The 104555-nt window shown below is 68.7% G+C and carries 98 protein-coding genes, 2 tRNA genes, 1 other RNA gene and 3 pseudogenes (1 of these 104 running past the window's edge); 49 read left to right on the plus strand and 55 right to left on the minus strand.

What is annotated here, in order from left to right; all coding sequences use genetic code 11:
• A protein-coding gene (locus tag ACWF0M_RS08100; RefSeq protein WP_452234904.1) for an N-acetyltransferase crosses the window boundary here: on the minus strand, positions 1–373 show its beginning. The gene continues 380 nt to the left of window position 1, outside the view; the window shows 373 of its 753 coding nt (coding positions 1–373); the start codon lies at positions 371–373; its stop codon lies off the left edge, out of view.
• Positions 374–493: 120 nt separating this feature from the next.
• Here ACWF0M_RS08100 and ACWF0M_RS08105 point away from each other — a divergent pair, with 120 nt between their 5' ends.
• On the plus strand, positions 494–2722 hold the full coding sequence (locus ACWF0M_RS08105) for a hypothetical protein (protein WP_452234905.1): 2229 nt from the start codon (positions 494–496) through the stop codon (positions 2720–2722).
• On the opposite strand, the gene ACWF0M_RS08110 is transcribed toward ACWF0M_RS08105, so the two are convergent.
• Positions 2715–3737, minus strand: coding sequence for a PseG/SpsG family protein (locus ACWF0M_RS08110; protein ID WP_452234906.1), 1023 nt, complete (start codon positions 3735–3737; stop codon positions 2715–2717). The genes ACWF0M_RS08105 and ACWF0M_RS08110 overlap by 8 nt on opposite strands.
• A 134-nt stretch (positions 3738–3871) precedes the next feature.
• Here ACWF0M_RS08110 and pseB point away from each other — a divergent pair, with 134 nt between their 5' ends.
• The 9 genes from pseB (at position 3872) to ACWF0M_RS08155 (ending at position 15946) form a co-directional block, all read left to right on the plus strand.
• A complete protein-coding gene (gene pseB / locus ACWF0M_RS08115; RefSeq protein WP_452234907.1) occupies positions 3872–4855 on the plus strand; it encodes a UDP-N-acetylglucosamine 4,6-dehydratase (inverting) in 984 nt (327 codons plus the stop codon).
• A gap of 1 nt (position 4856) precedes the next feature.
• Positions 4857–5984: a DegT/DnrJ/EryC1/StrS family aminotransferase gene (locus ACWF0M_RS08120; protein ID WP_452234908.1), complete on the plus strand. Its 1128-nt coding sequence runs from the start codon at positions 4857–4859 to the stop codon at positions 5982–5984.
• Between the two features lie 133 nt (positions 5985–6117).
• On the plus strand, positions 6118–7662 hold the full coding sequence (locus ACWF0M_RS08125) for a hypothetical protein (protein WP_452234909.1): 1545 nt from the start codon (positions 6118–6120) through the stop codon (positions 7660–7662).
• The gene (locus ACWF0M_RS08130) at positions 7662–8477 is read left to right on the plus strand and encodes a hypothetical protein (protein ID WP_452234910.1); all 816 of its coding nucleotides are present in this window, start codon (positions 7662–7664) and stop codon (positions 8475–8477) included. Before ACWF0M_RS08125 ends, ACWF0M_RS08130 begins: the two co-directional genes overlap by 1 nt.
• Positions 8465–9211, plus strand: a complete 747-nt coding sequence (locus ACWF0M_RS08135; protein ID WP_452234911.1) for a cytidylyltransferase domain-containing protein — start codon at positions 8465–8467, stop codon at positions 9209–9211. The genes ACWF0M_RS08130 and ACWF0M_RS08135 overlap by 13 nt, the downstream gene beginning before the upstream one ends.
• A gap of 50 nt (positions 9212–9261) precedes the next feature.
• A complete protein-coding gene (locus ACWF0M_RS08140) occupies positions 9262–10110 on the plus strand; it encodes a class I SAM-dependent methyltransferase (RefSeq protein WP_452234912.1) in 849 nt (282 codons plus the stop codon).
• Between the two features lie 80 nt (positions 10111–10190).
• A complete protein-coding gene (locus ACWF0M_RS08145) occupies positions 10191–10535 on the plus strand; it encodes a DUF485 domain-containing protein (RefSeq protein ID WP_134130290.1) in 345 nt (114 codons plus the stop codon).
• A 17-nt stretch (positions 10536–10552) separates the two neighbouring features.
• Positions 10553–12172, plus strand: a complete 1620-nt coding sequence (locus ACWF0M_RS08150) for a solute symporter family protein (RefSeq protein WP_452235211.1) — start codon at positions 10553–10555, stop codon at positions 12170–12172.
• Positions 12173–12355: 183 nt separating this feature from the next.
• Positions 12356–15946, plus strand: a complete 3591-nt coding sequence (locus tag ACWF0M_RS08155) for a discoidin domain-containing protein (RefSeq protein WP_452234913.1) — start codon at positions 12356–12358, stop codon at positions 15944–15946.
• A 693-nt stretch (positions 15947–16639) separates the two neighbouring features.
• On the opposite strand, the gene ACWF0M_RS08160 is transcribed toward ACWF0M_RS08155, so the two are convergent.
• From ACWF0M_RS08160 to ACWF0M_RS08175, 4 genes and pseudogenes are all read right to left on the minus strand, one after another.
• The gene (locus tag ACWF0M_RS08160; protein ID WP_452235212.1) at positions 16640–17749 is read right to left on the minus strand and encodes a DUF222 domain-containing protein; all 1110 of its coding nucleotides are present in this window, start codon (positions 17747–17749) and stop codon (positions 16640–16642) included.
• A gap of 1 nt (position 17750) precedes the next feature.
• Positions 17751–18005 (minus strand): annotated as a pseudogene (locus ACWF0M_RS08165) (hypothetical protein); the annotation flags it as partial.
• Positions 18006–18127: 122 nt separating this feature from the next.
• A pseudogene (locus ACWF0M_RS08170) lies at positions 18128–18955 on the minus strand (DUF222 domain-containing protein); the annotation flags it as partial.
• Positions 18956–19065: 110 nt separating this feature from the next.
• A complete protein-coding gene (locus tag ACWF0M_RS08175) occupies positions 19066–20058 on the minus strand; it encodes a winged helix-turn-helix domain-containing protein (protein WP_452234914.1) in 993 nt (330 codons plus the stop codon).
• 98 nt (positions 20059–20156) lie between these two features.
• On the opposite strand from ACWF0M_RS08175, the gene ACWF0M_RS08180 reads away from it, so the two are divergent.
• Complete coding sequence (locus ACWF0M_RS08180; RefSeq protein ID WP_452234915.1) at positions 20157–21074, plus strand: superoxide dismutase; 918 nt, start codon at positions 20157–20159, stop codon at positions 21072–21074.
• 8 nt (positions 21075–21082) lie between these two features.
• On the opposite strand, the gene ACWF0M_RS08185 is transcribed toward ACWF0M_RS08180, so the two are convergent.
• The 4 genes from ACWF0M_RS08185 to ACWF0M_RS08200 all read right to left on the minus strand — a co-directional run bounded on the left by ACWF0M_RS08185 (position 21083) and on the right by ACWF0M_RS08200 (position 24811).
• The gene (locus ACWF0M_RS08185) at positions 21083–21499 is read right to left on the minus strand and encodes a MarR family winged helix-turn-helix transcriptional regulator (RefSeq protein ID WP_452234916.1); all 417 of its coding nucleotides are present in this window, start codon (positions 21497–21499) and stop codon (positions 21083–21085) included.
• 92 nt (positions 21500–21591) lie between these two features.
• Positions 21592–22908, minus strand: coding sequence for a diguanylate cyclase (locus tag ACWF0M_RS08190; protein WP_452234917.1), 1317 nt, complete (start codon positions 22906–22908; stop codon positions 21592–21594).
• 162 nt (positions 22909–23070) lie between these two features.
• Entirely contained in the window at positions 23071–24309 is a 1239-nt protein-coding gene (locus ACWF0M_RS08195; protein WP_452234918.1) for an MFS transporter, read from the minus strand.
• A 61-nt stretch (positions 24310–24370) separates the two neighbouring features.
• Entirely contained in the window at positions 24371–24811 is a 441-nt protein-coding gene (locus tag ACWF0M_RS08200) for a hypothetical protein (RefSeq protein WP_452234919.1), read from the minus strand.
• Between the two features lie 147 nt (positions 24812–24958).
• Between ACWF0M_RS08200 and glnII the strand changes: the two genes are divergently transcribed.
• Positions 24959–25978 carry a glutamine synthetase gene (gene glnII, locus ACWF0M_RS08205; protein ID WP_452234920.1) on the plus strand — a complete coding sequence of 340 codons (1020 nt, stop codon included), beginning with the start codon at positions 24959–24961 and terminating at the stop codon, positions 25976–25978.
• A gap of 58 nt (positions 25979–26036) precedes the next feature.
• Positions 26037–26531: a hypothetical protein gene (locus ACWF0M_RS08210; protein WP_452234921.1), complete on the plus strand. Its 495-nt coding sequence runs from the start codon at positions 26037–26039 to the stop codon at positions 26529–26531.
• A gap of 44 nt (positions 26532–26575) precedes the next feature.
• Here ACWF0M_RS08210 and acs read toward each other — a convergent pair whose 3' ends face one another.
• Positions 26576–28510, minus strand: coding sequence for an acetate--CoA ligase (gene acs / locus ACWF0M_RS08215; protein WP_452235213.1), 1935 nt, complete (start codon positions 28508–28510; stop codon positions 26576–26578).
• Between the two features lie 250 nt (positions 28511–28760).
• Here acs and ACWF0M_RS08220 point away from each other — a divergent pair, with 250 nt between their 5' ends.
• Complete coding sequence (locus ACWF0M_RS08220; protein ID WP_452234922.1) at positions 28761–28901, plus strand: hypothetical protein; 141 nt, start codon at positions 28761–28763, stop codon at positions 28899–28901.
• An 8-nt stretch (positions 28902–28909) separates the two neighbouring features.
• Here the strand turns inward: ACWF0M_RS08220 and ACWF0M_RS08225 are convergent, their stop codons facing one another.
• Together ACWF0M_RS08225 and ACWF0M_RS08230 are read right to left on the minus strand one after the other, a co-directional pair.
• Positions 28910–29350, minus strand: a complete 441-nt coding sequence (locus tag ACWF0M_RS08225; RefSeq protein WP_452234923.1) for a MarR family winged helix-turn-helix transcriptional regulator — start codon at positions 29348–29350, stop codon at positions 28910–28912.
• Positions 29351–29400: 50 nt separating this feature from the next.
• On the minus strand, positions 29401–29745 hold the full coding sequence (locus ACWF0M_RS08230) for a winged helix-turn-helix transcriptional regulator (RefSeq protein WP_452234924.1): 345 nt from the start codon (positions 29743–29745) through the stop codon (positions 29401–29403).
• A 73-nt stretch (positions 29746–29818) separates the two neighbouring features.
• Here ACWF0M_RS08230 and ACWF0M_RS08235 point away from each other — a divergent pair, with 73 nt between their 5' ends.
• Both ACWF0M_RS08235 and ACWF0M_RS08240 read left to right on the plus strand, forming a co-directional pair.
• Complete coding sequence (locus ACWF0M_RS08235) at positions 29819–30421, plus strand: NAD(P)-dependent oxidoreductase (RefSeq protein ID WP_452234925.1); 603 nt, start codon at positions 29819–29821, stop codon at positions 30419–30421.
• Between the two features lie 171 nt (positions 30422–30592).
• The gene (locus ACWF0M_RS08240; RefSeq protein WP_452234926.1) at positions 30593–31267 is read left to right on the plus strand and encodes an SIS domain-containing protein; all 675 of its coding nucleotides are present in this window, start codon (positions 30593–30595) and stop codon (positions 31265–31267) included.
• 11 nt (positions 31268–31278) lie between these two features.
• Here the strand turns inward: ACWF0M_RS08240 and ACWF0M_RS08245 are convergent, their stop codons facing one another.
• Positions 31279–32037 carry a GntR family transcriptional regulator gene (locus ACWF0M_RS08245; RefSeq protein WP_452234927.1) on the minus strand — a complete coding sequence of 253 codons (759 nt, stop codon included), beginning with the start codon at positions 32035–32037 and terminating at the stop codon, positions 31279–31281.
• Between the two features lie 200 nt (positions 32038–32237).
• Between ACWF0M_RS08245 and ACWF0M_RS08250 the strand changes: the two genes are divergently transcribed.
• On the plus strand, positions 32238–33185 hold the full coding sequence (locus ACWF0M_RS08250; RefSeq protein ID WP_452234928.1) for a glutathione S-transferase family protein: 948 nt from the start codon (positions 32238–32240) through the stop codon (positions 33183–33185).
• Here the strand turns inward: ACWF0M_RS08250 and ACWF0M_RS08255 are convergent.
• Entirely contained in the window at positions 33178–33759 is a 582-nt protein-coding gene (locus tag ACWF0M_RS08255; RefSeq protein ID WP_452234929.1) for a TetR/AcrR family transcriptional regulator, read from the minus strand. The genes ACWF0M_RS08250 and ACWF0M_RS08255 overlap by 8 nt on opposite strands.
• A 50-nt stretch (positions 33760–33809) precedes the next feature.
• On the opposite strand from ACWF0M_RS08255, the gene ACWF0M_RS08260 reads away from it, so the two are divergent.
• From ACWF0M_RS08260 to ACWF0M_RS08275, 4 genes are all read left to right on the plus strand, one after another.
• Positions 33810–34472, plus strand: a complete 663-nt coding sequence (locus ACWF0M_RS08260; RefSeq protein WP_452234930.1) for a haloacid dehalogenase type II — start codon at positions 33810–33812, stop codon at positions 34470–34472.
• A gap of 84 nt (positions 34473–34556) precedes the next feature.
• Positions 34557–35771 carry a Na+/H+ antiporter NhaA gene (gene nhaA, locus ACWF0M_RS08265; protein ID WP_452234931.1) on the plus strand — a complete coding sequence of 405 codons (1215 nt, stop codon included), beginning with the start codon at positions 34557–34559 and terminating at the stop codon, positions 35769–35771.
• A 52-nt stretch (positions 35772–35823) separates the two neighbouring features.
• Positions 35824–36261, plus strand: a complete 438-nt coding sequence (locus tag ACWF0M_RS08270; RefSeq protein WP_452234932.1) for a phage holin family protein — start codon at positions 35824–35826, stop codon at positions 36259–36261.
• A 116-nt stretch (positions 36262–36377) separates the two neighbouring features.
• On the plus strand, positions 36378–37181 hold the full coding sequence (locus tag ACWF0M_RS08275; RefSeq protein ID WP_452234933.1) for an alpha/beta fold hydrolase: 804 nt from the start codon (positions 36378–36380) through the stop codon (positions 37179–37181).
• A 142-nt stretch (positions 37182–37323) separates the two neighbouring features.
• Here the strand turns inward: ACWF0M_RS08275 and ACWF0M_RS08280 are convergent, their stop codons facing one another.
• The 4 genes from ACWF0M_RS08280 to nth are packed head-to-tail and all read right to left on the minus strand — an operon-like array spanning position 37324 to position 40629.
• Positions 37324–38505 (minus strand): MarP family serine protease, encoded by a 1182-nt coding sequence (locus ACWF0M_RS08280; protein ID WP_452234934.1) that lies wholly within the window; start codon positions 38503–38505, stop codon positions 37324–37326.
• Positions 38502–39266, minus strand: coding sequence for an NUDIX hydrolase (locus tag ACWF0M_RS08285; protein WP_452234935.1), 765 nt, complete (start codon positions 39264–39266; stop codon positions 38502–38504). Before ACWF0M_RS08285 ends, ACWF0M_RS08280 begins: the two co-directional genes overlap by 4 nt.
• Positions 39263–39868 (minus strand): redoxin family protein, encoded by a 606-nt coding sequence (locus ACWF0M_RS08290; RefSeq protein WP_452234936.1) that lies wholly within the window; start codon positions 39866–39868, stop codon positions 39263–39265. Before ACWF0M_RS08290 ends, ACWF0M_RS08285 begins: the two co-directional genes overlap by 4 nt.
• Complete coding sequence (gene nth, locus ACWF0M_RS08295) at positions 39865–40629, minus strand: endonuclease III (protein ID WP_452234937.1); 765 nt, start codon at positions 40627–40629, stop codon at positions 39865–39867. Before nth ends, ACWF0M_RS08290 begins: the two co-directional genes overlap by 4 nt.
• 135 nt (positions 40630–40764) lie before the next feature.
• On the opposite strand from nth, the gene ACWF0M_RS08300 reads away from it, so the two are divergent.
• On the plus strand, positions 40765–41442 hold the full coding sequence (locus ACWF0M_RS08300) for a Crp/Fnr family transcriptional regulator (protein WP_130445909.1): 678 nt from the start codon (positions 40765–40767) through the stop codon (positions 41440–41442).
• Here the strand turns inward: ACWF0M_RS08300 and ACWF0M_RS08305 are convergent.
• Genes ACWF0M_RS08305 through ACWF0M_RS08320 form a run of 4 tightly spaced genes read right to left on the minus strand, consistent with a single transcriptional unit; the run spans position 41439 to position 43654 of the window.
• A complete protein-coding gene (locus ACWF0M_RS08305) occupies positions 41439–42206 on the minus strand; it encodes an MBL fold metallo-hydrolase (protein ID WP_452234938.1) in 768 nt (255 codons plus the stop codon). The genes ACWF0M_RS08300 and ACWF0M_RS08305 overlap by 4 nt on opposite strands.
• Complete coding sequence (locus tag ACWF0M_RS08310; protein WP_452234939.1) at positions 42203–43027, minus strand: NUDIX hydrolase; 825 nt, start codon at positions 43025–43027, stop codon at positions 42203–42205. The genes ACWF0M_RS08305 and ACWF0M_RS08310 overlap by 4 nt, the downstream gene beginning before the upstream one ends.
• Before the next feature lie 7 nt (positions 43028–43034).
• Complete coding sequence (locus ACWF0M_RS08315; RefSeq protein WP_452234940.1) at positions 43035–43496, minus strand: RidA family protein; 462 nt, start codon at positions 43494–43496, stop codon at positions 43035–43037.
• Entirely contained in the window at positions 43493–43654 is a 162-nt protein-coding gene (locus ACWF0M_RS08320) for a DUF4177 domain-containing protein (RefSeq protein ID WP_165553378.1), read from the minus strand. The genes ACWF0M_RS08315 and ACWF0M_RS08320 overlap by 4 nt, the downstream gene beginning before the upstream one ends.
• Before the next feature lie 49 nt (positions 43655–43703).
• Between ACWF0M_RS08320 and ACWF0M_RS08325 the strand changes: the two genes are divergently transcribed.
• The 4 genes from ACWF0M_RS08325 (at position 43704) to ACWF0M_RS08340 (ending at position 50751) form a co-directional block, all read left to right on the plus strand.
• Positions 43704–44654 (plus strand): ArsA-related P-loop ATPase, encoded by a 951-nt coding sequence (locus ACWF0M_RS08325; protein ID WP_452234941.1) that lies wholly within the window; start codon positions 43704–43706, stop codon positions 44652–44654.
• The gene (locus tag ACWF0M_RS08330) at positions 44651–45769 is read left to right on the plus strand and encodes an ArsA family ATPase (RefSeq protein ID WP_452234942.1); all 1119 of its coding nucleotides are present in this window, start codon (positions 44651–44653) and stop codon (positions 45767–45769) included. Before ACWF0M_RS08325 ends, ACWF0M_RS08330 begins: the two co-directional genes overlap by 4 nt.
• 95 nt (positions 45770–45864) lie before the next feature.
• The gene (gene lon / locus ACWF0M_RS08335; protein WP_452234943.1) at positions 45865–48216 is read left to right on the plus strand and encodes an endopeptidase La; all 2352 of its coding nucleotides are present in this window, start codon (positions 45865–45867) and stop codon (positions 48214–48216) included.
• Between the two features lie 132 nt (positions 48217–48348).
• Complete coding sequence (locus ACWF0M_RS08340) at positions 48349–50751, plus strand: penicillin-binding protein (protein WP_452234944.1); 2403 nt, start codon at positions 48349–48351, stop codon at positions 50749–50751.
• Between the two features lie 4 nt (positions 50752–50755).
• Here the strand turns inward: ACWF0M_RS08340 and ACWF0M_RS08345 are convergent, their stop codons facing one another.
• Positions 50756–51223, minus strand: coding sequence for a GatB/YqeY domain-containing protein (locus ACWF0M_RS08345; protein WP_452234945.1), 468 nt, complete (start codon positions 51221–51223; stop codon positions 50756–50758).
• Positions 51224–51249: 26 nt separating this feature from the next.
• Between ACWF0M_RS08345 and ACWF0M_RS08350 the strand changes: the two genes are divergently transcribed.
• The 9 genes from ACWF0M_RS08350 to ACWF0M_RS08390 all read left to right on the plus strand — a co-directional run bounded on the left by ACWF0M_RS08350 (position 51250) and on the right by ACWF0M_RS08390 (position 58617).
• Complete coding sequence (locus ACWF0M_RS08350) at positions 51250–52185, plus strand: metallophosphoesterase (RefSeq protein WP_452234946.1); 936 nt, start codon at positions 51250–51252, stop codon at positions 52183–52185.
• Between the two features lie 24 nt (positions 52186–52209).
• A tRNA-Pro gene (locus ACWF0M_RS08355) sits at positions 52210–52286 on the plus strand.
• Positions 52287–52351: 65 nt separating this feature from the next.
• Positions 52352–53725, plus strand: a complete 1374-nt coding sequence (locus tag ACWF0M_RS08360; RefSeq protein ID WP_452234947.1) for a J domain-containing protein — start codon at positions 52352–52354, stop codon at positions 53723–53725.
• A 78-nt stretch (positions 53726–53803) separates the two neighbouring features.
• On the plus strand, positions 53804–54289 hold the full coding sequence (locus ACWF0M_RS08365) for a hypothetical protein (RefSeq protein WP_452234948.1): 486 nt from the start codon (positions 53804–53806) through the stop codon (positions 54287–54289).
• Positions 54282–54980, plus strand: a complete 699-nt coding sequence (locus ACWF0M_RS08370) for a carbohydrate-binding family 9-like protein (protein WP_452234949.1) — start codon at positions 54282–54284, stop codon at positions 54978–54980. Before ACWF0M_RS08365 ends, ACWF0M_RS08370 begins: the two co-directional genes overlap by 8 nt.
• A gap of 43 nt (positions 54981–55023) precedes the next feature.
• Positions 55024–55956, plus strand: coding sequence for a tetratricopeptide repeat protein (locus ACWF0M_RS08375; RefSeq protein ID WP_452234950.1), 933 nt, complete (start codon positions 55024–55026; stop codon positions 55954–55956).
• Between the two features lie 102 nt (positions 55957–56058).
• A complete protein-coding gene (locus ACWF0M_RS08380) occupies positions 56059–56814 on the plus strand; it encodes a CoA transferase subunit A (RefSeq protein ID WP_452234951.1) in 756 nt (251 codons plus the stop codon).
• 2 nt (positions 56815–56816) lie between these two features.
• Positions 56817–57446, plus strand: coding sequence for a CoA transferase subunit B (locus ACWF0M_RS08385; protein WP_452234952.1), 630 nt, complete (start codon positions 56817–56819; stop codon positions 57444–57446).
• A gap of 256 nt (positions 57447–57702) precedes the next feature.
• Complete coding sequence (locus tag ACWF0M_RS08390; protein ID WP_452234953.1) at positions 57703–58617, plus strand: carbohydrate kinase family protein; 915 nt, start codon at positions 57703–57705, stop codon at positions 58615–58617.
• 93 nt (positions 58618–58710) lie between these two features.
• Here the strand turns inward: ACWF0M_RS08390 and ACWF0M_RS08395 are convergent, their stop codons facing one another.
• Together ACWF0M_RS08395 and ACWF0M_RS08400 are read right to left on the minus strand one after the other, a co-directional pair.
• Positions 58711–59226 carry a hypothetical protein gene (locus tag ACWF0M_RS08395; protein ID WP_452234954.1) on the minus strand — a complete coding sequence of 172 codons (516 nt, stop codon included), beginning with the start codon at positions 59224–59226 and terminating at the stop codon, positions 58711–58713.
• Between the two features lie 52 nt (positions 59227–59278).
• The gene (locus tag ACWF0M_RS08400) at positions 59279–59962 is read right to left on the minus strand and encodes an NUDIX hydrolase (protein ID WP_452234955.1); all 684 of its coding nucleotides are present in this window, start codon (positions 59960–59962) and stop codon (positions 59279–59281) included.
• Between the two features lie 78 nt (positions 59963–60040).
• On the opposite strand from ACWF0M_RS08400, the gene ACWF0M_RS08405 reads away from it, so the two are divergent.
• Positions 60041–61039, plus strand: a complete 999-nt coding sequence (locus ACWF0M_RS08405) for an SPFH domain-containing protein (protein WP_452234956.1) — start codon at positions 60041–60043, stop codon at positions 61037–61039.
• Between the two features lie 55 nt (positions 61040–61094).
• Entirely contained in the window at positions 61095–61970 is an 876-nt protein-coding gene (locus ACWF0M_RS08410; protein WP_452234957.1) for a hypothetical protein, read from the plus strand.
• Here the strand turns inward: ACWF0M_RS08410 and ACWF0M_RS08415 are convergent.
• Positions 61919–62968 carry a hypothetical protein gene (locus ACWF0M_RS08415; RefSeq protein ID WP_452234958.1) on the minus strand — a complete coding sequence of 350 codons (1050 nt, stop codon included), beginning with the start codon at positions 62966–62968 and terminating at the stop codon, positions 61919–61921. The genes ACWF0M_RS08410 and ACWF0M_RS08415 overlap by 52 nt on opposite strands.
• 998 nt (positions 62969–63966) lie before the next feature.
• Here ACWF0M_RS08415 and ACWF0M_RS08420 point away from each other — a divergent pair.
• A complete protein-coding gene (locus ACWF0M_RS08420) occupies positions 63967–64293 on the plus strand; it encodes an MmyB family transcriptional regulator (RefSeq protein WP_452234959.1) in 327 nt (108 codons plus the stop codon).
• Here the strand turns inward: ACWF0M_RS08420 and ACWF0M_RS08425 are convergent.
• The gene (locus ACWF0M_RS08425; RefSeq protein ID WP_452234960.1) at positions 64195–65121 is read right to left on the minus strand and encodes a hypothetical protein; all 927 of its coding nucleotides are present in this window, start codon (positions 65119–65121) and stop codon (positions 64195–64197) included. The two genes, ACWF0M_RS08420 and ACWF0M_RS08425, sit on opposite strands and share 99 nt — an antisense overlap.
• A gap of 175 nt (positions 65122–65296) precedes the next feature.
• On the opposite strand from ACWF0M_RS08425, the gene ACWF0M_RS08430 reads away from it, so the two are divergent.
• The gene (locus ACWF0M_RS08430; RefSeq protein ID WP_452234961.1) at positions 65297–67204 is read left to right on the plus strand and encodes a CocE/NonD family hydrolase; all 1908 of its coding nucleotides are present in this window, start codon (positions 65297–65299) and stop codon (positions 67202–67204) included.
• A gap of 59 nt (positions 67205–67263) precedes the next feature.
• Here ACWF0M_RS08430 and ACWF0M_RS08435 read toward each other — a convergent pair whose 3' ends face one another.
• Genes ACWF0M_RS08435 through ACWF0M_RS08500 form a run of 14 tightly spaced genes read right to left on the minus strand, consistent with a single transcriptional unit; the run spans position 67264 to position 83254 of the window.
• Complete coding sequence (locus ACWF0M_RS08435; protein ID WP_452234962.1) at positions 67264–68415, minus strand: glycosyltransferase; 1152 nt, start codon at positions 68413–68415, stop codon at positions 67264–67266.
• Positions 68416–71040, minus strand: a complete 2625-nt coding sequence (locus ACWF0M_RS08440) for a glycosyltransferase family 4 protein (RefSeq protein WP_452234963.1) — start codon at positions 71038–71040, stop codon at positions 68416–68418.
• Positions 71037–72338, minus strand: coding sequence for a nucleotide sugar dehydrogenase (locus tag ACWF0M_RS08445; protein WP_452234964.1), 1302 nt, complete (start codon positions 72336–72338; stop codon positions 71037–71039). Before ACWF0M_RS08445 ends, ACWF0M_RS08440 begins: the two co-directional genes overlap by 4 nt.
• A 25-nt stretch (positions 72339–72363) precedes the next feature.
• Positions 72364–73557: an acyltransferase family protein gene (locus tag ACWF0M_RS08450; protein ID WP_452234965.1), complete on the minus strand. Its 1194-nt coding sequence runs from the start codon at positions 73555–73557 to the stop codon at positions 72364–72366.
• 4 nt (positions 73558–73561) lie between these two features.
• Entirely contained in the window at positions 73562–74626 is a 1065-nt protein-coding gene (gene wecB, locus ACWF0M_RS08455; protein ID WP_452234966.1) for a non-hydrolyzing UDP-N-acetylglucosamine 2-epimerase, read from the minus strand.
• Between the two features lie 2 nt (positions 74627–74628).
• On the minus strand, positions 74629–75639 hold the full coding sequence (locus ACWF0M_RS08460; protein ID WP_452234967.1) for a Gfo/Idh/MocA family protein: 1011 nt from the start codon (positions 75637–75639) through the stop codon (positions 74629–74631).
• 3 nt (positions 75640–75642) lie between these two features.
• On the minus strand, positions 75643–76734 hold the full coding sequence (locus tag ACWF0M_RS08465; protein WP_452235214.1) for a DegT/DnrJ/EryC1/StrS family aminotransferase: 1092 nt from the start codon (positions 76732–76734) through the stop codon (positions 75643–75645).
• Positions 76731–77342 carry an acyltransferase gene (locus ACWF0M_RS08470; protein WP_452234968.1) on the minus strand — a complete coding sequence of 204 codons (612 nt, stop codon included), beginning with the start codon at positions 77340–77342 and terminating at the stop codon, positions 76731–76733. Before ACWF0M_RS08470 ends, ACWF0M_RS08465 begins: the two co-directional genes overlap by 4 nt.
• The gene (locus ACWF0M_RS08475) at positions 77339–78532 is read right to left on the minus strand and encodes a hypothetical protein (protein ID WP_452234969.1); all 1194 of its coding nucleotides are present in this window, start codon (positions 78530–78532) and stop codon (positions 77339–77341) included. Before ACWF0M_RS08475 ends, ACWF0M_RS08470 begins: the two co-directional genes overlap by 4 nt.
• Positions 78525–79169 (minus strand): hypothetical protein, encoded by a 645-nt coding sequence (locus tag ACWF0M_RS08480; RefSeq protein WP_452234970.1) that lies wholly within the window; start codon positions 79167–79169, stop codon positions 78525–78527. The genes ACWF0M_RS08475 and ACWF0M_RS08480 overlap by 8 nt, the downstream gene beginning before the upstream one ends.
• Positions 79166–80488, minus strand: a complete 1323-nt coding sequence (locus tag ACWF0M_RS08485; protein WP_452234971.1) for a glycosyltransferase — start codon at positions 80486–80488, stop codon at positions 79166–79168. Before ACWF0M_RS08485 ends, ACWF0M_RS08480 begins: the two co-directional genes overlap by 4 nt.
• On the minus strand, positions 80485–81579 hold the full coding sequence (locus ACWF0M_RS08490) for a glycosyltransferase (protein ID WP_452234972.1): 1095 nt from the start codon (positions 81577–81579) through the stop codon (positions 80485–80487). The genes ACWF0M_RS08485 and ACWF0M_RS08490 overlap by 4 nt, the downstream gene beginning before the upstream one ends.
• A gap of 3 nt (positions 81580–81582) precedes the next feature.
• A complete protein-coding gene (locus ACWF0M_RS08495) occupies positions 81583–82371 on the minus strand; it encodes an ABC transporter ATP-binding protein (protein WP_452234973.1) in 789 nt (262 codons plus the stop codon).
• 16 nt (positions 82372–82387) lie between these two features.
• Positions 82388–83254, minus strand: a complete 867-nt coding sequence (locus tag ACWF0M_RS08500; RefSeq protein WP_452234974.1) for an ABC transporter permease — start codon at positions 83252–83254, stop codon at positions 82388–82390.
• 1173 nt (positions 83255–84427) lie between these two features.
• Between ACWF0M_RS08500 and ACWF0M_RS08505 the strand changes: the two genes are divergently transcribed.
• Positions 84428–85417 carry a helix-turn-helix domain-containing protein gene (locus tag ACWF0M_RS08505; protein WP_452234975.1) on the plus strand — a complete coding sequence of 330 codons (990 nt, stop codon included), beginning with the start codon at positions 84428–84430 and terminating at the stop codon, positions 85415–85417.
• An 18-nt stretch (positions 85418–85435) separates the two neighbouring features.
• Here the strand turns inward: ACWF0M_RS08505 and ACWF0M_RS08510 are convergent, their stop codons facing one another.
• From ACWF0M_RS08510 to ACWF0M_RS08525, 4 genes are all read right to left on the minus strand, one after another.
• Entirely contained in the window at positions 85436–85687 is a 252-nt protein-coding gene (locus tag ACWF0M_RS08510; RefSeq protein ID WP_452234976.1) for a type II toxin-antitoxin system RelE family toxin, read from the minus strand.
• Complete coding sequence (locus ACWF0M_RS08515; RefSeq protein ID WP_452234977.1) at positions 85684–85983, minus strand: type II toxin-antitoxin system Phd/YefM family antitoxin; 300 nt, start codon at positions 85981–85983, stop codon at positions 85684–85686. Before ACWF0M_RS08515 ends, ACWF0M_RS08510 begins: the two co-directional genes overlap by 4 nt.
• Before the next feature lie 231 nt (positions 85984–86214).
• Entirely contained in the window at positions 86215–87321 is a 1107-nt protein-coding gene (locus tag ACWF0M_RS08520; protein ID WP_452234978.1) for an aspartate-semialdehyde dehydrogenase, read from the minus strand.
• The gene (locus tag ACWF0M_RS08525; RefSeq protein WP_452234979.1) at positions 87318–88586 is read right to left on the minus strand and encodes an aspartate kinase; all 1269 of its coding nucleotides are present in this window, start codon (positions 88584–88586) and stop codon (positions 87318–87320) included. The genes ACWF0M_RS08520 and ACWF0M_RS08525 overlap by 4 nt, the downstream gene beginning before the upstream one ends.
• Before the next feature lie 162 nt (positions 88587–88748).
• On the opposite strand from ACWF0M_RS08525, the gene ACWF0M_RS08530 reads away from it, so the two are divergent.
• A complete protein-coding gene (locus tag ACWF0M_RS08530) occupies positions 88749–89069 on the plus strand; it encodes an ArsR/SmtB family transcription factor (protein ID WP_134002325.1) in 321 nt (106 codons plus the stop codon).
• A gap of 31 nt (positions 89070–89100) precedes the next feature.
• Complete coding sequence (locus tag ACWF0M_RS08535; protein WP_452234980.1) at positions 89101–89688, plus strand: dihydrofolate reductase family protein; 588 nt, start codon at positions 89101–89103, stop codon at positions 89686–89688.
• Here ACWF0M_RS08535 and ACWF0M_RS08540 read toward each other — a convergent pair.
• On the minus strand, positions 89571–90782 hold the full coding sequence (locus tag ACWF0M_RS08540) for an MFS transporter (RefSeq protein WP_452234981.1): 1212 nt from the start codon (positions 90780–90782) through the stop codon (positions 89571–89573). The genes ACWF0M_RS08535 and ACWF0M_RS08540 overlap by 118 nt on opposite strands.
• Positions 90783–90863: 81 nt before the next feature.
• Between ACWF0M_RS08540 and dinB the strand changes: the two genes are divergently transcribed.
• Positions 90864–92063, plus strand: coding sequence for a DNA polymerase IV (gene dinB, locus ACWF0M_RS08545; RefSeq protein WP_452234982.1), 1200 nt, complete (start codon positions 90864–90866; stop codon positions 92061–92063).
• Here dinB and ACWF0M_RS08550 read toward each other — a convergent pair.
• The 5 genes and pseudogenes from ACWF0M_RS08550 to ACWF0M_RS08570 form a co-directional block, all read right to left on the minus strand.
• On the minus strand, positions 92060–92707 hold the full coding sequence (locus tag ACWF0M_RS08550) for a hypothetical protein (RefSeq protein WP_452234983.1): 648 nt from the start codon (positions 92705–92707) through the stop codon (positions 92060–92062). The genes dinB and ACWF0M_RS08550 overlap by 4 nt on opposite strands.
• A gap of 8 nt (positions 92708–92715) precedes the next feature.
• Complete coding sequence (locus tag ACWF0M_RS08555; RefSeq protein WP_452234984.1) at positions 92716–93360, minus strand: DUF5063 domain-containing protein; 645 nt, start codon at positions 93358–93360, stop codon at positions 92716–92718.
• A complete protein-coding gene (gene recR, locus ACWF0M_RS08560; protein ID WP_327639326.1) occupies positions 93353–93952 on the minus strand; it encodes a recombination mediator RecR in 600 nt (199 codons plus the stop codon). Before recR ends, ACWF0M_RS08555 begins: the two co-directional genes overlap by 8 nt.
• A gap of 1 nt (position 93953) precedes the next feature.
• Positions 93954–94511: a YbaB/EbfC family nucleoid-associated protein gene (locus tag ACWF0M_RS08565; RefSeq protein WP_452234985.1), complete on the minus strand. Its 558-nt coding sequence runs from the start codon at positions 94509–94511 to the stop codon at positions 93954–93956.
• 887 nt (positions 94512–95398) lie between these two features.
• Positions 95399–97897: pseudogene (locus tag ACWF0M_RS08570) on the minus strand (DNA polymerase III subunit gamma and tau); the annotation flags it as partial.
• Between the two features lie 129 nt (positions 97898–98026).
• Here ACWF0M_RS08570 and ACWF0M_RS08575 point away from each other — a divergent pair.
• Together ACWF0M_RS08575 and ACWF0M_RS08580 are read left to right on the plus strand one after the other, a co-directional pair.
• Positions 98027–98872 carry a hypothetical protein gene (locus tag ACWF0M_RS08575; protein WP_452234986.1) on the plus strand — a complete coding sequence of 282 codons (846 nt, stop codon included), beginning with the start codon at positions 98027–98029 and terminating at the stop codon, positions 98870–98872.
• Positions 98873–98922: 50 nt separating this feature from the next.
• Positions 98923–99738, plus strand: a complete 816-nt coding sequence (locus tag ACWF0M_RS08580) for an aminoglycoside 6-adenylyltransferase (RefSeq protein ID WP_452234987.1) — start codon at positions 98923–98925, stop codon at positions 99736–99738.
• A gap of 6 nt (positions 99739–99744) precedes the next feature.
• On the opposite strand, the gene ACWF0M_RS08585 is transcribed toward ACWF0M_RS08580, so the two are convergent.
• Positions 99745–101370, minus strand: coding sequence for a long-chain fatty acid--CoA ligase (locus tag ACWF0M_RS08585; protein WP_452234988.1), 1626 nt, complete (start codon positions 101368–101370; stop codon positions 99745–99747).
• 163 nt (positions 101371–101533) lie between these two features.
• Here ACWF0M_RS08585 and ACWF0M_RS08590 point away from each other — a divergent pair, with 163 nt between their 5' ends.
• Both ACWF0M_RS08590 and ACWF0M_RS08595 read left to right on the plus strand, forming a co-directional pair.
• Positions 101534–102010 (plus strand): MarR family winged helix-turn-helix transcriptional regulator, encoded by a 477-nt coding sequence (locus ACWF0M_RS08590; RefSeq protein WP_452234989.1) that lies wholly within the window; start codon positions 101534–101536, stop codon positions 102008–102010.
• 2 nt (positions 102011–102012) lie between these two features.
• Entirely contained in the window at positions 102013–102417 is a 405-nt protein-coding gene (locus ACWF0M_RS08595; protein WP_452234990.1) for a hypothetical protein, read from the plus strand.
• Between the two features lies 1 nt (position 102418).
• On the opposite strand, the gene nadE is transcribed toward ACWF0M_RS08595, so the two are convergent.
• Positions 102419–103237, minus strand: a complete 819-nt coding sequence (gene nadE, locus ACWF0M_RS08600) for an ammonia-dependent NAD(+) synthetase (protein ID WP_452234991.1) — start codon at positions 103235–103237, stop codon at positions 102419–102421.
• 21 nt (positions 103238–103258) lie between these two features.
• Positions 103259–103355, minus strand: an RNA gene (gene ffs, locus ACWF0M_RS08605) — signal recognition particle sRNA small type.
• Positions 103356–103469: 114 nt separating this feature from the next.
• Between ffs and ACWF0M_RS08610 the strand changes: the two genes are divergently transcribed.
• Positions 103470–104285 carry a TIGR03620 family F420-dependent LLM class oxidoreductase gene (locus tag ACWF0M_RS08610; RefSeq protein ID WP_452234992.1) on the plus strand — a complete coding sequence of 272 codons (816 nt, stop codon included), beginning with the start codon at positions 103470–103472 and terminating at the stop codon, positions 104283–104285.
• Positions 104286–104357: 72 nt separating this feature from the next.
• Positions 104358–104445 (plus strand) — tRNA-Ser (locus ACWF0M_RS08615).
• Positions 104446–104555 lie beyond the last annotated feature (110 nt).

A 104555-nucleotide genomic window follows, 5' to 3' on the forward strand; every position in this document is an offset into this window, starting at 1 on the left:
CGAAGACGTCCGCGACCAGGTCGTCCACCAGGTCGTCGTCGACCTCCGGCTCGAGCTGCGCGGTGAAGCCGGCCAGCGGCGCAGGTCGCCGGCCCTTGCCGACCGGGAGCACCCAGCCGGTGACGGCGTCGGCCAGCAACGCCTTCCGCGGACCGTCGGCCAGCGCGGCGAACCAGGTGGTCTCACGCGCCGGGTAGCGCAGCACGATCACGTCCGCGGTCGACTTCTCGACCGCGGCCAGCACCTCCGCGAGCGGCGTACCGGCCGAGGCGGACACCGACATCCGGTCGATGGAGACCCCGAACCGCTTCGCCGCGTCCACGGACGGCCGCATCGTCAGCTCACCGGCTTCAAGGGCGTCGTACCAACTCATAGGCCGCAGAGCTTAAGGCATCAGAGTTACCAGGCGTGGGGCGAGGCCTACTCTCCGGGGCCTCACAAGGAGTGACACTTTGCATTCGTGGCGCGACTGATTTCACATTAGTGTTACGACATGCGCGCGAAAGCGAGGCGGCGGGGGCCGCGGACTGCGGGGCCTTCCCTTTCCGGTCTGGTCGCCGGGCTCGCGGTCGTGCTCCTGGCGATCGTGCTGCTCGCGCTGCACGCGACGGTTTTCGAGGTTGTCCGGTTCGTGCTGTTCACGGCCGTTGCGGTGACGCTGCCCGGGTTCGCGCTCTGGCGGCTGCTCGGCGGATACGGGCGCAACCTGGTGGAGGACCTCTCGGCCGGGTTCGCGGTCGGCACGGCGGGCCAGGTTCTGGTCTACCTGGCCAGCGCGTCGATCGGGCTGCAGGCGTGGTCGTGGGTGTGGGCGCCCGTGGTCCTGGTCATCGCCTTCGTGGACGGCGACGCGCGGGCCCGGGTCTGGCGGCGGGTCGAGCAGCCGTTGCGCCCGCTGCAGGCCTGGCTGCTCGCGGCGTCGACGGCGGTCGTGCTGCTGATCGTGTACCGGCGCGGGCCGGGACAGTTCCTCCCGGCGTACACCGACCCGCTGCGCGCGTACCCCGACCTCGCCTTCCAGCAGGCGCTGGCGGCGAGCGCGAAGTACGACGTACCGATCTCGACGTTGTGGCTCGGTGGCGAGCCGATGAAGTACCACACGTTCTTCCATCAGGCGACGGCCGCGACGCAGTGGGGGACGCGGATCGACCTGACCGATCTGATCCATTCGCTGAGCTGGCTGCCGCTGTTCCTCGCCGGGTGCGGGCTGGTGTTCGCGCTGACCAGTCGCCTGGCCCCGACCGCCGAATCCGGTGCCACGTGGGCCGGACCGCTCGCGGTGCTCGTCGCCGGTCTCGGTGGGGCCGTGCAGCCGTTGGCCGGCGTCGGGCTGGGCGGGATCTCGACCGCGGTCGCGGCGTACCTGAGTCCGACGCAGAACCTCGGGGTCCTGATCGCGCTGGCACTGTGCGTGGTGGCGGTGGACCTGCTGCGGGCCGACGGCAGGCCGTGCGGGCGGTGGGTGCTGCTGGTGCTGCTCGCGCTGATCGCGGCCGGGGCGAAGTCGACGATCCTGCCGTTGGTGGGTGCCGGGTTCGCGTTCGCGTTCCTGCAGCTGGGGTTGGCGCGGCGGAGTACGCGGCCTGCGTTTCTCGGCGGACTGCTGTCGCTGACGGTGTTCGTGGCGGCGTTGATCGCGATCTTCGGCGGGAGCACGTGGGGGACGGAGATCAAGCCGTTCGAGACGTTCGTCCAGTTGGCGCCGTACCCGATGCTGGCGTCGAACCCGCATGCGCAACTGTTGTCGGGGGCAACGACTCTGCTGAGCTGGGCGCTGGCTGCGTCGGGGCTGTTCTTCCTCGGCCGGAGGTGGCGGGACTCCGGTGCGGTGTTCCTGGCCGGGGTCGCCGTCGCCGGGTTGCTGGGCACCTTGCTGACGACCCAGTCGGGGGTCAGTCAGCTGTACTTCCTGCGGACGGCTTTCCCGGTGATCGCCGTACTCGCGGTTGTCGGGCTGGCGAATCTGGTCGGGCGGCTCGGAGATCGGCGGGCCGTGGTGCTCGTCGGCGCGGCCGGACTGCTCGGCTTGGTGGCCCTCGCAGTCGCTCGGTCGCAGTCCGCCGACCTGCCCGGCATCAAGGGCCCGTGGGTGTGGACGGCCGGTGCCGTGGCGGCTGTCGCGCTGCTGGTGGCCGTCGTGTGGAAGCTGGCGCGCCGACCGGGCAACTTCTTCGTCGCGTTGCTCGGCGGCGCGGTGGCGGCATGCATGATCGGCGCGACCCTGGTGCCGTTGCAGGGCTTCGTGTCGGACAAGGCATCGAACCTGGTCTTCGCCCACCCGTTCCGCGGCGGCGCGACGGCGGCCGAGGCCGGCGCGGCGCAATGGCTGCGGCGCAACAGCGCGCCGGGCGACCTGATCGCGACGAACGCGCACTGCATCATCGAACGCGACGGTCTCTGCGACAGCCGGCACTTCTGGCTCGCCGCGCTGTCCGAGCGTCCGGTCCTGATCGAGGGCTGGTCGTACTCCAACCAGGCGAACCGGATCGCCCTCACCAGCAACACCAACCCGAGCCTCATCCCCTACTGGAACAGCGAGGATCTCGCCGGTAACGACATCGCGTTCAAGGCCCCCACCCCGGCAGCGATCGAGCGCCTGCGGCAGGCCGGAGTGCGCTGGCTGTACGCCGACCACCGGGCCGGCTACGTGTCCCCTGCGCTCCGCAACTACGTCCGCTTGCGGCACGCCACGCTGGACGCGACGATCTACGAACTCAGATGAGCTGCAGCAGGGCGTCGGCGACTCGCTCACGCCCGCGGCCGTCGACGAGCTCCCACCCGGCCCTCGCGAGCCGCCCCCGCTCGGCGGAGTCGGTGAGCAATCGCTTGAGCGTCGGGACCGCCTCCGAGGTGTCATGCTGCAGCGCGCTCAGCAGGCCGAGCCCGGCGGCTGCACCGGTATCTACGGCGCGTTCGTAGCCCATCTCCTGGTTGTCGACCACACACACCAGTCCCGCGGTAGCCCCGAGACACAACAGCTCCCAGGTCGACGTACCGGAAGCACTGATCGTCAGGTCCGCGTCACGTACTCGGGCCGCCAATTGATCGGTCGGCCCGATGACGTCGAGGTGCTGGTGCGGTTGCAGTTCGACGGCGGCGATCTTCGCGGCGAGATCCGGCCCGGGCGCGACCACGGTGGCCTCGAACGGCAGACCGGTCGCGGCCAGCGCGCGGGCGACGTACGGACCGGCGCCGAAGGCATCCGTGCCGCCGAAGAACGCGAACACCGTCGGTACGGCGCTTTGCCGGTCGACGGGCGGCGCGGCGGGACGGTGGTCGAGGATCTCGTCGCGGATCATCACGTACGGCAGGCCGGCGAGGCGGATCGAGTCGCGCGGCAGCAGCGGGTGGTCGAGCTCGGCCGCGAGGTTCTGGTCCACCAGCACGTCCGCCTCGGCTCCGCGGAAGTCACCGTCGACGATCGCCAGCGTCGGCAGACCGGTCGCCCGGACATCGGCGTACACGGACGCGTCCAGGTCGTACGAATCGAACACCACCGCGTCGAGCTCCAGCCGATCGAGGAGCTCGACATGCTCGGCGGACCCCCACACTGCGGGCTGTACGGCGATCCCGCGGGAGGCGATCTGCTCCGCGGCCCACGGCACGGTGTGCGCGTCGCAGACGAAGACGAGCTCGACGTCGCGGCGGCGTACCTCCTCGGCCAGGGCCAGGCAGCGCATCACGTGACCGACGCCCCGGGCCGGCCCCACATCACATCGCACCCCGACGCGTTTCACGGGCCCCAGCGTACGTTTGATCATGTTGCGCTGAGACGGTGGATTGAGCTGGTCGTTCACCGGGCAGCTATTGTTTCGAGGTCCGTACTGCGTGTGTGCAGCTCGGAACTGTCCGTCAGAAGGGTCCCGCTCGCGTGTCAATCCTTACCGGTTCCGACATCCTGGTCACCGGCGGTACCGGGTCGTTCGGCCGGACGTTCGTACGGCACGCGCTGGATCACCTGAACCCGCGACGGATCATCGTCTTCAGCCGCGACGAGCTGAAGCAGTGGGAGGTCCGCCAGTCGTTCGGCGACGACCCGCGGCTGCGGTTCTTCCTCGGCGACGTCCGTGACCGCGCCCGGTTGCTGCGGGCGATGCACCGGGTCGACTACGTCGTGCACGCAGCCGCCTTGAAGCAGGTGGACAGCGGCGAGTACAACCCGTGGGAGTTCGTCCAGACCAACGTGATCGGGTCGCAGAACGTCATTGAGGCGGCTATCGACTCCGGCGTGAAGCGGGTCGTCGCGCTGTCCACGGACAAGGCGTCCAGCCCGATCAACCTGTACGGCGCGACCAAGCTGACCGCGGACAAGCTGTTCATCAACGGGAACCACTACGCGGCGGCGTACGACACCCGCTTCAGCGTCGTCCGGTACGGCAACGTGATGGGCAGCCGGGGCTCGATCATCCCGAAGTTCCGCGCGCTGCACACGGCCGGGCAGTCGCTGCCGATCACCGACCTGCGCTGCACCCGGTTCCTGATCACGCTGCCGCAGGCGGTCGAGTTCGTGGTCGACTCGTTCGACTTGATGACCGGCGGCGAGCTGTACGTGCCGCGGATCCCGTCGATGAAGGTCACCGACCTGGCCGAGGCGATCGCGCCCGGCGCGACCATGCACGACGTGGGCCTGCGCCCCGGCGAGAAGCTGCACGAGGAGATGATCAGCCCGGAGGAAGGCCGCCGCGCGCTGTCCCTCGGCGACCGCTTCGTACTGCAGCCCGATCTCGCCACCTGGGGCTACCAGCCGCCGACCGGTGGTACGCCGGTGTCGGACGGATTCCACTACGCCTCGGACACCAACGACCAGTGGTACTCGATCGACGAGATCCGCAAGATCCTCGAGAGCGACGACTGACGTGCTTCCGTACGGGCGCCAGTCGATCTCGGAACAGGACATCGAGGCGGTCACCGCCGTACTGCGCGGCGACTGGCTGACCACCGGACCCACGGTCACCGCGTTCGAAAACGCGATCTCCGAGCTCGCCGGCGGACACCGGGCGGTCAGCTGCACCTCGGGCACCGCGGCCCTGCACATCGCGTACGCCGCCCTCGGCGTCGGCCCCGGCGACGAGGTCGTCACCACCCCCATGACCTTCGTAGCCACCGCCTCCTGCGCCGCGATGCTGGGCGCTCGCGTGGTGTTCGCGGACGTGGACTACGAAACCGGCCTGCTCGACCCGGCTGCCGTCGAAGCTTCTTTGTCGGATCGGTCAAGGGTCATCACCGCAGTCGACTACGCCGGCCAATCCGCCGACTACCCGGCACTGCAGGTTCTGGCTGACCGAGTAGGCGCGCGCACCCTCGCCGACGCAGCGCATTCCGTCGGCGGTTCGGCGTACGGACGCCCGGTAGGCGACCTCGCCGACGTCACCACCATGTCCTTCTTCCCCACCAAGAACCTCACCACCGGCGAAGGCGGCGCGGTGGTCTGCAGAGATGATGTCGTTGGGCAGCGCGCCCACGAGTTCCACTTCATCGGCCTGGTCCGGGACCCTTCACGCTTCGAACTGACCGACGAAGGGCCGTGGCACCAGGAGGTCCACGAGTACGGCGTGAACTACCGCCTGACCGACCTGGGCGCCGCGCTCGGGCTGTCCCAGCTACGCCGGCTCGCGGAGTTCAAGCGCCGCCGGGCCGAGATCACCGCCCGCTACAACGCGGCGTTCGCCGACGCCGACGGGCTGCGTACGCCGGTGCAGCGCGCCGGGGTCGACCCGATGTGGCACTTGTACCCGGTTCGCGTCCTCGACGGCCGGCGGCGCGAGGTCTTCGAGGCGATGCGGGCCGCGGGGATCGGCGTACAGGTGAACTACATCCCGGTGTACTGGCACCCGGTGTTCGCCCACCAGGGCTACCAACGCGGCCTCTGCCCGAACGCCGAACGTTTCTACGCCGAAGAACTTTCCCTCCCCCTCTTCCCGGATCTCACCGACAGTGACGTCGACCGGGTAATCGACACGCTCCTGAACCTGGTCGACCAATGACTCCTGCATACCTCAGCAACCCGCGCCCTAGGCTCGTCGGCCGGCTTGGTGATGTGGGGAGTTCTGCTGGTCGTTTCAGGTGGGCAGGACTCCCCAAACCACTTGTCGCGGGGAGCTGGGGCAGGGTGAGCTGTTGACGACCCACGACGAACTGACAACGCAGACCACGAAGGTGACGGATGTGACCCGGTCGAACCTGATCGGCGGCGAGATGCTCAACTGGTCGGATCTGCACCCGGGCGACGCCCGTCCCGCGGCCGCCGGCCCGGCCGCCACAGCGCTCCTGGCCGCCACCCTCCGCCCCGACGACACCGTCCTGATCGCCGGCCCGCACGCCGCCGATCTGATCACGGCTGCCGTCGCGCAGGTCACGTCGGTCGACCTGCTGGTCCGCTCGGCCCCGGACGCGGAGGAACTCGCCGAGGTGTTGGCTGACGCCAAGGGTCAGGTCTATTGCGGGTCCCTCGACCGTTTCTCGGTCGAGGGAAAGGACGAGCCCGCAGGCGAATCGGGCCGCGGTTACGACGTGGTCGTCGCGTTGGACGGCCTCGAGCGGCTGGTCGGGCCCGACACCGCGAGCTTCCCGTGGACCGAGGCGCTCGGGCGCTTGCAGGCGCTCCTCACCCCGGGTGGGCGACTGCTGATCGGCGCCACGAACTCCTTCGGCTTCGAGCGCTTGATTCAGCCAGACATCACGGCGGCGCTTCCCCGCGACGAGGACTGGGGCCGAGCCGCGGAGGACCGCGCTCCGGCAGGCTTCAAACCGCTCGCCGCCGCCCTCCGGGCGGCCGGCTTCGCCCACGGAGGGGCGGAGGGTGGCCACGGACCCGCCGACGTCCGTCAGCCCGGAGACCTACGGGCGTACGCCGTTTTCCCTTCGCTCGTTCAGGCGGATGTCGCGCTCGCCGCGGTGGATGGGTTCGCGGGTGTCGTCGCTGCTCGGGCTGTTGCTGCGCGCAACGACGGTCCGGTGTTGATGGACCCGTACCGCGTGGTGCTGGATGCGGCTGCGGCGGGGTTGGCGTTCGAGCTGGCACCTGCCTGGTACTTCGTGATCGGTACCGAGGCGCCTGCTGTGCTGCCGGCCGGTGTGGTGCCGGAGGGCGAAGGTGTTTTGCTGGAGGAGCACCTCCTGATGGCCTTGCGCTGTGATGATCAGGCGGAACTGCGGCGGGTGATTCCCGGGTACGTGGCTTGGCTGGGTGCGGGAGGGGCCGGCTCGCCCGACAACGTGATCCTGGACCGTGCGGCGGACGGCGTGGGTTCGGGCGCGGCGTCGTACCGGTTGTTTGGGGAGCCGCAGGAGTTGGATGTCGTCGAGCACCTGGCGCGGTTTGCTCGGCGGGCATTGGAGGGTGGGGGGCGGCAGCCGTGGCCCGCGGCGGCTGACCCGCACGCATTGACCGCGCGGCTCGCGGCGATGGCCGGGATCACCGTGCCCGAGCAGGAGTACACCCCGGACGAGGTCGTCCGCCCGCGCGGCAGCGCCGAGCAGCTGACCACGGTCGCCCGACTCGCCGACGAGCTCGCCCATGCGAGCGCCCGCGCGATCCTCTTCGAAGGCACGGTCAGCGGCATCCGCCGCTCGCTCCCCTATCGCGTCGGCCACGCCGTCCTCAACCCGGCCCGGGTGATCCGCCGCCGCCTCAAGCGGGTGCTCAGGAAGGTACGGCGCTGATGCACCACGCCAACCATTTCTACGGGCACGCCGACATCATGGCGACGTACGCCGGACTCCCGAAACCACCGCGGATCTGGGGCTACCTGCAGCACGGCTGGAACATCCTCGACGGTTTCGCGCACGGCACGAACTTCGCGCCCGGGATGCCCAAGTTCGTCTGGTCGGACAGCGTCCGCCGCCGCGGCCACGCGCTCGGCCTGCGCAACTACTCGGTGATCGGCTCGGTCTGGCTGTACCTGCTGAAGACCCATCCCGAACTGGCGACCCCCGCGAAACGGGCCAAGGGCACCATCTTCTACCCGTTCCACGGCTGGGAAGGCCAGCACGTGCTCGGCGACCACGGCCGGATCGTTGCCTCGATCAACGAGCACGAGACCGGCCCGGTGACCGTCTGCCTGTACTGGAACGAATACGACAAGCCCGCGATCCGGAACGTCTACCAGGACGCCGGATTCCGGGTCATCACGCACGGCTACCGCGGCCTGCACTGGCGCAAGACCGACGCCAAGTTCCTGGTCAAGCAGCTGCGCGAGCTCCGCAAGCACGAACGGGTCGCCTCCAACCGGCTCAGCTCCGCCGTTCTGTACGGCGCCTCGCTCGGCCTGGGCGCGGGGGTCTACGGTGATCCCATGGTGCTGGAGAACGAGCACCCGTCGTTCGGCGGACAGGCGCGGATCAAGCGGCTGTGGCCGGAGCTGGACCAGCCGTACGTCCCGCCGGCGGTCGCCCGTGAGTTCACCGACACCGAACTGGGCGTCGACCACGTCGCCGGACCCGCAGAAATCCGGGAGATGTTCCGATGGAACAACTGAAGATCGGAATCGTCACGCAGGTTCGCGTGACCAGCACCCGGCTGCCGGCCAAGGTGCTGCTGGCCGTTGCCGGGCGCTCCTATCTCGAGCATCACCTCGACCGGCTGGGCCGCACCGGCCTGCCGGTGATCGTCGCGACCACCACGAACGTCCACGACGACCTGGTGGTGCAGGTGTGCCAGGAGGACGGCATCCCGGTCTTCCGCGGCAGCGAGGACGACGTACTGAGCCGCTTCGCCGGCGCCGCCCGCGAGCACGACCTGGACGCGATCGTCCGGGTCACGTCCGACTGCCCGCTGATCGATCCCGAGATCGTTGCCGCGGGCGTCGATCGGTGGCGCGCCGAGAACGACCTCGACCTGTACATCTCGAACTGTCTCGAGCGCACGTACCCGCGGGGCATGGACTTCGAGATCTTCTCCACCGCCCGGTTGTACGACGCGGAGGCGAAGGCCACGCTCACGGCGGATCGCGAGCACGTGACGCCGTACCTGCATCAGAACCGGTCCGGCGAGATGCGGCTGCTCAATCTCCCGTGGTCCGGCGGCTCCAAGAATGCAGCGCAGTACCGGCTCACGCTCGACACCGCGGACGACTGGAAGTTGCTCGACGCCCTCATCGAGGACTTCGGCGCGACGAGGCTCGGCTGCGCCGAACTGGTCGCGATTCTGGACGAGCACCCGGAACTGGCCGCGCTGAACGCGCACATCGAACAGAAGAAACTCGGCGAGTAGCAGGTACCACACGCTCCGCTGTGTCGTTCCCTGGGGCATGATTTACCGTGATGACCACCAATGATCCGGCCGGGGACTCCGCCGCTGCCCCGGAGAACGGCGCAGACAACGGCGCGCACGCCGCGCGGGCCAAGTCGTTCGGCGCGGTCGCGGCCGCGTACGAGGTGGGTCGGCCGACGTTCCCGGTCGAGGCGCTGAACTGGATCCTGGGCCCGGGCCGCGGACTGCAGGTGCTCGATCTGGGCGCCGGCACCGGCAAGCTCGCCGCGGTCGCGGCCGAACTCGGGCACGACGTGATCGCCGTCGACCCGTCGCAGGAGATGCTCGAGGTGTGCCGCCGGCGGCCCGGTATCGACACCATGGTCGGAGCCGCGGAGTCGATCCCGCTCGCCCACGCCTCGGTGGACGCGGTGATCGTTGGACAAGCCTTCCATTGGTTCGACCACGCCCGCGCGCTGCCGGAGATCGCCCGGGTACTGCGCCCGAACGGCGTACTGGGTCTGCTCTGGAACAACGCGGACACGGTGGTCCCGTGGGTCCGCCGGATCTGGCAGGTGATGCAGGGTGACGGCGTCGGCGGCAGCGACCGGTTCGATCCGGTGCCGATCCTGGAGCAGTCGAACCTGTTCACGCCGCCGGAGAGCACCCGGTTCCGGCACTGGCACGACCTGAACCGCGACGGACTGCGGCAGTTGGCCCAGTCGCACTCGCGGGTCGCCGTCCTCAAGGACACCCGGCGGGATCAGGTCCTGGACCAGATCGACCTGATCTACGAGCACACCGCCCGGCCCCCGGAGGCGCTGCGGATGCCGTATTTCACCGACTGCTTCCGCGCGCACCCGAGCGAGTTCGCGAACTATCGCCGTACGATCGACGCCCCGGTGGCACCGCATCTGTAGAAACATTTTGGTTGCGGAAGGTCAGAAACAGGCGACTTGCGGCTAACGTGCACCTGTTCTAGTCCACCGAAGGGGAACTCATGGACGAGGAAGTGGTGCGCGAGCGGGACGCCCGCGCCTATGAGGCGGTGCACGACGCGGCCGACTTCAAAGAGCTGAAGCGGCGGTACAAGAACTTCGTCGTACCGTGGACGATCGCCTTCATGGCGTGGTACCTGGCGTACGTCGCCTGCAACAACTGGGCCCGCGGCTTCATGGATCACCGGTTGGGTGGCAGCCACATCAACGTCGCGCTGATCTTCGGCCTGTTGCAGTTCGTGTCGACGTTCGTGATCGCGGCCCTGTACGGCCGGTTCGCCAACCGCAAACTCGATCCGCTCGCGCACGGCCTGAACGCCAAGTACAAGAGGGAGCGCCGCCGGTGAACTCGCTTCTGATCCCGATGGCCGCCGAGCCCGGCAACCGGGCGCTGACGATCTCGCTGTTCACCGCGGTCGTTGCCGTGACGCTGTACATCACCTGGTGGGCGTCCCGGCAGAACAAGACCGCGGCCGACTACTACGCCGGCGGCCGCTCGTTCACCGGCGCGCAGAACGGCCTGGCGGTGGCCGGCGACTACATGTCCGCGGCGTCGTTCCTCGGCATTTCCGGCCAGATCGCCCTCTACGGGTACGACGGTTTCCTGTACTCGATCGGCTTCCTGGTGGCCTGGCTGGTCGCGCTGCTGCTGGTCGCCGAGCTGCTGCGGAACTCGGGCCGCTTCACGATGGCCGACCAGCTCGCGTTCCGGATGAAGCAGAAGCCGGTCCGTACGGCGGCCGCGACCTCGACGATCGTGGTCTCGATCTTCTACTTGCTGGCCCAGATGGTCGGCGCCGGTTCGCTGGTCGGTCTGCTGCTCGGTGTGAAGAGCGAGGGACTGAAGGCCGCCGTGATCGTGCTGGTCGGCGCGCTGATGATCGTCTACGTGACGATCGGCGGCATGAAGGGCACCACCTGGGTGCAGATCGTCAAGGCCGTGCTGCTGATGGCCGGCACGGTCGTGATCACGTTCCTGGTGCTGCTGAAGTTCCACTTCAACATTTCCGACCTGCTCGGCTCGGCCGCCGCGAAGTCCGGGAAGGGCGAGTCGTTCCTGCAGCCCGGCCTGCTCTACGGCAAGGACCTCACCGGCCAGATCGACTTCCTGTCGCTCGGCCTCGCGCTGGTCCTCGGTACGGCGGGTCTGCCGCACATCCTGATCCGCTTCTACACCGTGCCCGACTCACGCTCCGCGCGCCGGTCGGTGCAGTGGGCGATCGGCCTGATCGGCGTGTTCTACCTGATGACGCTGGCCCTCGGGTTCGGTGCGGCGGCGCTGCTGGACACCGGCAAGGGTTCCGCGGTCGAGGCGTCGAAGGGCAACGTGGCGTCGCCCCTGCTGGCCGAGGCTGTCGGCGGCGGGGCGGGCTCGATCGGTGGGGCGATCCTGCTCGCACTGATCGCGGCAGTCGCGTTCGCCACGATCCTCGCGGTGGTGGCCGGGCTGACACTGACCTCGGCGTCGTCGTTCGCGCATGACCTGTACGCGAATGTCATCTCCAAGGAGAAGCCGACCGAGAAGCAGGAACTCCGGGTCGCGCGGTTCGCGGCGATCGGGATCGGCGCGGTGGCGATCGGGCTGGCAATCCCGGCGCAGAAGCTGAACATCGCGTTCCTGGTCGCGCTGGCGTTCGCGGTCGCGGCCTCGGCGAACCTGCCGGCGCTGCTGTTCAACCTGTTCTGGAAGCGGTTCAACACCTCGGGCGCGGTCTGGAGCATCTACGGCGGCCTGACCTCGGCCGTCGTCCTGGTGGTCTTCTCGCCGGTGGTGTCCGGCAACGGCGCGAAGTCGATGATCACCGGGACGGACTTCCACTGGTTCCCGCTGTCGAACCCGGGCATCGTGTCGATCCCGCTGGGCTTCCTGTTCGGCGTGCTCGGCACGTACCTCGGCCGGGACAAGTCGAGCGAGGCCCGCTACAGCGAACTCTCGGTCCGCGCGCTCACCGGCGCCGGCGCGGAGGGTGCCGCCAAGCACTGACGCAGTACACCCAAGGGCCGGCTCGCATTCTTGCGAGCCGGCCCTTCGCTGTCACGAGCCGTTGACGCACGGTTGATGCTGCCGTAACAATGAGCCAACGCCGCGCAAGAATTGAGCAAGCCAGCGAAAGTTTTGGACTCCAGTGCGGCGGCTCTTCCCTGTCCCGCCCACCAGGAGAGGCCCATGCGAATCCCGAAATGGCGACTGCCGGTCGCCCTGCTCGCCGCGAGCCTGGCGCTCGCAGCGAGCCCACTGCTCCACCCGACAGGCGCCGGCACCGCGTCGGCCGCCGTACTCGCCGGTCCCAACCTCGCCGCCGGCAAGACCGCCTCGGCCAGCAGCAGCACCCAGAACTACGTCGCGTCGAACGTGACCGACGGCAACCAAGCGACGTACTGGGAGAGCGCGAACAACGCGTTCCCGCAGTGGGTCCAGGTCGATCTCGGTACGTCGGTCGCGACCAACCAGGTCGTACTCAAGCTACCGACCGCGAACTGGGGCGCCCGCGACCAGACCCTCGCCGTCCAGGGCAGCACCGACGGGCAGAACTTCACCGACCTGTCCGCGTCCGCGGCGCGCACGTTCAGCCCGCCGAACAACACGGTGACCGTCGACTACGGCACCGCCACCACGCGGTACGTCCGGATCCGGATCACCGCGAACACCGGCTGGCCCGCCGGACAACTCTCCGAACTCGAGGTCTACGGACCGGCAACCGGTGACACCCAGGCTCCCACCGCCCCGGGCAACCTGGCCTTCACCGAGCCCGGCGCCGGACAGATCAAACTCACCTGGAGCGCGTCGACCGACAACGTCGGCGTCACCGGGTACGACGTCTACGCGAACGGTCAGCTGCGGACCAGCGTGGCCGGCAACGTCCTCACGTACACGGACAACCAGCCGGCGAACGTCTCGATCACGTACTCCGTGCGTGCGAAGGATGCTGCTGGCAACCAATCCGCGAACAGCAACACAGTCACTCGCAACGGCAGCGGCGGCCCGGGCAGTAACCTCGCGCTGCACAAGCCGATCACGGCGTCGGGATACACGTTCACCTACGTTCCGGCGAACGCGAACGACGACAACGTGACGACGTACTGGGAGGGCAACGCCAACCCGGCGACGCTGACCACCGCGCTGGGTGCGAACGCGGACCTCAGCTCGATCGTGGTGCGGCTCAACCCCGACTCGGCGTGGGGACCGCGGACGCAGACGTTCTCGATCCTCGGGCGCGAGCAGAGCTCGTCGACCTTCACGACGATCGTCGGTTCGGCCGGGTACAACTTCGACCCGGCGAGCGGCAACAGCGTGACGATCCCGGTGAGCGCGCGCGTGGCCGACGTACGGCTGAACTTCACCGGCAACACCGGTGCACCGGCCGGGCAGGTCGCTGAGCTGCAGGTGCTCGGCGTACCGGCACCTAACCCGGATCTCACGCTCTCCAACGTCTCGTGGACACCGACGTCGCCGGTCGAGACCGACGCGATCACGGTCCGCGCGACGGTGAACAACGGCGGTACGGCGGGGTCTGCCGCGACCGACGTGAACTTCTACCTCGGCGACACCAAGGTCGGTACGGCGGCTGTCGGCGCGCTCGCGGCCGGGGCGTCGACGACGGTCAGCGCATCGATCGGGACGCGTGACGCGGGCTCGTACGCGTTGAGCGCCAAGGTCGACGAAGCCAACTCGGTGATCGAGCAGAACGACGGGAACAACACGGCGAACGCATCCGGTCCGCTCGTGGTGACTCCGGTCGCAAGCTCCGACCTCGTCGCGGCCGCGGTGAACTGGACTCCGGGCAACCCGGCGGCCGGCAATGCTGTCGCGTTCTCGGTGTCCTTGAAGAACCAAGGCAGCGTCGCCTCTGCGTCTGGTGCGCATGGGATCACGCTGACGGTGCTGAACGGGTCGTCCGTGGTGACGACACTGACCGGCACCTACAACGGGGCGATCGCCGCCGGCGCAACCACGCCAGCTGTTGCTCTCGGCAACTGGACCGCGGTCAACGGGCGCTACACAGTGCGCGTGGTGATCGCGGACGACGCCAACGAGTTGCCGGTGAAGCGTTCGAACAACACCAGCGAGCGGCCGTTCTTCGTTGGTCGCGGCGCGAACATGCCGTACGACCACCTCGAGGCCGAGGATGCCTCGGTCGGCGGCGGCGCGTCCGTCATCGGACCGAACCGGACGATCGGCGACCTGGCCGGCGAGGCCTCCGGGCGGCGCGCGGTCACACTCAACTCGAACGGCGCGTACGTCGAGTTCACCACGCGGGCTTCGACGAACACCCTGGTCACGCGCTTCTCGATCCCGGACTCGTCCGGTGGCGGCGGCCAGTCGTCGACGCTGAGCGTCTACGTGAACGGGACCTTCGCCAAGACATTGCCGCTGACCTCGAAGTACGCCTGGCTGTACGGCGCGGAGGCGTCGCCGAACAACTCGCCAGGCTCCGGACCGGCACGGCACATCTACGACGAAGCGAACCTGATGCTCGACCAGACCTACCCGGCCGGGACCAAGATCCGGCTGCAGAAGGATCCGTCGAACGGTACGACGTACTCGATCGACTTCCTCGACACCGAGGCGGCCACCGTCGTCGGCAACCCGGGTGCGGGCTTCGTGACGCCGACCGGGTTCACCCAGCAGGACGTGCAGAACGCGCTCGACCGGGTGCGTCAGGACAGCTCGCTGCAGGGTGTGTACCTGCCGCCCGGTGACTACGACACGTCGTCGAAGTTCCAGGTGTACGGCAGGGCGGTCAAGGTCGTCGGCGCCGGGCCGTGGTTCACGCGGTTCCACGCACCGACCACGCAGGACAACACCGACGTCGGTTTCCGGTCCGAGGCGTCGGCGAACGGCTCGACGTTCAGCGGATTCGCGTACTTCGGCAACTACACGTCGCGGATCGACGGACCCGGCAAGGTATTCGACTTCTCGGGTACTGCGAACATGACCATCGACAACATCTGGGTCGAACACATGGTCTGCATGTACTGGGGTTCGAACACCGACACGTCGACGATCAAGAACTCGCGGATCCGGGACACGTTCGCCGACGGCATCAACATGACGAACGGGTCGTCCGGCAACACGGTCAGCAACAACGACGCCCGCTCCACCGGTGACGACAGCTTCGCGCTGTTCAACGCCACGGACAACGGTGGCGGCGAGGTCCGGGACAACGTGTTCGAGAACCTGTCCGCAACGCTGACCTGGCGGGCCGCCGGGTTCGCCGTGTACGGCGGGACGAACAACGTTTTCCGGAACCTGTACGCCGCGGACATGCTCACGTATCCCGGAATCACCATCAGTTCCCTGGACTTCGGGATCCCGATGAACGGGTTCGGGGCCACGCCGCCGACACAGTTCCAGAATGTTTCCGTCGTACGTTCCGGTGGGCATTTCTGGGGCAACCAGGCGTTCCCCGCGGTGTGGGTCTTCTCGGCGTCGAAGATCTTCCAGGGGATCCGCGTCAGTGATCTGGACATCGTCGATCCGACGTACAGCGGGATCATGTTCCAGACGAACTACGTCGGCGGCCAGCCGCAGTTCCCGGTCGCGGACACCGTCTTCACCAACACGACCATCTCCGGCGCCCGCAAGTCCGGCGACGCCTTCGACGCCAAGTCCGGCTTCGGCATCTGGGCCAACGAACTCCCCGAACCCGGCCAAGGCCCCGCCGTAGGCTCCGTCACCTTCAACAACCTGACCCTCACCAACAACGCCAAAGACATCCAGAACACCACCACAACCTTCACCATCAACCGCAACTGACCCTCGCAGCGCCGTACGACGGGCTCACCTGGAAGGACCCAGGTGAGCCCGTCGTACATCCGCAGCACCTAGCCCCGCGACCGCGCGATCCCGCAGACACAGACCTCGAGAGCGACGGCAGCGCGCAGCCCGGCGTCAGTGAAGTCATCGCCTCCGGTGATCCCGCACAACCGCTGAAGCGCAAGCGATCGCCCTGCACAGTTCTGTCGGACGTCCGCCCGACCACGGCCCCAAGCGACATCCGCCTACCCAATCACCGTAGGAACCCATCACCGCAGGAACCCATCACCGCAGGCACCCAGCGCGTAGCCCCGCGACCGCGTTTGCCGGATGGCGGTGCGGCAACGACGCCCGCGCGAACCGGGAGGGATTTGGCCCCGTCGGAGAGTAAAACCCTCCGTGGTTTCGGCAGCTCCCCCTGGAATCTGGGGACTGGGGAGGTCTGCCGGCCTTTTCAGGTGCGTGGCGCTCCCCAATCCGGCGTCCCGACCGTGGACGGGACATACGCCGCTCTCCTGCCGCACTAACGGCCCACGGGCACACTCTCCCCGGTCCCGATCCCGTCGAGCCGCTCGCGCCCGGTTCTAGAGCCTCCCCCCTCGCGACTCGCGTTCACCAAGCCCGAAGCACGGCGAGTCCCGGAGGCACGCGCCGGTGCTACCAGCCTGCCCGAGGATGCTGCAGCCGGTGGGATCAGATCGTGGCGAAGGACGGTGGGCCGGTGCCGGAGTCGTTCGTGGCGCCCTCACCCCACACCGCGAACCGGGCTGCTTCCGCACGCGTCGATTCGTCGCAGTGCCAGCGGCTTGGTTTCACATCCGGTGCGCTGGCCGACTGCGCGAGCTCCGGCGGTTCCGCTGCAGGCACGTCTGTCTCACCCCACGGATCGACTGCTGGGGCAGAGGCTTCGGGCCTTGAGCTACCGGCACAGGTGAGTCCCCCGTCCGGCGGCTCCGGCGCAGGCCCGACTGCCTCGTCCCACGGATCCACTGCGGGGATTGAGGTTTTGGGCCTTGAGCTCCCGGCGCGCGTGGGTCCGCCGTCGCCTGGGGCTGGGGGCGTGGGGTGCTCGCCCGGCGGCTGGTGTGCCCGGGATGCGGTGTCCGGCGGCTGTGGTGCGGGCGCGGGTGTCTCATCCCAGGGATCGGCTGCGGGGGTTGAGGTTTGGGCCCTGGAGCTCGCGGCGCGCGTGAGTCCGCCATCCGCCGGCGCGGGGCGGGTGGGGTGCTCGCCCCGCGGCTGGTGTGCCCGGGATGCGGTGTCCGGTGGGGCTGGGGGCGTGGGGTGCTCGCCCGGGGGCTGGTGTGCCGGGGGTGTGTTGTCTGGTGGTGTGTGGCGGCGGCGGGGTGGTGGGTCGGCCCAGGCGGGTGTGGCGACGTGGACTTGGCCGTTGGTGATGGTGATGGTCCAGTGGCCGTGGTGCAGGTCGCGGTGGTGGCGGCGGCAGATGAGGACGAGGTTGTTGATCTTGGTGTCGCCGCCGTCGATCCAGGAGATCAGGTGGTGGGCGTCGCACAGGATCGGCGGGGCTCCGCACACGACGCAGCCGCGGTCGCGGGTGTTCAGGGCGCGGCGCATCGCGCGGGTGACCAGGCGTTCGGCGCGGCCGACGTCGAGTGGTTCGGAGTTGGAGCCGAGCACGATCGGGATCACCTTCGCATCACACGCGAGCCGGCGGATGGTGGCCGCGGACAGGCCGTTGCCGTAGACGGTCTGCCCGATCGCGTCCGCAGTCATCGCTTTGAGGTCCTGCAGATCGATCGTGACGGTGATGTTCGCCTTCGCCCCGAACCCCGGCACCACATCACCACCCAACCCACCACCCGCACCAACTCCAGCACCCGAAGCAGCACCTGAGCCAGCAGCCGTACCCGAACCGTCGCGCTGGCTGGCGGCTGCCCCGCCCCCGGCTGCACCTACGACCCCGACGGCACCGTCCGAGCCGGCATCCGGGCCAGCATCCGAGCCGGCCGCCGCGTCTGCCGTAGAACCAGCCGCCGTGGAACCAGCCGCCGTGGAAGCAGGCTCCGTGGAACCGGGCTCCGTGGAACCGGGCTCCGTGGAACCGGGCTCCGTGGAACCGGGCTCCGTGGAGCCAGCTCCTGTCGAACCAGCCCCCGCCGACCCGGCGTGGGTGGGGCTGGTTTGGGGTGTGGGTTGTGTGGTGGGGCGGGGGATGGTGGGGGAGGGGGTGCCGGCGTCGAGGGCGGTGGCGGCGAGGGTCAGGGTGGTGGTGAGGGCGTCGGCTTGGCGTTTTTCTCGGGTGCGGGGGTCGGGGGCGCCGTCGAGGGTTTTGTGGGGGCGGGCGCCGGCGGTGATCAGGGTCTGGAGGAGTTCGGCGTTTTCGTTGGCGAGGTAGCCCTTGAACTTGACGCCTCGGTCGGCGGACTGGAGGGTGAGGGTTTCGCGGGCGGCGGCCTGGTGTTCTTCGGGTTCGGGGCCGTCGGTGTCGAGGATGTTGCGGGCCTGTTCGGCGGCCTTGCGCAGCTCGCCCGGGCACAGGTGGCGGGCGAGGCGGACCAGTTCCTGTTCGGCGACCTCGACGTCGGCCACCGGCACCGACGGCGGGAGCTTCTCCAGTTCGGACACGATCGCCTCGGCCTGCGCCGGCCGCAACAGCACCTCCGGCAGCACCTCCCCGGCCGTCCCGTCCGGCCCGTCGGCCCCGCCCTCTGCGTCCTCTCCGTCCTCCGCATCCTCCCTCTCCTCCCTGTCCTCCCCGTGCTCAACCGTGGGGTCGATGGTGGGGAGGGCGGCGGCGAGGGCGGGGTACTTGGGCAGGGCGCGGGCGAGTTGGACCAGGCGGCGGGCGCGGTAGGCGTCGAGACGGTAGCGGCGCTGCAGGTACTGGATCATGTCGCGGGCGCCGGCGTCTTCGGCGTACCCGGACTTGTCCATGGCCGCGACGATCCGCAGCCGGCGGGTCTCGACGCGGGCCAGGTCGGTGTCGGCCCGGTCGAGAGCGTGCGCCAGTTCGGCGTCGCTCATCAACTCAGGCGGCCTGTCCATGCAGCAAAGCCTAGACACCCCCACCGACACTTTTCAAAGCCAGATCCCCTTATTTTCAAGGGAATCTGTTATCCACAACCCCAGCACCCTGTGGATATTGCCAACGGCAACTAATTGTCCCGGCTCGACGCCCGGCGACTGTCGCCAGGCCATGTGGTTGCCCCGGTCAACAAGTTTTGGGCGGTGGGAGTCAGGGCGTGGAGGGCGGTGCCTTGGGTTCGGTGGGTGGTGATGAGGGCGGCGGCTCTTAGGACTCTGGTGTGGTCTGAGGTGGAGGCTAGGGAGATGCCTACTCGGCGGGCCAGTTGGGTTGTGGTGGCGGGGTGGGTCAGGGAACGGAGTACGGCGGCTCGTGTGCGGCCCAGGAGGTCTGCCAGGGCGTCGGTGGCGGCATCGTCCGGGTCGGTCAGGTCGGCGCAGGGGTAGACGAGGACGGGGCGGCGGTCGGGGGCGTCCATCGCCAGGCAGTTGGAGACCAGCGGGGACGGGTAGAGCTCGAGCCCGCGGCCGTTCAGGTGGATGTCCGAGGTCCGGTCGGCGAAGTACGTCAGTACTGGGGTCGCCCATTCGACATCGGGATGTAGCGACGACAGCAGCGCATCGATCCCGCCGTGCAGGACCGCGCGCGACCGGATCCCGAGGTCAGCGCCGTACCGCCGATGTAACTCCCCCGACGAAGGCGCCAGTACCTCCTGATGGAAGTCCCGGACCGCGCCGCCAAGCGCACGACGCGACCCGGCGCGACCGTCCAGCAAGCCGCGCATGTACCGGTCGATCTCCGGCGGCAACCACGGCTCCAACTCGTCCCGGATGACGGAGGCCGGCGTCTCCATCAACGTCTCGACGGCCGGCTCCAGACCAGGCCCGACCAAGTCCGGGGTCAGGAAGTCCGGGAACAATCCGCCCGGCGAGATCAGCTTGAACAGCGGACGCATCGACCCCCGCACGCGCGGTGCCGCAGTACGTCGCCAGCGCCGGGCGACCGGCGACATCGAGCGGTCGCCGAGCGCGCGGGAAGCGAGCGCGGCCTCCCACAGCGGATGGGGCTCGGCGGGGAACGTGACCCGGCCGAGGTCCGCCGCGGTGAAGTGGACGCGGATCATCTCTCGATTGTGACGGCCGCGAGGTCACCCGCACAGACCTCTTCGGTTCAGGCCGAATCCGGTCGCGACGCGCCGCCGTACGCTCCCACCCTGGCTCGATGAAGCGTCTCGCAGTCCTCACCGTCCTGGTCCTCGCCGCGGTCACCCCGTCGGCCACCGCGCAGGCCGGCGTCGTCCACCGACCAACGCAGTACGTCGTCTCGACGACCCCCGGCGAGAACCTCGAAGGGATCGCGGTGACGCCCGGCGGCACGATGTACGTCACGAGCGTCGTCACCGGCGCGGTGTACCGCGGCAACACGTCCACGTCCCGCCTCAGCCTGTTCCTGCCCGCCGGCAGCGACGGGCGTACCGCGGCCACCGGCATCCACCTGGACCGCTGGGGCCGGGTCCTCGTCGCCGGTGCGAGTACGTCGAAACTCTTCCTGTACGACGCCCGCGGCCGGCTCCTCGCCGTACGGAAAGCGTCGGACGGCTCGTTCCTCAACGACTTCACGATCGCGGGCGACGCCGTCTACGTGACCGACTCGGCGCACAACCAGATCTGGCGGGCGCCGCTCACCCGCGACGGTCTCGGCGAGCTCGAACCGTGGATCACCCGCGATCGGATCCAGCCGACGCCGTACTTCCTGAACGGCATCGTCACCGACGGACGCGTCCTCCTGGTCGGCGAGCAGGGCCAGGACGTCACGTACCGGATCGACCTTCGCACCCGCCAAGTCACGGTCCTCGACGTCCCGAACGGCATCCTGTCCGGCGACGGGTACCTGCTCGAAGGACGCCGGTTGTACGCCGTCTACAACGCCGGCGGCGGGAAGTACGTCACCCGCCTCGCGATCCTGAACGACGATCTCACCGCGGCAACTCTCGTCGCCGACTCGGGCCCTGGCGCGGCCGGTGGGACGCCGACGACGATCGCCCGCGACCGCGGCCGGCTGCTGTGGGTGAACAGCCAGCTGGACATCGCACCCGGTACGCCGCCGTACACCGTGACCGTCGTACCGGGGCTGCGCTAAAGACCGCGCTAAAGACCGTCCGTGACGCGCGAAAGCACCGCGCCCGCCTGCAGGACCAGCGTCCGGTCGGCGTCGTCGAGGCGACTGAGGAGGTTGGCGAGCTCCTCGGCGGCCTGTCGGCCGGACGCTTCGACCGTCTCGGCGCCGGCGTCGGTGAGCACGACGACAGTCGCCCGGCCGTCGACGGGGTCCGGTTCGCGCCGGACCAAGCCGGCCTCCTCCAGCCCGGCGACCGTCGTGGTCGCGGTGGGTTGCGAACACGGGACCCGGGCGGCGATTTCGCCGATCCGGATCGGTTGCTCGTCGGCGATCAGCATCAGCGCCAGGAACTGCGTCGGGTGCAGGAGCGTGGTGGTCCTGGACCGGCGCAGATGTCTGACGATTCGGTGCATGCTGACCAGCAGCTGCAATGCCTCCTGCGCCATCCAGATCACCTCCGTCGGGAAGCGCAATCCTGGCACAGGCACCCAAACATCGCCTACCACTCCGATCCCCGGGACCGGACCGGGACACCGGGTCAGGAAGCCGGCAGCTCGCCGTTGCCCGGTGCGGCGACGACGCGATTCCGCCCGGCGTCCTTGGCCTGGTACATCGCCAGATCGGCGGCCATCTGGAGTTCGTCGAGACTGGCGCCGGACTCCGGGTACGTCGCGGCGCCGATCGAGCACGTGATCGGTCCGCAAAGCACCGGCCCGTTGGGGGCGGCAACGGTGACCGCCAGACCCGCGACCCGGCGCCGGATCCGCTCGGCGGCCAGCGCGGTATCGGCCGCGGAGGTCTGCGGTAGCAGGATGGCGAACTCTTCACCGCCGAGCCGTCCGACGAGGTCGTTGTCGCGGACCTCGTGGCGCAGTTCGGCGGCGACCGCTTTCAGGGCCTCGTCACCGGCGAGGTGACCATAGGTGTCGTTGATGGCCTTGAAGTGGTCAAGATCGAGATAGAGCACGCCGAGTCGGGAGTTCGTGCGTTCGGCGCCGGCGAATTCGCGGCGCGCAATCTCGTGCCAGAAGGCCGCGTTGGCCAGGCCGGTCTTGGGATCGGTACGCGACGCCGTCTGGAACTGCTCGACCAGCAGCGCGCGGTGCAGACCGAGGATGGTCAGCAGCAGGACCGCGACGGCCCACGGTTGGCTGAGCAGCAACGCAGCGGTCGCGACGCCCAGCCCGAGAGAACCGGCAACGATCAACTGGTCCGACAGACGCCCGAGCGCGTTGCGGCCTGGAGAGTCGGGGTTGGCCATCATGATCGCGCCCGCGACGAGGGCGTAGTTCACGAACCAGTACGCCAGGCCCGCGGCGACGACGGCCACGAGTCCCAGCGGGCCGGACGGGTAGCCCGGGTAGACACCAGGACGGATCGCCGCCAGGACGACAGCACCTGCGGCACCGGCCAGCACGAGAGTTGTCGCGGTGAAGACCGATCGGTACGGCGAAACCCGTCGTACCCGGAGCCAGGAATGGACGTACGTGCTGAAGATCAGCGCTGCGGCCAGCGGCGGAGGCAGGATCAGGACGCCGGCGAAGGTCCACATCCCTTTGAGATTGACGTACGGGATGCCTTCGGCGCCGACCTTGCGCAGCCGCTCGATGTCGCGCGCGGCCTCGAGATGGATCGCCGAACCGGCACCGAGGACCAGCAGCCGGATCCAGTCACCGGTCGTGACCGAGACAAGGTCGAACGTCGACGCGACGATCACCACGGTGATGAGTTCGACCGCGAGGACGTAGCCCAGAATGCTCCGGGGCTGCGACCACAGGGCCCACCTCGCCGGGTTCCAGGACGCGTCTTGACGTCGGCGTTGGCGACGCCGCGCCAGCCGATGCCGGATACTCATGAAAAAGACCCCCGCCTCACAGTCGGTCCTTGTCACAGAGTAGCCGTGATGTGCACGCAATGTCATGGCTTCGCTCATATTGCCTCGCTGCGCTTACCCCCACATGCGCCCAGATTCCGCGAGAGGAGGCCGCCACCATGCAGAACAACGACTGGTGACCCGTCACGCAGGTTGCCGCGTGGCGCCGACGTACCCGTACGCCGCGCCCGCCGCGACCAGTACGCCGAGAATTCCCGCGGCCGCCACGACCGAGGACGGTGCCCACCGATCCGCAGCGGCTCCGGCGACCAGCACCCCGATTCCCTGGGACACGATCAGCGCAGTGCGCGCCAGGCCGAACGCCTGGCCGCGCTGTGCGTCCGGGACGTTCAGCACGAACGCCGCACTCGCGGCCAACTGGTACGACGCACACAACCCCGACACGAACCACAACGCGACGGTCACCCACAGCCCCGGCTCCGCGATACAGCCGATCAGCGGCGCACAGGACCCGATCGCGAGCGGACCCATCAGCGTGAGCCGCCGCGCCGGAGCGGCTCGCGTCAGCAGGAGCATCCCGACCATCTGCCCCGCCGGGTTGGCGGCGAGCAGGATCCCGACAGCGGCTGGACCGCCTCCGACCACTGCGGCGTACGGCGCTGCAAGTCCTTCGATGCTCACGTAGAAACCGGCGACACAGGCCAGCGCGACCAGGTACCGCAGTCGCCGATCGTTCCAGACGAGCCGAGCGCCGGCCGACAGCGAAGGCCACCATCCCGGGCGCGCATCGGTCGACCCGGGCAACGGGCGCTCACGCACTCCGAGCTTCAGCAGCACCGCTGACAAGGCGAAGGTGACGGCGTCGGCGAGCAGCGCGTTCCCGGCGCCGAACGCTGCGACCAGGGTGCCGCCGGTCACGAAGCCGGCCAGTTGGGAGGCCTGCGCGGTGATGTTCGACACCGAGCTGGCCAGCACGTACTTGTCGCCGGTCAGGATCGACGGCAGCAGGGCGGCTCTGGCGGATTGGAAGGGGGACGCGAGCAACTGCACCGCGACGAGCAGCACGCACAGGATCCACAGCGAGGCGCCGGGGATTGCCATCGCGGCGACCAGCACCGCGCGGGCGATGTCGCAGCCGATCATGAGCCGGCGGCGCGGATAGCGGTCGGCCAGCCCGGAAAGCAGCGGGCCGCCGACGATGTCGGGCAGGAAGGTCAGCGCGTAGGTGACCGCGGACAGCCCGGCCGATCCGGTCCGGTCGAAGACGAGCACCGCGAGCGCGACTCGGGCCAACTGGTCCCCGATCACCGACCCGAGCTGCGCCAGCCACAGCCAGCGGAACTCGGTCACACCGAACACCTCGCCGTACGTGGCGGGTTGATCAGCTGGATCTGCGGACGACGGATGTGCTGGGCGGGTCACCAGGTCAAAATACCCACGATCCGCAACCGAGCGCGCACGCTACGGTGCGCCGCCTGGTTCTTCACAGGTGTACGGCGATGACGCCGAGGGCGAAGGCCGTTCCCGCGAGCGCGAGCATTGTCGTCGCGAGCGTGATGAGACGCGCCTGCAGTTTCGGCAGCTCGGCCGTGGTCGCGAACACGCGCTGCGGCCAGTGCCGCCAGGAGACGTACCAGAAGATCGCGGTGGCGATCAGCAGCAGGAAACCTTTGACGGCGTGGATCCACCAGTGCTCGTGGTTGATCGCGAGCAGCGCGCCACCGGTGAGCGCGATCGCCGCGATCAGCCCGATCACCTTCCATCGGTTGCCCGAGGCAATCACCGCGGTCAGCGTCTCGCGGCCGTCCTGGTCCGTCCCGAAGTACTTCTTCACCTTCGGCTGCACCACGAACAACGAGTACGCCATCCCACCCACCCAGGCAGCGGCGAGGCCGGCATGGATGATCGCCACAAGCACAGTCATCCCCCGACCCTAGAGCCATCGGGGTTGTCTACGTCACGTTCCCGTTAACACGGCCGTCACATCGAATCAACAGGACCGAAATTGCTGGTTGACACTGTCGAACCAGGCTGGTCGCCCGATGCGTCGGCTGTGAGGAAAGGACCGACGGTGAGCTACAAAGCCGAGTACATCTGGATCGACGGGACCGAGCCGAGCGCACGGCTGCGTTCGAAGACGAAGATCCTGGCCGACGGCGCCGCGTTGCCGGACTGGGGTTTCGACGGTTCGAGCACCAACCAGGCGCCGGGTGACAACTCCGACTGCGTGCTCAAGCCGGTCTTCTCCTGCCCGGACCCGATCCGCGGCGGGGACCACAAGCTGGTGTTGTGCGAGGTCTACCTCGTGGACGGCACCCCGCACCCGACGAACAACCGGGCCAAGCTTCTTCCGGTCGCCGAGGCGTACGCCGAGCAGGAGTCCTGGTTCGGCATCGAGCAGGAGTACACCTTCTTCCAGGAGGGCCGTCCGCTCGGCTTCCCGGCCGTCGGCTTCCCCGCACCGCAAGGCCCGTACTACTGCGGCGTCGGCGCCGACGAGGTCTTCGGCCGGGAGATCGTCGAGAAGCACCTGGACGCGTGTCTCGAGGCGGGCCTGGCGATCTCCGGCATCAACGCCGAGGTCATGCCCGGCCAGTGGGAGTTCCAGATCGGCCCGGCGGGTCCGGTCGAGGCGTCCGACCACCTGTGGATGGCCCGCTGGCTGCTGTACCGCATCGCCGAGGAGTACGACGTGGCCGCGACGCTGGACGCCAAGCCCGCCAAGGGTGACTGGAACGGCGCCGGCGCCCACACGAACTTCTCGACCAAGGCGATGCGTGAGGGGTACGACGCGATCATCACCGCCTGCGAGTCGCTCGGTGCGCCGGGCAAGGTCGACGAGCACATCGCGGGCTACGGGCACGGCATCGAGGAGCGTCTGACCGGCGCGCACGAGACTGCCCCGCACGACGTCTACAGCTACGGCGTGTCCGACCGCGGCGCCTCGGTGCGGATCCCCTGGCAGGTCGAGGTCGACAAGAAGGGTTACATCGAGGACCGGCGTCCGAACGCCAACATCGATCCGTACGACGTGACGCGCCTGCTGGTGAACACCTGCTGCTCCGCGCTGGAGAAGGCCGGCCAGGTCTGACATCCACGCCCCGACAACAGCCCCCGAGGTAACCCGGGGGCTGTTGTAGCGTCGCGCCATGGACGTCCAGGTGCTGCATCGGAGTGGGCAGTGGTGTCCCGGGCGTCAACGTGGAGAGGTTGTCGCGTACGACGTACAGATCCTGCCCCGGTATCAGGTCGCCGGTCGCCCGACCGTCGACCGTAGTTTTCTGCTCCTCGGCGAGGGGATTCAGCTGACGAAGCCGGCTGTTTTCGAGGGGCCGGTCGAGGGGTGGTGGTACGTCGACCTGGTGGAGATCGAGCGCACCGATACCGGGCTCGTCGTGCACGACCTGTACGTCGACTTCCTGATTCCGCCCGCGATGGATCGGTACCAGATCCTGGACCTGGACGAACTCGGCGACGCCCTGACCGCGGGCACGCTCACGACCGCGCAGTGCGCCGACGTACTGACGTCGACCCAGCGGTTCGTCGACCGCTACCTGCGGCGCGCGGAGGAAGGGCCCAACGGTCCGGCCGCCGAGTTCCCGCCGCCCGATGTCACCGCCCTGGAACGACTCCCAGCCTTCTGAAACAGAACAGGCCCCCGGACGAACCGGGGGCCTGTTACGGGAGATCAGTCCTCGTCGGACTTGCCGGCGGCCAGGTTGGTCTTGATCAGGTCCATGACCGTGGAGTCGGCGAGGGTGGTGACGTCGCCGACCTCGCGGTTCTCGGCCACGTCGCGGAGCAGGCGGCGCATGATCTTGCCGGAGCGGGTCTTCGGCAGCTCCGACACGACCATGATCTGGCGCGGCTTCGCGATCGGGCCGATCTCCTTCGCGACGTGGTTGCGCAGCTCCTGCACCACGTCCGGTCCGCCGTCGCCGGCCTCCGAGCGGAGGATCACGAACGCGGCGATCGCCTGGCCCGTCGTCGGGTCGGACGCGCCGACCACGGCGGCCTCCGCGACCTTCGGGTGCGAGACCAGCGCGGACTCGATCTCGGTCGTCGACAACCGGTGACCGGACACGTTCATCACGTCGTCGACCCGGCCGAGCAGCCACAGATCGCCGTCCTCGTCCTTCTTCGCACCGTCACCGGCGAAGTACACGCCCGGCCAGCGCGACCAGTACGTGTCGACGAACCGCTCGTCGTCGCCCCACAGCGTCCGGAGCATCGCCGGCCACGGCTTCGTGATGACGAGATAACCGCCGGAGCCGTCCGGCACCGACTTCCCGGCGTCGTCGACGACGTCGACGCTGACACCTGGGATCGCCTTCATCGCGGCGCCCGGCTTACCGGACGTCACACCCGGCAGCGGCGAGATCATGTGCATCCCGGTCTCGGTCTGCCACCAGGTGTCGACGACCGGCGCGTTGTTGCCGCCGATGTGCTCGCGGTACCAGACATACGCCTCCGGGTTGATCGGCTCGCCGACCGACCCGATCACCCGCAGCGTCGACAGGTCGAACTTGGCCGGGATGTCGGCGCCCCACTTCATGAACGTCCGGATCGCCGTCGGCGCGCAGTACAGGATCGAGACCTTGTACTTCTGGACGATCTCCCACCAGCGGCCCTGGTGCGGCGTGTCCGGCGTGCCTTCGTACAGCACGGACGTGGTCGCGTTCGCGAGGGCGCCGTACACGATGTAGCTGTGGCCGGTGACCCAGCCGATGTCGGCAGCGGTCCAGTAGACGTCGGTGTCCGGCTTGAGGTCGAACACCCCCCATTGCGTGTACGACGTACCGACGAGGTAGCCGCCCGTGGTGTGCAGGATGCCCTTCGGCTTGCCCGTGCTGCCGGACGTGTACATCACGTAGAGCGGGTGCTCGGCGTCGAACGCCTCCGGAGTGTGCTCGGTCGACTGCTTGCCGACGAAGTCCTCCCACCACAGGTCGCGGCCGTCGACCATCGCAGTCTCCTGGCCGGTGCGCTTCACCACGACCACGTTGCGCACGTCCGGGCAGTCGACCAGCGCGGCGTCGACGGCCGGCTTCAGCGCGGCCGCGGCGCCCCGGCGGTAGCCGCCGTCGGAGGTGATGACGACGCGGGCGTCGCAGTCCAGGATCCGGCCCTTGAGCGCGTCCGAGGAGAAGCCGCCGAAGACGACCGTGTGCGGGGCGCCGATCCGGGCGCAGGCGAGCATCGCGACCACGGTCTCGGGAATCATCGGCATGTAGATGGCGACGATCTCGCCGGGCTTGACGTTCAGCTCGAGCATCGCGTTCGCGGCCTTGCTGACCTCGTCCTTGAGCTGCGCGTAGGTGATCTCGCGGGTGTCGCCGGGCTCGCCCTCGAAGTAGTACGCGACCTTGTCGCCGAGGCCGTTCTCCACGTGCCGGTCGACACAGTTGTACGCCGCGTTCAGCTTGCCGTCGGCGTACCACTTCGCGAACGGCGGGTTGCTCCAGTCCAGCGTCTCGGTCGGCTCGACGGCCCACGTGATCCGCTTGGCCTGCTCGGCCCAGAACCCCTCGAAGTCGGCCGCGGCCCGGTCGTAGGCGTCGGCCTTGAGGTTCGCGTTCGCCGCGAGCTCGGCGGGCGGGTCGAACCGGCGCTCCTCGTGCATCAGGTTCGACAGTGCGTCGGACTGGGATGGCTCTGCATTCGTCACGTCGACGACTCCTCATCGCTGGCTTCGGCGCTGGAGCGCCCGGTTACCTTTCTACCAACGCCGACCCCGCCACGGGAACCGGCGTATCGCCCAGCCGCTCCGAATCTGCGCCGAACAGCCCCCGTCGGAGGACGGGCGGCCGCGGAATTCCGGCGTACGGCGGAACCGAACGGGCGGACCGTGCATCGGACAGTACGTGAACCCGATGCAGCCGCTGGACCAGACGCCGCCCCTCGCCGCCGCGGAACGTCCGAAGATCTCGCGGGCCGCGCGCCGCCGGGTGCACGCCCGGGAGCTGCGCGTCCGCCGGACGCAGAAGGCGGCCCGAGCCCAGCTTCCGCTCTGAGCCAGGTCCTACTCCTGGTGGTAGGCGAGCAGTTTGCCGAGGATCGTGGTCAGCCGCGTACGGTCGGTGGCCGACAGCGGCGCGAAGATCTCCTCCTGCGCCTTGCCGACCAGGTTCGTCAGCTTCCGGTACTGGCGCTTGCCGGCCGTGGTGATCGTGATGACGTTCCGCCGCCCGTCGGACGGGTCCGCGCTGCGCTCGACGTACCCCTCGGCCTCCAGCTCGTTGAGCGCGGCAACCACATCGCTGCGGTCGATCGAGCTGCGCCGCCCGAGGGCCGCCTGACTCGCCGGACCGAACTCCACCAGCGTCGCGAGCAGCCGGAAGTGGTACGCCCGCGCACCTCCGGCGGCGAACGACTCGGTGACGATTCGGTGCGCCTGGGCCGCGCTCTGGGTCAGCAACCAGCTCGGCAATTCGGTCAGGGCGGTCGGGGTCTGCTCATCCACCCGCGCAGTCTAGGTCGTCAACGGTTCGCAACCACCGACGTTGGCGCGACCTACGATTCTTTGGCGTCTAGGAGTTCGTCCCAGTGATCCTCGGCCCAGGCACACATCAGCCGCAACGGTCCGAGCAGGCTCCGGCCGAGGTCGGTCAGCTCGTAGGTGACCCGTCTGGCGCTTTCCGTCCGGTTGACGAACCCGTCCCGCTCGAGCGAGCGCAGCGACTGGGTCAGCACCTTCGGACTGATCCGGGCGAGCGGGACCCGCAGCTCGGAGTACCGGCGCGGACCGTCCTCCAGGCAGCGCAGCACCAGGCCCGCCCATTTGTCGGTGCCGATCCGGAACGGGAGCAGCGTCGACGGGCAGATCTCCTCGAACATGTCCGCTCGCAACGCCGCCATACCCACCAAGGTATCCAATCGGTAACCACCCTCCCTCCTACAGTCGCCGTACCACTTTGTCGAGGAGGTTGCGGTGAGCAAGATTCTGGTCATCGGCGCCCGCGGACGCGCCGCATCGGCGGCCGTCACGGAGGCCCGATCCCGTGGACACGAGGTCGTCGGCGTCGCCCGTACGACGGATGCAGGGTTGGTTGTTGGGGATGTGACTGATGTGGGGCGGGTTGCGGAGTTGGCGGTGGGGTGTGACGCGGTGATTGCGGGGGTGTACGACGGCGGGAGCGATCCGGGTGAGTTCTTCCCCCGAGCTGCGCGGGCGCTCGTGGAAGGGCTCGAGAAGGCCGGCGTACGGCGACTCGTGTGGGTCGGGCTGGCGTCGATCCTCCCGACCGCGGACGGAACGCTCCTGATGGACACCGAGGGATACCCGCGCGAGTACCGCCCGTTCTTCCTCTCCCACCAGGCGGCGCTCGACGTGTTCGCGACGTCGTCCCTCGACTGGGTCTCGATCGCACCGACCGGAGACTTCAACCACGCGGACCCGTCCCGCAACGGCAGCTATCGCGTGGCGCCGGCGGACGCACAGGAGCTGATCTCGTACGCCGACTTCGCGGTCGCGCTCGTCGACGAGGCAGACCACCCGGAGCACTACCGCGCGGCGATCGGAGTAGCTGTCTAGCTGCAGCCCGACAGTACGTATAGGCCTACTAGCCCGGTCATGGTTCAGCGCCAAGCGTGAGGTGGCGCCAAGTGGACCTATACGTACTGTCCACCTGCAGAAGTCGGCTGCAGGGCAGTGGTCTAGACAGGTGGCTCGCGCGGTCCGACGTGCGGACGATAGGTTCAGGGCATGGCTGGGGCGGACGAGTACATGGGTAAGGCGTTGGCGATCGCGCAGCAGGCGGCCGAGACGCAACTGGGCGCGATCCGGGTGGCGGCGGGGTTGGTCGCGGATGCGCTCGCCGGTGGGAAGCGGTTCTGGGTGTTCGGGACCGGGCACAGTCACACGCTGGCCGAGGAGCTGTACGGGCGGGCCGGCGGGCTGGCCGACGTACGGGCGATCCTCGAACCGAGCCTGATGCTGCACGAGGGCCTGCAGAAGAGCTCGCTCCTCGAACGCCTCCCCGGCCTGGCCGACGTACTCCTGGAGATCAACCCACTCGAGTCCGGCGACGTACTACTCATCGCGTCGAACTCCGGCCGCAACGCCGTACCCGTCGAATTCGCCCTCGGCGCCCGTAAACGCGGCGCGAAGGTCATCGCCCTGACCTCACTCGCCCACTCGAACGCGACCACCTCCCGCGCCCCAGGCGGCCAACGCCTCTTCGAAACCGCCGACGTCGTCATCGACAACTGCGGAGTACCCGGCGACGCCCTCATCACAATCCCCGGTACGACGGAACCCACCGGCGCCACGTCCACCCTGGTAGGCGCCCTACTCCTCCAGGCCCTGACCGTAGAAGTAGTCACCCGCCTAACAGACCGAGGCCAACCCCCCAACGTCCTCCGCAGCCTGAACGTCTAGCCCCACGCGACTCAGGTGGCGCGGTAGGCGACTGTTATGTCGTAGCGGTCTGAGCGGTAGATGGAGCGGCCGAATTCGATCACCTGGTCGGTGGCGGTGCGGGGGGCCGAGGTGATGATGAGGCAGGGGGTGGAGCTGTCGATCTCCAGGAGTTCGGCGTCGCCGGGCTCCGGTGGGGCGGCGACGATCGAGGCGGAGACCATGCCGAGCGTCACGCCGTACCGGGTGGCGAGGACCGTGTAGAGGGACTTCTCGGCGAAGTCGATCTCGTCGAGGGCGGGGTAGCGGTTCAGGGAGAGGGCGGTGCGTTCGATCGCCATCGGGTCGCCGTCGGCGGTGCGGAGGCGGACCAGGTGCAGGACCGGCGCGCCGACGGCCTCTTCGAGTTCGCGGGCGAGCTGCTCGTCCGCGGCGCCGACGCGGTGCTCGAGGACCTTGGCGCCGGGCTCGATGCCGCGGTTGATCATGTCCTGGCTGAACGACGACGCGAGCATCCGGGACGGGCGCGGCTCCGAGACGAAGGTGCCGCCGCCGGGGCGGCGATTGGCCAGGCCCTCGGCCACGACGCGGTCGACCTCCTGCCGGACGGTCATCCGGGCGACGCCGAAACGCTCGGCGAGGACGCGCTCGGACGGCAGCACGGTGCCGACGGCCAGCGAGCGGGTGAGGTTCTCCAGAATCTCGCGAATCTGGTCACCCTTCGGACGATCGGTCCGCAGCTCGGTAGGGAGCTCGGCGAGGTCGCCTGGGTTGTTCCGTGGGCGGGCCATGAGGTCAAGTATCCCTGGGAATCTGCCCGGCAAACCAGTGCCGGGGGGCGCGGGGCCGCGGCGTGTTCTACCGCGCAAGGCGCCCGCGACGACATTGTCCCGAACCACCTTGTCAGCCCGACTGTAACGGCCGGTGCCACCTCACGGCCAGTGACGATCCACAGGCTCAGCCATTTCCCAGCGGGGGTAGTTTTGTCGTTATGACCCCGGGACAGTTCGTGCAGGAGACGTCGCAGACCGGCGAATGGAAGCGGCAGGGCAACCGATTCACCGGCCGGATCTCCCGCGACTCGACGGCGGCGGCGGGCGAAGGCCCGGACGATCAGGGCCGCTGGCCGGTCGAGCCGGGGCGGTACCGGCTGGTCGTCAGCCTGGCCTGCCCGTGGGCGCACCGCTCGATCATCGTCCGCCGGCTGCTCGGCCTCGAGGACGCGATCAGCCTCGCGGTCGTGGACCCGATCCGCGACGAGCGCGGCTGGCGCTTCACGCTCGATCCGGACGGTCGCGACCCGGTGCTCGGCATCCAGTACCTGTCCGAGGCGTACCTGCGCACCGACCCGTCGTACGACGGCCGCGTGACGGTGCCCGCGATCGTCGACACCACGACCGGCGAGGTGGTCACGAACGACTACCCGCAGATCACCCTCGACCTTTCCACCGAGTGGACCGAGTTCCACCGCGCCGGCGCCCCGCAGTTGATCCCGGCCGATCGCGCGGAGATGGACCAGTTGATCGAGGAGATCTACCGAGACGTGAACAACGGCGTGTACCGCTGCGGCTTCGCGACCAGCCAGGAGGCGTACGACGCCGCGTACGACGCGCTGTTTGCGCGACTCGACGTACTCGAGGAACGGCTTGCGGACCGCACCTATCTCCTCGGCGACACGCTCCGCGAGGTGGACGTGCGGCTGTTCACCACGCTGGTCCGCTTCGACGCGGTGTACCACGGGCACTTCAAGTGCAACCGGCAGAAGCTCACCGAGTTCCCGAACCTGTGGGCGTACGCGCGCCGCCTGTACCAGCTGCCCGGCTTCGGCGAGACCGTCGACTTCGACCAGATCAAGCGGCACTACTACGTCACCCACCACAACATCAACCCGACCGGCATCGTCCCGAAGGGGCCGGACCCGCTCGTCTGGATCAGGTAGCGAGTGCCGCCAGCGCCGCGTTGACCGCGGACCGCAACTGTGCCTGCGTCGCACCCGACCGCGACCGTAAGTTGATCGCGTACGCGAGCAGCGTGAGCAACTCCGCCGCCCCCGACACCTCGGTCCCGGACCGCAGCTCGCCATTGCCCTCAGCAACCTTTAGTGCAGCGGCCAGCGAATCCCGCAGTACAGCGTGATGCTCGGACAGCACCGCCCGTACGCCGTCCGGCGGGCTCTCGGTGTTCGCGTTCGCCATCATGCACCCCCAGCCGGCGTACTCCCCCGAACACCGCAACCGCAGCAGTTGCTCGAAGAACGCGCGCACCGCAACGAGTCCGCGCCCGTCTGCGGCCAGCTGGTCGAACATCGGCCGCGACCGGTTCTCGAGGTACCGCCGGGCGGCCGCCGCGTACAGGTCGTCCTTGCCGCCGAACGCGTTGTAGAGACTGGACCGACTCAGCCCGGTCGCCGCGACCACGTCCTGGATCCCGGTCGCCGCACTCCCGCGGCGCCAGAACAACTGCTCGACGGCGGCCAGCGCTTCCGCCTCGTCGAAATGTTTGACATCCGCCATACCTGACAGCATATCTTGGAACGACTGATCCAAGATAGCGAGGAGTGGTGATGCTCGACGTACTGGTGCTCGACGTCAACGAGACCCTGACCGACATGGAGCCACTGCGGGACGGATTCGAGGCAGCCGGCCTGCCCCGGCACAGTCTCGAGGCCTGGTTCGCGGCGACGCTGCGAGACGGGTTCGCGCTGACCGTGGTCAATAAGTACAGCGTTTTCCGCGACCTGGCCGCCGAGCTCCTCGAAGCGCAACTCGTCGGCGCCGGAATCGAGCCCACCGAGGAAACGGTCGGAAACGTGCTTTCCGGATTCACCCGCCTTCCGCTGCACGCGGACGTCGCACCGGGTCTGCACAAGATCCACGAGGCCGGCGTGCGCATCGTCACGCTGACCAACGGATCGGCGGCGATGTCCGAAAACGTGTTCCGGGACGGCGGCATCCTGCCGCTGCTCGAGCACCGGCTCGACGTGTCGGTGCCGCAACGGTGGAAGCCGCACCCCGACGCCTACCGGTACGCCGCCGAGGTCTGCGGGGTGCCCGTCGAACGGATGGGTCTGGCGGCCGTGCACCCGTGGGACATCGACGGCGCCCAGCGCGCCGGTCTCCAGGGTTTCTACATCGACCGCCGCAACACGCCGTACCCGAAGGTGTTCGGCGCACCGGACCACACGGTCGCGGACTTCGAGGCGCTGGCCGAGCTGCTCCAGGAATAGCTCCGCAAGACGTTAGAATGGCGTTGGTGCGCCGGGAAGTCTGGTCGGCAGTCCGTCCGACCGACCCCGAACGAAGGGCCGTCCATGAGCGAGCACCCACGGATCCGGCAGCGTAAGCGCGCATTTCCCCGCATTCTCGGCCGTGAACGGGCGTTCCTCGCCGACACGCTGCGCGCCGAGACGACCGGCGGTCTGCTGCTGCTCGCCGCGGCCGTGGTCGCGCTGGTGTGGGCGAACTCACCCTGGCAGGACGCGTACCACCACCTGCGCGACGTGCAGCTCGGCCCGCTCACCGTCGAGGGGTGGGCGTCCGACGGCGCGCTGGCGCTGTTCTTCTACCTGGCCGGGGTCGAGCTGAAGCGCGAGCTGGTCGTCGGCACCCTGTCGAAGCTCAACGAGGCCGTCGTCCCGGTGGTCGCCGCGATCGCCGGAATGGTGCTCCCGGCAATCATCTACCTGGTCACCAACCTGGTGACCAACGACGGCAAGCCGCACGGCTGGGCGGTGCCGACGGCAACCGATGTCGCGTTCGCGCTCGCGGTCCTGGCGATCGTCGGCTCGTCGCTGCCGAGCGCGCTGCGGGCGTTCCTGCTGACGCTGGCCGTGGTCGACGACTTCGGCGCGATCCTCGTGATCGCCGTGTTCTTCTCGCACGGGTTCCACCTGCTCCAACTGCTCGTCGCCGTCGCCCTGATCGCGCTCTGGTACGTCCTCCAGCGCCGCCGCGTCCGTACGCCGTTCCTCTACGTACCGATCGCTGTCGGCGCCTGGTGGTTCATGCACGAGTCGGGGATCCACGCAACGATCGCCGGTGTCGCGCTCGGGCTCGTCACGCGGGTGGTCGCGGATCCGGGTGAGGACGAGGCGCCGGCCGAGCGGATCGAGCACCGGCTGCGCCCGTGGTCCGCGGCGGTCGCCGTACCGCTGTTCGCGTTGTTCGCCGCCGGGGTGACGTTGAGCGGCAGCGCCGTACGGCAGTTGCTGACCGACCCGGTCGCGATCGGCATCGTCGCCGGGCTGCTGGTCGGGAAGGCGATCGGGGTGTTCGGCGGGTCGTGGTTGACCGCGCGCTTCACTCGGGCCGAGCTGAACTCCGATCTGGCCTGGCGGGACGTCGCCGCTGTGTCGGTGCTGGCCGGCATCGGGTTCACGGTTGCGCTGCTGATCGCCCAGCTCGCGTTCGGGTCCGACGCGGCCCAGGTCGAGCGCGCGAAGGCCGCCGTACTGATCGCTTCGGTGCTGGCCGCATTGATCGCCGCATTGCTCCTGGCTCGCCGGAACCGCGCGTACACCGATTGACCGCGGGCGCGGGCGGTAGTGTCGGGGCACGGACGTGCGGGAAGGAGTCGCGATGTCGATGAACGGGGACGAGCCCACTGTCGGCCAGCTGGTGGCGAATGCCAGCAAGGACCTGTCCAGCCTGGTCCGCAGCGAGATCGAGCTCGCGAAGACCGAGCTGAAGAAGACCGCGATCGCGGCCGGGACCGGAGCCGGAATGTTCGCGGCGGCGGCGTTCCTGGCGCTGCTCGCGGTGATCATGCTGTGCATTTCCGCGGCGTACGGCCTGACCGCGGCGGGGCTGCACCCGGCGATCGCGTTCCTGATCGTGGCCGGCGCGTTCCTGCTGATCGGCGCGATCCTGGTGTTCGTCGGGCTGCGGGCGCTGAAGAGCGCGAAGGGTCCGACGCGGGCGATCGAGACCTCGAAGGAGTCGGTCGAGGCCCTCAAGTCGATCGGCAAGGGCGACGACGAGACGTTGGCCTTGCCTGAGCCGGGCGTACGGCGCTGAGCCCGGCAGGAGTCGTCGACCTCCTGGTCGACGGCCCCTGGTCGCACTCACTGGTCGCGGCCAACGGGGCCCGGTTCCACGTCGCGGAGTGTGGCGCGGCGAACGATCCGCTCGTCGTGTTCCTGCACGGCTTCCCCGAGTTCTGGTGGGCCTGGCGCCACCAGCTGCCGGTGGTCGCGGCCGCCGGGTATCGCGCGGTCGCGATGGACTTACGTGGGTACGGCGCCAGCGACAAGACCCCCCGTGGTTATGACCCGTACACCGCAGCCGCCGACGTGTCCGGGGTGATCCGGTCGCTCGGCGCGGCGGATGCGGTCGTCGTCGGACACGGGTGGGGCGGGTTCATCGGGTGGTCGGCCGCCGTACTGACGCCGCGGCAGGTCCGGGGACTGGCTGCCGTGTCGGCGCCACACCCGTTGTTGCTCGCCCGGTCGGGGCAGACGAAGGCGCTGACGCGGAGCGCGTGGTTCCAGCTGCCGATCCTGCCCGAACGCAGGCTGCTGGCGCAGGACGGGATCCACATCGAGCGCTTGCTCCGCGCCTGGGCCGCGCCCGGCGGGACGTTCCCGGATGCGGAGGCGTCACGGCGCTACCGAGCCGCACTCCAGGTCTGGCCGGCGCCACACTGTGCGCTCGAGTACCACCGGTGGTTCGCCCGGTCGCGGTTGCGGCCGGACGGGCGGAAGTACTCGGCAAGGATGCGTACGCCGGTCGCCATACCCGTCCTGCAGCTCCACGGAGCGCAGGACGCAGCGGTCTCCCCCACCGTGACCACACCCCCAGATCTGGTCACGGCACCGCTGCGCCACGAACTCATCACCCCCGCCGGTCACTTCCCGCACGAGGAAGCCCCGGACCTGTTCAACACCCTTCTCGTGGACTGGCTGAAGGACATCCACCCGCGGGCAGGACACCAGTGACGCCGCCGACAGTGCCGGTGACCTTCCAACTGCCGTCCACGTTCTCGATCCGATAGGTCACGATCGAGCCGCGCCCGCAGTCGTGGAAGATGCTGACGTGCACCTCCGCGTGGTCGGCCTTGCTGACCACCGACCTGCTGCATCAGGTGCAGGATTGCGTGGAGACCTCTTGGGTGGCGGAGGTGCCGGCGCGGGCGTCTTCGGCGACCTGTTGGGCGGTGAGGACGTAGCCGGTGCGGTTGTCCTCGACGGAGGCCGCGAAGACCACGCCGTACACGACGCCCTTCGCGGACAGCAGCGGACCGCCGGAGTTGCCCGGGCGGACCGAGGCCCAGATCGAGAACGCCTCGCGGGTGACCGTCTTGTCGCCGTAGATGTCCGGGCCGCGGAGCCGTTCCTCGGAGCGGATCCGGGCCGGCTCGGAGTCGAACGGGCCGTTCTCCGGGTAGCCGAGCACGACCGCCGGGTCGTCGGCCTTACCGGTGAAGTCGAACGACAGCGGCTTCACTTTCGGATCGGTCAGGTTGGGCACGTACAGCACCGCGATGTCGGTCTCCGGGTCGAACACCACGACCTTGGCGTCGTACTTCTTCCCGTTCACCTCGACCTGCGGCGAGCTGACCCCGGCGACGACGTGCGCGTTCGTCATCACCCGCTTCGGAGCGTAGACGAACCCACTGCCTTCGAGGCCGCGCGAGCAGCTGGCGACCCCGGTGACCTTGGCGATCATCGTGTACGCGTCCCGGACCGGCTGCTGCCGGGCGATCGCGCTGTCCGGCGGCTGCGTCTCGCGGATCCGCTCCGGCACGAACGGGTCGAGGAACCGCGGGAACAGGTCCGTGTTGACCACGTCGTTGAACGACTGCAACGCGCGGTCAGCGCTGTTCGGCAGTATTTGGTCGACCTTCGCGAGCACCTCCGACCCGCGGACGGCGGACGTGACACTCGGGATCCGCGCACCGCTCACCGCGACCCCGAGGACCCACGCCACGATCAGGACACTCGCCGCCGCCAGCACGGCGCCACCGAGCGCGTCCAGGAACCGCACCGGCCGCCAGGACAACTGCCTCCGCACCTTGGTGCCGACCAGGGCCCCGAGCATTCGCCCGAGCGCGGCGAGCCCCACCACGAGCACCAGCGCCGCGAACGACACCGTCACGCTCGGTGAGAAATGGTTCAGTGCCTTCGGGACGCCCCAGACGCCGACGGCCGCGCCGCCGAGTAGACCGACGGTGGCGCACGCCCCGAGCACGAAACCTTCGACGTACCCCGAGATCGCCACGAGTGCCGCCGTACCCAGCACCGCCCAGTCGAGCCAGCTCATTCCACGCCTTCCGACTTGTCACCTGGCGCCCGGCCGAGATCGTGCTCGATGGCGGTCATCCGCCGCACGTCCTCCGGCCGTCGTCCCTCGCTCCGCCAGGCCGCCTCGACCAGTCGGTCGGGCAACGGTACGACGTTCGAGGGGTCCCAGTCGCGGTACCAGCCGCCGAGCTGCAGCATTTTGTCCAGCAATCCGGCCGTGAACCCCCAGATGTAGAGGTCACCGATGATGAACGCAGGGCCGGTGAAACCGCTCGGATGCAAACAACTGATCCGGTTCACCGGGTCGGCGAGCGCGCTGATCGGCACCTCGTGCACCGACGCGACCTCGGCCGGGTCGACCACCGCGACCGGCGACGGCTCCCGCCACCAGGCCAGCACCGGCGACACGCCGAAGTTGCTGACCGGCACCCAGAGCGCCGGCCAGACCGCGAACGGCACGACGCCGGCCGGATCCAGGCCGGTCTCCTCCTGGGCCTCGCGCAGCGCGGTGCGGATCAGACCGCTCTCCCCGGGGCCGTCCTCCGGGTCGGCGCCGCCGCCCGGGAACGCCATCTGCCCGGCGTGCTTGCGCAGCGTCCAGGCTCGCTCGGTGAGCAGCACCTCCGGCCCGTCGTTGCCGTCAGCAAGCAAGATCAGTACGGCGGACTTCCGCACCGACGGATCGTCCGGCGGCAGGAACCGGGACAACACGTTCGGATCCACGTCCTCGGACGCCTTCGCCAACGGCCGCAGCCAATCCGGGATCTCCACGTCCGTCATGGAGTCACCCCGAGCTTGTCCTTGAGCAACTGATCGAGCTGCTGCTGGGACGTCAGTACGCCGCGATGCACGTAGGCGATCTCGCCCTTGTCGTCGACGAACGCGGTCAGCGGCGGGCCGCCGACCTTCAGCGCCCGCTGGATCGCCTTGTCCTGGTCGATGACGTGCGGGTAGGCCAGTCTCTCCGCGCCGGCGAACTTCACCGCGAGCTCCGGCCGCGGGTCGTCGTAGTCGATCCCGAGCATCGTCACCTTGCCCGACTTCGCGAGCGCGGCCAGGTACGGCGCTTCGTCGCGGCACGGGCCGCACCACTGCGCCCACACGTTGATCACCAGCGGCCCTCGCAGATCGGCGAGCCGGACATCCGGACCGATTCCGAGACACGGCAGGCTGATGTCAGGCAGTCCGTTGCTGACCGGCGGCTTCGAGGGCGCCGACGGGCAGGCCTTGAGCTGGTCCGCGCCCGCCACAGTGCTCCGCCCGGACGACGGCGTACCGCTGTCATCGGCTCGCTCCGATCCACACGCCGCCAGTGTCACCGACAGCACCAACGCGACCGCCCCTGCCAGGAGCGGTCGCACGCGGCGGAGCGAACGGTTCACGCGGGGACCTTCACCAGCTTCGCCGCGGCCTCGGGGTCCGTGGGACCGGTGCCGTACGACGGGCACCACTGGGCGATCGGGCACGCGCCGCAGGCCGGCTTCTTCGCGTGACAGCGCCGGCGGCCGTGGAAGATCAGCCGGTGCGACAGCATCGTCCAGTCCTTCTTCGGGAACAGGTCGCCGATGATGTGCTCGACCTTGACCGGATCCTCCTCCGCGGTCCAGCCGAACCGGCGGACCAGGCGGCCGAAGTGCGTGTCGACGGTGATCCCGGGGACACCGAAGGCGTTGCCGAGGACCACGTTCGCCGTCTTCCGGCCGGTGCCGGGGAGCTTCACCAGCTCCTCGAGCTTGTTCGGTACGACGCCGTCGTAGTCGTCGACGAGCGCCTGGCCGAGCTTCATCACGCTGTTGGTCTTCGCCCGGAAGAAGCCGGTCGGTTTGAGGATCGCCTCCATCTCGTCCCGGTCGGCCTCGGCGTACGCCTGGGCGGTCGGGTACTTCGCGAAGAGCGTCGGGGTCACCTTGTTGACCGTGACATCGGTGGTCTGGGCCGACAGGATCGTGGCCACCAGCAACTCGAGCGGGGTGGTGAAGTCCAGCTCGCAGTGCGCGTCCGGGTAGGTCTCGGTGAGTACCTTGTGCATTTTCCGGGCCCGGCGGACCAGCTGGGTATGCGTCTCGTCGACGTACACAGGGGCCTTGCGGGGAAGCTTGAGCGGGACCGCCGGGAGGGGCTCCGCGACACGCGGGGATGGCATGGAGGCAAGCCTACGTGGCGGCGCCGACACTGGAGGGGCTACGGTTTTGTGGCGACCGGGTGTACACATATCGGTCGACGGACGTGGCGGATCCCACGTCCGGAGTCGTGGTCGAAGGTCCTAGGAGGCCCAGAAGTGGATGCCGCAGTGCTCCGACAGGCACCGCTGTTCAGTCAGCTCGACGACGAGGCGGCCGATGCCCTGGCAGCCTCGATGTCCGAGAGCCGGCTGCGCCGCGGCCAGGTGCTGTTCCACGAGGGCGATTCCGGTGACCGGCTGTTCGTCGTGGTCGAAGGCAAGGTCAAGCTGGGCCGCACCTCCGCCGACGGCCGGGAGAACCTGATCGCCGTGCTCGGGCCGGGCCAGATGTTCGGTGAGCTGTCGCTGTTCGACCCGGGACCGCGGTCCGCGACGGTCACCGCCGTCACCGACGCCCAACTGATGTCGCTGACCCACGACGAGCTGCTCCGCTGGCTGGACGGCCGCCCCGCGGTCGCGCGCGGCCTCCTGCTGCAGCTGGCCGGCCGCCTTCGCAAGGTCTCGGACGTCGTGGCCGACCTCGTCTTCTCCGACGTACCGGGCCGGGTCGCGAAGGCCCTCCTGGACCTCGCCAGCCGCTTCGGCCGCACCGCCGACGACGGCGTCCACGTCCACCACGACCTCACCCAGGAGGAGCTCGCCCAACTGGTCGGCGCCTCCCGCGAAACCGTCAACAAGGCCCTCGCCGACTTCGCCTCCCGAGGCTGGGTCCGCCTAGAGCCCCGCTCCGTAGTCCTCCTCGACGTAGACCGCCTCCAACGCCGCGCCCGCTAACCCTTCAGGTAGTCGAGTTGGGCGCGGACTGAGCGTTCGGCGGCGGGCCAGAGGGGTTGGGGTACGTCGGCGTAGACGTGTTCGACGATCGACTCGGGGGTGGTGTGGCCTTGGGCGATGGCTTCGCGGACCTGGGCCAGGCGTTCCTGGCGGTGGTCCAGGTAGTAGGTGAGGACGCCGGACGGGTCGTCGATCACAGGGCCGTGGCCGGGGAGTAGGCGGCGTACGTCGGCCGGGGAGTTCGCGAAGGCCCGGAGGCGCTCGAGGGAGTCGAGGTAGGGGCCCAGGGCACCGTCCGGGTACGCGACGACCGACGTACCGCGGCCGAGGACGGTGTCTCCGGTGAGGAGCGAGCCGTCCTGGGGCAGCCAGAAGCAGACCGAGTCGAGGGTGTGGCCGGGCGTCGGGAGGACCTCGATCCGGAGGCCGTCGGCGGTGATCACGTCACCCTCCGACAGGCCGTGGGCGTGATCGGTGGGGATGCGGAACTCGGGATCCACCGCGCGGACGCCGCAGCCGGCCTGGTTGGCGAACCACGCGGCGCCCTCGGAGTGGTCCGGGTGCTTGTGGGTCAGCAGTACGACGGCGACCTTGCCGGCCTGGTCCAGGACCGCGCGCAGATGGTCCTCCAGCATCGGGCCGGGGTCGACGACCACCGACCGCTCCGCGTCCGGGGCGCGCAGGATCCAGGTGTTGGTGCCGTCCAGCGTCATCAGGCCGGGGTTGTCGGCCTTCACCAGCGTGGCGTACTCGGTGACGTTCATGTGGTCTCCAGATAGGCCTGGTCGCCGTCGACGCGCACGGTGGGCATGATCGCCGTGATCTCACGCTCGCCGGCCGCGGCCAGGATCGCCGCTACATCGTCGTACTGCGAGAGTTCGTGGCAGCAGATGTACGTCGGGGGCAGCATCAGGACCTCGCCCGCGTCGACGGCCGCGACGGCGTCCGCCGGGCGGATCCAGGTGACCTGGTCGGACTCGCTCGTCACGTCCCGGGTGACCTGCCCCGCCGGGAGGGCGGCGACGAAGAACGCGGTGTCGTACCGCTTGGGCTCGAACTCCGGGGTGATCCAGTGCGCCCAGGGACCGAGCAGGTCGGCGCGCAGCACCAGCCCGCGCCGGTGCAGGAACTCCGAGAACCCCAGCTCACGGGCCTCCAGCGCGACCCGATCGGCCTCCCAGTCGGCTCCGGTGGTGTCCTCAACCACGGCGTCGGCTGACGGCCCGGCCAGCAGTACGCCGGACTCCTCGAAGGTCTCCCGCACCGCCGCCGCGACGTACGCCGCCGCCGTCTCCGCGGAACACCCGAGCCGTTCCCCGAACCACTCCGGCGAAGGCCCCGACCACGAGTCCGCGACCGTGGAATCCGTCGCGTCGACCCGCCCGCCCGGGAACACCGTCATACCGGCAGCAAAAGCCATGGTCCGCTGCCGCCGGAGAAGGTAGACCTCCGGGCGCGGTGCGTCGCGGAGCAGGATGACGGTGGAGGCCGGGCGCGGTTCGGCCGGTGTCCGCGACCCTCGGGCGTGCTCGAGGGCGACCTCGGCCATCCGGCCGGTCATCAGCTGCGACTTCAGGTCCCGCACGAGCGGATCAGCCGACCTCGACGATCAGTTCGACCTCGACCGGGGCGTCGAGCGGGAGGACGGGTACGCCGACGGCGCTGCGGGCGTGCTGCCCGGCCTCGCCGAAGACCTGGCCGAACAGCTCGGAGGCGCCGTTCGCGACCTGCGGCTGGCCGGTGAAGTCCGGCGTGGAGGCGATGAACGCGACCGCCTTCACGATCCGCTTCACGTTCCCCAGGTCGCCGATCTCGGCCTTGACCGCGGCCAGCGCGTTCAGCGCGCACTGCTGGGCGCACTCGCTGGCGACCTCGGGTGTGACCGCGTCGCCGACCTTGCCGGTCGCGATCAGCGTGCCCTCGCGCAGCGGCAGCTGCCCGGACGTGTAGACCAGGTCACCGGTCCGGACGGCCGGGACGTACGCGGCGACCGGCTTGGCCACGTCGGGCAGCTTCAGGCCGAGCTCGGCGAGCTTCTCCTCGGGGTGGCTCATTTGTCCTCGATCTCCCGCTTGAAATAGGCGACCAGGTTCTCCGGGTTCAGGCCCGGGACGACCTGGACCAGCTCCCAGCCGTCCTGGCCGAAGTTGTCCAGGATCTCCTTGGTCGAGTGGACCAGCAGCGGCGCAGTGAAGTACTCGAACTTCTTCATGAAGGGGACTCTAACGGTGTGTCGCGGGACACGTCCTACCCTGGGACCTATGGCGCGACTGCACGTGGTGACCGGCAAGGGCGGCACCGGGAAGACCACCGTCGCGGCTGCCATGGCGCTCGCGCTGGCCGAGCAGCGCAAGCGGATCCTCCTGGTGGAGGTCGAGGGCCGCCAAGGGCTCGCCCAGCTCTTCGACGTACCACCCCTGCCGTACGTCGAACGCCGGATCGCGCACGGCCCCGGTGGCGGTGAGGTGTTCGCGCTGGCCGTGGACGCCGAGGCCGCGCTGCTGGAGTACCTCGACATGTACTACCACCTCGGCCGTGCCGGGAAGGCACTCGAGAAGGTCGGCGCGATCGACTTCGTCACGACGATCGCCCCCGGGCTCCGCGACGTACTGCTCACCGGCAAGGTGTACGAGGCCACCCGCCGCAAGGTGCAGGGCAAGCTCGCGTACGACGCCGTGGTGGTGGACGCCCCGCCGACCGGACGGATCGCGCCGTTCCTGAACGTGAACACCGAGGTCGCCGGACTCGCCAAGGTCGGACCGATCCGCAACCAGGCGGACGCGATCATGGGCATGCTGCGCTCGGACATCACCAGGATCCATCTGGTCACGCTGCTCGAGGAGATGCCGGTCCAGGAGACCCTCGACGCGGTCGGGCAACTGGAGGCGCTGGACCTGCGGATCGGGTCGATCGTGGTGAACATGGTCCGCAACAGCCCGCTCGACGACGACGCGCTTGCCCTTGCGGTGAAGGAGAAACTGCCCACCGCCGAGCTGACCAGGGGCTTGAAGGCGGCCGGCCTCACGATCGGCGACGACCTGGTGCGGACGCTCGCGAGCGAGGCGCACGACCACGCCATCCGGGTCGGGCTCGAACGCGAGAACCGCGACCGGATCGATGCCCTGGGCAAACAGGTGACGGAGCTGGCGCTGCAGCCGGAGGGGATCGACCAAGGCACCCTGCTCGACCTGGCCGAGGAGTTCCGGGCATGAACCTGGATCTGGACGCGCTCATCGACGACCCCTCGACGCGGATCGTCGTCACCTGTGGGTCCGGCGGGGTCGGAAAGACCACGACCGCGGCCGCGCTCGGTCTGCGCGCGGCCGAACGCGGGCGGAAAGTCGTCGTACTCACGATCGACCCGGCCCGGCGGCTCGCGCAGTCGCTGGGGCTGACCGAGCTGGACAACACCCCGCGCGCGGTGGCGGAGGTGAACGCGAAGAACGGCGGCCGGCTGGACGCGATGATGCTCGACATGAAACGGACGTTCGACGACGTCGTCCTGCAGCACGCGACGCCCGAGAAGGCCGAGCAGATTCTCGCGAATCCCTTTTATCAAGCGCTTTCCTCGTCGTTCGCGGGCACGCAGGAGTACATGGCGATGGAGAAGCTCGGGCAGCTGCACAAGCAGGCCGAGCGGACCGGCGAATGGGACCTGATCGTGGTGGACACTCCCCCGTCGCGGTCCGCGCTGGACTTCCTGGACGCGCCGGAACGGTTGGCGTCGCTGCTCGAAGGACGTTTCCTCAGGCTGCTGCTGGTGCCGGCGCGTGGTCCGTTCAAGCTGATGTCGGCGGGGGTGAACATGGCGATGTCGGTCCTGAACAAGGTGCTCGGCGCTCAGGTGCTCACCGACGTACAGACGTTCGTGGCGGCGTTCGACACGTTGTTCGGCGGGTTCCGGCAGCGGGCCGAGCAGACCGTGGCACTGCTCCGGGAGCCGCACACCGCATTCCTCGTCGTGGCCGCGCCGCAGAACGATGCGCTGCGTGAGGCGTCGTACTTCGCGGAGCGGCTGCGGGCCGAGGGAATGCCGCTGGCCGGCGTCGTGCTGAACCGGGTGACGAACACGCAGGCGCCGGAACTGTCGGCGGAGCGGTCACTCGCTGCAGCCGAGAAGCTGGAGGAAGCGGACAAGTCGCCGATGACGGCCGCCGTACTGCGGTTGCACGCGGACAAGATGCAGCAGGTCGTAGGCGACCACAAGCGCGCCGAACGCTTCCGCCGGGGGCACCGCTCGATCCGGACCGTCGAGGTGCCCGCCCTGGCCGACGACGTGCACGACCTGACCGGTCTACGCCAGATCGGCGAGCTGCTGACCGCCTGATTTCACCGTCAGCGAACGGCGGGAATGGCCGGGAATTACTTGCTTACACCCGTGGTTGAGCCTGTCAGACTCAACTTGGAAAAGGGTGTGACAGCGTGACCGATACGTTGAATCTTCCTGTACTGCCGCTGGACGACGTTGTAGTCCTGCCGGGAATGGTCGTGCCGGTCCGACTCGCTGACAGCGAGGCCCGGGCGGCGATCGATGCCGCGCAGGCCGCAGGTCAGGACCAGGTGCTGCTGGTCCCGCGGCTGGACGGAAAATATGCCAAGGCCGGGACGCTCGGTGAGATCGAGCAGATCGGCAGGCTGCCGGGCGGTGCCCAGGCGGCTGTGATCCGCGGGACCCAGCGGGTCCGCATCGGCGCCGGAACCACCGGCCCGGGTGCGGCGCTGTGGGTGGGCGCGACGGTGATGCACGAGATCACCGACGACCGCTCCGTCGAGCTGGCCCGCGAGTACAAGACCCTGACTACTTCTGTGCTGCAGCGTCGCGGCGCCTACCAGGTGATCGATTCGATCAAGCAGGTCGACGACCCGGCGGAGCTGTCCGACCTGGCCGGCTACGCGTCGTACCTGAACAACGAGCAGAAGTCCTGGCTGGTCGAGAACGCGAACGTTTCCGAGCGGCTGGAGAAGCTGATCGGCTGGGTGAAGGACCACCTCGCCGAGCTCGAGGTCTCCGAGACGATCCAGAAGGACGTCCAGGAGGGCATGGAGAAGCAGCAGCGGGAGTTCCTGCTGCGCCAGCAGATGGCCGCGATCCGCAAGGAGCTGGCCGAGCTCGACGGCAAGGCCGAGTCCGAGGAAGAGGACTACCGGGCCCGCGTCGAGGCTGCCGACCTGCCGGAGCACGTCCGCAAGGCCGCGCTCACCGAGGTCGACAAGCTGGAGCGCACTTCCGAGCAGTCCCCCGAGGTCGGCTGGATCCGGACCTGGCTGGACACGGTTCTCGAACTGCCCTGGAACGAGCGGACCGAGGACAGCTACGACATCCGCGAGGCGCGGGCCGTGCTGGACGCGGACCACGCCGGCCTGGACGACGTGAAGCAACGCATCACGGAGTACCTGGCCGTACGGCGTCGTCGCGCGGACCGCGGTCTCGGTGTCGTCGGCGGTCGCCGCAGTGGCGCCGTACTGGCGCTGGTCGGTCCTCCTGGCGTGGGTAAGACCTCGCTGGGTGAGTCCGTGGCGCGTGCGATGGGCCGGAAGTTCGTCCGGGTCGCCCTGGGCGGTGTCCGGGACGAGGCCGAGATCCGCGGTCACCGGCGTACGTACGTCGGTGCGCTGCCGGGCCGGATCGTCCGGGCGATCACCGAGGCGGGTTCGATGAACCCCGTCGTACTGCTGGACGAGATCGACAAGGTGGGTGCGGACTACCGGGGTGACCCGACGGCCGCGCTGCTCGAGGTCCTCGACCCGGCGCAGAACCACACCTTCCGGGACCACTACCTGGAGGTCGAGCTGGACCTGTCCGACGTGGTCTTCCTGGCCACGGCGAACGTGCTGGACTCCATCCCGGCGCCACTGCTGGATCGGATGGAACTGGTGCAGCTGGACGGGTACACCGAGGACGAGAAGGTCGTCATCGCCCGTGACCACCTGCTCCCACGTCAGCTGGAGCGGGCGGGCCTGACGGCGGACGAAGTGACCATCGAGGACTCGGCGCTGCGCCTGCTTGCGGGTGAGTACACCCGGGAGGCCGGCGTACGGCAACTGGAGCGCGGGATCTCCCGCGTCCTGCGGAAGGTGACGGCGAAGCTCGCCCTGGGCGAGGACGTTGGCAACCTGACCATCGATGGCGGTGAGCTGAAGGCGTACCTGGGTTCGCCGAAGTTCACTCCGGAATCGGCGGAACGTACGGCGCTTCCGGGCGTGGCGACTGGACTGGCCGTGACCGGTGCGGGTGGTGACGTGCTCTTCATCGAGGCGTCGCTGGCCGACAAGGAGACCGGGCCGACCGGAGTCACGCTGACCGGGCAGTTGGGTGACGTGATGAAGGAGTCGGCGCAGATCGCCCTGTCGTACCTGCGCTCGCACGGCGCGGAGCTGGGGCTCCCGGTCGGTGACCTGGCCGAGCGGAACACCCACATCCACGTGCCGGCCGGTGCTGTCCCGAAGGACGGACCGTCGGCGGGTGTGACGATGACGACGGCGCTGGCGTCGCTGCTGTCCGGGCGGCCGGTCCGCTCGGAGGTCGCGATGACCGGTGAGGTGTCGCTGACCGGACGGGTGCTCCCGATCGGTGGGGTGAAGCAGAAACTGCTCGCCGCGCACCGTGCCGGGCTGACCACGATCCTGATCCCGAAGCGGAACGAGCCGGACCTGGAAGACGTGCCGGCGTCCGTCCTCGCGGAGCTGACCGTGCACCCGGTGAGCGACGTCCGTGAGGTGCTGGAGCTGGCGCTGGAGCCGGCCGAGGTGCAAGCACAGCAGTACGCGGCGTAACGCCGTACTGAACGAGGGCCCGAGCAATCTGCTCGGGCCCTCGTCCTTTTGGATGAACTTTGTCCAGCGAGGGTGACCGAACTCACACGCGGAGCGGTAACCCAGATCGGCGGTCCCGTAGTCTTAACAACCATGCGCGTGAGGGAAAAGGGCGACCGGGGCGTCGTCCAATCTGTGGTTCTGTTCCTAGGGGTGAGCGTGCTGTCGGGGGCCTTGGCTGCCGGTCTCGCCATCCCGCTCGCCGGCCTCGCCGGATTCACCACGGAGAAGACTTCCAACACGCTGCAGGACCTGCCGCAGCAGTTCGACGAGGTACCGCTCAAGCAGAAGAGCACCATCCTGGCCGCCGACGGGTCCGTGATCGCCACGCTCGCCGAGCAGAACCGGGTTCCGGTCAAGCTCAAGGACGTCGCGCCGATCATGCAGAAGGCGATCGTCGCGATCGAGGACGACCGCTTCTACGAGCACGGCGCGCTGGACGCGAAGGGCACGCTGCGCGCGCTGCTGCAGAACCAGTCGTCGGGCTCGGTGCAGCAGGGTGGTTCGAGCATCACCCAGCAGTACGTGAAGGTCAGCCTGGTCGAGAAGGCGAAGACCCCGGCCGAGCTCGCCGCCGCGACCGCCGACACGTACCAGCGCAAGATCGCCGAGCTGCGGTACGCGATCGCCGTCGAGAAGCAGTACTCGAAGAACGAGATCCTCGAGAAGTACCTCAACCTCGCAAACTTCGGCGACGGCGCCTGGGGCATCCAGGCCGCCGCCCAGCACTACTTCTCGGTCAACGCCTCCCAGCTGACCCTCCCGCAGGCGGCAATGCTGGCCGGCCTGGTGAAGAACCCCACCGGCTACGACCCGACCAACGACGCCAAGCGCGCCAAGGACCGCCGCGACGTCGTCCTCCGCCGAATGCTGCAGCTCAACGTCATCTCGGTCGCCCAGGCCAACTCGGCCCTGAAAACCCCGGTCATCGACCCCGCGAAGGTCCGGCCCAACAAACTCGGCTGCGGCAACGGCCCGTACCCGTTCTACTGCGAGTACGTCGTCGCCCAACTCGAGGACAACCCGGCCTTCGGCAAGACCAAGACCGAACGAGCGAACTACATCAAGACTGCAGGCCTGACGATCCGCACGTCGCTCGACCCGAAGATCCAGGCCGACGCGCAGCGCTCGATCGACACGCACGCCAAGCCGACCGACCAGGCGATCGCGGCGATCACGATCGTCGAGCCGGGCACCGGTCTGGTGAAGGCGATGGCGCAGAGCCGCAAGTACGGCAGCAAGCGCGGCCAAACGGCGTACAACTACAACGCCCCGAAGTCCTATCCGGGCGGGTACGGCGGGTTCCAGAACGGCTCGACGATGAAGGCGTTCACGCTCGCGGCCGCGATCCAGAAGGGCATCCCGCTCAACTACAAGATCAACTCGCCCAGCCCGCTGTCGATGGGCGGCCAGACGTTCAGCACGTGCAACGGCCCGTACAAGATCCTGGGCAAGTACGACCCGCAGAACTCGACCAAGAACGTCCCGGACCCGACGATGATCCAGGCGGCGCAGAAGTCGACCAACACCTACTTCCTGCAGCTCTCGCAGCGGACCGGCCTGTGCCCGATCGCCAAGATCGCGGCCGCCCTGGGCATGTACGACGCCCAGAACCTCGGCCCGCTCGAGCAGGTCCCGTCGATGACCCTCGGCGTCGGCTACATCACCCCGTTGCAGTTGTCGAACGCGTACGCCGCCTTCGCCGCACGCGGCATGTACTGCACGCCGTGGGCGGTCACCACGGTCAAGGACTCGGCCAACAAGTCCATCAGCATCCCCGGCGCGAACTGCAAGCAGGTGCTGGCGCCAGAGGTTGCCGACGGCGTGAACGCGGTCCTGCACCAGGTGATGGAAGCGGGCGGCACTGGCAGCAAGCTGAAGTTCGGCAAGAGCGACCTGGCCGGCAAGACCGGAACCATCCAGGACGCCAAGGCGGTCTGGTACTCGGGCTACTCGTCGAAGCTTGCGGCAGCCGCTGTGGTCGCCGACGCATCCCTGCCGTACAACCGGCTGCAGGGCCAGACGCTGAACGGCAAGAAGATCAACGACCCGACAGGGTCCGGGACCGCCGGTCCGATCTGGCAGGCGGCGATGCAGGCGGCCCTGCAGGGGTACCCGACCACACGGTTCGTCGCGCCGACCGACAAGACGCAGCGCGGCGACGTGAAGAGCCTTCCGTTCGTCAACGGCATGAACCCCGACGACGCGGCCAACAAGCTCCGCCAGGCCGGCTTCGAGGTCGCGATCGCGTCCGGCACGGTCAACTCCGAGGAGACCGCCGGCACGGTCGCCTACACCGACCCCCGGCAGCGCGACGGCGCGCCCGCCGGCTCGCTGGTCACGATCTACGTCTCGAACGGCAGCAAGCAGACCAAGCCGGGGAAGCCCACGTCCACGCAGACCGTGAAGCCGCCGACCACCCCGACCACGCTGAACCCGAACTGTCCGCCGTGGAACCCGAAGTACCCGAACTGCGGCGGCCGCGGCCACGGCTGATCGGTCAGGCGCCGAGTTGGCGTTTGACCTCGGCGGAGACGACGCCTCCGTCGGCCTTGCCTTTGACCTTGGGCTGCAGGGCGCCCATGACCTTGCCGATGCCGCGCGGGCCGAGCTCGGCGGCGCCGGTGGCGGCGATGGTCTCGGTCACCAGGACCTTGATCTCGTCCTCGGTGAGCTGCTCGGGGAGGTAGTCGGCGAGGATGTCCGCCTCGGCCTGTTCCTTGTCGGCGAGCTCGGCGCGGCCGGCGTCGCGGTAGGCGACGACGGACTCGCGGCGCTTCTTGGCCTCGGAGCTGAGCACGTCGACGATCTCGGCGTCGGTGAGTTCGCGGGCCTCCTTGCCGGCCACCTCCGCCTTGGTGATCGCGGTGAGCGCCATCCGCAGGGTCGACTTGCGGATCTCGTCGCGCGCCTTGAGGGCGGCGGTCATGTCGTCGTGCAGGCGCTGCTTCATTCCGGAGTTGGACATGACCATGATTGTGGCAGGCTGGTGAAATGAGCATCGTCAGGACCGCCCTGAAAACTACGGCTGTCGTCAGCGCCGTAGGGGCCGCTTGTGTCGCGTATGCGGCCGGTATCGAGGTGCGGTGGTTCACGCTGCGCAGACTGACGGTGCCGGTGCTGCCGGAGGGGACCGCGCCGCTGAAGGTGCTGCACCTGTCCGACCTGCACCTGATGCCGACGCAGGAGAAGAAGATCCGCTGGGTGAACGACCTGGCCGCGCTCGAGCCCGACCTGATCGTCAACACCGGCGACAACCTCGCGAGCGAGTACTCGGTTCCTCCGCTGCTCCGTGCGTACGGCGATCTGCTCGATCTGCCCGGGGTGTTCGTGTTCGGCTCCAACGACTACTGGAAGCCGCACTTCAAGAACCCGGGCAAGTACCTGCTGCCCGCGAACAAGCAGCGCCACAAGCCGCACGGACCCGACCTGCCGTATGAGGAGATGCGCCGCGGGTTCAGCGGCGCCGGCTGGACGGACCTGAACAACGCCAAGGCCACGCTGAAGGTGAACGGCCTGCGCCTGGACTTCGCGGGCACCGACGACCCGCACATCAGGCGCGACCGGTACGACGAGGTCGCAGGCGAGATCGACCCGACGGCAGACCTGTCGATCGGCGTCACGCACGCGCCGTACCAGCGGGTCCTGAACGGCTTCGTCGGCGATGGTTATCCGCTGGTCCTCGCCGGTCACACGCACGGCGGTCAGCTGGCGGTGCCGTTCTACGGCGCGCTGGTGACCAACTGCGACCTGGACACGTCCCGCGTGAAGGGCCTGTCGTCCTGGGGGTACGACGGCCGTCAGGCGGCGCTCCACGTGTCGGCAGGCCTCGGTACGTCGCCGTACGCGCCGGTCCGTTTCGCCTGCCGCCCGGAGGCCACATTGCTCACGCTCGTCCCACGCATTAACCCGATTTCGTCCGGACGCTGAGCCCATGTAAGCTACTCGCGACTTCGGGCTGTGGCGCAGCTTGGTAGCGCGCTTCGTTCGGGACGAAGAGGTCGCAGGTTCAAATCCTGTCAGCCCGACCACCATTGAGGGTCAGTCACTGCGGTGACTGACCCTCAATGCGTTCTGACGTGTCGCGGAGGTGCTGGTGAGCGGGGCCGATCACTACGAAGTGCTGAATGTCGAGCGCACGGCCACCGCCGCCGAGATCAAGACCGCGTACCGGAAGCTGGTCCGCCAGGTCCATCCCGACCAGGGCGGCAACGCGGCGCTCTTCCGCCTCGTCCAGGAGGCCTGGAACACCCTCTCGGACCCGGCCAAGCGCGCCGCCTACGACCGCTCGCTGTCCGGCCGGTCGACGACTCGCGAGCCGCGGCGCGAACCGGATCCGCAGCCCCGGTCAGATCCGCAGCCCGAACCTGAGCCGACCTGGACCTGGTCGACCGACCAGCCCTGGTCGAGCGAGCAGTCCTCGAGTGAGCAGTCCTCGAGTGAGCAGGCGGAGCAGCCCAGGACGACCGGTGAGCGGGTCCAGCCGGTCGCCGCGGGCCCGATCCTCGCCGGCCCGCCCTTCGGCCGCTGGCGAGGCCCCGCTCTCGTCGCGCTGACCGTCTTCAGCGCACTGGTCATCTGGATCCTAGTCACGATCGACTACCACGGTTTCTGGGACGTCGTCTTCGGAGTCGGCACCGCCGCGATGATCGTGGTCGCGATGCCACCGCACTGGAGCCGGCGGGTGCCTTTGGGCCGCCTGTTCAAGTCGGTGGGCGTCCTCACCGCGGCCTTCTACCTGCTGGCCCTGATCCTGACGCTCAATCCGTTCACGGCGAGCGGGGCGTCCACGGTCGGCCGGATCATGCTCGGCGGCGTGGTCGCGGGCCTGGTCGTCGTCCGGGTCCTCACCGGTCGCTGGTCGAAGGCGCACGTGCTGGATCAGGCGATCGACCGGACCGCGGCGTACGAGTTCAACCTGTGGGGCCGTCCCGGCGAGCCGCTTCTCGACGATGCGCTCGCCGCGCCGATCTCGCCGTACGACGTGCTGCTGCAGCGGCGTACGGCCAATCTGCTGGACCCTGTGATCGGCGCGCTGCCCGCGGCGAAGCTGGTGCACAGTGCGCAACTCGGTGCCGTCGCCGTCGATCACATGCTGATCAATGGGCACCGCGTCGCCCTGATCGTGTCGCTGGTGGGGCCGGCCGGCACGTACACGCTCGATGCCTACGGGTCCCTGGTGTTCAACGGCCAGCCGATCGACAGCCCGGTACCTGCGCTGGAGGCCGCTGTCGCTGCCTGGCGCGGACGGCTCCGGGCGGCTGAGGTCCGCGGCTTCCTGATCGTGCACCCGGCCGCGGACGGCCAGGGCCGGATCACGACGCAGTTCGGCCCCGATGCCGCCGTTGCGTGTCTGTCGGCACAGTTCGCCGACCGTGACCTCCTCGCCTGGCTGCAGCCCGAGGGCAACGTGCTCGATCGCCGGCTGCTGTACGACGTGCTGCACCGCGCGCCGTACGGCCTGATCTGAACGTCTGCAGCGGATTGACCTCGGCGAACGCGCGTGATTGCCGTCGCGAAGTGTCTGGGAGCCCGATAGCCTGCGGCAATGAGTCAGGAGGACGACGGCGACCGGATGCCGGACGATCTGGAAGCCGCGCTGGAGGCCGCCGACGACGAGGCCGATGAGGCACGTCCGGGGCGGTACGACGCGCCGCCGCTGCCGCCGGGGCTGATTCTGGCCGTTGTTGGGCTGCTGTGCGGGTTCGCGACCATCGCGCTGGTGTGGCTGAGTGAGCGCGGCTGCGAGCGGTTCCGCGACACCACGAACTGCGGCGCCCTCGGACTGCCGCTGCTGATCGTGATCGTGGTCGTCACGATGGTGCTCGGCGGTACGGCGCTCAGCCGGCTGGCGATGCCGCACCCGAAGCTGATCCCGTTCCTCGGCGTCGCGTTCATGGTCGGACTGGTCGTGGCGTTCCTGACCGGCCACCTGGACTCGCCGTGGATCCTCGCCGTCGTACCGGTCCTGACCGCCGTCACCTTCCTGCTCGCCAACCTTCTCGCCCGACTGCTGGAGCGTGCTGATGCCTGACCTGCCCGTCTACGAGTGCCCGCGGACCGCCACCACGCCGAACCTCGACGGCACCCTGACCGACCCGGCCTGGGAGGCCGCGCCGTGGACGACCGCCTTCGTCCCGATCCACGACGGCCCCACGCCACGGTTCCTGACCCGGGCGAAGCTGATGTACGACGACCAGTACCTGTACGTCGGCGGCCTGCTCGAGGAGCCGCACGTGTGGTCGACGATGACCGAGCACAACAGCAAGCTGTTCCACGAGAACAACTTCGAACTGTTCCTCGACCCGGACGGCGACGGGCAGAACTACTACGAGTTCGAGATCAACCCGCTCGGGACGATCTGGGAACTCACACTGCCGAAGCCGTACGTCGACGGCGGCCTCCCGATCGACCCGACGAACCTGCCTGGTCTGCGGACCGCGATCCACGTCGACGGCACGCTCAACGACCCGTCCGACACCGACACCGGGTGGTCGACGGAGGTCGCCCTACCGTGGGCCGAGCTCGCGCCGTACAACAAGGGCAGGGCGACGCCGCCGAACCCGGGTGACGAGTGGCGGATGAACCTGATGCGCTGCGAGTGGCCGCACGAGGTCGTCGACGGCGCGTACGTGAAGGGCGAGGAAAGCGAGTTCTGGGTGTGGGCGCCACAGGGCCTCGCGGACATGCACCGCCCGGCCACCTGGGGAGTGCTCCGTTTCTAGCCCCGTGACACGGCGTTAACAGAGACGCGCAACAATGAAGCACGTGAACTTGGAGGGCTCCGGCGAACCACACAGTCTGGAGGCGGACCAGGTCGTCAGCGCGATCGAACGCGCGTGTGAGAGCGACCTGCGGACCGCCTTACGGCTGGTTGCGCGCTATTCGGCGTACTGGTGGTCGAACGGTCTCCAGGACGAGGCTGCGGCCGCGGCCGAGCGGGTGCTCAGCATGCTCGGCCGGACCGTCCCGGTCGGGCTGGACGAGGAGTACCTGCTGGCCGTCATCCACGGTGCAGCGTCGGCCGAGCAGGAGCAGGTGGAGCTCGCCCAGCAGATCGTGCTGACGACTACCGGCCCGTTCCGGTACTCCGTGACGGTCCTGCTGTGGTCACTGGTGTTCGGGCCGTTTGAGCCGGCCTCCGTGGTGGAGGACGTGCTGGAGCGCAACGAGGCCGGTGACGCGTGGGCACGTGCAGCCGTCGAGCTGTGCCGTGGCTACCCCAGTCTGACGACAGCTACGCCAGGTGACGCGGCACAGAGCCTGCGTACGGCGCTGGGCCGCTTCCGGATGCTGGAGGACCGGTGGGGCATGCTCCTGGCCCTCAGCGCGCTCAGACATGTCGTCGACGAGCCGCTGGATATCACTACAGAGGCGCTGGAGCTTGCTGAGCACCTGTGCCTCGCAGATGAGACCGCACTGCTGCTGTGTGAGCGTGCAGAGCTCTACCGACGGCTGGGGAAGCTGGAAGACGCTCACGCGGACTACAGCCGGGCCCTGTCGATCGGCGAGCACGCCGACCAGCCGGAGACCGTGGCGGCGGCACTGGTCGGTTTGGCACGTACGGCGCGTGGCTCCGGCAACCTCCCGGTCGCCCGCGCGCACCTGTCCGCCGTACTCGCCATCCCTGCGCTGGACGACGCGCATTACGAGGCACTGCACGAACTGGCGGCGCTGAACGCGTCCGAGGCGTCCGCGTAGCACCTGACCACATACCCGAGTGGTACCACTCACATCGCGGGACTCGGGTCGGCTGGTTAGAGTCGGAGCGAATCGGGCCTCGACACTGCAACGGAGCAGCTGATGGACAAGACGTACGGGTCGCCGCAGGAAGCGGTGGCGGACATCGGAGACGGCGCAAGCCTCGCCGTCGGCGGCTTCGGGTTGTGCGGTAACCCGATGCAGCTCATCAGCGCTCTGCACGACAAGGGGGTCTCCGGGCTCAGCGTCGTGTCGAACAACTGCGGCGTCGACGACTGGGGACTCGGCATCCTGCTCGCCGACAAGCGGATCGCCAAGATGACGTCGTCGTACGTCGGGGAGAACAAGGAGTTCGCCCGGCAGTTCCTGTCCGGGGAGCTGGAGGTCGAGCTGACCCCGCAGGGCACGCTGGCCGAGAAGCTCCGGGCCGGCGGCTGCGGGATCGCCGCGTTCTTCACCCTGGCCGGTGTCGGGACGCAGGTCGCCGACGGTGGGCTGCCGCAGAAGTACAACGCGGACGGTTCGGTCGCGAAGGCGTCGGAGCCCAAGGAGACGCGGGAGATCAACGGTACGACGTACGTGCTGGAGGACTCGATCACCACCGACTTCGGGCTGGTGCACGCACTCAAGGGCGACACCCACGGGAACCTGGTGTTCGATCGCAGCGCGCGCAACTTCAACCCGCTGGCCGCGATGGCCGGCCGGGTCACGATCGCGCAGGTGGAGGAGCTGGTCCAGCCTGGTGAGCTGGACCCGGACTCGATCCACCTGCCCGGTGTGTACGTCCAGCGTGTCGTTGCTGTCGGCAAGGACATCGAGAAGCGGATCGAGAAGCTCACCGTTCAGAAGGGGGCCTGAGCATGCCACTCACCCGTGAGCAGATGGCCGCCCGGGCCGCGGCCGAGCTCGAGGACGGCCAGTACGTGAACCTCGGTATCGGCCTGCCGACCATGGTCCCGAACTACATCCCGGACGGCGTCACCGTCGTACTGCAGTCCGAGAACGGCATCCTCGGCGTCGGGCCGTACCCGGTCGAGGGGGAAGAGGACCCGGACCTGATCAACGCCGGCAAGGAGACCGTCACGACGCTGCCCGGCGCGTCGTTCTTCGACTCGGCGCTGTCCTTCGGGATGATCCGCGGCGGCGCGATCGACGCGGCCATCCTGGGCGCCATGCAGGTCTCGGCCACCGGCGACCTGTCGAACTGGATGATCCCCGGCAAGATGGTCAAGGGGATGGGCGGCGCGATGGACCTGGTGCACGGCGCGAAGAAGGTGATCGTGCTGATGGAGCACGTCGCCAAGGACGGCTCGCACAAGATCCTCGCCGAGTGCGACCTGCCGTACACCGGTCGCGGCGTGGTCAACCGGATCATCACCGACCTCGCCGTACTCGACGTCACCGACGACGGCCTCCAACTGGTCGAACTCGCCGACGGCGTCACCTTCGAAGAACTCCAGGAGAAAACCGGCGCCCTGATCAAGCAATGAACTTCGTCTCGCCGGCGCGAGCAGCCAGGCGGTTCGTCTCGCCGGCGCGAGCAGCCAGGCGGCGGAACCGCCGAGCGTAGGCGAGGGCGCACGGAGCGTACGGGCGGTGGCGGGCTGGGCGAGGGGTGCGAGGAGGGTCGAGCCGAGGAGAACGCGGCGGTTCAGCATGCGGTCGACTGTGCCTGGAGACGAACTATCCGTTCAGCTTGCGAAAGACACCTGTGATCCCTGGCGAAAGTCGGGTATTACGGGACGCGTGGAGTTGGATGTGCTGGTCATCGGCGGAGTAGGCATCGACACGATCGTGCGGGTGCCCAGCCTGCCGTTGGCGGATGTGGACACGGTTCCGGTCGAACCGATCGAGTCGTACCTGGCGCACACCGGGCACGGCGTCGCGCTCGGCTGCCACCTGCTCGGGCTGCACGCCGGGCTGGTGGACGTGATCGGCGACGATCCCGAGGGCGCGCGGATCCGCCGTACGTACGACGAACTCGGCATCCCGCTCCGGGTCGTCCTGCACCCGAGCGGCACCCGCCGGTCGGTCAACCTGGTCGCCCCGGACGGTCGCCGGCTCTCGATGTACGACGGCCGCCACCCGCACGGCCTGCGCGTCGACCCGAATCTCTGGCGCCCGGTGATGCGGCACGCACAGCACGTCCACGTCTCGATCATGGACTTCGCCCGCGACGCGCTCGGGGACGCGATCGCCGCCGACCGCTCGATCTCGACGGACCTGCACGACTGGGACGGGCGCAACGACCACCACAAGGACTTCGCGACCGCGTCCGACATCGTCTTCGTCTCCGCGGCCGCCCTGCCACCCGACGGCGTCGACTGGATCCTCGCCAACGGCCGCGCCGACGTCGTGGTCGCCATGGCCGGCGCCGACGGCAGCTACCTCCACGTCCGCGGCGAACCGGCCCGCCACTTCCCCGCGATCACCTTCCCCGACCGCCCGGTCGTCGACACCAACGGCGCCGGCGACGCCTACGTAGCCGCCTTCCTGGCCCGCTACCTCGACGGAGCCACCTGGCAAGACGCAGCCACCGCCGGCACCGTAGCCGCCAGCTGGGCCTGCACCTCCCCCGGCACCCACACCAACCTAATAACCGCCGAAGACCTGGCCCTCCACACCCACAACCTCCCGCGAAGCCTCCGCGCTGAGACGTGACGGCCTGTATAGTGGTGAGTAGCTCAGGGCAGTAGCCCTCGGGAAGTGAACCCGGCAGTCATCCGGACGGTTGGCGAGCCGGGTTTCGCGCGTCTAGACCTGGATCACGGTCGAGTACGGCGCAACGAGATCACGCCACTCACCGCCCTTCACCCACGACCAAGCCACCGCGTCGGGTATCCACAGCAGCGGATCCGCATGGGCCGCAAGCAGCTCGTACTGCAGACTCTCGGAGCAGTCGTAGCGCCGCGCAGCGCGGAACAACACCTGCTTGTCCAAAGTCGCAGTTGATTCGTCGCGTTCCACCACCAACCGCTCCGCCGACCCCGCGATGTCACGGACCATCGCCGCCAGGCAGGTCCGGCGAGCGGCGATATCGTTCTTGTCTGCTTGGTACAGCCGCGCGGCAACCCCGAGCTCGGCGATGACACCGAGGATCTTCCGCCTCCGCGCAGGGGACTCCTTGGTGAAGTGGATCCGTCGCTCGCGAGGCATCAGAAGACTCGCCATCGTCCGGCGGTATGCGTTCACATCCACCGCGGAGCACATCGTTGCCGCCATGAGCAGACCCTTGGTCTTGCTCTCGTCGACGAACACGTGCTCAGGCATGGAGTGAACTCTAAGTGCCTGCTCCGACAGCACAAAGTCACTGTCAACAGGGTCAGGTGCGGGTCATGGGTGGGTGGAGGGTGGTGGCTGTGCCGCGGTGGAACAGTTGGGCGGGGCGGCCGCCGTCTCGGGTTGTGGTGGTGCCGGCGGGGGTGACGAAGTCGGGGGTTTTGGTGACCTTGCGGTGGAAGTTTCGCGGGTCCAGGGGGATGCCCCAGACTGCCTCGTAGACGCCGCGGAGTTCGGAGATCGTGAACTCCGGTGGGCAGAACGCGGTCGCCAGCGGTGAGTACTCGAGTTTGGCGCGGGCCCGTTCCACACCGTCGGCGAGGATCCGGTGGTGGTCGAACGCCAGCCGCCCGGAGTCGTCCAGTACGTCGGTGGCGTCGACCCAGCTCGCCGACGCGGCGTCGGAGCCCGCGACGGGTGCGGGCAGATCGGGCACCAGGGCCAGATACGCAACGCTGACCACCCGGCCACGCGGGTCGCGATCGGGAGCGCCGTACGTCGCGACCTGTTCGAGGTGGATCCGCTCCGCGGACAGCCCGGTCTCCTCCGCCAGCTCGCGGCGCGCGGTCGTCTCCAGGTCCTCGTCCGGCCGCACGAATCCGCCGGGCAGCGCCCATCGGCCCTGGTACGGCGGGATGCCGCGGCGGATCAGCAACACCTGGAGGCGTCCGTCGCGCACGGTCAGGATGACCAGGTCGGTGGCCAGGCCGAGTGGCTCGAAGTCCATGACCCCACTTTAATCGTCACCTTGACGAGAAGTCATCCAGCCCCTTATCGTCATAGTGACGACAAGGAGAACGAAGAGATGGCAGACATCACCCGGTTCCGCTTCATCAGCCACCTGCGGGCCAACCCGACCACCCACGTGCGGCATCTCCGCAACGGCAAGGTCGCCCACGACGGCGCCGGCCAGGCGTTCTGGTTCCGGGCCCTGAACTCGTCACTGAGCGAGATCCCGGTCGACGACCGCGAGCAGCCGCTGCTGTTCCACGGCCGTACGCAGGACTTCCAGGACGTCGTCGTACAGGCCACCGTCACCTACCGGGTGACCGATCCGGCGCTCGCCGCCAGCCGACTGGACTTCGGCATCGACCCGGACACCGGGCTCTGGCGGTCGACCCCGCTCGAGCAGCTCGGCGGGCTGCTGACTGAGCTCGCACAACAGACCGCACTCGACCTGCTCGCCCGGATGTCGCTCACCGAGGCGCTGTCCGAGGGCATGACCGCGCTCCGCCAAGCGGTCGGCACCGGGCTTCGGGAGGACCAGCGGCTGACCGGGCTCGGCATCGGCGTCGAGGATGTGCGCGTGGTCGCCGTACGCGCGGAGCGCGATGTGGAGAAGGCGCTGCAGACGCCGACGCGCGAGATGGTGCAGCAGGCCGCCGACAAGGCGACGTACGAACGCCGCGCAATGGCCGTCGAGCGGGAACGATCGATCGCGGAGAACGAGCTGCAGAACCAGATCGAGCTCGCCCGGCGCGAAGAGCAACTGGTCAACCAGCGCGGTCAGAACGAGCGCATGCGGGCAACCGAAGCCGCGGCGGCCGGTCAGATCGAGACGCAGGCCGCGGCCGGTCGCCAGCGCGCACTGGCCGAGGCGGAGGCGGACGCGAAGCGGGTGATCGGGTCGGCGGAGGCTGCTGCCGAGAAGGCCTTGCTGGAGGCGTACGCCGAACTCGACCAGGCGACCATCCTCGCGCTCGCGGTCAAGCAAGGCGCCCTACCGGACATCGGCACGCTAAACATCACGCCGGACCTGCTGACCCCACTCCTCACCAAGCTGACCGCCGGGCAGGTGTCATGACCCCGGCGCAGATCGGCCCGACGGGGCCGGCCATGCTTACGGAGGGAGGCTCACTATGACCCTCCCTCCCAGAGCGGTGGTTGTGCATCGGGCGACCGAGCTCACGGAACTGGTTGCTCGGCACGGGACGCGGCAGCAGGCCGGCTTCTTCCTCGCGGGACGGGGACGGGATCTGGCGGAGCTCGATGCGCGGCACCAAGCCCAGCAGGACGCGCTCGCCACGGTCTCGGCGGCGATCCCGCTCGACTGGCGCCGTGCCGTTGCCGAGCGCAACGATCTGGACCGGTTCGGGTTCGGCCCGGAGGATGTGGTGATCGCGGTCGGCCAGGACGGGCTGGTCGCGAACGTGGCGAAGTACCTGGACGGTCAGCCGGTGATCGGGATCAACCCCGAGCCGGCCCGCAACCCCGGCGTACTCGTGCCGCACGAACCCGCCGCGATCGCCGATCTGCTGTCCGAACGCCAGGTCGCCGAGCGGACGATGGTTGCCGCGAGCACCGATGACGGACAGCAGCTGGTCGCGTTGAACGAGGTGTACGTCGGCCACCGGACGCACCAGTCCGCGCGCTACCGGCTGAGCGCGCCCGATGCCCTACCGGAGCGGCAGTCGTCGTCCGGGATCCTGGTCGGCACCGGGACCGGATCGACCGGCTGGTGCCGATCGGCCTGGCAGGAACGCCGCAGTCCGTTGGCGCTCCCAACGCCGATCGATCCGGTGCTGTGCTGGTTCGTCCGCGAGGCCTGGCCGTCGCCGGCGACCGGCACCGACAACACCGAAGGGTTGCTCAAGGCACCGGATTCGTTGACGATCACGGCCGAGTCGGACTTGGTCGTGTTCGGCGACGGGATGGAGTCCGACACCTTGAGCATCGGCTGGGGTCAGCGGATCGAGATCGGCGTCGCACCGGTCAAGTTGCACCTGGTGGTCTGAATCGTGGCGTACCACGCGGAGTACAGCCGCCGCGCCGACCCGCCGATCGGACCGACGGCGTTGAACACCGGGCCCCGGCCAGCCGGCTTGGCGTTCTCGATCGCGTCGACGGCCTGCTCGGGTGCGTCGATCGTCGACGAGCACACGTCGAGGATGTAGTCCGGCACCTGCAGCTTCGGGTCCACGCAGCCGACCAGCGGTACGCCGACGGCCGCGACGATCGGAAACACCGTGCCGGGGATCCCCACCGCGCATTCCACGGTCGCCGACTCCGGCACCGAACCCAGCGCACTGATCTCGTACTGATCCCACAGCGTCCGGTCCTCGCGCGGATGCAGTCCGACCACGATGTGCTTGCCCGCCGCCTCCAGCTTCGCGGCCGCGTCGAGCAGCAACTGCGTCCCGGGCGCCGCGTCGCCGGTCTGGTCCGGGTGCGTGACGCTGGTCAGCACGAGCACCCGATCCTTCTGCGGCGCGTACGTCGGCAGGTTGTCGGTCTGCGCCGACCCCACCATCCGCACCCGGCGCTTCCAGCCGAGGTACGTCGCGAACACGTCCGACTCGGCCGGTGACGCCGCCGTCACAAGCTCCAACCGCGACCGGAACTCCTTGGCCCGCGGCGCCTCCACCGGCTTGAGATACGCCAGCGAACTCGCCGCCATCGGCAACCGCTTCAACGCCGCCGCCACGTCAGCCGGCCAGTCCGACGCGCCGTTCACCACCAACAGATCAGCCCGCGGTACGTCGTTCAGCGTCGCGACCGGCACCGGGTCGCCCGGCTTGATCTGCGTCAGATCCGGCACGACCTGGACGATCTCCCACCCACGCCGTACAGCCTCGGCCAGCAAAGGTTGCGCGTGGTACGTCCCCCACGGCTCATTCGTTGCCAACAGCACCCTCGTACGCCGAGGCCGAGCCGCCAACGAAAGCCCCTGCGTCGCCGCAAGCCCGATCCCCAGAGCCCCGGCCTTCAACACCGTACGTCGCGTCGCAATCATGCCCGCGACCCTACGAATCCCGAGTGAACACCCGCTAGCCCAACGCCAACGCCTGGATGATCAGACCGGGCGGTCGGCCGGGCATTGGAGTGGACGTCCGGCGCTCCGGTCAGATGTGTGGACGTCGGTGGCGCCATCCAGAGACTCGCGACAGACCGTGGAGACCTGCAACCCGACATTCCCTGCCTCCGCCCACCAGCCCCTGTCTCCAGCCCCCACCCCACCACGCCACCGCCCGCCCGCACCGCACCACCGCACGCCCGCACCACCGCACGCCCGCCCCACACCACCGCTGGCCCGCACCGCACGCACCGCACCACCGCACGCACCGCACCGCCCGGTCTGTCTCGCTGGCCGGGCCTGGCCGGGCGCGACGGAGCCCTCGCACACGAGGGGATATCCGTCGGCGTTGTGGCTTCTCCGGTGGTATGCGAGGGGAGAACCCACAACGCCAGGGGATATCCGGTCTCCTGTCGGATGGGTGGGTGGTGGGTGGGTGGTGTGGTGCCGCCTGGCGGGTTATGTGGGCGATGGCGGGAAGCAGCAGGCCAGCGGTGATATAGCGCGCCAGTGCGCCGAGGCGGGTTGGGAGGTCGAGCGTGGTGACCTGCCGACGGGCTGGCATCGGGCTGGCATGGGGCTGCAGCACCGGGTGGCCGGCGGGGATCGGGGTGGTGGCGGGACGGGTGCTCGCGGCGGGGTGATGTGCACGCTCGACTGGTAGTGCACCGGCGAGACGGTGTACGCACGGGCGCGTTCACGCTCAGGTGCACTACCCGGCCACTGGACATGTCCTGTCGAGCGTGCACATCACACCAGGCCCGGCACCGTCCTGGAACCCGTCGACCCACGCATCAGTCACAAGGGCCGGATATCCCTTCGTGTTGGGGGTTCTCCCCTCGTACACCAGCAGAGAACCCCCAAGACGGGGGGATATCCGTTCGTTTGCCGGGTCCGTGTCCTGCACCCGGCGTGGCTAGATCTCCTTTGAGGGTTGGATGATTAGGTGTGGGAGGTTCACGTTCAACGAACTCCGCGCCGCCAGCCCCGAGTTCGAGCGGTTCTGGACCTCCCACGACGTCCAGAACCGCTCCCATTGCCCGAAGATCCTGAACCACCCGATCGCCGGCCAACTCACGTTCTCGCTGGAGTCGCTCCAGCTACCGGCGACGACGACCAGTTCGTCATCACCTATACCCCGGCGGACACGACCACCGGGGCCTGGCTCAGCCTCCGTTCAGCGGGTCGTACGCCGGAGCGAACCGGAGGTACTCCCAGTCGGTGAAGGCTCCCGGCGCCTTGCCGAGGCTCTTGATCACGGTTGACGTGCCGTTCGCGTGGCCGACCGCGTACAGGTAGGCGGTCTTCGCGTCCTTGTCGATACCGAGCAGGATCGAGCCGGTCCGGCCGCACGGCGCCGCGACGAGCTGCTCGAAGATCTGCCAGCTCGACGTGCGCACCGGCGTGATGATCGGCTTCAGCGGGACGCTGGTCGGGATCTTGACCGTGTACAGCCCGCCCGCGCGGTTGTTCGCCAAGAACATGTCGTACGCCGGCGTGGTGGCGATCAGTGCGAACGACTTCATCGTGCTCATCCCGGTCACGTACCCGGTGTTGCGGAGGCCCTTGCCGACATCGGTCCAGCGCCCGAACTTGCCGTACATGTCCTGCGAGTACAGCATCGTCCGCGTCGGCTTGCTGGTCGCGGACGCCTTGTACTGCGACTGGATCAGGAAACGCCCGCCCCACCCGTTGCCGATCCGCTTGAACACCGGCGTACCGACGATCTTGCCGTTGCTGCCGATGGTGTAGGTGCTCTCCATCAGATAACCCGAGCCCCACACGACCTTCCCGCTCCGCGTCGTCCGGCCGTTGCCGGCGGGGACCGCGGTGAACGTGGTCGGATCGGTCACGGAGTACGGCGTCGTGTAGAGATCCGGCGTGTTGAGGACCGGACTCACCGTCGGCGGCGCCGTTGCGCTGACGACCCGGCTGTTGACGCCGGACGCCGAGTCGAACGACCCCAGCCCGAGCGCACACGCCGCCGCGGATGCACTGTTGGTCGCGGGTGTGGCGGCGGCCGGCTGGAGCGACGGACCGAGGGTGAGCACAAGTCCGGCAGCACCGGCGAGCCCAAGGGCCTTACGGAACATCGGCCATCCTTTCAGAGGGATCAGAACTCGGGGTTTCACACACCCCTTGATGCGGCGCGGACACCGGAAGTTGCGGGCGAAGTATTACCCCTGCTGTGCACTAAAAGTGAGCGGGCGGGTGAGATCTGTGCACAGAATAGGTCTTCACCTACCGCCCATAGGGGGAGATCCACGCATGCGCAGAACTCGGTTGCGTACCGGGCTGGTCCTGTTGGTCGCGGCCGTGGTGGCTCCGGCCGCCTCGCTCACCGCGGTCGCCGGGCCAACCGCCGTACCGCCCAAACCCTTCGTCCAGGGCACCGAGACGGTGCCCGCCTACGACTACGACAACGCGATCCACGAGAAGGTGCAGGTCGACGTACCCCGGCTCGACGGGGACGCGAACGGGATCACCGACCAGATCACGGTCGACATCATCCGGCCGGGTGAGGCGGCCCAGGCCGGCATCGACGTACCGGTGATCATCCAGGCCTCGCCGTACTACGCGGGCGACCCGACGACCTACTTCGACGCGACCGGCACCCGGCAGGTGTTCGGGAGCTGGCTGGACAACTACTTCGTGCCGCGGGGGTACGCCGTCGCGTTCGTCGACATGCCCGGGACGTTCCGGTCGACCGGCTGCAGCGACGTCGGCGCGGACCTCGAGGTGCTCGGCACCAAGGCGGTCATCGACTGGCTGAACAACCGCACCACCGCGCACAGGCCGGACGGCAGCGCCGCGAAGTCCGACTGGTCGACCGGCAAGGCCGGCATGATCGGCGTGTCCTGGAACGGGACGATCGCGAACTCGGTCGCGAGCACCGGCGTCCGCGGCCTGGAGACGATCGTGCCGATCGCGGCGATCTCCAGCTGGTACGACTACACCCGCGGCTTCGGCGTGCCGTTCTACGACGAGTACATGGGCTTCCTGCACGACTACGTCAGCAATGACGCCTCGCCGCGCTGCGAGCAACTGACGAACGAGATCGAGCAGGACTCCGACACCCGCACCGGCTCGTACAGCAAGTGGTGGGACCCGCGGAACTACCGGCTCGACGCCTCGAAGGTCCGGGCCAGTGTGTACGTCGTGCACGGGCTCGGCGACGAGAACGTGAAGACCCGGCAGTTCGGCGAATGGTGGGACGAGCTCGCGAAGCGGAACGTGCCGCGGAAGATCTTCCTGCACCAGGGCGTGCACCTGGACGGGTTCAGCTTCCGCGACGAGTGGGTGGACAAGCTGCACCCGTGGTTCGACTACTGGCTGCAGGGCCTGAAGAACGGCGTGATGGACACGCCGCAGGCGACGGTCCAGCGGGAGGACGGGTCGTTCGTCGACGAGGCGAAGTGGCCGGCGGCCGGTGCGAAGCAGACCACGCTGAAGCTGAGCAAGCTGTCCGGTACGAGCGATCCGGTCAGCTTCACCGGGACGGACAAGGAGTCGGCGGACACCGTCGTACTCGATCCGACGACGCCGCGGACCGATCGGGCAGTGTTCCTCAGCGACCAGCTGGAGAAGGCGGTCCGGGTCAGCGGTACCGGGAAGGTGTCGGTCCGCGTCAAGGTCAACAAGGTTGCCTCAGGCATCAAAGCGCGGCTGGTCGACTACGGTACGGCGAACCGGTACGTGAACGTCACCAACGTGCCGGACACCCGCGTCTGCTGGGGTGACGGCAACGCGCTCGACACCGGTTGCTACGCGAAGACGCAGGTCAATACAGCGGTTTCCGACACATCCGTCGTCGTACGGACACTGGCCGACGTCGGGCACCACAAGTCCATGTACGCCAAGGAATCGCTGCGTTCGGATCGTTGGTACGACCTATCGTTCGAGCTGAACGCGGACGACGTGGTGTTCGCCGCAGGTCACCGCCTGGGCCTCGTCCTCACAGTCGAGCCGGACAACCCGTCCGTGCCGTTCACGGGCGCGACGATCACCCTCGACCCGACGCGCTCGTCCCTCACCCTCCCCCTGACGGGCTACACCACAGCCCTCCAGGCGGCAGAAACCCCGCAAGCCCGAGTCTCCTCCACCCGGCTGGCCCAACCGGAGCCGGAGAAGGACCCGGTGGAGCTGATGCGCCAGATGGTGGAAGCCTCCCGCTGACGCGAGCTTACGTCCGAAGAAGTGGAGGGATGTCTCTCGACTTCTTCGGACGTTGCGGATCAGAGGTCGGCGTAGGCGGTGACCAGGGTGGCTGCGTCGTGTTCCCAGTTGAGGTCTGCGGCTGCGGCGCGGACTCCATCGGTGTACGTCGTGTAGTTGTCGATGACTGTGCGGACCGCCAGAGCCAACGAGTGCGCGTTGCCCGGCTCGTAGAGGCCGCCGAGTTTGTACTGCGTGACGACCGCTCGTAGTTCGGGGAGGTCGGCGGCGACTACAGGAACGCCCGCCCGGACCGCGTGGAAGAGTTTGTTCGGTAGTGCGAGGCGGTGGTTCTCGCAGGTGTTGGTGAGGGTGACGAGCGAGATGCCGTACGTGCGCAACGTGTCGTCGACCTCGTCGATGGACCGTTCCGCGACGGTCTCCACCGGCCCCAGATCCAAGCGATAGTTGGGATCCACCGACCCCATCAGCACCGTCCGGAACGGCGCCAGCTCACGAGCCGCCGCAACCACGGTCGGCAGATCACGCCCAGCTCCGACGCGTCCGGCGTACAGCAGACCCTCGGGCTGCGATGGTGCCGGCGGTACGTCGTCCGCGCGCGGGAACGTGTTCCGTACGACGCGCACATCCGGCAACCCCCGCGAGCGCAGCCGCGCCGCGATCCCGTCCGAGACGGTGAACACTACCCGCGCGCGAGACGCCAACGTCACCTCGTACCGCCGCCCGCGCGCCCGCCACAACGGGGTCGGCCGCCCCGGCAGCGCCCGGTCGAACCACAGCTCGTGGCTGTCGTACACAAGAGAGGCAGACCACAACGCGGCGTACTCCGCAGCGAGCTCCAACGTGTTGAAGTCGTGCGCATGCACCACGTCGACCGGACCAGCGGCGGCGACGACCGGAGACGCGGCGATCCGCCACTGCTTCTCGGTGCGGTTCCGGTGCTCGGGCAGCAACAGCCACCGCCCGAACCGCTTGGCCAGCACCTTGGGCCCGGAATGCCCGTGCCCGACCGTCAGCCCACCGTTCCCGGTCCGCAGACCGGAAGAGCGGGAGACCGACTCCACCGTGATTCCCAGGCCCACCTCGAAGCCCTCAGGGACGTCCCGGCCGATCACATGCAGCGTGTGACCGGCCGCGGCGAGTGCCGTCGCCTCCCGCAGGATCCGCGAGTCCCCGGCGATCGGGGACTGCGCGATCATCAGAATCCGCACTTACTCGCTCTCGTCCTCGTACACCAGCTCGTTGTTCAAGAACGGCAGCAGTTCCGCGACCGACTTCCGCCCGTCGTGCAGGTCGCGCACGAACGACGGTCCCGCGTCGGCGATCTTGCGGGCGGTGTCGCGCTCGGCGACCAGCCGCTCGATCACCTCCGACAGGTCGTCCGGGTTCGCCTCGGCGATCGGCAGGTCGGTCGGCAGCAGGTCCCGAACCGGGTCCGCGATGTGCCCGACGGTGACCCGGCCGGCCGCCATCGCCTCGCAGGCGAACACGCCGTACGAACCGAGCAGCAACTGGTCGACCACGATGTCGGCGCTCTTCACCATCTCGGCGAGCTCGGAGTGCGGCACACCCTGGACCCGGTTGTACTTGATCAGGCCTCGTGCATCCAGGTCTGTCAGTACCGGGTCGACGTACGCCGATCCCTTCAACGCGGAAGCCGACGGCGCGTGCAGCACCACCGGGACCTCGCGCTCGAGCACCGGCTGCGTCGACACGAAGCTGTCGACGTCGACGGCGAGCGGCAGCCAGATGCCGTTGTCGACGAACTCGAGCAGGTCCGGCGTGGTGACGAAGATCGGTCCCTTGTAGCCCTCGAGGTGGTGGCGCATCAGGTTGTTCGCGGCCTGCAGGCGCACCGTCAGCTCGTCGTCCGGGTTGCGGAACGGCGAGTACCGGTACTGCTCGCGGTGCTGCGCAGGGTCGCGGATCTCCGACCCGTGGAACACCAGACCGTGCTTGATCCCGGCCTGGTCCAGCATCGGTACGTCGGTCGTCCACATCTGCCCGCGCTGCTGGCCGAACATCGGCCGGCCCGCCTCGAACAGCACGTGGGTGACCTCACGCAACGCGTACGCGGTCAGCTCCAACTGCCAGCGCAGGTCGGACCGGTACTGGCGGTACGTGCCCGTGCGGTGCACGCGGAAGTCGAACGCGCCACTGCCCGTGGTGAGCGACTCCGCCTTGATGTCCGGCACCTCACGCTCGAGCGCGGTCGCCCACAACCACGCCTGACCGGCGCTGTTGACCGGCCCGAGCAGCAGGTGCCGCCCGGTCTTGCGCGCCTTGCCGCCCGGCCGCGTGACATCGAGCGGCCGCCCGGTCAGCTCGCCGTACAGCTCGCGGAGCTTCGTCGCCTGACCGGCCCAGGAAACTTCCTGCTGGTACGCCGGATCCGCCACCCGCTCGCGGTAGCTGTCCAGGTCGTCGAGCACCGTGCGGACCTTCGATGCCAGGTCGTGCGCGTCGGCCGCGGTGAACACCTCGCCGATCTTGGTGCGGTCGACGAACTCCTTCATGCTCGGCATGTCGCTGACCACCACCGGCAGCCCCGCGAAGGCGTACTCGAACAGCTTGTTCGGCAGCGCCATCTCGTGGCTCGGGTAGCGCAGGATCGGGATCAGCCCGACGTCGGCGGTCCGCAGGAACGCGACCACCTCGTCCGGCTTCACCGGGTCCAGGCAGTGCAGGCGGTCCTGCACCTCCAGCTGCACGGCTTGCGCCTGCAGCTCGCGGACGGCGTCCGTCGCCACACCAGGTACACAAACGACGGCCAGGTGGGCGTCCGGCAGGTCCACCAGCGCCTGTACGGCGGTGTGGATGCCACGCGCCCGCGTCACCCCGCCGCTGTAGACCAGCAGCGGTACGTCGGACGCCAGGCCGATCCGGCTGCGAATGTCGGACACCTCGACCGACACGTCAGCAGGGTTCGGCGTGTTCATCACCACGATCGGCTCTTGCCGCAGGTGGTGCTCGCGCTGCAAGCGGGTCGCGATGGCCGGGCTGACAGTGATCACCCGGTCCGCGTCGCCGATGTACTCGCGCTCGTGGTTGGCCCAGGCCGCGATCGAGCGCCGGGTGCGAGCGCCGTACTGCGAGAGTCCGGCGACGTACTCGTGCGCGTCGTACACGACCTTCAGCGTGCGGCCGCGCAGCTTGGCGCGGCCGGCGGCGCGGGTCGCGACACCGATCACGTGCATGTCGTGGGCGTGCACCACGTCCGGCTCGAGACGGTCGATCAGGTCGCCGAACGCGATCTCCAGGTCCAGCGCCTCCGGGTGCAGCTTGCGCCACGGCGCCGGCCAGGGCAACCGGTGCAGCACCCCGTCGTACGCCCGCCAGCCGAACTTGAACGGTCCGTCCGCCTTGTTGCCCACGCCCTTGCGGACCCAGGTGGCGCGCTCGGCGGCCTGCCAGCGCGCGCGGCGGAGCAGCCGGGTGGCGACGCCGGCCTTGAACTTGACCGGATTCCCCTGGCCCGCCTTGGCCCGCGCGATCGCATGCCCAGAGTCCGCCTTCAGCTCCTTGAGCTCGGCCGCGATCCGCTGGCTGCGCGCCACGTAGGTCGTTCGGTTCCGGTACCCCACCAGCGGCGGCCGCCAGTCGCGGCGCGCCGTACGGCTTCGTTTCCGTTCCTCACGCAGTGCGAAGGGCACCGCCACCCGGACGATCAGCGCACCGTCGAGCATCTCCCTCGACGGGAGGCCGCTGGCCGAGACTCCGAGCACAGTCACCTCTGCTCCGGTCTCGGCCAATGCTGCGGCCTCCTTGCGGACCCGGCTGTCGTTGGTGACGTCGTTGGCGACCATCATCACGACCCGCAGGTCGGCATGTGTCACTGGCTGACCGACCTTCCGATCACAATCCGCCGCACGCCGGCCCACTTGGCCGGGTCGGTGCGGTCGCGACCGTCGACGAGTACCTTCACGCCCGGCAGGTCGGCCGGGCTCAGCTGCGCGTACTCCGCGTGGTCCGCCTGCAGCACCGCCGCGTCGACCGGCGTGCCCAGCGTGAACGGCGTGAAGCCGAGTCCCTGGAGCTCCTCGTCGGTGTACAGCGGGTCGTGCACGGACACCTCGGCACCGCGCGCCTTCAGGGCCTCCACGGCCGGGAACACTCCAGAGAACGCCGTCTCCTTCACGCCACCACGGTACGACGCGCCGAGCACGACGACCTTGGCGCCCTTGAGGTCACCGAAGGCGCCCTCGAGCAGGCCGATCGTGTAGTCGGGCATACCGGCGTTCGCCTCGCGGGCGGCCCGGACGACGGTCGCGTCCGGGTCGGTGTACAGGTACAGCCGCGGGTAGACCGGGATGCAGTGCCCGCCGACCGCGATCCCCGGCCGGTGGATGTGGCTGTACGGCTGCGAGTTCGACGCCTCGATGACGGCGTGTACGTCGATGCCGTTCTGGCCGGCGAACCGGGCGAACTGGTTCGCGAGGCCGATGTTCACGTCGCGGTAGGTGGTCTCGGCCAGCTTCGCCAGCTCGGCCGCCTCCGCAGAACCGAGGTCCCAGACGCCGTTCGGGCGGTCCAGGTCCGGGCGCTCGTCGAAGTCCAGGACGGCCTCGTAGAACGCGATGGCGCGCTTCGCGCCCTCCTCGGACAGGCCGCCGACCAGCTTCGGGTACTTGCGCAAATCCGCGAAGACGCGGCCGGTGAGCACCCGCTCCGGCGAGAACACCAGGTGGAAGTCCGTGCCCTCGGTCAGGCCGGAGATCTCCTCCAGCATCGGCTTCCACCGGTTCCGGGTGGTGCCGACCGGGAGCGTGGTCTCGTAGCTGACCAAGGTGCCGGGGCTGAGGTGCTCGGCCAGCGAACGGGTCGCGCTCTCCATCCAGCCGAACTCGGGCTGACCGGTCTGCTCGTCCACGAACAGCGGCACGACCACGACGACCGCGTCGCTGTTCGGGATCGCGTCCGCGTAGTCCGTGGTCGCCCGCAGGCGGCCGTCGGCCACGGTCTCGGCGAGCAGCTCCTGCAGGTGGGCCTCACCCGGGAACGGCTCCTGGCCGGCGTTCACCAGCTCGACGAACTTCTCGTTGATGTCGACGCCGACGACCTGATGGCCCTTGGCCGCGAACTGGACCGCCAACGGCAGTCCGATCTTGCCTAAGGCAACAACACTGACACGCACAGGAACTCCACTAGGTAGTGATTCTTCATCGGGGGCCTCGGAGCTTCCGTTCCAGCGGGTGCTCGACAAGTTTGTAGAGCAGCGCCGAGGCGAAGATCGAGATGACCAGGACACCGGCGTACCAGGTCAGGTTGGACCAGCCGATCGGGCCGGCCACACCGTGGTACTCCTTGATCGCGTACAGGATCGTGGCGTGCACGAGGTAGAAGGCGTACGACCACTGGCCCAGCGCCACCATCGGCTTGCTGCGCAGCAGCGACCGGCCGCCGCGCATGTCGCGGGCGGCGACCGCGAGGATCAGGAAGCCGTACAGGAAGGTGAGAACTTCCTTCTGGCACAGGCCCATCGTGACCGCGCCCGGGACCTGGGTCGGGTGCAAGCCGGAGTAGTACAGCAGGTACAGCCCGCCGCCGGTGACCAGGAACGCGAACCACACCGGGATCCGCGGCTTCCAGCCGGACCGCAGCGAGATCGCGAGGCCGATGCCGAACAGGAACGCCACCGAGTGCAGCACCGGCTGCGGCAGCACCGGTACGTCGGCCTTGTAGTGGAACAGCGCCAGGCGGTACGCCCCGCCGAGCACGAGCACCGAGACGCACAGGAGCAGGCCGCCGACCGTCTTCAGCCGCTGCGTGGCCCGCCAGACGAACGGGAAGTACGCGTAGAAGAACGCCTCGACCGACAGCGTCCAGCCGGCCGGGTTACCGCCGTACAGGATGGTCGGGTTGTTCGACCAGCCCTGCAGCAGGAGCCCGGACAGCACCAGCACGGTCAGCGAGACCGGCTTGATCCAGGACATCCCGGCCGGCGGATCGAACCGGTAGAAGACGAAGATCGCCGCGACCAGGGTGAGGAAGTACAGCGGGAAGATTCGGGCGAACCGGCGGCGGTAGAACGTGCTGATCTTCGTGCCCGGACGGGACGACCAGGTGAGCACGAAACCGGACAGCACGAAGAAGAACGTGACGCCGGACGTGCCGTACTGCAGGAACTTGAAGATCGGCAGCGGCGCCAGCTGGGTCATGTGGTGGCAGAACACGAAGAAGGCCGCCCACCAGCGCAGACCGGTGAGCGACTCGACTCGTGGCAACCTCGTACTGCGGGCCGGCGGCGGGCCCGGGTCCGCGATCGAGACAGGCGCGCCGGGGGTCGCGACAGCAGCCGACCCGGGGGCTTCCTGGGTCGGCGGCGTCTTGTTCTCTTCGGCGGCCTTCGTCATATGGTTACTCCGCGAGAGTGGCAACAACACGCTCTGCAGCGTGGCCGTCGCCGTACGGCATCGGGCGGTCCCCCGTGGGCGTCGGCCGGGCAGCCAACTCGGGCAGCTTACTCACGTCGGATGTCAACACGTTCCATCCGCCGTCCAGCGTCTCGACCCACTCGGTCTCGGTGCGCAGCGTGGTGCACACCCGGCCGAGCAGGAACGCCTCCTTCTGGAGACCGCCGGAATCCGTCACCACACCGGCCGAACCGAGCACGGCCGCGACCATCTCCGGGTACGCCAGCGGCTCCCGGACATGCAGCGAACCGTCCGGACGCTCCAGCTTGATGCCGTGCTCCGCGCACTTCGCGACGAGGCGCGGGTGTGCGAGCAGCAGGACCGGTACGCCGGCCGCGCCGAGACCGTCGACGATCGCGGCCAGCCGCTCCGGGTCGTCGGTGTTCTCGGCCCGGTGGATGGTCGAGACGACGTACTCACCGCGCTTGAACGGCAGGTCCAACGGCTTGTCTGCCACCGCGTCCCGGACCCGGAAGCACACATCGGTCATCACGTCGCCGACCAGCCGCGCCCTGTCCTTCAGGCCCTCGTTCGCCAGGTGGTCCATCGCCACCTGGGTCGGGGCCAGCAGCAGGTCCGCCGCGTGGTCGGTGAGTACCCGGTTGTGCTCCTCCGGCATCAGCCGGTTGAACGAGCGCAGCCCGGCCTCCAGGTGTGCCACCGGCAGGTGCATCTTGACCGCGGACAGCGTGCCGGCGAGCGTCGAGTTCGTGTCGCCGTACACCAGCACCCAGTCCGGCTTGTGCTCGTCCAGTACGGCGTCCATCGCGGCCAGCATCGCACCGGTCTGGACTCCGTGGCTGCCGGACCCGACGCCCAGGTGGACGTCCGGGGCCGGGATCCGCAGGTCGGCGAAGAACACGTCGGACATGTTCTTGTCGTAGTGCTGCCCGGTGTGCACGATCACGTGCTGGTGCCCATGTTGCTCTTTGGTGGCAGCGAACGCCTCCGCCACCGGCGCCAGCTTCACGAATTGCGGTCGTGCGCCGACGACGCTCAGAACCTTCATGACTAGACGGACTCCCCGGCGACCTTGATGGTGCGGTCCTCGGCAGCGGACTGGATGACGGCCTCGGCGACCTTGACAGTGGTCAGACCCTGCTGCAGCGTGACGATGTCCGCCTCCTTGCCGAGCACCGCGTCGCGGAACGCCTCGTGCTCGGTGCGCAGCGGCTCCGGCTTGCTGATCGCGTACCGGACCATGTCGCCCTCGCTGACACCACGGAAGTGCGCGACGTCGTCCCACGCGGTGACGACGGTGCCGTTCGCGTGGAAGGTCAGGTCGGCGGTCAGGGTGTCGGCGATGAAGGCGCCCTTCTCACCGGTGACGACGGTGAGCCGCTCCTTCATCGGGGACAGCCAGTTGACCAGGTGGCTGGTCACGGTGCCGTCGGCCAGCTTGCCGGTCACCGCGATCAGGTCCTCGTACTGCCGGCCCGACTTGTGCGCGCTCTGCGCGGCCACCGCGACGAACGGCGACTGCGTCACCCACGCGGTCAGGTCGATGTCGTGAGTAGCCAGGTCGAGCACGACGCCGACGTCGGCGATCCGGGCCGGGAACGGGCCCTGACGACGGGTGGTGATCTGGTAGATGTCACCCAGCTCGCCGGCCTCGAGGCGCACCCGCAGCGCCTGCAGCGCCGGGTTGTACCGCTCGATGTGGCCGACCGCGCCGACCAGACCGGCCGCCTCGAACGCCTTCGCGATCTCGGTCGCCTCGGCCGAGGAACCGGCCAGCGGCTTCTCGATCATCGCGTGTACGCCGGCCTCGGCCAGCGCCTTCGCGATCTCGGCGTGGTACTGCGTCGGTACGGCGACCATGCAGTAGTCGAGCTTCTCGGCGATCAGCTGCTCGATCGTCTCGTGCACCGGACGACCGCCGGCGACGCCGAACTTGTCACCACCCGGGTCGGCGACCGCGACCAGGTCGACGCCCTCGAGGGACGCCAGGACGCGGGCGTGGTGCCGGCCCATCATGCCCAGGCCGATCAGGCCCGCACGCAGGTTCGCTGTGTTCGACATGGATCACGCACCCGCCTTCGCCACGGTGTTCACCGCGGCCACGATCCGGTTCAGGTCGTCCTCGGACAGCGACGGGTGGACCGGCAGCGAAAGCACCTCGGCCGCGGCCTTCTCGGTCTCCGGCAGGTCCAGCTCACGCTGGAACGAGGGGAGCCGGTGGTTCGGGATCGGGTAGTACACGCCGCAGCCGACGCCGTACTCGGTCCGGAGCGCGTTCGCGAAACCGTCGCGGTCCTCGGTCACGCGGATCGTGTACTGGTGGTACACGTGGGTCGCCTCGGCGGAAACCGCCGGAACGGCGACACCCTGCAGGTTCGCGTCCAGGAAGGCCGCGTTCTCCTGCCGCTGCTTGGTCCAGCCGCCGACCTTGGTCAGCTGCACGCGGCCGATGGCGGCGTGCAGGTCGGTCATCCGGTTGTTCAGGCCGACGACCTCGTTCTCGTACTGCTTGAGCATGCCCTGGTTGCGGTACAGCCGCATCCGGCGCTCGAGGTCGGCGTTCGCGACCGAGTTCATGCCGCCCTCACCGGACGTCATGTTCTTGGTCGGGTAGAGGCTGAACATCGCGAACTCACCGAACGTGCCGACCGGGGCGCCGTTCCAGGTAGCGCCGTGGGCCTGCGCGGCGTCCTCGTAGATCTGGATGCCGTGCTTGTCGGCGATGGCCTGCAGCGCGGTGACGTTGGCCGGGTGACCGAACAGGTGCACCGGCATGACGGCCTTGGTCTTCTCGGTGATCGCGGCCTCGACCGCGGCCGGGTCCAGGCAGAAGTACGTCGGCTCGATGTCGACGAACACCGGGGTGGCCCCGGTCAGCGCGACGCTGTTCGCGGTCGCGGCGAAGGTGAAGGACGGGACGATGACCTCGTCACCCGGTCCGACCCCCGCGGCCAGCAGGCCGAGGTGGAGACCCGACGTGCCCGAGTTGGTCGCGACGCACGCCCGGCCGGAGACCAGCGCTGCGCCGAACTCCTGCTCGAACGCCGCCACCTCAGGACCCTGGGCGAGCATGCCGGACTGCATGACACGGTCGACAGCCTCGCGCTCCTCCTTCCCGATGATCGGCTTCGCGGCCGGAATCGGCTGCACCATCAGTTCTCCTCCATTGCTTCACCGGCCGGCCGCAGCCGTCCGTCGGTTTCGATGTACATCTCGCCCGTGTTCGGGCACTTCCACTCGCCGTCCCCGACGGAGAGCAGCGGAACCCCGGCCTTGCCGACCCACTTGAGCCGGCGCGCCGGGACCCCGGCGACCAGCGCGAAGTCTGGCACGTCCTTGGTCACCACCGCACCCGCGGCGACGGTCGCCCAGCGGCCGATGGTGACCGGGGCCACGCACACGCTGCGCGCACCGAGCGAGCAGCCTTCCTTCATCGTCACCCCGACCGGTTCCCAGTCGTGCCCGCTCTTCGGCGACCCGTCCGGGTTCACCGCGCGTGGGAAATAGTCGTTGGTGAGTACCACCGCCGGGCCGATGAACACGCCGTCCTCGAGGGACGCGGGCTCGTACACCAGCGCGTAGTTCTGGATCTTGCAGTTGTCGCCCATCCGGACCCCGGTCCCGACGTAGGCGCCGCGGCCGACGATGCAGTTCTTGCCGAGGACCGCGTTCTCGCGGATCTGGGCCAGATGCCAGACCGACGACCCGTCGCCGATCTCGGCACTGTCGTCGACGTCGGCGGAGGGCGCGATGCGGGACGTCACAGGGTCTCCTTCGAAATGAGCCAACTTCTCAGTACTTCGGCCGAGCGGCGTCCGTCGTGCAACTCGGCCACGAAACCGGGACCGGCGGCCGCAGCCTCGGCGGCGGCGTCCCGATCCGCGATCAGGCCGGTGACGACATCACCCAGGGTGTCGGGATCCGCCTCCACGATCGGCACCTCTCGCCCAGTCAGACTACGCACACGCTGGCGCACCGCATCACCGACGTACGAAACCACGATCCGCCCGGCGGCCAGTGCCTCCGCGGCTGCCACGCCGTACAGGCCGATCCGGAGTTGGTCGACGACGATGTCGGCGTCACCGATGACGCTGGCCATCTGCTCGTGCGGTACGCCGGTGATCCGCCGGTACTCGATCTGGCCGCTCTCGTGCAGCCCGGTCAGCACCGCGTCGATCTCCTCGGTGCCCTTGAGTTTCGCGTTCGACGGGACGTGCGCAACGACCGGCTTCTCGCCGGCGAACAACGGCCGCGCGGCCTGCTGCCAGGGCGTCGGGTCGATCGCGACCGGCAGCCACTGGGCATTCGGTACGTCGTCCAGCAGGTCGACCGTGGAGACGAAGACCGGAAGGTGCAGCGACTCGACCAACTCCGCGTGCCGACGGGCCTGCGGCTCGAGGCGGTCGGTCAGCTCGTCACCCGGGGTGAACGGCGACCAGCGCTCGCGCTTCGCGTGCCGGCTGGGCAGGCGGATGTCGGAGCCGTGGAAGAGCAGGCTCACGTCGATGCCCTTGCCGAGCATCGTCTCGATGTCGTCGGACGCGTCCGAGACGCCGCGGGCGCCGAAGATCGGACGCAGCGACTCGACCATCACGTGCGTGGAGTTCTCGACGACGTACTGCTCCTGGGCGCGCTGCCAGCGCGGCTGGCCGAACCACGCCAGCGGTACGCCGTAGTCGTCGGCGAACTGGAACTGTCCCTTGCGATGCAGGGCGAACGAGACCGCGCTGACGTCCGGCAGGGTCTTGGCGGCCTGCGCCCAGGCGTGCCCCTGACCGGCGGAGTTGGTCGGTCCGACCAGCATCCGCACCGGTGTCGTCGCTGCCGGCGGGAACGCCGGCAGTTGCGCGTACGAGTACCGCAAGCCCCGCAGGCGCCGCCGGACCGCTCCCGCGGTCCGGGCCAACGGCGCCGGCAGGTGCTCGCGGATCGTCATCGTCGCCGTGTCACCCATTACCTACTGGGACCTTCATCATGTCGAGCTCCCGGCGAGCCGCGGGCAGACCGAGCACGACCGGGGTGCTGGCCTTCCGCTGGCCGAGGTTCCAGCCGGCCCAGATCGCGCCGGCGTCGAGTGCGATCACGACGTCGGCCTGGTCGATGGTCGACAGCACGTCGCGACGGCTGAGCACCCGCTCCCAGTACGTCTTGCCGAGATCGCTGGTCGCCCGCTGACCGCGCAGGAACTTCACCGGCGCCGAGGTCTTGATTGCCTTGGGCAACATCCGGCCGGCGACCTTCTTCGCCTTCCGGGCGCGCCATTCGACCGCCTTCATGACACGCTTGGCCCCGGTCGGCTTCGGCTTCGGCGCAGCAGCCGGCGCAGGAGCAGGTTCCGGCTTAGGTGCAGGCTCCGCAGCAACCGGAGCAGCAGCCTCAACCTCTGCTACTTCCTCCTCCGCCACCGGCTCGGTCGGCATCCGACCCGGACCGATTAGCGTGAACGTGTTGACCTTGTCAGCCACCCACGCCGACGGCGCCACCCAACCGATGACGTCGATGGTGATGTTCGGGTCGCCGAGATCCTCACGGACCTGGTCGAAGTACGTCGGCGGCAGCTTGCGCGTCGACAACAGGACAACATTGCTCATGCCGCCACCCCCTTCACACTCGCAGCCAGCGATTCGATCCGCGGATCCAGCTGCAGGTCCCGCCGGTACGACGCACCGAACTCGCGCGCCTTCGCCCGGATGCCCTCGTCCGCGGTGCGGGCCGCGTGCGCCGCCTCGATCAGCGCTGCCGCGATCGCCTCTGGCGTCACCTCCGCGACCGGGAACCACAACGGATGCCCACGCAGTACGTCGGACGCCGCGTTCTCGGGGTCGTGCACCGACACCACCGGCAACCCGGTCGCGAGGTACTCGAACACCTTGCCGCTCGTCACGTACCGGCCCTTGCCCAGCATCAGCAGCTGCGCGTCGAACTCGTCGTACGCCTTGGCGATCTCCGCCTTGCCGACCGGGCCCTCGTAGCTGACCCCGTCCTCGGCGGCGCTGTTGATCGTCGCGAGCATGTCCGCCCGCGGCTGCGCGTAGTACCCGAGGTAGCCGTAGATCTTCGCCTTCGCGCCGGCGAGCTCCTCGGACTGCTCCTTGGCGAGCTGCCAGCCCTTCACGAAGTCCGCGAGCGGCACCTTCGGCGACACCGTTCCGACGTACCCGAAGACCAGCGGGCGGTCTGTGACCGCGCCCCGGTCCTGCGTGTCCGGCACGAGGTCGGGGTCGAAGCCGTTGGCGACCGTGTGCATCCGGCTCGCCTGGGCCGGGTAGAGCTTCTCGTGCCACTCCTTGATCGGGTCGTTCACGAACCAGACCTCGCGCGCGGACTCGACCAGCTTCTTCTCCCACTTGGCCGCGCGGCTGTTCGGCTCGTGCAGCCGGTCACCGGTGAACACGTCCAGCAGCCACGCGTCGCGGTAGTCCATGACGTACGGCACCTGGAACTTCTTGTGCAGGTGGTACGCCGCCGTGAACGCGACGTGCGGGTTGGCGGTGGCGACCGTCAGGTCGACCTTGTGCGCCTGGTGGATGCGCTCGGCGGCCTTCTCGATCACCGAACGCCACGGCCCGTAGCCGCTCTCCGGGAACGGGATCTGGTCCTGCTTCGTGCGCCACTTGGCCCAGAGCTTGGGGTTCGACGCCCGGCGCTTGGACCAGCGGCGCAGGTCGGCTTCGAGAATCGGCCACTCGAACGGGACCCGGACGACCTCGACGGACTCATCGACCCGCTCCTCGAGGGTCAGGTCCGCGCCGGTGAACCGGAAGAACGTGTCGCGGTCGGCCGTCAGCACGGTCACCTTCCAGCCGAGCGCGGCGAACCGGTTGGCCGTGGCCAGGGCCCGGTAGACACCGCCGCCTCGGCAGGGCGGGAAGCCCCAGGCGACGTACAGCAGGTGTGGGCGGTCGGTCATGCAGTTCCTCTTAAAAGATTGAGAATTGCGTCGGCCAGGTCGTCGTACGGCGTGTTCGTAGGCAGATGGTCCGCCGCCCACTGCAGCGCGTGGTCGCGCAGCTTCTCCAGCTCACCGGGGTCCGCGGACCAGCGCCGCAGGGTCTCGGATGCCTCCGCCACCGAGTCCACCAGGACTCCGCCACCGGACTCCTCGATCACCTTCGACTGCCGGGGCAGCCGGGTGGACAGCACGGGAAGACCGCTGGCGAGGTACTCGTAGATCTTGGACGGCATCGCTTCCACGAACGCCGGGGTCGGCTGCAGCATGGCCAGGCTCGCCCAAGCTCCCTTGGTGAGCTGCCACGAGTCCGCCGGTGGCTGGCGCCCGTGCAGCCGGACCCGACCGGTCAGGTCGGGCTGGGCGACCCGGGCTTCCAGCTCGTCCCGGTCTGACGGTGCGACCGGGCCGACCAGGTCGAGAGACCAGTCCGGCGCTGCGGCGACGGTCTCGACCATGTCGAACAGTCCACGGCTCCTGCGCAGGTCCCCGACGTACACCGCGCGCGGTGCGCCGGTCGGCGGGGACGGGGCCAGGAAGCCGTGGTCGGGAAGGTTCTGCACCACGATGCGGTGCTTGGCCTGGTGCGGTGCGAGGTGCGAGTCGGCGACCACGGTGAGGTCGGCGCCCGCGGCCAGCTTCGACCCGGCGCGCACGATCAGCCGGGCCGGCAGACCCGCCGGACCCTGCGCCCACGCGCGATCGGCGAGCAGCCGCTCATAGTCCTCGTGTACGTCGACCACGAACTTGCGCCGCCGCAGCGCGGTGACGAGCCGGGTGACCGGAATCATGTCCGGGTCCACCGTCATCACCACCTTGGCGTTGGTCCGCCACGGCAGTACGGCGGTCCGCGCCAGCCGCTGCACCAGGTTGCCGCGCGGCCCGGCGTGCACGACGGCACCCGCCGGTCCACCGTCGGCGTCGCCGAGGCCCCACAGCTCGACCGACAGGTCACGGTGCTGCAGGGCAGCCGTGATCTTGTGCAGGCGCGCATCGGCCACGTCGTGGCCGGTCGTGATGATCCCCACGTCCGGCGCGGTGCTGCGTGACATTGGTCAGAGGTCCTCGAGTGAGACAGCTTCTGCTTCGCCGACCTGCAGGAACTTCGTGTAGGCCTGGATGACCTCGTTGGGCTCGCCACGCATCATCAGCTTGCCCTTGTGCAACCAGATGCAGTCGTTGCACAGCTCGCGGACGCTACTCATCGCGTGGCTGACCAGGAACATCGTGCGGCTGTTGGTGACGAGCTCCGACATCTTGGCCGCGGCCTTGGTCTTGAACGACGCGTCACCCGCGGACAGCGCCTCGTCGATCAGCAGGATGTCCGGATCCATGTGCACCGCGACGGAGAACGCCAGCCGGCTGAACATGCCGGACGAGTACGTCCGCATCGGCATCTCCATGAAGTCACCGAGCTCGGCGAACTCCGCGATCTCCTCGTACCGCGCCTCGATCTCCTTGCGGCTCAGACCCGCCGCGAGACCACCGAGGACAACGTTCTCCTTGCCGGACAGGGCGGCGTTGAAGCCGACGCCCAGCGACAGCAGGGTGGAGACCCGGCCGTGCACCTCGATCCGGCCCGAGGTCGGCGGCAGGATGCCGGCGACCGCGCGCATCAGCGTCGACTTACCGGCGCCGTTCGCGCCGATGATGCCGATCGTGGTGCCGTGGTTGACGTCGAACGAGACGTTCTGGACGGCCTTGACCTCACGGACCGCCCGCTCGCCGCGACCGAAACGCACCAGCGCGCTCTTGAAGGTCGGCACCCGCTCGAACGTCGTCCGGTAGGTGATGGACACGTCCTGCACCTTGACGGCCGGAATCTCCGAAGGGCTCTTCTGCATCGGCTTCTTCTCAGTGTCAGAGACGGACAACGAACTCACGCTCCCTCGACATGAAGAACAGCGAGCCGATCACGAAGGCGACGATCGCCCAGAACCCACCGCCGGCCCACATCTGCCACTTCGGGATGTCGCCGCGGACCAGCAGATCGGCCCAACCGCCGATCAGGGGATACAGCGGGTTGTACTGGATGAAGCCCTTGAACTTCGCCGGGGCCTGCTCGGCGAACCACAGGACCGGTGACAGGTACAGCCAGATGCGCACGAAGTACGGCAGGAAGCTGGTGGTGTCCCGGAAGTACACCTGCAGGGCCGCGAAGATCATGCCCATGCCGGCGGCGAAGACCGTCAGCATGATCAGGAACACCGGGGCCAGCAGCATCGCCCAGTGGAAGCGCTGCCGCATCGCCAGGTGGATGACCAGGTAGACGCCCAGGGTCGGCAGGAAGCGGAAGAACGCCGTCCGCACCGCGGACAACGGCAACAGCATCCGCGGGAACGACTGGTTCATCAGCAGCTTGCCGCCACCGACGACGCTGGCCGCACCGGCGGTCATCGCACCGGAGAAGTAGTAGAAGGCGAAGAGGCCGCCGCACATGTGTGCGAACCGCTCACCGGCGTCGATCTTTGAACTCCCACCGGCGATGATGTCGACCAGTAGGTAGTAGACCGCTGCGAGCAGCAGTGGGTTCAGCACCAGCCACACCTGGCCGAAGAAGGTGTTCGTGTTGGCGGCCCGGATGTTGGTCCGGGACATCTCCGCTGCGAACTCCCGCCGCTGCCACAGCGCCTTGAAGTACGGGCGCAGTGCCGGCAGACCGACCTTGTGTGGTTCGTACACGTGCACCGACGGGTTGAACTCCTCGTCGACGCTAGTCGCGTTCATTCAGGCGATGCCTCTCTCTGCCGGAAAGTTGGATCCACGATGGCCGACGCAGACCGGGAAGCAGAGTAGCGGATCGGCACGGACGCCGACGACACAGCGGTCCTCCTTAGTGAGCAACGACGTACGGACGGCTACCAAACGTCGTACCCCGCTGCATCCACAACACCTGCGTCGTCCTTCGCCGATCGTTATCCGGAATATACATTTGACAGCCGGGGACGACCAAAACGCCTTCCAGCCAAGTCAAATCCCGGTCAATTCACGAAGTACGACGCTACCCGGCCGGGCGAAGTTGACGTGACGTGTCACACCGGCCGCGTGACGCCAGAGGTCAACGGGCACGGGTGGTGTGGGCGGGACCCCAGGAAGTGCGTCCTGGCCGGGGCGTGCCGGGCGGCGGACGTGACACGCAACATCACATCCGCGCTCCCCATGGACAGCCTCACCATCCACGGAGCACCCTTCAGCACCCCCTGGGGTTCCACCGTCGATCCGGGAGCACGTCCGCACTGGGCGGGAGCGGACAGCCGCGCCGGATCAGGCAGCACGATGACCAGGGCGGCGGTCATCGCGCCTCGAGCTTGCCGGGAGGCAAGCTCTTCAGTCCGTCCCCAGAGGTGCTGCGTTCGCCGGCAGGTGCGCGCAGCAGGTGTGGGGACGGACCGGAGACCGCAGGAGGACAACGCCTGGCGGGATCCCTGCAAGGACCCGCGAGCGCTGGGGACGGCGGCACCGGTACGGTCGGCGGCACAGGGCGGAACCGGTCGCATCGGGCACTCCTCCTCATCGGCCTCACGATTGGAGATGCCACATTTTGTACACCCTCCGGCACAGCCAGTGATGGCACGGAAGTGCGAGGGCACCGATGCGCCGGGATCGAGACCCAACCGAAACAGGCTCCGCTGACGAGACAGCCAACACGGGCCAGAATTGGAACAGCAGCCCGGCGGCGCTCAGGTGGTCCGTCGCCGGGCTGCTGGACCTCAATTCTCGCTCACGACTGCGCGGAAATGGTGGCCAGATGGTGACACGGCACAAGAATGCTGACGGGACAACAAATATCGCTGCGTGCAGTGGCGTCGACACGTTCAGTGCCGACGGCGCTGGATCGCCCCGTCTAGGCTGGAAGGGCGGTAGCGGGCGGTGACAGCAGGCGGAAGGGAGGGGAGCTTTGTGAGCACAACGGACACGGAGCGTGTCGGCCATTTGAGGGTGCTCGGGCTCAACGACGACGAGATCAGGGTCTACCAGCATCTGCTGCGGACCGGCCCGTCGTCGATCACCGAACTGAGCGAGGCGGTCCCCGACCGGGAACGCTCGATCGACGCCACCCTGATCGGCCTGGTGCAGGCCGGGCTGGCCCGGCGCTCCGGTTCGGACCACTCGCGCTACCTGCCGGTGCCGCCGGACGCGGGTCTGGAGGCGATGACGCTGCGCCGCGAGTCCGAGCTGAAACAGGCCCGGATCGAGGTCCTGAACGCGTACGACGAGTTCCGCCGGACCGTGCACAACGAGTCCACCACGCATCTGATCGAGGTAGTCACCGGCAGCGCGATCGTCGAGCGGATCCACCAGATCAAGAGCGGCGTACAGCGCGAGATCCTGGCCATCGACTCCCCGCCGTACTACATCGGCGGACCGAACCAGGAGGAGATCGACCACCTCCGACGCGGCGTCTCCTACCGGGTCGTGTACTCGCCGGAGTCCGTCGAGGTGCCGGGCTACCTGACCGAGAACATCCTCCCGTGTGTGGAGGCGGGTGAGCAGGCGCGGGTGCTACCCGACGTACCGGCGAAGCTGACGATCATCGACGGGGCGATCGCGTTCGTGTCGATGTCCGCGCGCGACACCGACGTGAACCGGTCGCTGCTGATCATCCGGCCGAGCAGCCTGCTGTCCGCGCTGATCGGGATGTTCGAGCTGTGCTGGCGCAACGCGCTGCCACTGCACGCGTCGGTGGGCGCCGAGGACGACCGCCTGGAGCCCATCGAGCGCCGCCTGCTGGCCCTCCTGGCCACCGGCGCGGCGGACGACACCATCGCCCGCACCCTCGGCATCAGCCGCCGCACGTTCTTCCGCTACCTGGAGCGCCTGATGAACCGCACCGGCGCCAGCACCCGCTTCCAACTAGCCCTCCACGCCGCCCGCGAAAACTGGCTGTAGAAGGCCGTCACCAACTGGTCAGCCCGGTGTACGTCCGAGCGACCACACCCGGACCGTGTCGTCGGTGACCTCGTACATGACCCGGTAGTCACCGATGTGCAGACGGCGGACCAGGCCGCCGCCCAGTACGACGCTACCCGGGGGCTCCGGATCACGGACCAGCGCGTTGGCTGCCGCCCGGATCCGCTTCGCCGCGAGACGATCGGCCGCGTACAGGTCGCGGTAGCCGGTGAACCAGCCGCGGTCGAAGATCAGCGTCCGCTCGGTCACCGGCCAGTGGCCAGGCCGTCAGTCCCGGCGTCGACCTCGGCCTCGATCTCGTCCATGAGGCGCTGAGCCTCGTCGTTGGAGACCCAGCGAGGCCCACCTCCGGCCTTGATCGCCTCGATCGCGGCCAGGTCAGCTGCATCCTCGAGTGCCTGGTAGTGCGCGAGCAAGCCGGGCGAGATAACCACGGCGGCCGGCTTGCCGTGATCGGTGATCAGGACCGGCTGGTTGGTGTAGCGGGCCTCGTTCACCATCTCGGCGGTCCGCTTGGTCGCCTGGGTCATCGTGTAGGTCACCATGACAAGAACGATACTTCAAAGAATGCGAAGATTCCGAATCTAAGTGGTCCGCGCCGTAAGTTCGTCGGGGTGTCTCCTGGCGTGGTGGAGTGGGGAGTTCTGCTGGTCGTTTCAGGTGTGCAGAACTCCCCAAACCATCCGTCGCCCGCGTTCACCGGTGTCAAGCCGTTGCCGACCCCCGACGAACTTGCGGCGCGGACCACTAAGTGGTCCGGGCCCGCACAAGTCAGGTCATGCTTTCGCGGGGATGAATTCCTTGGCGACGACCTCGGCGATCTGGGCGGTGTTCAGGGCGGCGCCCTTGCGGAGGTTGTCGCCGCAGACGAAGAGCTCGAGCGCGTTCGGGTCGTCGAGCGACTTGCGGATCCGGCCGACCCAGGTCGGGTCGGTGCCGACGACGTCCGCCGGCGTCGGGAACTCGCCCTCGGCCGGGTTGTCGAAGAGCAGCACGCCGGGAGCGTCCCGCAGTACCTCGCGGGCGCCGTCGGCGTCGACCTCCTGGCCGAACCGGGCGTGCACCGACAGCGAGTGCGTGGTGACGACCGGGACCCGTACACAGGTCGCCGACACCTTCAGGTCCGGCAGGCCGAGGATCTTGCGGGACTCGTTGCGGACCTTCAGCTCCTCCGACGACCAGCCGTCGTCCTTGAGCGAGCCGGCCCACGGTACGACGTTGAGCGCCAACGGGGCCGCGAACGGGCCGAGGTCGTTGCCGACCAGGCGCCGCACATCACCCGGCGTACTCCCGAGCTCGCGGTTGCCGGCCACCTTGGCGAGCTGGTCGTACAACGTGTCGATCCCGGACTGCCCGGCACCGGAGGCGGCCTGGTACGACGCCACCACGAGCTGCTCGAGCTCGTAGCGGTGGTGCAGCGCACCGATCGCGACGATCATCGACAGCGTCGTGCAGTTCGGGTTGGAGATGATGCCCTTCGGCCGGTTCCGCGCGGCCTCGGCGTTCACCTCGGGGACCACCAGCGGCACGTCCGGGTCCATCCGGAACGCGCCGGAGTTGTCCACCACGACGGCGCCCTTGGCGGCCGCGATCGGCGCCCAGTGCGCCGACACCTCGTCCGGTACGTCGAACATCGCCACGTCGATGCCGTCGAAGGCCTGCTCGCTGATCGCGACGACCTCGACCTCCTCGCCGCGGACCTTCAACCGCTTACCCGCGGAGCGCTCGGACGCGATCAGCCGGATCTCTCCCCAGACGTTCTCCCGGGTCGAGAGCAGGGTCAGCATCACCGACCCGACAGCTCCGGTCGCGCCGACCACCGCCAGCGACGGCAGGCCTGCCCGATCGTCGATCTCGTTGTCCAATGCGCTCACAGGGGTCACCGTCCAGTTCCTCCGTACACGACAGCCTGGGTGTGCTCGTCGTCCAGATCGAATGCGGTGTGCGCCGCGGTCACGGCAGCATCCACCAGGTTCTCGTCCACGACCACCGAGATCCGGATCTCCGAGGTGGAGATCATCTCGATGTTCACGCCGGCCTCGGCGAGCGCGGAGAAGAACTTCGCCGAAACGCCCGGGTGCGAGCGCATTCCGACTCCGACGACGGAGACCTTTCCGATCTGGTCGTCGTACAGCAACTGCTCGTAGCCCACCTCGTCCTTCGTCCGCGCCAGCGCGGACATCGCCCGGGCGCCGTCGGCGCGGGGCAGCGTGAACGAGATGTCGGTGCGGTTCGTGGCGACCGCCGACACGTTCTGCACGATCATGTCGATGTTGGTGTCGGCACCGGCGACCGTCTCGAAGATCCGGGCCGCCTCACCCGGCTTGTCGGGCACGCCGACCACGGTGATCTTGGCCTCGCCGCGGTCCTGCACGACGCCCGAGATGATCGCCTGTTCCATCTGATCCAGTTCCTTCGCATCGACGACCCAGGTGCCTTCCTTCTGCGAGAAGGAGGAACGCACATGGACAGGGACGTTGTAACGCCGCGCGTACTCGACGCAGCGCAGGTGCAGCACCTTCGCGCCGCAGGCAGCCATCTCGAGCATCTCCTCGTAGGAGATCTTCGGGATCTGCTGGGCGGCCGGCACGATCCGCGGGTCCGCGGTGAAGATGCCGTCCACGTCGGTGTAGATCTCGCAGTAGTCGGCCTCCAGCGCGGCGGCGAGTGCGACCGCGGTGGTGTCGGAGGCGCCGCGGCCCATCGTGGTGATGTCCTTGGTGTCCTGGGCGACGCCCTGGAAACCGGCCACGATCGCGATGTGGCCCTTGCCGAGCGCGGCCTCGATCCGGCCTGGCGTGATGTCGATGATGCGCGCGTTGCCGTGCGCGGCGGTCGTGATCACGCCGGCCTGCGAGCCGGTGAAGCTGCGCGCCTCGTAGCCCAGGTTCGCGATCGCCATCGCCAGCAGTGCGGCCGAGATCCGCTCACCCGAGGTGAGCAGCATGTCGAGCTCGCGCGGCGGCGGCAGCGGTGAGACCTGCTGGGCCAGGTCCATCAGTTCGTCGGTGGTGTCCCCCATTGCGGAGATGACGACCACGACGTCGTTCCCGGCCTTCTTAGTCGCGACGATCCGTTGGGCCACGCGCTTGATGCAATCGGCGTCGGCGACCGAAGAACCGCCGTACTTGTGTACGACGCGTCCCACAGCTGTGTCTCCTCAAACCACTGGTTGCGGTACGCCGTGCGGCGTTGCACCAGGCGTAGTCTCGGCGTTCATTCTAGCCGTGACCTGACCGTTGCCTACCGGCTGACCAGCAACCGGTCAGCGGTACTTGTCCATATAAGTCATCACTGAAACACTGTACCGGTGCACGCGTTCGACATTCTCGGCGACCCGGTGCGGCGCCGGATCCTGGAGCTGCTCGCCGACGGCGAGCTGCCGGCCGGCAGTATCGCCGGCACCATCGGCGCGGAGTTCGGCATCAGCCAGCCGGCCGTGTCCCAGCACCTGCGAGTGCTGCGTGACAACGGGTTCGCGACCGTGACCGTCGACGGCACGCGGCGGCTGTACGCCGTCGATCCCGAGCCGCTGCGGGAGATCGACAGCTGGCTGGACCGGTACCGCAAGTTCTGGACCAACCGGCTCGACGCCCTGGAGACCGAGCTGCACCGCGGCCGCCGGACATAACCTTCGAGGCATTACCTGCATCTGTGTAGGTATGCGGAACATCGTGGCCAGGCTGTGCATGTCCGAGGACGGCATCGTCGAGCGGCCGGAGCAATGGCTGACGCGACCGGCGATCGGGCAGCTGATGCCTGACAACGGGACAGTGCTGCTCGGCCGCCGCACGTTCGAGCGGTACGCCGGATTGCTCGGCGGACTCGAGCACACGCGGAACCTCGTGGTCGGATCCCGTCCTGTGGTTGCCCGTCCCGGCACCGAGGTACTCCAGGGCGACACCCGCCGCGTGCTGTCCGCTCTCAAGGCCGTGCCCGGTGAGGACCTGCGCGTGATCGGCAGCCTGATGCTGGTCCGCTCGCTACTGCGGTGGCGTCTGCTCGACGAGATCTCCCTGCTCATCCACCCGGTCGCTGCGGGTCGAGGCATGCTCCTGGACCGGCGGCACCTGCAGCTGATCTCGATGTGTGCCCGCGACGGCGGCGTACTGGAAGCGAACTACCGCGTGCGCTACGCCGCGACCACAGCGTCGTCGACGGCCCTCGTGTCGACAGGTCGGTGGGGCGGAACCCGCAGCAGGGACAGGGTCGCGAGCACGACGAGGCCCGCGGTCAGGACCCACGCGTAGCGAACGCCGAACGCTTCGACCACCGCGCCGGCGACGGCGGACCCGATCGCCGAGCCGACCATTCCGCCGCTCTGCGTCCACCCGAAGATCTCGGTGTGCGCGGAGGTCGGGGTGAGCGCGCCGACGCGTTCGTAGAGTGCGGCGACCGTCGGCGCGATCATGCAGCCGGCGGCGAACATCCCGATCGCCAGCGCGACCACGGACGACGTCACGAAGATGCAGGCGGCGACGAGTGCGGCGAGCAACAGCATCCGCTTCCACACAGACGACGTACGCCCGCCTGGCAGTGCGCCGTTGATCACACCGCCGGTCACGCTGCCCACGGCTGCGACCGTCTCGAGTACGCCGGCGATCAACCGGTTGCCGTGCTCGTCCGCGACGGCGACCATGCCGAGTGACATCGAGGCGAACCCCATCACCAGACACGCCCAGGCGACGAGGATCGGCGTACGGTGCGGATGGAACACCAACTGCCAGGCAGTCGGACGCGGACCGGCCTGGTCGTCATGCGGTACGCCGGGCTGCTGGTTCAGACCGAACCACCAGATCGCTGCCGCCGCCGTGACCGCACAGGCCAGCAGACCGGCCCGTGGACTCGCGAAACTGACCATGATCGCGCCGAGCATCGGACCGAAGACGAACAGCAGCTCCTGCGCCGTGGCGTCGAGTGAGTAGACCGCACGGAGTCGGGAGCCGTGGACGATCCGCGGCCAGTTGGCGCGGAGTGCGGACGTGACGGGTGCGACGAACACACCAGCCAGCGCAGCCGCGACCGGGAGCAACCGGTACCAGCTGTAGGGCAGCAGGGCGAGCACTGCCATCCAGACACCCCAGGCCATCCCGGTGCCGATCACTACCTTGCGAGCGCCCTTGCGGTCCGCCATGCGGGACCAGACGACGCTCGCGACCGCCGTACCGACGGAGTAGGCGCCCGCGACCACACCGGCCCAGCCGAAGTTGCCGGCGGCGTCCTTGGCCAGGAACGCCAACGGGACCATCGTCGCCAGCACCGGCAGCCGCGCGATCAAGGCCGAGGCGAGCAGCGCCATCACGCCTTGGGTCTTCCAGAGATCGCGGTACGCCGTCAGGTCCATAAGGCTCATTCTTTCCTGACATCGATGTCCACCGCGTCGGGAATTCTCCCTATCTCAATTGTCGACGGTTTATGCGAACATATGTTCGTGCCCGAACCGCAGGCGACCATCCTGCATGCCGACCTGGACGCGTTCTACGCGTCGGTCGAGCAGCGCGATGACCCACGCCTGCGCGGCCGGCCGGTGATCGTCGGCGCCGGCGTGGTGCTCGCCTGCAGCTACGAGGCCAAGGCGTTCGGCGTGCGGACCGCGATGAACGGCGGGCAGGCGTTGCGTCGCTGCCCGGGCGCGATCGTGGTCGAGCCGCGGATGTCGGCGTACTCCGAGGCCAGCAAGGCGGTCTTCAAGGTCTTCGAGGACACCACGCCGCTGGTCGAGGGACTCTCGATCGACGAGGCGTTCCTGGATGTCGCCGGCCTGCGGAAGATCCGCGGTACGCCGCTGGAGATCGCGCGACGTCTCCGCGCGGAGGTGCTGTCGCGCGTCGGACTGCCGATCACGGTCGGGATAGCGCGGACGAAGTTCCTGGCGAAGGTGGCGAGCGGCGTCGCGAAACCGGACGGCCTGCTCGAGGTCGCGCCGGACCGGGAGTTCGAGTTCCTGCACCCGCTGGATGTTTCGCGGTTGTGGGGCGTCGGCGAGGTGACGGCGGAGAAGCTGCGGAATCGCGGGCTGACCAAGGTGGGCGATGTCGCGATGCTGCCCGAGGCGGCGCTGGTCGCGATGCTCGGCCGGGCCTCCGGGCGACACCTGCACGCCCTTGCGCACAACCGGGATCCACGTCCGATCGAGGTCGGCCGACGACGGCGCTCGATCGGATCGCAACGGGCATTGGGCCGTTCGCCCAAGTCGCCGGCCACGCTGGACGCCGTACTCGCGGGTCTCGTCGATCGCGTCAGCCGCCGGATGCGCTCCGCGGGCCGCTCCGGCCGGACGGTGACGCTCCGGCTGCGCTTCGACGACTTCACCCGCGCCACCCGATCCCATACGTTGCCCCAGGCAACAGATCAGACGCGCGCGATCCTGGTCACCGCGCGAGCGCTGCTGCGCGCGGCTCACCCGTTGATCACCGCCCAGGGGATCACCATGATCGGCATCTCCGTCGGCAACCTGGAGAACGAGGCCGCGCTCCAGTTGGCGCTCCCCTTCGACAAGGCGGCCAACAACGAGCTGGATTCCGCTCTCGACCAGGTCAAGGACAAGTTCGGCACCAACGCCATCACCCGAGGCATCCTGCTCGGCAAGTCGCAGGGCCTGGAGATGCCGATGCTCCCGGACTAGGACCGTGGGTAGCCGATCTCGGCGATGGATTCTTTGAGATCGGCCAAGCGCCGTTGGCGATTGAGCGACGTGACGACGTACTCCGTCAGCGGCATCAGCGCGTACACGTGCCGGACGGCGTCGAGGTCCAGCGCTTGTTCGTAGTACTCCTCGGCGAACGTCAGGTACGCCTCAGGCCGGCCGTCCGCGACCAGTTCGAACAGCCGGTCCGCTCCGTCGGCGTCGGCGTTCTCCACCGGCCCGCAACGCCAGGCGGTGTCGTCCGTCGTACGCCAGAAGCACACCGTCGCCCGCGGCGCCTCATCGCAGAACGCCTTGTCGTCCCGCTGCTCGTGGAACACCTCAGGTACGCCGTGCAGCAGCCCGGGCCAGGGCTTCATCCCGTTCACGTACGGCGACATCGGCGACTCGTGGTCGAACCCGTACGCGAACGTCCCGTCCGGTGAGAACACGATCGAGTACTCGTTCCCCGACCCGTCCCGCATCAGGGCAGCTTCCTCGGTCCCGGACCAGCGCGCGTCGAACTCGTAGCATCTGGTCGACGCGTCGTCGTTCAGCACAACGTCGAGCACCGCGATCGCCCGGCTCACCCGCCGTACGACGGCCGGCTCGGGCAACCGCTGAATCACCTCGAAAACAGACACCCGCGACCTCAGCGGCGCTGGACGGCTTCCTCCGCCACCTCGACGAGCTCACGGTCCGTCGCCTCGGTCTCCGCGTCGTGCGCCGGCTCCAGCCGGTCGTGCGCGATCAGCGACTGGATGGCCCGCAGTACGGCGCTCGCAGCGGCACCCCACGTGGACACGTACGAGAACTGCCACCACCACAGCGCCTCGACAACCCGGCCTTCCTCGTAGTGCGCGAGGCCGTGGACCAGGTCGGTCGCGATCGCGGTGAGGTCGTCGGAGAGCCGGTTGACGGTGATCTCCGGCGGAGCGGCGTACGGATCGAAAACCTCCGCATACTCGTCCAGGCCCTCGAACAGCACCGCGAGCCGGTCCCGCATCGTGTCCAGGTCCGGGTCCGGGCCGGCGTCGCTCTCGAAACGCTCCTCCGGCACGAAGTCCTCGAACGCACCCAGCCGGCCGCCGGCGAGCAGCAACTGGCTCACCTCGAGCAGCAGGTACGGCAGCGAGGCGAGGCCCTCGTCGACCCCGTCCTCGTCCGGCTGCCCGGCGATGTCCCGCACCGAGATCAGGAAGCTCCGGACCTGGTCGGCGATCTGTTCGGCGAACTCCTCCAGATCCTCGGAGTCCGTGCTCAGCGCCAGCTCTGCAATATCTGTCGGTTCAGTCATCGATTGATCGTCGCCCTTCAAACGCCCGTCCGAGGGTCACCTCGTCGGCGTACTCGAGGTCACCGCCTACTGGAAGTCCACTAGCCAATCGGGTCACGCGCAACCCCATGGGCCGCAGCAGACGGCTCAAGTACGTCGCGGTCGCCTCACCTTCGAGGTTCGGATCGGTGGCCAGGATGATCTCGGTCACCTCGCCGCTCGCCAGCCGCTGCATGAGCTCCTTGATCCGCAGCTCGTCCGGCCCGATGCCCTCGATCGGCGAGATCGCCCCGCCGAGCACGTGGTACCGGCCGCGGAACTCCCGGGTCCGCTCGACCGCGACCACGTCCTTGGCCTCCTCGACCACACAGATCAGGCTCAGGTCGCGGCGCGGGTCCCGGCAGATCCGGCACTGCGTCTCCTCGGAGACGTTGCCGCAGATCTCGCAGAACTTGACCTTCTCCTTCACCTGCACGAGCACATGCGCAAGCCGCCGTACGTCGGTCTCGTCGGCCGCGAGCAGGTGGAACGCGATCCGCTGCGCGGACTTCGGACCCACACCGGGCAACCGCCCCAGCTCGTCGATGAGATCCTGAACGGCACCCTCGTACACGTCAGGCCGGGTTCTGGCCGGGCTCGCCGGCCGGGCTCCCCGGGTTCACGAACCCGACGCCACCACTGTTGTTCTCACGGTTGCCGGCGCTCGCCTGGGGACCAGGCCGGTCCTCGTCGGGGTCGTCATCCGCCTCGGCTGCCTCGACCGCGCGCGGGGCGCCGGGCAGACCGAAGCCTGCCGGGGCCGCCGGGGTCTCGCCACCGAAACCGGGGAATCCACCCTCACCGCCGAACGCGCCGCCGAGCCCACCGGCCAGCGGCCCCATCGCGGCGGCCGCAACCTGCTTCGCGTTCTCCGAGGCGTCCCGCACCGCGGCGACGACCAGGTCGGCCAGCGTCTCGGTGTCGTCCGGGTCCACAGCCTCTTTCTTGATGTTCAGGCTGAGAAGCTCGCCCGTGCCGGACACCAGGGCGGTCACCAGACCGCCACCGGCGGATCCTTCGATCTCCTGCCCCTCCAGGTCGGCCTGCGCTTCCATCAACTGGTTCTGCATCGCCTGTGCCTGCGCGAGCAGGTTGGACATGTCGAAGCCCCCAGCACCGCCACCGTCGAACACTGCGATCTCCTCGTCCGAACCGCTCTCCCGAGCCCCGAGCTTCCCTACCCGGCCATCCCCGACCCAAGCCGCCAACAACCGGAGCCTCAACACTAGCCGGTCCACCCGACAACCCCACCCACCCCCAAAAACCGACCAGTCTCCCCCCACTTATCCACACCCCTGTGGACACCCCCATCCACACCCCTGTGAATCCCCCAACCCCCCACCGCACCCCACCACCCCCCATGTGGACAACCCTGTGAACAAGGCCCCACCACGCCAGAGCTGAGGTGGGCTCGCACCAGATGCCAGGGATGGACTCCACCCGTACGGCAAGGGTCGGGATCATCTGCCCTGTCCCCAGGGGCTTAGCTGGGCTCTTCGTTGATGATTTGGGCGCCGAGGGTCTCGCGAAGCAGATCGGTGTGCGAACGGGAGTCCTCTTCCAGGACCACGTCGTCCTCCCCGATCGAGTCCGCCTCCTCCTCAGGCGTCAGCGGCACCTCAGGAGCAGCCGCAGCCGCAGAAGCCGCCTGCCGCGCCTGCTCAGCGGCCACTGCAGCCTCAGCCGCCCGACGCTTGCTGGCCGCCTGCTCCCGCCGCTCCACCACAGGCCTCTGCGCCCGCTGAGCCGCCTCCTGTCGCGCGGGATGCGCCACCGGCCCGTCCTCCCACGGATCTTCCGGCGGTACGTCGTACTCATCAGGCGGCTCCTGCAGAGCAACCGCCCCACCGGGCCCATCCCCCCACTGCCCAGTCCGACCACCATCAACAGCCCCCCGAGCCGCACCACCACCCTGCGCTGCTGCTGCACCCGAACCCACCGCACCAGGAGAACCTGCCGCGCCACCGGCACCCGCATGTGCACCCGATCCGTCGGCCCCGGTCGCGCCACCGACGCCACCCGGCGAGCTACTCACCCCAGCACCGCCCGCAACAACCGCACCGGCCCCACTCACCCCAGCCGCCGCTGCCGAGCCAACGCCCCCCGCACCAGCTCCGCCTACACCGGAACCACCCACACCCGAGCCACCTGCAGTTGGCCCCTCCACACCCGAACCACCCGTACCCGAACCGCCTACACCATGCGCGCCCGCACCAGGACTGCTCATGCCCGGGCCGCCCGCGCCGGCACCACCCGTGCCCGGACCGCCGGTACCGGCGCCGCTGTCCGGGCCGGCACCGCTCATGCCGGCGCCGGCTCCACCTGAGCCGCTCCCGCCGGACCCGCCAGTGCCTGGATCGCCCGAGCCGGGACCGCTCGTGCCTGGAATGCCCGGACCGACTGCACCTGGGCCGCCCGGGTCCGGGGTCGAGCCGCCGGGAGCCGCGGCGCCGGGGCCGCTGGAGCCTGCGCTGCCACCGGGCTGCTGGCCGGAGCCACCCAAGTGACCTGGTCCACCGGACTGCGGGGCGGGTCGACCAGTTGAGCCGCCGCCCGCTCCCGGGTCGGTTGACGGGTCGACGACGGCCTCGACTCGGCGATCGACTCCGATGGTGTCGATCATCGCCTGGCGAAGAATCTCGTCGCTTCCGGAACGCGCAAAGCTCTCCCGGGCACCAGCATTCACCAGGCCGAGCGTCAGCGTCTGATCGTCGATCGCAATGACCTGAGCGTTCTGACTCAGCATGATCCAGGCGAACCGCCGCTGCGCCTTCACAGCCTCCAAAACCTCAGGCCACAACCGCCGAATATCCCCCAACCCCACAGGCCCACCAGCAGCCGCCCCGCCAGGAGCAGCCGCACCAGCAGTCGACGCACCAGCACCCGAACTAGCCTGACTAGACGCCGCAGCAGGAGCAGCCGAAGGGGACGCCGCGGACTGACCGGACTGCGGAGGCTGGACGGCCTGTGCAGGTGAACTGGACTGCGCAGGTGAACTGGACTGTGCAGCAGGTTCGTCGCCCCAGGCACCCGTACGTGCCCCACCACCGGACGCAGCACCCGCAGATCCGTCACCACCGGACGCCCCCACCGGGCCACCTGGCTCAGCACCGCCGCCAGCTGCTCCACGCGCGCCGGCTGGACTGCTCGCGTCGGCCGGACCGCCTGGAGCGGTAGCGCTCGCTGGGGTGGGCGCTGCAGCGGGTGGGTCTGACGGGGCTGGGCGGGTGCCTACGGTTGCGGCTGCTCGGGCGGTTGCTCTGCTTGTGGCGGTAGCGCCCGGCGTACCAGCAGCTGTCTGAGCCGCGTCCCGCGTACCAGCGCTGACCGGTGCAGCGTCGGCAGGAACTCCGATGGTGAGACGGCGTTCCATGCGGTCGAGGCGGGCTTGGATGCCGTTTGTCGAGTCGTCGGCGCCGGGGAGGAGCACCTTGGCGCAGATCAGTTCGAGCTGCAGACGCGGAGCGGTCGCACCGCGCATCTCCAGCAGACCGGCTGCGACGATGTCCGCCGCCCGCGTCAGCTCCGCCGGACCGATCCCGGCTGCCTGCGTCTGCAGTCGCTCCGCCTGGTCCTCCGCAGCCTCGATCAGCCCGGACGTCACAGCAGTCGGTACGGCGGACAGCACGACAAGGTCCCGCAGCCGTCGCAGCAGGTCTTCGGCGAACCGCTTCGGGTCCTGCCCGGTCTCGATGACCTTCTCGATCGTCTCGAACACCGCCGCGCTGTCATGCGCCGCGAACCCGTCCACGCACGCGTCGAGCAGCGAGTCCGGCGTGAAACCGAGCAGCGCGACCGCCAGCTCGTACGTCACCCCGCCCGGACCCGCGCCACCGATCAACTGGTCGAGCACGCTCAGCGAGTCACGCACCGACCCGGCGCCGGCGCGCACGACCAGCGGCAGCGCGGCGGGCTCGATCGACACGCCCTCGGCCTGGCACAGGGTCGCCATGTAGTCCGCGAGCACCTTCGGCGGCACCAGGCGGAACGGGTAGTGGTGCGTACGCGACCGGATGGTCCCGATGACCTTGTCGGGCTCGGTGGTGGCGAAGATGAACTTGAGGTGCGGCGGCGGCTCCTCGACCAGCTTCAGGAGGGCGTTGAAGCCCTGCGTGGTCACCATGTGCGCCTCGTCGATGATGTAGATCTTGTAGCGGCTCTCGACCGGCGCGAAGAAGGCCCGCTCGCGCAGGTCACGGGCGTCGTCCACACCACCGTGGGACGCCGCGTCGATCTCGATCACGTCGATGCTGCCGGGCCCGCCGCGGGCCAGGTCGGTGCACGACTTGCACACCCCGCACGGCTCGGCGATCGGTCCCTTCTCGCAGTTGATCGCCCGGGCGAGGATCCGCGCGCTGGTGGTCTTCCCACACCCGCGTGGCCCGGAGAACAGGTAGGCGTGATTCACCCGGTTGTTGCTCAACGCGTTCCGCAGCGGCGCAGTGACATGGTCCTGCCCGATCACTTCCGCGAACGTCTCCGGGCGGTACCGGCGATACAAGGCAAGGGGCGCTTCCACGCCGCAACCCTAGCGCCGCCCCCGGACAATTCCGTGTCGATCCTGGCCGGCCGGCGGCTTCGGCAGCCTGGAAGTGAACCGACCGTGCGTGAAACTGGCCGTATTCGCCGTCGACAGGTGGGAGTTGGAGTGGGCATCGTCCGCCGCGAACTGTTCCTCGACGGCAACGCACCGGCCCACGTGACGGTGAAGCTGCCGCGCTGGCAGGACGGGTTGATCGACGCTCGGGTGGACCCGGACTGCGAGCGGGCGTCGATGACGGTCCGCACACGCGACGACAGCGCGCGCTCGGGTGATATGGCGCGCGACGTCGACCTGGTTGCGGCGGGGAACACGATGAGAGCCGAGTTCCAGGAGGACGGCCAGCGGGTGATGGGCGACAGTCCGCTCGAGGTCAGGCTCACTCTCCCTCCGGGGAGCACACTCGACTGCGAGACGGATACCGCCGACGTACGGACCGACGGGCTCGCGGCGGTGACCGTGCGGACTGGGGCGGGCCGGGTGTCGGTCAGGAGCGGTACGTCGGTCACGGCGCGAACCCATGACGGGCCGGTGGAACTGGGAGAGGTCGAGGCCGTGGACGTCCGGACGCAGGGGCCCGAGGCGACGGTCACAGCTCGCCGGATCGGGATCCTGGCCACGGTGAAGACCGACGGCGCGGCGATTCAGGTCGACGACCTCGGTGCACCGCTGTCCAGATTCAGCACCAATACGGGCGAGATCAGCGTCCACGCGACTGGCCCCGGTGAGATGAACGTCAGCGCGAGCACCGGCAGCATCACTGTCACAGCTGCTGACGAGGAGGTCGCCCACGGCCTGCGCATCAACGTGGACAGCCTTGCCGGCGCGGTCGACGTACCGAAAGGCAGCACAGTCACCCGAGGCGTTCAGTCCGCTCGTGTCCCGCGGGAAGCCGGCGAGAGCGCTGTCGGCGGCGACCGAACCGACCGCACGAACCGTGACTTGGCCCGCTGAGCCGAGCCTCGACGAAAGACGAGCATCGACCCCTGCCTAGGGTGTGACAGGTGCAGAACGGGGATGAACGTCAGCAGTTGGTGATCGAACGCGCTCAAGAACTGCTGCCTGGGGACGAGCGGATCCTCGCGGTCTACCTGATCGGCAGTTACGCGACAGGCGTCGCCGATCGGTTCAGCGATGTCGACGTACATCTGGTGGTGACGGACGACAGCACCGAGTGGTTCGAGGAGCACTGGGACGACGTACTGCGGGAGCTCGCCGGGCCGACTGTGCTGGCGGATCGGCTGCCGGGGATGATCGGCGGGCTCGGGATCACGGCGGACTGGTTGCATATCGATCTGATCGTGCATCCGCTCGCGTCGTTCGACCGTTTTCAGTACGACGGGGTGCGCGTGCTGTTCGATCGGTCCGGGACCCTGTTCCCGGAGGGCGATCTCGCGCCTGAGGGCGGTCAGGCCGGGGAACCGTACTGGCCGGCCGCCACCGTGAACCGCTTCTTCTACTTCCTCGGGAACCTGGTCGCGGTCCTCGGACGGGACGAGCGGGTCGTCGCCAACCAGGGCATCGGCGTCGTACGCGACGAACTCGTCGCGCTCATGCTCGCCGAACGCGGCGTACGCCGAACCAGCGGAGCCAAGCGCCTGAACGCCCTCCTGTCCGACGAGCAACGCGCCACGCTGGAGTCGATCCCGGTCGCCGGCACCGACCCCGCCGACATCATCGCGGCGAACCAGTACATCTGCCGCCAGTTCATCGCCCGCGGCACCGGCCTCGCCGAACGAACCGGCGGCGAGTGGCCTACCGAGTTCGTCGACGTAACCCTCGTCCACCTCCAGAACTACTTCCGCGTCTGCTTCGACTGACCATCCTTACTTCAGGTGGTAGTTGGCGAAGCGGCTGCGGAGGTCCTTCTTCGAGAACTTGCCGACCGACGTCTTCGGAACCTCGTCGATGAACTCGACCGCGTCGGGCAGCCACCATTTCGCCACCAACGGCTCCAGATAGGCGAGGATCTCCTCGCCGGTCGCGCTCGCGCCCTCCTGGAGAACGACGCAGGCGAGCGGCCGCTCGTCCCACTTCGGATGTGGTACGCCGATCACCGCGGCCTCCTTCACCGCAGGATGCGCCATCAACAGGTTCTCCAGCTCGACCGAGCTGATCCATTCGCCGCCGGACTTCACCAGGTCCTTCGTCCGGTCGACGATCCGCACCGACCCGTACTGATCGATCGCGGCGACGTCCCCCGTCTTCATCCACCCGTCCTCGGTGTTCAGCTGCACCCCGTTGTCCGGCCGGTAGTACTCGGCAGCGATCCACGGCCCGCGCACCTGCAGTTCGCCGGTCACGTCGTCGTCCCACGGCAACGGCGTGATCGAACCGGGCTCCACGATCCGCACCTCGACACCGGGCAGCGGCAGACCGGCCCGTGCTCTCAGGTGCGCCTGCTCCTCCTCGGGCAGGTCCTTATTCCTCGCGGGAACGTGCGCCGCCGTCGCAACCGGGCTCGTTTCTGTCATCCCCCACGCCTGCAGGATCGGCCGGCCCAACTTCGCACGGAACGCCTCCGACAGCGCCTCCGGTACGGCGGACCCACCGCACGGAATCCGCCGCAGCTTCGGCAACTGCACCCCGTCGAGCAGGGGCAGCAACCCCTGCCAGATCGTTGGTACGCCGGCCGACAGCGTGACCTCCTGCTCCTGGAGCAGTTTGAGAATCCCCTGCGGGCTCATGTCCGGCCCCGGGAACACCAGCGACGCGCCGGCCATCGGCGCCGCGTGCGCCAGGCCCCAGGCGTTCGCGTGGAACATCGGTACGACCGGCATCACGGTGTCCGTCTCGGCGAGTCCGATCCCGGCGTTGGTCAGGACACCGATCGAATGCAGCCAGGTGGACCGGTGCGAGTAGACGACGCCCTTCGGGTTCCCCGTCGTACCGCTCGTGTAACACATGGCGGCGGCCTGGTTCTCGTCCTCGACGTGGAACTCCACGGGTTGCGCCGCGGCGAGCAATTCCTCGTAGTCGTGGAAGCGCGGGTCGTCCGGAATCTCCGCCGACGGCGCGCCCGGTGGCAGATCGTCCATCACGACGACATGGCGAACCTCGGGCAGCCGCTCCAGCAACGGCAGGAACACCCCGAGCAGTGACCGGTCGACGAACACCACCTCGTCCTCGGCATGGTTCGCGATGTACACGACCTGGTCGGGGAAGAGCCTGATGTTCAGCGTGTGCAGCACCCGGCCGGTGCAGGGCGCAGCGAAGTACAGCTCGAGGTGACGGCCCGAGTTCCACGCGAAGGTGGCGACGCGGCCGTCGGGGCTGATCCCGAGCGTGTCCAGCACCCCGCCCAGGCGTCTGGTCCGGTCCGCCCACTCGCCGTACGTCACCTTCGTGGGTGCCGGACCGCCTGTGTAGACGGTCTTGTCCGGGTAGAACTGCTCCGCCCGCCGGAAGATCGTGTCCAGGGACAGCTGGTAACTCTGCATCAGACCCTTCATGCACACACTGTGCCAGCCGCGATGTCACCTTGACCATGACCTCAACCGGACTTTCTCCGGCACTCTTCCGGAACTCTTCCAGAACTGTCGCCTCAGGCAACAGTCGGCGAGACACTCCGGACCAATAGATGACATGACACACGTGTCGTGTAATATGTCTGCCATGAAGGTTGCCGAGGAGCTTCGTTATCTCGTGCTGGCGATCCAGCGTGAGGGCAACCGCATGCTCGCCGCGGAGCTGCGCCCGCTCGGCATCACGCCTTCCCAGGCGGAGGTTCTGCGGGTGCTCCGCGACCACGGACCCCTGACGCTGAACGCGCTCGGCGGGCTACTCGTCTGCGAGACCGGCAACAGCCCGAGCCGTCTCGTCGACCGGCTGGTGGCGCAGGGCCTCGTGAAACGCGGCATCGACAAGATCGACCGGCGTTATCTCGCGCTCAGCCTGACTCCGCAGGGCCGCGCGCTGCACCGCCGTGTCATCACCGCGGAGAACCGGCTGCACCGCACCATGGACGACCGTCTCGCCGGCCAGGCGCTCGACGAGACGATCTCGACCCTTCGCTCGCTCGCCGACACCTTCCCGACCGGGGCTGCCCTGGCCCGCCGTCGGGGTCCCGCACTCGCCCACCAGGAGAACTAGTCATGGAACACGCCACCGAGACCATCCACGCCGGCCAGGCGGCGATCCGGCAGGTGCTGCTGGACGCCCTGGGCCTGCCGGAGTGGAACGAGGCGTTCATCGCCATCGAAGGTCCCCGCGAGACGAACCCGGGGACCCGCTACGCGCTCCGCGTGCGTCCGGGCTTCTCCGGCGAGCTGCAGTACACCATCGTCGAGGAGGACCGTGTCGAGATCGTCTGGCAGGTCCCCGGCTTCCGTGAGGTCGGCACGTGGACGATCGGCGCGGACAGCCGAGTCACCCACACGTTCGAGCAGTCCGGCCCGCTAGCGGCCGTCCTACGCCCGGCGTACCGCAACATCGCGACCATCCGCCTGGCCCGCCTCGCCAACCGCGTCCGCCAGCTACAACTGGCCCACACCGCCTGACTCAGCTGAAGGCGAGGGGGACGGCTCGTTTGTGGGCCGTACGGCGGTGCGTGGCGATGATCGTGCTCGCGGCCTTCTCGTCCACGTCGTGACCCTCGAGGAAGTCGTCGATCTCGTCGTACGTCACTCCCAGAACGGCCTCGTCCGGGACGCCCGGGTTGTTCGTCTCCAGGTCCGCGGTCGGCACCTTGCCGGTGATCTCCGGCGACGCGCCGAGCCACTCGCCGACAGCGCGGACGCGGCGCTTGGAGAGCCCGGACAGCGGCGTCAGGTCGCACGCGCCGTCGCCGTACTTGGTGAAGAAGCCCATCACCGCCTCCGCCGCATGGTCCGTGCCCACCACCAGACCGCCGCGGGCGCCGGCCACGAGGTACTGCGCGACCATGCGCTGACGGGCCTTGATGTTGCCGACGTGGAAGTCCTCACGCTCGCCGAGCCCGGAGTGCCGTACCGCCTCGACCATGGCGTCGGTAGCCGGCTTCACATCGACTACCAGGGTCTCGTCGGGCTTGATGAACTCGAGCGACCGCTGCGCGTCCGCCTCGTCGGCCTGCACGCCGTACGGCAGCCGCATCGCGACGAACGTCGCCTGACCACCCTCCGACCGCACCCGCTCCACCGCGAGCTGGCAGAGGCGTCCCGCCGTGGCGGAGTCGACACCGCCGCTGATCCCGAGCACGTACGCCGTCGCACCGGACCGACGGAGCCGATCGGCAAGGAACTCCACCCGCTGCTCGACCTCGTTGTCCACGTCGAACGCCGCGGGCACACCGAGCTCCGCGATGATCAGTTCCTGCAGGTAACGGCTCTCGGCGTTCATCGGGCTCCTCTGTCTCCCGGACATGAGGATTCCCCGCGCACCCGGAAGAGCTCACTTACCCTTGCTGCCTTCCGGCCCTGGGGGGATTGGGCGAGATACCGCCACGCGGGGAACCAGCCACGAGTGTACGGGATCCCATCACCACGTCCGAAATCCACGCGCGGATTCGCCGGGCTCTGAGCTCTCAGCGAACAGGGATGCGAGGCTCGGTCGTGAGGGTCAAGCTTGGTGGGTGACGGATCATCAATTCGGCCCCTTCGGCATCACGACCGGGCTCGACAGCAGTGCGGAGTCCATCGCGGCGGCGCGGGCGGCCGAAGAGCTCGGATACCCGGCGATCTGGCTGTCCGGCGGGCCGCTGCCCGGGCTGCAGACCATCGTCGACCTGGTGGGCGCGACGACGGCGATCAAGTTCGTCAGCGGGATCTTGGCGGTGGTGAAGTACAGCGCCGCCGACGTGAGTACGACGTACGCCGCCGTGGAGGCATCTGCCCCGGGACGGTTCACGGTCGGACTGGGTGGGGCGCATGGTGCCAAGCCGATCGCCACGCTCAACGCGTACCTGGACGAGCTGGACGTACCTGTGGAGCGGCGGGTGCTCGCAGCGCTCGGTCCGCGGATGCTGAAGCTCGCTGCGGACCGGTCCGCTGGCGCCTACCCGTTCCTGACCAGTGCGGCGTACTCCGCCGAGGCGCGGAAGGTCCTGGGCCCGGACAAGCTCCTGGCCGTCAGCCACCTCGCCGTACTGGAAACAGACCCTGAGAAGGCCAGAGCGATCGCACGGGACACCATCAGCTTCTTCCCACGCATCCCCGGGTACGCCGCGTCGCTCAAGCGGCAGGGGTTCAGTGAGAGCGACCTGTCCGAGCTGCCGGACCACATGGTCGATTCACTCGCCGCCTGGGGCAGCCCGGCCGACATCAAGGCCAAGCTGACCGAACACCTGGACGGCGGCGCAGACCACGTCGCAGTCAACGTGATCACCGGAGTCACCGGCCCCCAGCCGATCGAGCAGTGGCGCGCACTGGCCCCCGCGCTACTCGACTAGCTGCTTCTAGCCACCCCACAGGTTCACGCCCCGATTTCGGATTCCCGCGCGCCCTCGGTATTCTCTCCGCTTGGAGGATTCGCCTAGAGGCCTAGGGCGCACGCTTGGAAAGCGTGTTGGGGGCAACCCCTCACGAGTTCGAATCTCGTATCCTCCGCCAGTCTCCCGGACAGAAGAAACCGCAGGTCAAGGCGCCGTTTCGGACTCCTGAGGCAAGCACGACAGAGGGGCCGGGCGCAGGGCGGGGGGCCCCCCGGCAAGTGCCCCGGG

The sequence above is a fragment of the Kribbella sp. NPDC055110 genome, assembly GCF_053607525.1.

Bases quoted from the DNA above. Each gene is read 5' to 3' on its own strand.
- ACWF0M_RS08365 (WP_452234948.1), top strand. From the start codon at position 53,804: ATGAGTCAGGAGGACGACGGCGACCGGATGCCGGACGATCTGGAAGCC.
- ACWF0M_RS08490 (WP_452234972.1), bottom strand. From the start codon at position 81,579: ATGTCACGCAGCACCGCGCCGGACGTGGGGATCATCACGACCGGCCAC.
- ACWF0M_RS08540 (WP_452234981.1), bottom strand. From the start codon at position 90,782: ATGGACCTGACGGCGTACCGCGATCTCTGGAAGACCCAAGGCGTGATG.
- ACWF0M_RS08250 (WP_452234928.1), top strand. From the start codon at position 32,238: ATGACCCCGGGACAGTTCGTGCAGGAGACGTCGCAGACCGGCGAATGG.
- ACWF0M_RS08245 (WP_452234927.1), bottom strand. From the start codon at position 32,037: ATGGCCCGCCCACGGAACAACCCAGGCGACCTCGCCGAGCTCCCTACC.
- ACWF0M_RS08340 (WP_452234944.1), top strand. From the start codon at position 48,349: ATGCGCGTGAGGGAAAAGGGCGACCGGGGCGTCGTCCAATCTGTGGTT.
- ACWF0M_RS08315 (WP_452234940.1), bottom strand. From the start codon at position 43,496: ATGAGCCACCCCGAGGAGAAGCTCGCCGAGCTCGGCCTGAAGCTGCCC.
- ACWF0M_RS08405 (WP_452234956.1), top strand. From the start codon at position 60,041: ATGGCAGACATCACCCGGTTCCGCTTCATCAGCCACCTGCGGGCCAAC.
- ACWF0M_RS08450 (WP_452234965.1), bottom strand. From the start codon at position 73,557: ATGACGAAGGCCGCCGAAGAGAACAAGACGCCGCCGACCCAGGAAGCC.
- ACWF0M_RS08400 (WP_452234955.1), bottom strand. From the start codon at position 59,962: ATGGACTTCGAGCCACTCGGCCTGGCCACCGACCTGGTCATCCTGACC.
- ACWF0M_RS08155 (WP_452234913.1), top strand. From the start codon at position 12,356: ATGCGAATCCCGAAATGGCGACTGCCGGTCGCCCTGCTCGCCGCGAGC.
- ACWF0M_RS08285 (WP_452234935.1), bottom strand. From the start codon at position 39,266: ATGACGGACGTGGAGATCCCGGATTGGCTGCGGCCGTTGGCGAAGGCG.
- ACWF0M_RS08585 (WP_452234988.1), bottom strand. From the start codon at position 101,370: ATGAAGGGTCTGATGCAGAGTTACCAGCTGTCCCTGGACACGATCTTC.
- ACWF0M_RS08380 (WP_452234951.1), top strand. From the start codon at position 56,059: ATGGACAAGACGTACGGGTCGCCGCAGGAAGCGGTGGCGGACATCGGA.
- ACWF0M_RS08425 (WP_452234960.1), bottom strand. From the start codon at position 65,121: ATGTTCCGTAAGGCCCTTGGGCTCGCCGGTGCTGCCGGACTTGTGCTC.
- ACWF0M_RS08140 (WP_452234912.1), top strand. From the start codon at position 9,262: ATGACCACCAATGATCCGGCCGGGGACTCCGCCGCTGCCCCGGAGAAC.
- dinB (WP_452234982.1), top strand. From the start codon at position 90,864: ATGTTCGTGCCCGAACCGCAGGCGACCATCCTGCATGCCGACCTGGAC.
- ACWF0M_RS08280 (WP_452234934.1), bottom strand. From the start codon at position 38,505: ATGAGCTGGCTCGACTGGGCGGTGCTGGGTACGGCGGCACTCGTGGCG.
- acs (WP_452235213.1), bottom strand. From the start codon at position 28,510: ATGCACGAGGAGCGCCGGTTCGACCCGCCCGCCGAGCTCGCGGCGAAC.
- ACWF0M_RS08330 (WP_452234942.1), top strand. From the start codon at position 44,651: ATGAACCTGGATCTGGACGCGCTCATCGACGACCCCTCGACGCGGATC.
- ACWF0M_RS08595 (WP_452234990.1), top strand. From the start codon at position 102,013: ATGGAACACGCCACCGAGACCATCCACGCCGGCCAGGCGGCGATCCGG.
- ACWF0M_RS08130 (WP_452234910.1), top strand. From the start codon at position 7,662: ATGCACCACGCCAACCATTTCTACGGGCACGCCGACATCATGGCGACG.
- ACWF0M_RS08385 (WP_452234952.1), top strand. From the start codon at position 56,817: ATGCCACTCACCCGTGAGCAGATGGCCGCCCGGGCCGCGGCCGAGCTC.
- ACWF0M_RS08150 (WP_452235211.1), top strand. From the start codon at position 10,553: ATGGCCGCCGAGCCCGGCAACCGGGCGCTGACGATCTCGCTGTTCACC.
- ACWF0M_RS08415 (WP_452234958.1), bottom strand. From the start codon at position 62,968: ATGATTGCGACGCGACGTACGGTGTTGAAGGCCGGGGCTCTGGGGATC.
- ACWF0M_RS08185 (WP_452234916.1), bottom strand. From the start codon at position 21,499: ATGGCGCAGGAGGCATTGCAGCTGCTGGTCAGCATGCACCGAATCGTC.
- ACWF0M_RS08320 (WP_165553378.1), bottom strand. From the start codon at position 43,654: ATGAAGAAGTTCGAGTACTTCACTGCGCCGCTGCTGGTCCACTCGACC.
- ACWF0M_RS08590 (WP_452234989.1), top strand. From the start codon at position 101,534: ATGAAGGTTGCCGAGGAGCTTCGTTATCTCGTGCTGGCGATCCAGCGT.
- ACWF0M_RS08230 (WP_452234924.1), bottom strand. From the start codon at position 29,745: ATGGCGGCGTTGCGAGCGGACATGTTCGAGGAGATCTGCCCGTCGACG.
- ACWF0M_RS08515 (WP_452234977.1), bottom strand. From the start codon at position 85,983: ATGGTGACCTACACGATGACCCAGGCGACCAAGCGGACCGCCGAGATG.
- ACWF0M_RS08260 (WP_452234930.1), top strand. From the start codon at position 33,810: ATGCTCGACGTACTGGTGCTCGACGTCAACGAGACCCTGACCGACATG.
- ACWF0M_RS08420 (WP_452234959.1), top strand. From the start codon at position 63,967: ATGATTAGGTGTGGGAGGTTCACGTTCAACGAACTCCGCGCCGCCAGC.
- nadE (WP_452234991.1), bottom strand. From the start codon at position 103,237: ATGAACGCCGAGAGCCGTTACCTGCAGGAACTGATCATCGCGGAGCTC.
- ACWF0M_RS08460 (WP_452234967.1), bottom strand. From the start codon at position 75,639: ATGTCGAACACAGCGAACCTGCGTGCGGGCCTGATCGGCCTGGGCATG.
- ACWF0M_RS08105 (WP_452234905.1), top strand. From the start codon at position 494: ATGCGCGCGAAAGCGAGGCGGCGGGGGCCGCGGACTGCGGGGCCTTCC.
- ACWF0M_RS08395 (WP_452234954.1), bottom strand. From the start codon at position 59,226: ATGCCTGAGCACGTGTTCGTCGACGAGAGCAAGACCAAGGGTCTGCTC.
- ACWF0M_RS08350 (WP_452234946.1), top strand. From the start codon at position 51,250: ATGAGCATCGTCAGGACCGCCCTGAAAACTACGGCTGTCGTCAGCGCC.
- ACWF0M_RS08475 (WP_452234969.1), bottom strand. From the start codon at position 78,532: ATGGGTGACACGGCGACGATGACGATCCGCGAGCACCTGCCGGCGCCG.
- ACWF0M_RS08305 (WP_452234938.1), bottom strand. From the start codon at position 42,206: ATGAACGTCACCGAGTACGCCACGCTGGTGAAGGCCGACAACCCCGGC.
- ACWF0M_RS08495 (WP_452234973.1), bottom strand. From the start codon at position 82,371: ATGCAGAAGAGCCCTTCGGAGATTCCGGCCGTCAAGGTGCAGGACGTG.
- ACWF0M_RS08410 (WP_452234957.1), top strand. From the start codon at position 61,095: ATGACCCTCCCTCCCAGAGCGGTGGTTGTGCATCGGGCGACCGAGCTC.
- ACWF0M_RS08210 (WP_452234921.1), top strand. From the start codon at position 26,037: ATGGACGTCCAGGTGCTGCATCGGAGTGGGCAGTGGTGTCCCGGGCGT.
- ACWF0M_RS08180 (WP_452234915.1), top strand. From the start codon at position 20,157: ATGAAGCGTCTCGCAGTCCTCACCGTCCTGGTCCTCGCCGCGGTCACC.
- ACWF0M_RS08240 (WP_452234926.1), top strand. From the start codon at position 30,593: ATGGCTGGGGCGGACGAGTACATGGGTAAGGCGTTGGCGATCGCGCAG.
- ACWF0M_RS08485 (WP_452234971.1), bottom strand. From the start codon at position 80,488: ATGACCGACCGCCCACACCTGCTGTACGTCGCCTGGGGCTTCCCGCCC.
- ACWF0M_RS08480 (WP_452234970.1), bottom strand. From the start codon at position 79,169: ATGAGCAATGTTGTCCTGTTGTCGACGCGCAAGCTGCCGCCGACGTAC.
- nth (WP_452234937.1), bottom strand. From the start codon at position 40,629: ATGCCATCCCCGCGTGTCGCGGAGCCCCTCCCGGCGGTCCCGCTCAAG.
- ACWF0M_RS08135 (WP_452234911.1), top strand. From the start codon at position 8,465: ATGGAACAACTGAAGATCGGAATCGTCACGCAGGTTCGCGTGACCAGC.
- ACWF0M_RS08255 (WP_452234929.1), bottom strand. From the start codon at position 33,759: ATGGCGGATGTCAAACATTTCGACGAGGCGGAAGCGCTGGCCGCCGTC.
- ACWF0M_RS08345 (WP_452234945.1), bottom strand. From the start codon at position 51,223: ATGTCCAACTCCGGAATGAAGCAGCGCCTGCACGACGACATGACCGCC.
- ACWF0M_RS08200 (WP_452234919.1), bottom strand. From the start codon at position 24,811: ATGACTGTGCTTGTGGCGATCATCCATGCCGGCCTCGCCGCTGCCTGG.
- ACWF0M_RS08325 (WP_452234941.1), top strand. From the start codon at position 43,704: ATGGCGCGACTGCACGTGGTGACCGGCAAGGGCGGCACCGGGAAGACC.
- ACWF0M_RS08500 (WP_452234974.1), bottom strand. From the start codon at position 83,254: ATGAACGCGACTAGCGTCGACGAGGAGTTCAACCCGTCGGTGCACGTG.
- nhaA (WP_452234931.1), top strand. From the start codon at position 34,557: ATGAGCGAGCACCCACGGATCCGGCAGCGTAAGCGCGCATTTCCCCGC.
- ACWF0M_RS08175 (WP_452234914.1), bottom strand. From the start codon at position 20,058: ATGATCCGCGTCCACTTCACCGCGGCGGACCTCGGCCGGGTCACGTTC.
- ACWF0M_RS08190 (WP_452234917.1), bottom strand. From the start codon at position 22,908: ATGAGTATCCGGCATCGGCTGGCGCGGCGTCGCCAACGCCGACGTCAA.
- ACWF0M_RS08370 (WP_452234949.1), top strand. From the start codon at position 54,282: ATGCCTGACCTGCCCGTCTACGAGTGCCCGCGGACCGCCACCACGCCG.
- ACWF0M_RS08145 (WP_134130290.1), top strand. From the start codon at position 10,191: ATGGACGAGGAAGTGGTGCGCGAGCGGGACGCCCGCGCCTATGAGGCG.
- ACWF0M_RS08555 (WP_452234984.1), bottom strand. From the start codon at position 93,360: ATGACTGAACCGACAGATATTGCAGAGCTGGCGCTGAGCACGGACTCC.
- ACWF0M_RS08430 (WP_452234961.1), top strand. From the start codon at position 65,297: ATGCGCAGAACTCGGTTGCGTACCGGGCTGGTCCTGTTGGTCGCGGCC.
- ACWF0M_RS08535 (WP_452234980.1), top strand. From the start codon at position 89,101: ATGCGGAACATCGTGGCCAGGCTGTGCATGTCCGAGGACGGCATCGTC.
- ACWF0M_RS08220 (WP_452234922.1), top strand. From the start codon at position 28,761: ATGCAGCCGCTGGACCAGACGCCGCCCCTCGCCGCCGCGGAACGTCCG.
- ACWF0M_RS08270 (WP_452234932.1), top strand. From the start codon at position 35,824: ATGTCGATGAACGGGGACGAGCCCACTGTCGGCCAGCTGGTGGCGAAT.
- wecB (WP_452234966.1), bottom strand. From the start codon at position 74,626: ATGAAGGTTCTGAGCGTCGTCGGCGCACGACCGCAATTCGTGAAGCTG.